General features: G+C 68.8%; 97 protein-coding genes, 2 tRNA genes and 2 pseudogenes (2 of these 101 running past the window's edge). 37 read left to right on the top strand and 64 right to left on the bottom strand.

Going from position 1 to position 114,371, the window contains the following annotated elements; genetic code table 11:
* The 5 genes from rimP to BpN12_RS22835 form a co-directional block, all read right to left on the bottom strand.
* Positions 1-261, bottom strand: the 5' portion of a protein-coding gene (gene rimP / locus BpN12_RS22855) for a ribosome maturation factor RimP (protein ID WP_015875997.1). Its footprint begins 201 nt before the window's first position; the window shows 261 of its 462 coding nt (coding positions 1-261); the start codon lies at positions 259-261; the stop codon falls past the left edge of the window.
* Positions 262-562: 301 nt separating this feature from the next.
* Positions 563-2,311 (bottom strand): 23S rRNA pseudouridine(2605) synthase RluB, encoded by a 1,749-nt coding sequence (rluB, locus tag BpN12_RS22850; protein WP_246797702.1) that lies wholly within the window; start codon positions 2,309-2,311, stop codon positions 563-565.
* 61 nt (positions 2,312-2,372) lie between these two features.
* On the bottom strand, positions 2,373-3,455 hold the full coding sequence (gene scpB / locus BpN12_RS22845; RefSeq protein ID WP_246797701.1) for an SMC-Scp complex subunit ScpB: 1,083 nt from the start codon (positions 3,453-3,455) through the stop codon (positions 2,373-2,375).
* A gap of 286 nt (positions 3,456-3,741) precedes the next feature.
* A complete protein-coding gene (locus tag BpN12_RS22840; RefSeq protein ID WP_246797969.1) occupies positions 3,742-4,920 on the bottom strand; it encodes a pyridoxal phosphate-dependent aminotransferase in 1,179 nt (392 codons plus the stop codon).
* A 129-nt stretch (positions 4,921-5,049) separates the two neighbouring features.
* The gene (locus tag BpN12_RS22835; protein WP_246797700.1) at positions 5,050-5,952 is read right to left on the bottom strand and encodes a LysR family transcriptional regulator; all 903 of its coding nucleotides are present in this window, start codon (positions 5,950-5,952) and stop codon (positions 5,050-5,052) included.
* Between the two features lie 398 nt (positions 5,953-6,350).
* Between BpN12_RS22835 and BpN12_RS22830 the strand changes: the two are divergent.
* Both BpN12_RS22830 and BpN12_RS22825 read left to right on the top strand, forming a co-directional pair.
* Positions 6,351-6,746, top strand: a pseudogene (locus BpN12_RS22830) (transposase); the annotation flags it as partial.
* 220 nt (positions 6,747-6,966) lie between these two features.
* Positions 6,967-7,230: a hypothetical protein gene (locus tag BpN12_RS22825; RefSeq protein ID WP_246797699.1), complete on the top strand. Its 264-nt coding sequence runs from the start codon at positions 6,967-6,969 to the stop codon at positions 7,228-7,230.
* 165 nt (positions 7,231-7,395) lie between these two features.
* Here BpN12_RS22825 and BpN12_RS22820 read toward each other — a convergent pair whose 3' ends face one another.
* Positions 7,396-7,713, bottom strand: coding sequence for a hypothetical protein (locus BpN12_RS22820; RefSeq protein ID WP_246797698.1), 318 nt, complete (start codon positions 7,711-7,713; stop codon positions 7,396-7,398).
* Between the two features lie 203 nt (positions 7,714-7,916).
* Between BpN12_RS22820 and BpN12_RS22815 the strand changes: the two genes are divergently transcribed.
* From BpN12_RS22815 to BpN12_RS22805, 3 genes are all read left to right on the top strand, one after another.
* A complete protein-coding gene (locus BpN12_RS22815; protein WP_246797697.1) occupies positions 7,917-8,633 on the top strand; it encodes a YdcF family protein in 717 nt (238 codons plus the stop codon).
* A 255-nt stretch (positions 8,634-8,888) separates the two neighbouring features.
* Positions 8,889-9,149 carry a hypothetical protein gene (locus BpN12_RS22810; protein WP_198252477.1) on the top strand — a complete coding sequence of 87 codons (261 nt, stop codon included), beginning with the start codon at positions 8,889-8,891 and terminating at the stop codon, positions 9,147-9,149.
* Between the two features lie 157 nt (positions 9,150-9,306).
* Positions 9,307-9,564, top strand: a complete 258-nt coding sequence (locus BpN12_RS22805; protein ID WP_015876007.1) for a hypothetical protein — start codon at positions 9,307-9,309, stop codon at positions 9,562-9,564.
* A 91-nt stretch (positions 9,565-9,655) separates the two neighbouring features.
* Here BpN12_RS22805 and BpN12_RS22800 read toward each other — a convergent pair whose 3' ends face one another.
* Both BpN12_RS22800 and bamC read right to left on the bottom strand, forming a co-directional pair.
* A complete protein-coding gene (locus BpN12_RS22800) occupies positions 9,656-9,949 on the bottom strand; it encodes a putative quinol monooxygenase (RefSeq protein ID WP_246797968.1) in 294 nt (97 codons plus the stop codon).
* A 499-nt stretch (positions 9,950-10,448) separates the two neighbouring features.
* Positions 10,449-11,510 carry an outer membrane protein assembly factor BamC gene (gene bamC / locus BpN12_RS22795; RefSeq protein WP_425306371.1) on the bottom strand — a complete coding sequence of 354 codons (1,062 nt, stop codon included), beginning with the start codon at positions 11,508-11,510 and terminating at the stop codon, positions 10,449-10,451.
* A gap of 759 nt (positions 11,511-12,269) precedes the next feature.
* On the opposite strand from bamC, the gene BpN12_RS22790 reads away from it, so the two are divergent.
* The 4 genes from BpN12_RS22790 (at position 12,270) to BpN12_RS22775 (ending at position 18,462) form a co-directional block, all read left to right on the top strand.
* Complete coding sequence (locus BpN12_RS22790) at positions 12,270-12,599, top strand: hypothetical protein (RefSeq protein ID WP_246797695.1); 330 nt, start codon at positions 12,270-12,272, stop codon at positions 12,597-12,599.
* Positions 12,600-12,684: 85 nt separating this feature from the next.
* Positions 12,685-16,290, top strand: coding sequence for a hypothetical protein (locus BpN12_RS22785; RefSeq protein ID WP_246797694.1), 3,606 nt, complete (start codon positions 12,685-12,687; stop codon positions 16,288-16,290).
* A gap of 7 nt (positions 16,291-16,297) precedes the next feature.
* Positions 16,298-17,632 (top strand): DUF8189 domain-containing protein, encoded by a 1,335-nt coding sequence (locus tag BpN12_RS22780; protein ID WP_246797693.1) that lies wholly within the window; start codon positions 16,298-16,300, stop codon positions 17,630-17,632.
* Positions 17,633-17,718: 86 nt separating this feature from the next.
* Entirely contained in the window at positions 17,719-18,462 is a 744-nt protein-coding gene (locus tag BpN12_RS22775) for a hypothetical protein (protein WP_246797692.1), read from the top strand.
* Positions 18,463-18,529: 67 nt separating this feature from the next.
* Here BpN12_RS22775 and BpN12_RS22770 read toward each other — a convergent pair whose 3' ends face one another.
* Entirely contained in the window at positions 18,530-20,014 is a 1,485-nt protein-coding gene (locus BpN12_RS22770) for a tetratricopeptide repeat protein (RefSeq protein ID WP_246797691.1), read from the bottom strand.
* Between the two features lie 303 nt (positions 20,015-20,317).
* A tRNA-Pro gene (locus BpN12_RS22765) sits at positions 20,318-20,394 on the bottom strand.
* Positions 20,395-20,688: 294 nt separating this feature from the next.
* Here BpN12_RS22765 and BpN12_RS22760 point away from each other — a divergent pair.
* Positions 20,689-21,069, top strand: coding sequence for a hypothetical protein (locus BpN12_RS22760; protein ID WP_246797690.1), 381 nt, complete (start codon positions 20,689-20,691; stop codon positions 21,067-21,069).
* 65 nt (positions 21,070-21,134) lie between these two features.
* On the opposite strand, the gene yfcF is transcribed toward BpN12_RS22760, so the two are convergent.
* The 9 genes from yfcF to BpN12_RS22715 form a co-directional block, all read right to left on the bottom strand.
* Positions 21,135-21,770 (bottom strand): glutathione transferase, encoded by a 636-nt coding sequence (yfcF, locus tag BpN12_RS22755; RefSeq protein WP_246797689.1) that lies wholly within the window; start codon positions 21,768-21,770, stop codon positions 21,135-21,137.
* Between the two features lie 144 nt (positions 21,771-21,914).
* The gene (locus BpN12_RS22750; protein WP_246797688.1) at positions 21,915-23,171 is read right to left on the bottom strand and encodes an MFS transporter; all 1,257 of its coding nucleotides are present in this window, start codon (positions 23,169-23,171) and stop codon (positions 21,915-21,917) included.
* Positions 23,168-23,707 (bottom strand): cupin domain-containing protein, encoded by a 540-nt coding sequence (locus BpN12_RS22745; protein WP_246797687.1) that lies wholly within the window; start codon positions 23,705-23,707, stop codon positions 23,168-23,170. Before BpN12_RS22745 ends, BpN12_RS22750 begins: the two co-directional genes overlap by 4 nt.
* 1 nt (position 23,708) lies before the next feature.
* On the bottom strand, positions 23,709-24,554 hold the full coding sequence (locus tag BpN12_RS22740) for an N-acyl homoserine lactonase family protein (RefSeq protein ID WP_246797686.1): 846 nt from the start codon (positions 24,552-24,554) through the stop codon (positions 23,709-23,711).
* A 56-nt stretch (positions 24,555-24,610) separates the two neighbouring features.
* Positions 24,611-25,546, bottom strand: a complete 936-nt coding sequence (locus BpN12_RS22735) for a diiron oxygenase (protein WP_246797685.1) — start codon at positions 25,544-25,546, stop codon at positions 24,611-24,613.
* Between the two features lie 9 nt (positions 25,547-25,555).
* A complete protein-coding gene (locus BpN12_RS22730) occupies positions 25,556-26,320 on the bottom strand; it encodes a TauD/TfdA family dioxygenase (protein WP_246797684.1) in 765 nt (254 codons plus the stop codon).
* Positions 26,313-27,218 carry a branched-chain amino acid aminotransferase gene (locus BpN12_RS22725; RefSeq protein ID WP_246797683.1) on the bottom strand — a complete coding sequence of 302 codons (906 nt, stop codon included), beginning with the start codon at positions 27,216-27,218 and terminating at the stop codon, positions 26,313-26,315. The genes BpN12_RS22730 and BpN12_RS22725 overlap by 8 nt, the downstream gene beginning before the upstream one ends.
* A complete protein-coding gene (locus BpN12_RS22720; protein ID WP_246797682.1) occupies positions 27,215-28,288 on the bottom strand; it encodes an Ldh family oxidoreductase in 1,074 nt (357 codons plus the stop codon). The genes BpN12_RS22725 and BpN12_RS22720 overlap by 4 nt, the downstream gene beginning before the upstream one ends.
* A gap of 4 nt (positions 28,289-28,292) precedes the next feature.
* Positions 28,293-29,657 carry a KamA family radical SAM protein gene (locus BpN12_RS22715; protein ID WP_246797681.1) on the bottom strand — a complete coding sequence of 455 codons (1,365 nt, stop codon included), beginning with the start codon at positions 29,655-29,657 and terminating at the stop codon, positions 28,293-28,295.
* Positions 29,658-30,101: 444 nt separating this feature from the next.
* Here BpN12_RS22715 and BpN12_RS22710 point away from each other — a divergent pair, with 444 nt between their 5' ends.
* Entirely contained in the window at positions 30,102-31,544 is a 1,443-nt protein-coding gene (locus tag BpN12_RS22710; RefSeq protein ID WP_246797680.1) for an aminotransferase-like domain-containing protein, read from the top strand.
* Positions 31,545-31,665: 121 nt separating this feature from the next.
* On the opposite strand, the gene BpN12_RS22705 is transcribed toward BpN12_RS22710, so the two are convergent.
* Positions 31,666-31,836, bottom strand: a complete 171-nt coding sequence (locus tag BpN12_RS22705; protein WP_246797679.1) for a Flp family type IVb pilin — start codon at positions 31,834-31,836, stop codon at positions 31,666-31,668.
* A gap of 468 nt (positions 31,837-32,304) precedes the next feature.
* On the opposite strand from BpN12_RS22705, the gene BpN12_RS22700 reads away from it, so the two are divergent.
* The gene (locus tag BpN12_RS22700; protein WP_425306360.1) at positions 32,305-34,461 is read left to right on the top strand and encodes a hypothetical protein; all 2,157 of its coding nucleotides are present in this window, start codon (positions 32,305-32,307) and stop codon (positions 34,459-34,461) included.
* Positions 34,462-34,570: 109 nt separating this feature from the next.
* Here BpN12_RS22700 and BpN12_RS22695 read toward each other — a convergent pair whose 3' ends face one another.
* From BpN12_RS22695 to BpN12_RS22630, 14 genes are all read right to left on the bottom strand, one after another.
* A complete protein-coding gene (locus BpN12_RS22695; RefSeq protein WP_246797678.1) occupies positions 34,571-34,993 on the bottom strand; it encodes a MerR family transcriptional regulator in 423 nt (140 codons plus the stop codon).
* A gap of 58 nt (positions 34,994-35,051) precedes the next feature.
* Entirely contained in the window at positions 35,052-35,453 is a 402-nt protein-coding gene (locus tag BpN12_RS22690; protein WP_042624691.1) for an integration host factor subunit alpha, read from the bottom strand.
* Between the two features lie 72 nt (positions 35,454-35,525).
* Positions 35,526-37,955, bottom strand: coding sequence for a phenylalanine--tRNA ligase subunit beta (gene pheT / locus BpN12_RS22685; protein ID WP_246797677.1), 2,430 nt, complete (start codon positions 37,953-37,955; stop codon positions 35,526-35,528).
* Between the two features lie 83 nt (positions 37,956-38,038).
* Positions 38,039-39,052, bottom strand: coding sequence for a phenylalanine--tRNA ligase subunit alpha (gene pheS, locus BpN12_RS22680; protein ID WP_042624689.1), 1,014 nt, complete (start codon positions 39,050-39,052; stop codon positions 38,039-38,041).
* A 148-nt stretch (positions 39,053-39,200) separates the two neighbouring features.
* The gene (gene rplT / locus BpN12_RS22675; protein ID WP_004192938.1) at positions 39,201-39,560 is read right to left on the bottom strand and encodes a 50S ribosomal protein L20; all 360 of its coding nucleotides are present in this window, start codon (positions 39,558-39,560) and stop codon (positions 39,201-39,203) included.
* 28 nt (positions 39,561-39,588) lie between these two features.
* The gene (rpmI, locus tag BpN12_RS22670; protein ID WP_004191477.1) at positions 39,589-39,786 is read right to left on the bottom strand and encodes a 50S ribosomal protein L35; all 198 of its coding nucleotides are present in this window, start codon (positions 39,784-39,786) and stop codon (positions 39,589-39,591) included.
* A 190-nt stretch (positions 39,787-39,976) separates the two neighbouring features.
* Positions 39,977-40,501, bottom strand: a complete 525-nt coding sequence (infC, locus tag BpN12_RS22665; protein WP_080569308.1) for a translation initiation factor IF-3 — start codon at positions 40,499-40,501, stop codon at positions 39,977-39,979.
* 49 nt (positions 40,502-40,550) lie between these two features.
* Complete coding sequence (gene thrS / locus BpN12_RS22660; RefSeq protein WP_246797676.1) at positions 40,551-42,458, bottom strand: threonine--tRNA ligase; 1,908 nt, start codon at positions 42,456-42,458, stop codon at positions 40,551-40,553.
* Positions 42,459-42,704: 246 nt separating this feature from the next.
* Positions 42,705-42,781: transfer RNA gene (locus BpN12_RS22655), tRNA-Val, on the bottom strand.
* Positions 42,782-42,923: 142 nt separating this feature from the next.
* The gene (locus BpN12_RS22650; protein ID WP_246797675.1) at positions 42,924-45,152 is read right to left on the bottom strand and encodes a RelA/SpoT family protein; all 2,229 of its coding nucleotides are present in this window, start codon (positions 45,150-45,152) and stop codon (positions 42,924-42,926) included.
* A gap of 50 nt (positions 45,153-45,202) precedes the next feature.
* Positions 45,203-45,556, bottom strand: coding sequence for a RidA family protein (locus BpN12_RS22645; RefSeq protein WP_246797674.1), 354 nt, complete (start codon positions 45,554-45,556; stop codon positions 45,203-45,205).
* An 84-nt stretch (positions 45,557-45,640) separates the two neighbouring features.
* The gene (locus BpN12_RS22640; protein WP_246797673.1) at positions 45,641-46,543 is read right to left on the bottom strand and encodes an alpha/beta fold hydrolase; all 903 of its coding nucleotides are present in this window, start codon (positions 46,541-46,543) and stop codon (positions 45,641-45,643) included.
* 144 nt (positions 46,544-46,687) lie between these two features.
* Positions 46,688-47,329, bottom strand: a complete 642-nt coding sequence (locus BpN12_RS22635; protein WP_042624684.1) for a 3-oxoacid CoA-transferase subunit B — start codon at positions 47,327-47,329, stop codon at positions 46,688-46,690.
* Position 47,330: 1 nt separating this feature from the next.
* A complete protein-coding gene (locus BpN12_RS22630) occupies positions 47,331-48,035 on the bottom strand; it encodes a CoA transferase subunit A (protein ID WP_246797672.1) in 705 nt (234 codons plus the stop codon).
* 238 nt (positions 48,036-48,273) lie between these two features.
* Between BpN12_RS22630 and BpN12_RS22625 the strand changes: the two genes are divergently transcribed.
* Entirely contained in the window at positions 48,274-48,819 is a 546-nt protein-coding gene (locus tag BpN12_RS22625; protein WP_042624682.1) for a PAS and helix-turn-helix domain-containing protein, read from the top strand.
* Between the two features lie 79 nt (positions 48,820-48,898).
* Here the strand turns inward: BpN12_RS22625 and BpN12_RS22620 are convergent, their stop codons facing one another.
* Complete coding sequence (locus BpN12_RS22620) at positions 48,899-49,330, bottom strand: acyl-CoA thioesterase (RefSeq protein WP_246797671.1); 432 nt, start codon at positions 49,328-49,330, stop codon at positions 48,899-48,901.
* Between the two features lie 40 nt (positions 49,331-49,370).
* Complete coding sequence (locus BpN12_RS22615; protein ID WP_246797670.1) at positions 49,371-50,147, bottom strand: SDR family oxidoreductase; 777 nt, start codon at positions 50,145-50,147, stop codon at positions 49,371-49,373.
* A 170-nt stretch (positions 50,148-50,317) separates the two neighbouring features.
* On the opposite strand from BpN12_RS22615, the gene BpN12_RS22610 reads away from it, so the two are divergent.
* The gene (locus BpN12_RS22610; RefSeq protein ID WP_246797669.1) at positions 50,318-51,991 is read left to right on the top strand and encodes an electron transfer flavoprotein-ubiquinone oxidoreductase; all 1,674 of its coding nucleotides are present in this window, start codon (positions 50,318-50,320) and stop codon (positions 51,989-51,991) included.
* Between the two features lie 118 nt (positions 51,992-52,109).
* On the opposite strand, the gene aroC is transcribed toward BpN12_RS22610, so the two are convergent.
* The 3 genes from aroC to BpN12_RS22595 form a co-directional block, all read right to left on the bottom strand.
* On the bottom strand, positions 52,110-53,210 hold the full coding sequence (gene aroC, locus BpN12_RS22605; protein ID WP_246797668.1) for a chorismate synthase: 1,101 nt from the start codon (positions 53,208-53,210) through the stop codon (positions 52,110-52,112).
* A 122-nt stretch (positions 53,211-53,332) separates the two neighbouring features.
* Complete coding sequence (locus BpN12_RS22600) at positions 53,333-55,267, bottom strand: MFS transporter (protein WP_246797667.1); 1,935 nt, start codon at positions 55,265-55,267, stop codon at positions 53,333-53,335.
* A 149-nt stretch (positions 55,268-55,416) separates the two neighbouring features.
* Positions 55,417-55,887: a CBS domain-containing protein gene (locus tag BpN12_RS22595; RefSeq protein ID WP_246797666.1), complete on the bottom strand. Its 471-nt coding sequence runs from the start codon at positions 55,885-55,887 to the stop codon at positions 55,417-55,419.
* Positions 55,888-56,093: 206 nt separating this feature from the next.
* On the opposite strand from BpN12_RS22595, the gene BpN12_RS22590 reads away from it, so the two are divergent.
* Positions 56,094-56,414: an Mpo1-like protein gene (locus BpN12_RS22590; protein WP_246797665.1), complete on the top strand. Its 321-nt coding sequence runs from the start codon at positions 56,094-56,096 to the stop codon at positions 56,412-56,414.
* 88 nt (positions 56,415-56,502) lie between these two features.
* Here BpN12_RS22590 and BpN12_RS22585 read toward each other — a convergent pair whose 3' ends face one another.
* Entirely contained in the window at positions 56,503-57,810 is a 1,308-nt protein-coding gene (locus tag BpN12_RS22585) for a YihY family inner membrane protein (RefSeq protein WP_246797664.1), read from the bottom strand.
* Positions 57,811-57,894: 84 nt separating this feature from the next.
* Here BpN12_RS22585 and wrbA point away from each other — a divergent pair, with 84 nt between their 5' ends.
* From wrbA to BpN12_RS22565, 4 genes are read left to right on the top strand one after another with little or no spacing between them, the layout of a single operon-like run.
* Entirely contained in the window at positions 57,895-58,506 is a 612-nt protein-coding gene (wrbA, locus tag BpN12_RS22580) for an NAD(P)H:quinone oxidoreductase (protein WP_246797663.1), read from the top strand.
* A complete protein-coding gene (locus BpN12_RS22575; RefSeq protein ID WP_246797662.1) occupies positions 58,503-59,024 on the top strand; it encodes a DUF2069 domain-containing protein in 522 nt (173 codons plus the stop codon). Before wrbA ends, BpN12_RS22575 begins: the two co-directional genes overlap by 4 nt.
* A gap of 20 nt (positions 59,025-59,044) precedes the next feature.
* The gene (locus BpN12_RS22570) at positions 59,045-60,466 is read left to right on the top strand and encodes an FAD-binding oxidoreductase (protein ID WP_246797661.1); all 1,422 of its coding nucleotides are present in this window, start codon (positions 59,045-59,047) and stop codon (positions 60,464-60,466) included.
* Positions 60,467-60,492: 26 nt separating this feature from the next.
* Positions 60,493-61,305, top strand: coding sequence for a metallophosphoesterase (locus tag BpN12_RS22565; RefSeq protein WP_246797966.1), 813 nt, complete (start codon positions 60,493-60,495; stop codon positions 61,303-61,305).
* Between the two features lie 174 nt (positions 61,306-61,479).
* Here BpN12_RS22565 and BpN12_RS22560 read toward each other — a convergent pair whose 3' ends face one another.
* On the bottom strand, positions 61,480-61,629 hold the full coding sequence (locus tag BpN12_RS22560; protein WP_246797660.1) for a hypothetical protein: 150 nt from the start codon (positions 61,627-61,629) through the stop codon (positions 61,480-61,482).
* 178 nt (positions 61,630-61,807) lie between these two features.
* The gene (locus tag BpN12_RS22555; protein ID WP_246797659.1) at positions 61,808-62,749 is read right to left on the bottom strand and encodes a LysR family transcriptional regulator; all 942 of its coding nucleotides are present in this window, start codon (positions 62,747-62,749) and stop codon (positions 61,808-61,810) included.
* Between the two features lie 122 nt (positions 62,750-62,871).
* On the opposite strand from BpN12_RS22555, the gene BpN12_RS22550 reads away from it, so the two are divergent.
* The 4 genes from BpN12_RS22550 to BpN12_RS22535 are packed head-to-tail and all read left to right on the top strand — an operon-like array spanning position 62,872 to position 68,016.
* Positions 62,872-64,614, top strand: a complete 1,743-nt coding sequence (locus tag BpN12_RS22550; RefSeq protein ID WP_246797658.1) for an efflux transporter outer membrane subunit — start codon at positions 62,872-62,874, stop codon at positions 64,612-64,614.
* A 12-nt stretch (positions 64,615-64,626) separates the two neighbouring features.
* Positions 64,627-66,843, top strand: coding sequence for an FUSC family protein (locus tag BpN12_RS22545; RefSeq protein WP_246797657.1), 2,217 nt, complete (start codon positions 64,627-64,629; stop codon positions 66,841-66,843).
* Positions 66,840-67,043: a DUF1656 domain-containing protein gene (locus tag BpN12_RS22540; RefSeq protein ID WP_042624668.1), complete on the top strand. Its 204-nt coding sequence runs from the start codon at positions 66,840-66,842 to the stop codon at positions 67,041-67,043. The genes BpN12_RS22545 and BpN12_RS22540 overlap by 4 nt, the downstream gene beginning before the upstream one ends.
* A 13-nt stretch (positions 67,044-67,056) precedes the next feature.
* Positions 67,057-68,016, top strand: coding sequence for an efflux RND transporter periplasmic adaptor subunit (locus tag BpN12_RS22535; RefSeq protein ID WP_246797656.1), 960 nt, complete (start codon positions 67,057-67,059; stop codon positions 68,014-68,016).
* 234 nt (positions 68,017-68,250) lie between these two features.
* Here the strand turns inward: BpN12_RS22535 and BpN12_RS22530 are convergent, their stop codons facing one another.
* Entirely contained in the window at positions 68,251-69,930 is a 1,680-nt protein-coding gene (locus BpN12_RS22530) for a methyl-accepting chemotaxis protein (RefSeq protein WP_246797655.1), read from the bottom strand.
* Positions 69,931-70,292: 362 nt separating this feature from the next.
* Between BpN12_RS22530 and BpN12_RS22525 the strand changes: the two genes are divergently transcribed.
* Complete coding sequence (locus BpN12_RS22525; protein ID WP_246797654.1) at positions 70,293-71,540, top strand: MFS transporter; 1,248 nt, start codon at positions 70,293-70,295, stop codon at positions 71,538-71,540.
* 158 nt (positions 71,541-71,698) lie between these two features.
* On the opposite strand, the gene BpN12_RS22520 is transcribed toward BpN12_RS22525, so the two are convergent.
* Entirely contained in the window at positions 71,699-72,505 is an 807-nt protein-coding gene (locus tag BpN12_RS22520; RefSeq protein WP_246797965.1) for a 5'-methylthioadenosine/adenosylhomocysteine nucleosidase, read from the bottom strand.
* Between the two features lie 5 nt (positions 72,506-72,510).
* Positions 72,511-74,883 (bottom strand): UvrD-helicase domain-containing protein, encoded by a 2,373-nt coding sequence (locus tag BpN12_RS22515; RefSeq protein WP_246797653.1) that lies wholly within the window; start codon positions 74,881-74,883, stop codon positions 72,511-72,513.
* 328 nt (positions 74,884-75,211) lie between these two features.
* Between BpN12_RS22515 and BpN12_RS22510 the strand changes: the two genes are divergently transcribed.
* Together BpN12_RS22510 and galU are read left to right on the top strand one after the other, a co-directional pair.
* Positions 75,212-78,082 (top strand): valine--tRNA ligase, encoded by a 2,871-nt coding sequence (locus tag BpN12_RS22510; protein ID WP_246797652.1) that lies wholly within the window; start codon positions 75,212-75,214, stop codon positions 78,080-78,082.
* Positions 78,083-78,171: 89 nt separating this feature from the next.
* A complete protein-coding gene (gene galU / locus BpN12_RS22505) occupies positions 78,172-79,053 on the top strand; it encodes a UTP--glucose-1-phosphate uridylyltransferase GalU (protein WP_246797651.1) in 882 nt (293 codons plus the stop codon).
* 132 nt (positions 79,054-79,185) lie between these two features.
* Here galU and BpN12_RS22500 read toward each other — a convergent pair whose 3' ends face one another.
* The 10 genes and pseudogenes from BpN12_RS22500 to BpN12_RS22455 all read right to left on the bottom strand — a co-directional run bounded on the left by BpN12_RS22500 (position 79,186) and on the right by BpN12_RS22455 (position 91,676).
* A complete protein-coding gene (locus BpN12_RS22500; protein WP_246797650.1) occupies positions 79,186-81,054 on the bottom strand; it encodes a hypothetical protein in 1,869 nt (622 codons plus the stop codon).
* A 309-nt stretch (positions 81,055-81,363) separates the two neighbouring features.
* Complete coding sequence (locus tag BpN12_RS22495) at positions 81,364-82,005, bottom strand: DUF4136 domain-containing protein (protein ID WP_246797649.1); 642 nt, start codon at positions 82,003-82,005, stop codon at positions 81,364-81,366.
* Positions 82,006-82,084: 79 nt separating this feature from the next.
* Positions 82,085-84,706 (bottom strand): CHASE2 domain-containing protein, encoded by a 2,622-nt coding sequence (locus BpN12_RS22490; protein ID WP_246797648.1) that lies wholly within the window; start codon positions 84,704-84,706, stop codon positions 82,085-82,087.
* A gap of 8 nt (positions 84,707-84,714) precedes the next feature.
* Entirely contained in the window at positions 84,715-86,019 is a 1,305-nt protein-coding gene (locus BpN12_RS22485; protein WP_246797964.1) for a FecR domain-containing protein, read from the bottom strand.
* A gap of 122 nt (positions 86,020-86,141) precedes the next feature.
* Positions 86,142-86,846, bottom strand: coding sequence for a response regulator transcription factor (locus tag BpN12_RS22480; protein ID WP_246797647.1), 705 nt, complete (start codon positions 86,844-86,846; stop codon positions 86,142-86,144).
* A 496-nt stretch (positions 86,847-87,342) separates the two neighbouring features.
* Positions 87,343-87,675, bottom strand: a pseudogene (locus BpN12_RS22475) (hypothetical protein); the annotation flags it as partial.
* A gap of 653 nt (positions 87,676-88,328) precedes the next feature.
* Positions 88,329-88,556 (bottom strand): sulfurtransferase TusA family protein, encoded by a 228-nt coding sequence (locus BpN12_RS22470; RefSeq protein ID WP_042624656.1) that lies wholly within the window; start codon positions 88,554-88,556, stop codon positions 88,329-88,331.
* A gap of 165 nt (positions 88,557-88,721) precedes the next feature.
* Positions 88,722-89,762, bottom strand: a complete 1,041-nt coding sequence (locus BpN12_RS22465; protein ID WP_246797646.1) for a Gfo/Idh/MocA family oxidoreductase — start codon at positions 89,760-89,762, stop codon at positions 88,722-88,724.
* A gap of 11 nt (positions 89,763-89,773) precedes the next feature.
* Positions 89,774-90,805, bottom strand: a complete 1,032-nt coding sequence (gene iolG / locus BpN12_RS22460; protein WP_246797645.1) for an inositol 2-dehydrogenase — start codon at positions 90,803-90,805, stop codon at positions 89,774-89,776.
* The gene (locus BpN12_RS22455; RefSeq protein ID WP_246797644.1) at positions 90,798-91,676 is read right to left on the bottom strand and encodes a MurR/RpiR family transcriptional regulator; all 879 of its coding nucleotides are present in this window, start codon (positions 91,674-91,676) and stop codon (positions 90,798-90,800) included. Before BpN12_RS22455 ends, iolG begins: the two co-directional genes overlap by 8 nt.
* Positions 91,677-91,891: 215 nt before the next feature.
* On the opposite strand from BpN12_RS22455, the gene BpN12_RS22450 reads away from it, so the two are divergent.
* The 7 genes from BpN12_RS22450 (at position 91,892) to iolB (ending at position 100,940) form a co-directional block, all read left to right on the top strand.
* Complete coding sequence (locus BpN12_RS22450; protein ID WP_246797643.1) at positions 91,892-92,968, top strand: sugar ABC transporter substrate-binding protein; 1,077 nt, start codon at positions 91,892-91,894, stop codon at positions 92,966-92,968.
* A gap of 148 nt (positions 92,969-93,116) precedes the next feature.
* Positions 93,117-94,262 carry an ABC transporter permease gene (locus BpN12_RS22445; protein ID WP_246797642.1) on the top strand — a complete coding sequence of 382 codons (1,146 nt, stop codon included), beginning with the start codon at positions 93,117-93,119 and terminating at the stop codon, positions 94,260-94,262.
* A 12-nt stretch (positions 94,263-94,274) separates the two neighbouring features.
* A complete protein-coding gene (locus tag BpN12_RS22440) occupies positions 94,275-95,129 on the top strand; it encodes an ATP-binding cassette domain-containing protein (protein ID WP_246797641.1) in 855 nt (284 codons plus the stop codon).
* Between the two features lie 18 nt (positions 95,130-95,147).
* Complete coding sequence (locus BpN12_RS22435) at positions 95,148-97,124, top strand: bifunctional 5-dehydro-2-deoxygluconokinase/5-dehydro-2-deoxyphosphogluconate aldolase (RefSeq protein ID WP_246797640.1); 1,977 nt, start codon at positions 95,148-95,150, stop codon at positions 97,122-97,124.
* Between the two features lie 11 nt (positions 97,125-97,135).
* Complete coding sequence (iolD, locus tag BpN12_RS22430; RefSeq protein ID WP_246797639.1) at positions 97,136-99,124, top strand: 3D-(3,5/4)-trihydroxycyclohexane-1,2-dione acylhydrolase (decyclizing); 1,989 nt, start codon at positions 97,136-97,138, stop codon at positions 99,122-99,124.
* Entirely contained in the window at positions 99,121-100,038 is a 918-nt protein-coding gene (gene iolE, locus BpN12_RS22425; RefSeq protein ID WP_246797638.1) for a myo-inosose-2 dehydratase, read from the top strand. The genes iolD and iolE overlap by 4 nt, the downstream gene beginning before the upstream one ends.
* Positions 100,038-100,940, top strand: coding sequence for a 5-deoxy-glucuronate isomerase (gene iolB, locus BpN12_RS22420; RefSeq protein WP_246797637.1), 903 nt, complete (start codon positions 100,038-100,040; stop codon positions 100,938-100,940). The genes iolE and iolB overlap by 1 nt, the downstream gene beginning before the upstream one ends.
* A gap of 75 nt (positions 100,941-101,015) precedes the next feature.
* On the opposite strand, the gene BpN12_RS22415 is transcribed toward iolB, so the two are convergent.
* Positions 101,016-101,468, bottom strand: coding sequence for an acyl-CoA thioesterase (locus BpN12_RS22415; protein WP_246797636.1), 453 nt, complete (start codon positions 101,466-101,468; stop codon positions 101,016-101,018).
* 257 nt (positions 101,469-101,725) lie between these two features.
* Here BpN12_RS22415 and BpN12_RS22410 point away from each other — a divergent pair, with 257 nt between their 5' ends.
* On the top strand, positions 101,726-102,067 hold the full coding sequence (locus tag BpN12_RS22410) for a YbjQ family protein (protein ID WP_246797635.1): 342 nt from the start codon (positions 101,726-101,728) through the stop codon (positions 102,065-102,067).
* A 20-nt stretch (positions 102,068-102,087) separates the two neighbouring features.
* Here the strand turns inward: BpN12_RS22410 and BpN12_RS22405 are convergent, their stop codons facing one another.
* Positions 102,088-102,624, bottom strand: a complete 537-nt coding sequence (locus BpN12_RS22405; protein WP_246797634.1) for an NUDIX domain-containing protein — start codon at positions 102,622-102,624, stop codon at positions 102,088-102,090.
* 196 nt (positions 102,625-102,820) lie between these two features.
* Positions 102,821-104,140 carry a YbfB/YjiJ family MFS transporter gene (locus BpN12_RS22400; RefSeq protein ID WP_246797633.1) on the bottom strand — a complete coding sequence of 440 codons (1,320 nt, stop codon included), beginning with the start codon at positions 104,138-104,140 and terminating at the stop codon, positions 102,821-102,823.
* Positions 104,141-104,261: 121 nt separating this feature from the next.
* Here BpN12_RS22400 and BpN12_RS22395 point away from each other — a divergent pair, with 121 nt between their 5' ends.
* Positions 104,262-105,266 (top strand): LysR substrate-binding domain-containing protein, encoded by a 1,005-nt coding sequence (locus BpN12_RS22395; RefSeq protein WP_246797632.1) that lies wholly within the window; start codon positions 104,262-104,264, stop codon positions 105,264-105,266.
* A gap of 175 nt (positions 105,267-105,441) precedes the next feature.
* Here the strand turns inward: BpN12_RS22395 and BpN12_RS22390 are convergent, their stop codons facing one another.
* The 5 genes from BpN12_RS22390 to xylF all read right to left on the bottom strand — a co-directional run bounded on the left by BpN12_RS22390 (position 105,442) and on the right by xylF (position 111,058).
* The gene (locus tag BpN12_RS22390) at positions 105,442-106,332 is read right to left on the bottom strand and encodes an SMP-30/gluconolactonase/LRE family protein (RefSeq protein WP_246797631.1); all 891 of its coding nucleotides are present in this window, start codon (positions 106,330-106,332) and stop codon (positions 105,442-105,444) included.
* Entirely contained in the window at positions 106,329-107,096 is a 768-nt protein-coding gene (gene xylB, locus BpN12_RS22385; protein WP_246797630.1) for a D-xylose 1-dehydrogenase, read from the bottom strand. Before xylB ends, BpN12_RS22390 begins: the two co-directional genes overlap by 4 nt.
* 92 nt (positions 107,097-107,188) lie before the next feature.
* On the bottom strand, positions 107,189-108,391 hold the full coding sequence (locus BpN12_RS22380; RefSeq protein ID WP_246797629.1) for a sugar ABC transporter permease: 1,203 nt from the start codon (positions 108,389-108,391) through the stop codon (positions 107,189-107,191).
* Entirely contained in the window at positions 108,388-109,947 is a 1,560-nt protein-coding gene (gene xylG, locus BpN12_RS22375) for a D-xylose ABC transporter ATP-binding protein (protein WP_246797628.1), read from the bottom strand. The genes BpN12_RS22380 and xylG overlap by 4 nt, the downstream gene beginning before the upstream one ends.
* Before the next feature lie 82 nt (positions 109,948-110,029).
* Positions 110,030-111,058, bottom strand: coding sequence for a D-xylose ABC transporter substrate-binding protein (gene xylF, locus BpN12_RS22370; RefSeq protein ID WP_246797627.1), 1,029 nt, complete (start codon positions 111,056-111,058; stop codon positions 110,030-110,032).
* A gap of 320 nt (positions 111,059-111,378) precedes the next feature.
* On the opposite strand from xylF, the gene BpN12_RS22365 reads away from it, so the two are divergent.
* Positions 111,379-112,602 carry a XylR family transcriptional regulator gene (locus BpN12_RS22365; protein WP_246797626.1) on the top strand — a complete coding sequence of 408 codons (1,224 nt, stop codon included), beginning with the start codon at positions 111,379-111,381 and terminating at the stop codon, positions 112,600-112,602.
* Positions 112,599-113,669, top strand: coding sequence for an aldose epimerase family protein (locus BpN12_RS22360; RefSeq protein WP_246797625.1), 1,071 nt, complete (start codon positions 112,599-112,601; stop codon positions 113,667-113,669). Before BpN12_RS22365 ends, BpN12_RS22360 begins: the two co-directional genes overlap by 4 nt.
* A 206-nt stretch (positions 113,670-113,875) precedes the next feature.
* Here BpN12_RS22360 and BpN12_RS22355 read toward each other — a convergent pair whose 3' ends face one another.
* A protein-coding gene (locus tag BpN12_RS22355; protein ID WP_246797624.1) for an NAD-dependent epimerase/dehydratase family protein crosses the window boundary here: on the bottom strand, positions 113,876-114,371 show its 3' portion. Its footprint extends 335 nt past the window's final position; only the last 496 of its 831 coding nucleotides appear in the window; the start codon falls outside the window, past its right edge — the gene reads right to left on this strand; its stop codon occupies positions 113,876-113,878.

Genomic DNA, 114,371 nt, shown 5'->3' with positions numbered 1-114,371 from the left:
CCCGGCGAACCGTTCGAAGTCGGCCAGCTTCTTCAGCGGTCGGTCGAGGCCCGGGGACGACACTTCGAGCCGTTCGTAATCGATGTTTTCGACCGTCAATACGTGCTGCAGCTGACGCGTGACTTTTTCGCAGTCGTCGATCGAGATGCCCGCTGGCTGGTCGATGTAGACGCAGAGCATGCCGCGCCCGGTGCGCTCGAGATCGACCAGCTCGTAGCCGAGCCCGGTGACCGTGGTTTCTATCAATTCCGTCAGTTGCACTGTGTCCTCTCGGATGTTCGCGCCCGCCGTTCGCGATTCACCCGCAGACGCGCGCCTTTGCTGGCGCAGGAAGCGCTACCCGAGATGCCCAACCGTTTCAGCAAAAAAAAATGGGCGAAACGCCCATCTTCTTACTCCGGTGGTCGCACCTGAGCCGCACAAAAAACCTGTACGACCAGCGACTCAGCGATTATAGCGTTTTTTAACTCAAACGCAAAGTATCGCCCCCGCGAAATCGGCCGGAACAGCCGATTTCGCCTGATTTTGTCGCGCGTTTGCACGCGCGGCAGGCGCCGGGAGATCAGCGACCGCGCGAGCGATTGTTGCGGGCCTGCTGCGGGCGCGCGCCACCGCGTGCGTTGCCGCCGCCGTCGGCGCGGTTGCCGTTCGGGTTGCCGCCACCGCCACCGCCGCGCGGACCCTTGCCGCCGCTGCCGCGCTTGTTGCCGTTGGCGCCATAGGACAGACGATTGCCGTCGACGTCGCCGCCACCGCCGCGGCGGTTGCCGTTCGCGTTGCCGTTGCCGCCATTGCCACCGTAGCCGCCGCCCGACGCGCCGCCGGCATAACCGCCGCCGAGCCCGGCGCCGAAACCGCCGCCCTGCGCGCCGCGCCGGCCACCGCCGCGACGCGGCTGGTCGAGCTGGCCATGGGTGGTCAGCACCGGCTCGCGATTGAGAAAGCCCATCGAGGTCTGCATCGGGTCCGGCTGCTTGCGCTCCGCCGTGCCGGCCCCGCGCTTGCCGCCCTTCTCGTCGGCCGCGACCTTGAGGCCCACAGTGGCCATCAGCTTGCGCACCTGCACTTCGTCGAGTTCCTCCCAGCGGCCGCGCTTCAGGCCGCTCGGCAGGGCGATCGAGCCGTGGCGCGTGCGGATCAGCCGGCTCACCATCAGGCCGACCGCCTCGAACATGCGGCGCACTTCGCGATTGCGGCCTTCGGCCAGCGCCACGTGATACCAGTGGTTCGTACCTTCGCCGCCACCGTCGCGGATCCGCAGGAAGTTGGCCGGGCCGTCATCGAGTTCCACGCCGTGCAGCAGCTTCTGGCGCGAGGCTTCGTTCAGCTCGCCGACCACGCGCACCGCGTATTCACGCTCGACGCTGTAGCGCGGATGCATGAAGCGGTTCGCGAGATCACCCGAGGTGGTCAGCATCAGCAGACCTTCGGTGTTGAAGTCGAGCCGGCCGACCGCGAGCCATTTCGCCGTCTTCATCGGCGGCAGGCGGTCGAACACCGAGGCGCGACCTTCCGGATCGGCGTGGCTGACGATTTCGCCGGTCGGCTTGTGGTAGAGCAGCACGCGCGGCGGCTTGTTCTGCAGCTTGCGCTTGACCGGCTTGCCGTTGATCCGGACCTGGTCGGTCGGCAGGATCCGCTGGCCGATATGCGCCGGCTCGCCGTTCACCGACACGCGGCCGGCGACGATCAGCTCTTCCATGTCGCGCCGCGATCCCATGCCGGCCTCGGCGAGCACCTTGTGCAGCTTCGGCGCGTCGTCTTCCGGCGCCAGCACGCGCTTTTGCGGCTGGCGGCCACGACGCAGCATCGGTGCGCGCACGCCACCGCCGGCCGACGCGTTGTCCGCGTCGAACGCCGGCGAGGTCACATAGGAGAAGATGTCTTCCTGCCCCGCGCCACCGGCGCCCTCGGCCGACGGTGCGGCGGCAGCTGCGCCCGCGGCCGCGCCGCGCCTGGCCTGCGCGCCACCACGCGTGGCGGCGCCTTCGCGTTTCGCGGCCGGCTTGCGCGGCGCCTTCGGCGCGCCGTCCTTGCTGCGCGTGGCGCGCGGTGCCGGCGCCGCGGCGGGCGCGTCGGCATCGGCCGCGTCGGCGGGCGCGGCTTCCGCGCCTTCCGACGGCTCGGCCGTCTTCGATTTGGCCGCCGCGCGGCGGCGTGCGATCAGGCTGCGCGGACCGCGGCGCAGGCCGCGGCGCGGGCGCTCGTCGCCGCCCGCGTCCTGCGCGGACTGCTCGGGAGCACCGTCGGCGCGCGATGTCTGCACGGCGTGCGCGGATTCGGACGAATCAGTGTCGTGGGTATCTGTCAAAACAACCTCGAAATGTCAGGTCTCGCGCCCGTCGCGGGCGCGGCAATCTCATCTGGCCGCGTCAAGCGCGGCGCTGCGCGGGCGCATCCCGATCCGGCGATTCCTCGCCGGACTTCGTGTCGCCCAGGGATTCGGCGGCTTCGCCATGCACGTCGCCGTGCGCCGGGACCGCCTCGGCCACATCGGCCTCGTGCTGCCCGGTCTGCACCGTCGCGCGGCTCGCTCCCGCCTCGTGATCGCGCGCCGCCTCGTCGGCATCGGGCGCGCGGCCTGGTGCTTCCTTCTCGACCGGATCGGGCGGCGTGGGTTCCGTCGCGTCGCCGATCGGGTCGGCGTTGCCGGGAAACCGGCCGTCGGCCTCTTGAGCCGTATCCGCTTCGCTCACCGGTTGGTCGATTTCCGCCTCGTTCGCCGGGGCCGCGGCATCCGTCGGCGCTGCCGCGACGCTCGCCGCGTCACCGGCAGGCGCCGCGTCCGCATGCTGCATCGGGTCGCCGGCTGACGCGACCGAGGGAGCGCCGTCGCCTCCGTCGTCCGGGAGCTCCCCGGCCAGCACGGCCGGTTCGGCTCCGGACACGCCGTCGGCAAATTCCATCGATGCCTGCGCCAGCAGGCTCGCCTCGAGATGCGCGGCGGGCTCTTCGAGCGCCGGCAGATCGTCGAGCGCCTTCAGCCCGAGATCGTCGAGAAACTGCTTCGTGGTCGCATAGAGCGCCGGGCGCCCCGGCACGTCGCGATGGCCGATCACCTCGATCCAGCTGCGATCCTCGAGTTGCTTGACGACCTGGGTATTCACCGTCACGCCGCGGATTTCCTCGATGTCACCACGCGTGACCGGCTGGCGATACGCGATGATCGCCAGCGTTTCGAGTACCGCGCGCGAATATTTCGGCGGTTTTTCCGGATGCAATCGATCCAGATGAACACGCATCGCCGGCTTGCTCTGAAAGCGCCAGCCCGTGGCCAGCGCGACGAGTTCGACGCCGCGGCCGGACCACGCCTCTTTCAATTCTTCGAGCAACGTTCGGACTGTGTCCGCCGACACGCCGTCGGCAAAGAGCTTGCGCAGGTCGCCCAGCTTGAGCGGCTCCTGCGCACAGATCAAAGCAGTCTCGAGGACGATCTTCGCCTCTTGGGTATTCATGCAGCTAGGCCAGACCCTCTGGTCAAACGAACCGGATCAAAATACGAAACAGACGAAAAGGAACAGAAGACGCGCTCGCCCGATTCTGATCGGTCATATTGATGGGAGCACGAACCGGGGGTGGCGAAACCTGCTCGAAGCCTGACCCTGACCGGACGGAACAGCGCGAAACCTTGATGGAATCGCGTGACTGAGCGCCATATTACGCAAATTCGAACGAGGCGTAAAGCCGCCGGACCGCTTCGATCGAGATCGCACGCGGCCCGGGCTGACGCGGCTGCCAGCTTCAGGCGCCGCTTCGGCGCAGGAATGCCTGCAAACGTTCCACACCGATGTCGAGCCGCGCGGTGTCGCAGGCGTAACACCAGCGGACGAAACCCTCGCCCTCGTCGCCGAACGCGCGCCCCGGCGCGAGGCCGATGCCCGCCTCGCGCACCAGCCGCTTGCAGAACGCGAGGCTGTCGTGCGCGCCCGGCAGCCGCAGGAACAGGTACATCGCCCCGTCCGGCGCCTCGACGGACACGTTCGGCAGCGTGTTGAGCGCCGTCACGAGGTGATCGCGGGCCGTGCGCAGCGCGCCGACGAACTCGGCCACGAACGGCTCGCCGTCGCGCACCGCGGCGATGCCGGCCGCCTGCACGAAGCCCGGCGCGCACGACGTGTTGTATTCGACGAGCTTCGAGAGCCCGTCCATGACCCGCTCCGGGGCAACCAGCCAGCCGAGCCGCCAGCCCGTCATCGCCCAAGCCTTCGAGAACGAGTTGACGACGATCACGCGCTCGTCGCGCGAAGCCAGGTCGAGGAACGACGACGCCCCACCGGCGCCGAACGCGAGCCGTTCATAGACTTCGTCCGCGACGATCCAGATGCCGTGCCGCCGGCAATGCTCGAGCACCGCCGCCTGCTCGGCCCGCGACAGGGTCCAGCCGGTCGGGTTGTTCGGTGAATTGACGAACAGCATCCGCGTGTCGGGCGTGAGCGCCGCCAGCAGACGCTCGAGATCGAGCCGCCAGCCCGCCTCGCCGTAGTCGAGCGCCACGCACTCCACGTGGGCGCCGAGGATTTTCGGGATTTCGACGAGGTTGGGCCAGAGCGGCGTGATCGCGACCACCCGGTCGCCGGCACCGACCAACAGTTGCGCCGCCAGCATCAGCGCGCTGACGCCGGCGCTCGTGACCGCGATCTGGGCGGCGCCGGTCGCGCCGTGGCGCGCCGTGACGTAGGCGGCCAGCGTCTCGCGCAGCGCGGCCGCCCCGAGATTGTGCGTATAGAACGTATTGCCGTCCGCGAGCGCCGTGCCGGCCGCCTCGCGGATGAACGCCGGCGTGACGCGATCCGATTCGCCGAACCAGAACGGCAGCACGCCGTCCACGCCGAAGCCGGCGTTCGCGACCTCGCGGATCAGCGACGGCCGAAGCGATTCGACGCTCGCACGCGGCCCCCACGAACCGGATTCCCGCCCCATCTCGTTGCCGATAAGGTTCACACCCCTCTCCTGGTTGATCGATCCCCGTCAGTGTAGCGGCCCAGGCGGCCACGCGGAGCCGGGAAACAATCCGCGCGCCGCCGGTCCCGCGCGCGCTGTCCGGCGGCGTCAGTCGAGATCCTCGGCGCGCGCCGGCATGCCATGCACGAGCCCCCAGATCGCCTCGGCCGCCGGCGACAGCGAGCGGTCGCGGCGCCGGATCAGCTCGACCGTGCGTTCCGCGCGCGGCGTCAGCGGCCGCGCCACCAGCGACGAGCCGGCCGGCAGCGGCAGCGACAGCCACGGCAGCACGCTGACGCCCACGCCGGCCTCGACCAGCCCGAACACGGTGGCCGAATGGCCGAGTTCCTGCACGACCGCGGCACCGACCCGATGCAGCGCCAGCGCCGCGTCGATCAGCGGCCGGCTGCCTGACGCGTAGTCGAGCAGCACGAGGCGCTCGCCGTCGAGCGCGCTCCACGGCACGCTGTCGAGCGCGGCGAGCGCGTGATCGGCGCGCGCGATCAGGCAGAACGAGTCGGTCATCAGCGGCTCGCAGACCAGGTCGGTGGCCGCGAGCGGCCCGATCACGACGCCGAAATCGACCTCGCCCGACTTCACCTTGCGCAGCACGTCGCTCTGCACGTCGTCGCGCAGCCCGAGCGTGACGAACGGAAACTGCCGCTCGGCCGCCGCGACCACGCGCGGCATCAGCCGGCAGGCGACGGTCGGGCTGGCGGCGACCAGCACGCGTCCGCGCCGTTGCTCGCCGATCTCGCGAATCTCGCGCAGCGCGTCGTCCAGGTCGCCGAGCAGCCGCGAGACGCTCGCGACCAGATTCGACCCCGCATCGGTCAGCTGCACGTCGCGCGTGGTGCGATCGATCAGCTTCAGGCCGATCTCGCCCTCGAGTTCGCGTACGCAGCGGCTGACCGCGGACTGCGTGAGCCCGATCTCGTCGCCGGCCCGGCTGAAGCTGCGCAGGCGCGCGACCTCGATGAACACCCTCAGCTGGCGCAGGGTGATATTCATTGGATGCCCTCATCAATCTCACGCTTCGATGCGCGATTGTAGGGCTTGTGTCCCCATCCCGTTCGCGATGAATCGGTGCGGTGCAGCAAGTGCCCCCACGCACGCCGCACGGGCTCGATTGCACAAGATTGGTGATTGTCCCGATTTGCCGCAGGGGCATTTTGGCGTCTTATACGCCCCTAGCTGACTTGGCCGTCGGCCCGGTGCGAAGCGGCTTTCACGGGGATTGCCGTCAACGTGGCACGCTTCATGCATTAAGTCGCGTACAGGGTCGCGGTAACCTCCGGACAACGGAGCGAACCGGTACCCCCACCCGGCACCCGATGCGGATCGGGTGCTTGAAGAGTGCGCGGCGCGGGGCAGCGCACCGGAGTTAGCTTCGCTGAGGTGAGGACATGATGCTGTTCGACGATTTGAAGGATAACGAATGGGCGCTGGTCGAAGGACTGTTCTGCGCGGAACCGGCTCGCAGTGAGCGCCGTGGTCGTCCCCGCGTGGAAGCACGTTCGGTCGTGAACGCCGTTCTGTGGGTATTGTCGACGGGCGAAGGCTGGTCGAAACTTCCCGGCCGCTATCCGTCGCCGCCGACGTGCCGCCGGCGCTTCGACGAATGGCAGGCCGACGGTACGCTCGCCGAAGTCGTCAAGCGCCTCGGCACGAGCGGCCGCCAGATCTCGCTGCGCGGCCGGATCGGCGCCAGCGCGGTGAAGCCGCCCGCACCGCCGAGCCGCGACCGCCTGCGCGGCGCGTTCTGGACCAATCCGGAATCCTGGCGCGCGCCCGTCAAGATGGCGTGATGTCAGGCCGGTTGCGGGTGGTGCCAGCTGATGCCAGCACCCGCAGCCGCCCCGGGCCGGCGAGGTGCCGCGCGCCGGTGCACGATTCGCGGCTCGCCTCGCTCCGGCCGCGATCGCGAAACATCTCCTAACCATTGCTTACAGCGCGCTCGCGCTCCCGCCCCTATCGTTCGGATAGAGGAACGGGCCGCATCGACGGCCCCAGGGAGCCCGAACCATGCAAAGCAACACGCTGCTCGCGGCGACGAGCCTGATGCTGCTTGCTTTGGCGCTCGCCCAGCCTGCGCAGGCGGATCGGCGCGTCGGGCAGCCACCCGCGCATCGCGGGCAGGCAGGGCGCGCTCATGCACCGCCGGCACCGCCCGCCGCCCCGCCGAACATCGTCCCGCGCGGCGACCTGCGCGGCGACATCGCGAGCAATGCCCGTGGACGCAACACGGCGCCGCCAGCGCGGCCGCCGGGATTTGCGCCGCGCCGCTGAAGCCGCCGCCCATCGCAACCGGCCGCGAAATTCACCGGGGCCGGGAACTGCGCACCGCCTCGGCAGTCACATCAGAGCCATGTGAACCGTCCTGGCAACAGCGAAATGTACCCGGTATCGCCCGTATCTCCCGATACGGGCGTTTTTTTGCCCGTACGCTCCGCGCTAGAGACGGCTCTCAAGGATCGACACGGCGCCGGCTTCGCTGAGCGCGTAGTCGTCGATGCGGCGGTCGATCCAGGTGGACAGGCGTTCGGCGCGTTCGAGCCGCGCGAATTCGGCGCGCCCCGATTCGGTCAGCACCGCGATATCGACCGGGGCATGAAAGCCCGGGGCCGGTGCCACCGTCTTTTGGCGCACCGTGTCCATCAGTCCGAGGTTGCGAAGGTATTCGAAGACGTTCGGGCGCCGCGCCCAAGGGACCTGCCGGTACTGCACCCGCCGGAGGGCATCGAGCACTGCTTCGTTGGAATACGTGGCCATCTGGACTCTTTCTCAAAGTACAGCGATCTGCAGGCGGTCCCGCCAACCGGGTCTCCACCCGCCGGCACCGCCATGCAACGACAGGTGGGCACTGCCTATCCTCCCCCTGCGCCTTTCTCATCCGTCCCCGTTACGCTACATTTCGCAGCGATTCGGTCCGGATCGGACACAACCGAGCAAAAAGTTACCTTACCCCATTCAAATTGATTCTGTTCGATTCATTTGTGCTGCTCTTCGCAGCCGCCGCCATCTGGCGCACCCGCCGCGCCGCCCTCCTCATGCTCGGCTTCGCGCTGCTGGCGGGGCTCGCCACCGGCTGGCTGACCGCCCCGCTCGTCGCGCTCGCCGAATCCGGCGTGACGCCCGCCGAGCCACCGATCTTCGCGGGGCACACCGCGATCGTCGTGCTCGGCGCCGGCATCGAGCGCCGCGACGGCCTGCTCGTGCCGCCCGCCGACGGGCTGGCCCGCATCGCCCGCGCGGCCGAACTCCATTCGGTCTGCGAACGAACCGCGGCACGCTGCACCGTGGTCGTGACGGGCGGCGATCCGCACCGGCACGGTACGACCGAAGCCGATCTGTATGCCCCGCTGCTGCTCGCGCGCGGCGTGCCCGTGCGCGATCTGGTACTCGAACGGCGCAGCCGCACCACCTATGAAAACGCGAAGTACACGGCACCCATCCTACTCGCCGAACATTACGATGAGACGATTCTCGTGACGTCTTCGTATCAGATGCGGCGCGCGCTGCTCGATTTTGCGAGATTCGGCGTGACGCCCCAGCCGGTATTCGCGAACCGGCTTCGGGCGATCCGCGGCTGGTGGCCGCGCTGGACGAACTTCGTCACGGCGTCGCGCGCCCTGCACGAAATCGCCGGAATCGTTCAATTTTACGCATATCGCCGGCTAGGCTGGTTCTGAGACGACGCGGCGCGCCGCCGCGACGCGCCTGCAGGGCGTCCCGCGGGCAATCCGGGACCGTGCCGCGCAGCCGCACGCACACGCGGATGGCGCCGCGATGTCGGCACCGCCGCTGTCGCGCGGGCAAGACGCCGGCGCCGCGCCCCGAGCCGGAAGTGCATCGATCCGTCACTTTTGCTACACTCGGCTCACTCGGTTGCTGTGCCGGACTCTTCGGCAAACTCGGGTCCATCACCACTTAGCGGAGGTAGAGCAATGAAGAAAATGTCCCTGGCTATTCTGGTTTCGATGTCGGCTCTGACCGGCGCGGCCTACGCGCAAGAAAGCACGACGATCACGACGATCACCGATCCGGCCAAGATCGCGGAAATCGAGCAACGGGCTCAAGCTCTGCAGCAGCAGCGGGAGGCCCAGCAGTCCGCCGAAATGCAACAGCCGGCTCATCATCACCATCACATGATGAAGAAGATGCACAAGGCGAAGAAGGCGGCAGCTCCGGAAGCGGCCAGCCAGTAAGCGCCCCATCCGCAGTCAGCGGTCCGCGTGACCGTCGCCAGGCCGAATCCGGCGCCGCCGGGTTCGGCTTTTTTCATGGTTCGGCAGATACCGCGCGCTGTGCTAAAGTCGCGCACCCGACTTTTCCAACCGTGCGCACCGTGGTGCGGAGGACAGAATGAGCAATATCCAGCTGGACATCGAATGGACCGAAGAGGCGACGCGCAAGATCAAGCAATTGATGCCGCGCGGCTCCGACGACGCGTTTCTCGCCCTGCCCCCGATCGAGTGCCTGCCGATGGAAGGCGACGTGCTGTTCCTCGGCCCGCAAGGCAAGCAGCAGCCGTTCATCGTGGTGGAGCGGCAGTATCACCATGACGGCGACGCCGACTGGACCATCATCCTGATCCTCGACGTGCCGAACGCCGCGCACTGACGGCAAAGGCAAGGCGGGCAGCCCGGACGCTGCCCGTCGCGCCGGCGCGGCCACCCGGCCAGCCATCGCGCTCAGGCCATTTCAGGCCATCTCAGGCCACCCGATGCATCACGCGGACTTCCGCGCTTTCGATCCACTCGGCGGCATTCTGCTTGTAGGCGCGCATGTGGGCCGCCTGCCCGTGCGCGACCAGCGCCGCGTCACTCTCCCACCGCTCGAAGAACACGAAGCGCCGCGGATCATCGCGATCGCGGTGCAGATCGTATTGCAGCGCCCCCTGCTCGACCCGGGTCGGCCCGATGATCGTCCCGAGCTGCTCGAACAGCTTGTCCTCCATGCCCGGCTTGGCGATGATCGTGGCGACGACGGCGACTTCTTCTGACATGTTTCGGCTCCAGACCTGATTCGGAAACGGGCAGCGTACACGAATCCGGCCAAGCTGGCCGCGAGCCTGGCGATCCACAAAAAAATTGCCCGCGCTTCCTTCGAAGCGCGGGCAAAACCGTCGCCCTACGAGGATAGGCGACGGGGCCATCGCGGCCCATGCTCGGCATGGGCCATCAGGCGAGTCGGGCGCGGAATCGTCCGCGCCGCGCAAAGCGGTGACCGGTCGCGTCGGCATCGGCGGTGACAGGCCGGTGGCGTCACGCGCGCCGCGTCGGGCAACCTCGTTCGGCATCCCTATGAGCAGCTTCCGTGCCAGCATGAAATTTTTCGATAAACCTTTGATTTATTTGAGTTAACAATCATGCAACCAGCCCCACACGCCCGCGCGGCCCGCGCGTTACCCGGGTAACGTTACGTAACGCGCATTCATTTCGGTGACACAAATGAAAAAGCCCGCCGGACGGCGGGCCTGGTGACTGCGGAGAGCCTGCGAACGATCAGCGCAGCTGGTCGACGAGCAACCCCATGATCTGGCGAGCCGGACCGGACCCGTCGATGTTGCCGCTCGTGTCGACCACGGCGACGCGCGTCTGGTCCTGCGTCAGCGCCTTCACGTTGACGAGATACTGCTTCGCCGTCTTTTCCTTCTTGCCGTGGAACAGCTGGCTCCAGAAACCCTGCTCGGCCGAGCTCAGATCCTTCGGATCGACGTAGCGAACGTAGTAGAGCCCCTTCGAGCGATCGCGATCGTCGACCGTGAAGTTCGCGCGATCGAGCGCGAGCCCCACGCGCAGCCACGAGCGGTCATACGGCTCGCCGAGCGTGACTTCAGGCGGCACGTCGGCCGTTTCGCTGGACCGGCGCGGGCCTTGCGAGCCCGCGTTGGCGGCGTTCTGCGCCGCGATCGCGGCCGCCGCCGCGTTGCCGCCGGCGGCTGGCTTCGCTGCCGGCGCGGCCGGTGCCGACGCCGCGTCGGCCGGCGCGGCGCCGCCGGCGACCTTGCGCGAATCGTTCTGGCCGAGCACGACCATCAGGCGCTTCAGGTATTCGGCTTCGAGCGCCGGATCGTTCGGCCGCGTTTCCCACTTGCTCGAATCGTTGTTCGGCCCGGTCAGCGCCTCGCGCATCCCCTTCTGGCTGATGAACACGTAGGTGCCGCCGTTCGGCGCGGTGTCGAGACGCGTGCGGTACTTGTTGCGCTCGGCCGTCACGTAGGAGTTGCCCATCGCCTTCGAGATCACGCCGCGAATCAGGCCCTGGTTGATCGACGGATGCGTTTCGTTCCAGTCGGTCTCCATCACGCCCTTGTCGCGCTGATCGATGACGAGCAGGAAGCCCTGCTCCTGCCAGAAGCGGCGCACCTGCGGCCAGACTTCGGCCGGCGTCTGGCCGTCGATGACGAGCCAGCTTTCCGTGCCTTCGCGCTGCAGATGCATGCCCTGCGTCGGCGGCACGACCGTATCGGTGGTCGGCGCGACCTGCTGGGTCTGTTGCAGACTCGACAGCGACGTTTCACCGCCCTGCGGCGGCAGCGAACGCTGATCGGCCGTCTCGTCCATCATGTTCGGCGGAACCGCGAGCGATACCTCCTTGGTTTTGGAATCGCTCTTGTAATCGATTTTCGTGGGCGACGGCGAGCTGCACCCTGCCACGAACGTACCGACTGCCAGCACAACCGCGAACCGCTTGGTAAGACGAAGATCAGACATGTTCAGGGAATCCTTCCGCGAGTGGCCACGGGTACTTTTCCGTGGATCAACATTGCATTTTACCGGGCTCGCACCGCCAAGTGCAAAAAGAGCGCATGCAATCGTGCCGACACGCGCTCCGCGGCGGTAAATTCACCCGCTCTCGCCCGACCTCATCCACCCGTCATCCCGCCTTGCACGCCCCGATGGGCCCGCACGCGCCCGTTCATCCGGCACCGCCGTCGCCGTGCCAGGCCACGACCGGACATGCGCGAATCGCCATACTCCCGCCGCCGGGATTTCAATTCCCCTGATCAAGGTTGAAAAATTCAGGATTTTCGTGCTAGCCGGATTTCATTATCCGGATCGATATCCGGAAAACCCCTGATTCGCCTCCTGTTGAAAATCGGGCATTCGTGCACCGCGCCATTCCAGGCCGTGCCGGGGACGCACGCAAATGTTTTTTCCGCTTAATAAATGACAGCCACCTATCGTGAAACGTTTGACTTCGAATCGCGATTGTTTTGTAAAATCTTTAACGCTATAGTTGCGACGCCTTACCTACCCTGTGTCCGGGATTTATCGCGGACATATCCGGAATCGCCAGCCAACGCAGAATGGAGTTGTCATATGGGAATCAGCGCTACCGTCAATGCCGTCTTCAATATCGACAGCAAAATCTACACCGCCTCCCTGAATATCCCGACCAGCACGCCGACCGGTGCCGCGCCGTTCCTGTTCAACGTCACTTCGTCGGCCGCGCCGACGGAAGGCGGGGCGCCCGCCACGCCGACGACGCTGCTGGAAGTGGCGGTGGGCGGCAGCAATCAGGTGTACGTCGCGGTTTCGCCGCCGATGGACGTGATCAAGGACGCCATCAAGAGCGACATCGTGCAGGATCTCAACGTCGTCGTATCGGAAGGGACTTACGACCCGAGCAAGCACGTTTTCAGCGCGTAAGCAGCGGTATTCGAGTCCGGGGGCGAAGTGACGTTTGTCACCTCGCCGCATGGCAGCATATCTAGTGCGAGAAAACGTTTCGCCCATGGACATCCGCATCTCGGCCCGGTTTGCCTGGTCGGAAATTTTCGGCGGCAAATTCAATAGCCAGAGCCAGTGCCAACTGGATTTGTCGCGTCAATACAGCCTGATTTATGTCGATCTGGCGTCACCCGATGCCGGCGGGCTCGATGTTTTACAACTCCTGAACGACGCTTTCAACACGCAACTGCCTCCGGGGAAAATCCTGGTGCAGGACGCGGGCTTTTTCACCTTCAGCTATTTCGGCAAGGACGCGCCCTCAGGCAAGACCACGCTGTTCAGCCTGTTTCCCCAGGCACCCGTGCCGAAAACCGTGGCCGACACCGCTACGGTCATGAAGGACACCTGCGGCTTCTGGCTCACGGTACGGCTCAGCAACATCAATCTGTTCGGCAGCCTGCTGCAGATCGGCTATCAAACGCCGGCCGGTTCCGGGGACATGCTGTCGCTGTCGGCGGTACTGGCAAGCGGCACCGCGGCCGGCACCGCCGTCAAGCAGGCCACCTACAGCGCCAGCCTGCCGAACTTCAAGCTGTTCGACCTGTTCGGTTTCGAGCAGATCCAGGTCGGCTACCGGTTCACCACGGCCACGCACCTGAGCGTGAGCGGGAACATCACGGTCGACCTGTTCGATCGCAACTACGCGTTCTCGGGCGCCCTGATCGTCGACGGCGAGCAGAAAACCGTGACGGCCTGCCTGCTGGCGGCGCAGGTCGACCTCAGGGTGCCCTCGCTGTTCGACGGCGCGATGCGCGGCATCGCGTTCTCGAACCTGGTATTCGGCGTCTACGCCAGGTATGGCGACAACGACAAGCAGAAGAACTTCCAGGTGCAGGGCACGGTGACGGTCGGTTCGGCCCAGTTGACCGGCTATCTCTACCTGCAGAACGGCATCCCCCGCGTGGCCAGCGTCAAGGTCGACAAGAGCCTGTCGATCGGCGACGTGTTCAATCAGTGCCTGGGCGGCCAGCTGTGGCCGACGTCGCTGATCGACATCACGTTCAAGGCGGGCAGCCAGCTCTATTACTACAAGCCGGCGCAAGGCCAGAACGGGTCCGGATCCGGCGGCAGCGCGCCGCTGAGTCTGGAGGGCTTCGCCTGCCCCGTCTCGGGCGGCGCCGGACAGCTGCCGACCGCGCCACCGACGAGCAGCATCGCGTATCAGCCCGGCTTCAACATCGAGGCCATTTTCGACATCACCGTGGTCGGCACGATCACGGTGGTCGGCACGATCCAGATCGCCGATGACGGCATCACCGGCGCCATCGCGCTGGCCGATCCCGTCGACATCTACATCCTGACGATCGCCGCGCCTGACGCCAGCAGCGCCAAGGGCGGGCCGAAGCTGATGATCTCGACGGTCGGCGGCCGCAAATCGATGGGCTTCGCCGGCAGCCTGTGGTTCATGCAGGCCTCGTTCGGCGTCGGGGTCGGCGTCGCGGTCCAGAAGAACGCGCGCGGCAACCTGCAGGTCGATGCCTCACTGACCTCCCTGACCGATTACTCGCCGTTCCTGCCGAAGAACACCACGCTCGGCGTGCGCTACAGCAAGGACGGCGGCTTCCAGGTCACCAACTGGCCGCAGTTCGACTACCTGACGCAGGCGATCGACTTCATCAAGACGCTGCAGAAGCTGTCGAGCCAGGGCAGTTCGGGCTGCGGCCAGCTGGCCGATTTCACCTTCAACCAGTTGCTCAAGTCGAGCTTCAAGATCGACGTGTCGTTCGGCACGGGGGACGCCGGCCTGCTCCTGAAGCTCGGCGGCACCTACAGGTTGACGATCGCCGGCACCTCGCTCACGGCGGCGGCGATCAAGTTCCCCGACGTGGTCGAGATCCCGCTGCCCAATTCCGCCAGGCTGTCGGAGCTGGGCTCCTATATCGAAACGGCGCTGGCCGGCGCCGCCGAGTCGTTCGTCCAGGGCCTGCTGAAGAACAGCGAAGCGATCGCCACGCTGATCGCGCTGACGGCGGGCAAGGCGGCGGCGGCCTATGCCGCGACGCTCGCCTGCCAAAGCCTGATCGAAGCCGCCGCCGCCGACGCCGTGGCCGCCACCGCGGGCACGGCGGCGGCCGCCGCGGCGGAGGCTGCCGCCGGCGCGGCCGGTGCTGCCGCCGCCGTCGCCGGGGCCGTTGGGGCCATCGCCACGATCCTCGGCGGCACGGGAACCGGGACCGGCACAGGCACCGGCACAGGCACCGGGACGGGTACCGGCACGGGGACAGGAACGGGGACCGGTACCGGTACCGGTACCGGCACGGGCACGGGGACGCAAAGCGCGCCCACCAATCCGGCCGTGCGCATCGACAATCGGATCGTGACGTTCACCTGGGGCGGAGGCCAGGGTAACAGCGGCTACCACGCCCAATTGCTCGACAGCGCCGCCAAGGTGTTGCTCGACCAGCCGGGGCTTGCCATCGAAACCCGCCAGACCACGTTCGATTTCGAATCCGCTTGGCCCTCGGGCGGCTACAAGGCACAGGTGCAAGGCACCAAGGGCGCATCCGCCACCGCCTGGGTCGACGTGCCGTTCCAGCGCCTGCCGGCCCCGGCCAGTCTCACCGCCGTGCCGCTGGTCGACGCCAACGCCACGCCGCCGGCAATCGGCATGACCCTGAGCTGGCCGGTGGTCGACAAAGCCGAATCCTACGTGCTCGGCAGCACGCATGCGGGCGACAGCTGGGAGCCCGACCGCATTGTCACCGCGCCCACCAACCCGCCCCAGCCGCCCGTCGTGCATTGCGACGTAACGTTCGACGCCGCGACCCCGAGCGGCGACTTCGGCTTCACCGTCGTTGCCCGGGGCGGCGCCACTACGGTACCGAGTCCGGCCAGCACCGCCCTCGTGCTGACCCGGCTCGACGCCCCGCAAGACCTTCGCGCCACCAGCGCGAGCCGCATCGCGACGCTGAGCTGGCGCCCCGTGCCGCGCGCGTTCCGCTATCAGGTGTGCATCACGCCGGCGCGGCAGCAGCCGGAGACCCGGCTGCTGGCCTGGAGCACGCGAGGCGATGTGCTGGTGGCGTCGCTGACGCTCGACGGCCCAGTTGGCACGCCGTTTGTCTACGAACTGGCGCTGCAGGCGCTGCCTGCCGAGGACCAGCCGAACGTGGTGCCCGGACCGCTATCGGCATCGGTGAGCCTCACGATCACGGTCTATGCGAACGCCGTCGCGATGGCCGAGGCGCTCCACGCGCAGGGCATCGACGGCGCGAGCTGTGGGCCGCAACTGCTGCAGGCGTTCCCGTCGATCGTGCTCGACGGCATGGCGAGGGTCATGGCCCATGTGGGCTACGAGGCCGCCGAGACCAGCCGGGCCCTGCTCGCCGCTTGGCCCGACACCCCGCCATCGGCGCTGGCCGCGGCGCTGGCCCGGGCCTATCCGAGCCCGCTGCAGGCCGCGCGTGACCTGCGCGCCCGCGGCACCTCGGGCGCCGGTTGCGGCCCGGCCCTGCTCAAGATGTTCCCGGCCCTGACCGCCAGGGACATGGCCGGTGTCATGGCGCAGGCCGGCTACGTCGCCAACGACACGGCGGCCGGGCTGAAAGCCGCCTTTCCTTCGCTGTCCCCGCTCGACATGTCCATCGCGCTCGCGAGCGCTTATCACTGAGGTCACCGTGAACGACAACCCGACCCACACGCCCGACGCCCACTCACTCGCCAGCCTCCTGCTGCCGCTGCGCGAGCGCGGCATGACTCCGCAGGAGGCCGTCCGGTCGATCCTCGCCACGACGGCGACGGGCGCCGCGAACAGCATTCACGACACCAGCCTGCGAGGCGTCGCGTCGATGGCGCAGGCGCTGGTGCGGATCTTCGTTGCGCTGACGCCGGCCGAACTCGCGATCATCCTGCACCACAGCTATCCCGATCTTTCCGCGCTCGACATCGGCCGCCTGCTGCTCGCGCCGGAGGTCTTTCCCCACACGTCGCGCGACGAGATGCAAAGCGCGTTGCTCGCGGCCGGCTTCGACACGAACAGCGTCACCGAAGCGATCAACGTGCTCTACCCCGTGCCGCCCGTCAAAACGCGCTTCGACGCGATCGCCACCTCGATGCAGGGCGGCAATCGCGGCATCGAGGTATGGTCATCCGGCACCACGGGGCAGGTATGGACGCTGTACCAGCGCGTCCCCGGCGCCGACTGGAGCAGCTGGGAAGGCCCCGGCTTCAAGGGGCAGCCGAAGCCGCTGCGCCAGCTGGCCGCCGCCCTGCAGAACAACGGCGACGTGATGTTCGCCGGGCTAGACGACGCCGGCAGCGTCTGGGCGTGTCCGCAGGGCAGCCCCGGCGGCGACTGGGGCGCATGGAGCGGCCCGAACCTCGGCGGCCAGCCGCACGCGTTCAAGCAGTTGGCCGCCTCGCAGCAGGGCGGCAGCCGCGGCGTCGAACTGTGGGCCGCCGGGGACGACGGCCAGGTCTGGACGCTATACCAGCTCACGGCGGGCGGCCCGTGGAGCCGATGGGAAGGCCCGGGCTTCAAGGGACAGCCGGTGCCAATGTTCAAGATGGCCGCCGCCCAGCAGAACAACGGCAACGTGATGTTCTTCGGCCTCGATCGCAACGGCCGGCTGTGGAGCATCGGTCAGGATCGGCCCGGCGGCGACTGGGGCGGCTGGCAAGGCCCGGGCGTGGCCGGTCAGCCGGAGCCCTTCGTCGAGATCGCCGCCTCGGAGCAGCACGGCACGCGCGGCGTGGAAGTGTGGGGGCTCGGCGCCAGCGGGCAGATCTGGACGCTCTACCAGCTGACCGCGGGGGGACCGTGGAGCCACTGGGAAGGCCCGGGTTTCAAGGGCCAGCCGGTGCCGATGAAGACAATCGCGGCGGCCTTGCAGAACACCGGCTGCGTGCTGCTGTGGGCCGTCGACGGCGACGACCGGCTGTGGCGGATCGCGCAAGGCTCGCCGGGCGGCGACTGGGCGGGATGGGAGCAATCCAGCTTGCCGCCGGTTTGAACGCGGAGCCTGCCTTCAGCGCCGCCGCCGCGTCGACGGCTCGCCTTGAGCCGTCATCCCGATAGTCAAAACGAAGGAGCTTCACCATGAACAACGATGTACGCGAACTGATCGACCAGCTGGAGCCGTTGAAACGGGAAGGCCTGAGCGCGCTGCAGGCGGCACGGACGGTGCAGTCGCGGCTCGCGCGCTCCCCTGACATGCCCCACGAAACCATCGTCCGTAACGGTGCCGCCATGGGCCAGGCCGTGGCGGTGGTCTTCGAACCACTGACGCCGGCCCAGCTGGCCGTCATCCTTCACGACCTCTATCCGGACCTGTCGGCCGTGGAGGTCGGACGCACCATCCTCGCCATCGAGACGTTCCGGGACACGCCGCCGGCGACCCTGCTCGCCGCACTGATCGGCGCGGGCTTCGACGAGAACACCGCCACCGACGCCGTCAACATCCTCTATCCGATCGCCGTCACGATCCATGCCGATCAGTACTGGCAGAACACCGGCCTGATCGTGACCGGCCGCCAGCTCACGCAAATCACGGCACAGGGCTCGTGGACCGCCAATCCCGCCACCGGCATGGTCGGGCCGGACGGCAATAGCAGCCTGCCCGCGAAGTCCGGCTATGTCATGCCTCACGAGCCCGAGGGCGCGCTGGTCGGCCGGATCGGCGACCACGCGCCGTTCCTGGTGGGCGAGCGCACGCAGGTGTCGCCGGGCCAGGCTGGCCCGCTGCAGCTGTGCATCAACGACGATTGGGACGGACGCTACGGCGCGGGGCTGAAGGACAACATCGGGACGCTGCACGTCGAAGTCGTCACGCTGGCCGGCTGAGGCGCGCGCCGGAGCCTTCCGCCAGGCTCGCCATCGTGCGCGCCGGGACCCGCTCCGGCGGGCGCGCTCAGGCCGCTCGCGGGCGGTTCCGCTCACCGTACAGCATCGTGACGTTGATGCGCCTGTCGGCGTAACCGGCCCGGAATTGCAGCGGCGCCGTGGCGTGAAACAGATCCGAGTTGAAGATGATCGCGCGGTTGCAGCGATACGGGATGACGATCTGCTGCGCGCCGGCTTCCTGCAGGAAGGCCGAAATCCGGTCGCCCTGCCGGTTATAGGCGTCGAAATCCCAGTCCATCGGCGCCTCGACGTTGTAGATCACGAGGCCGCCGGACTGTTCGTCCTGATTCGCCTCGTCCGGCGTGATCCAGAAGTTCACGTTCACGGCGGCGAAATCCGCGTGCGGATGCGTGGCGGGCTGATCGTGCCGGTACTTGAATCCCCATAGCTGCAGCAAGGGATGATGCTCGCCGATGACGTTCGGAAACGCCTGCCGGATCTCCTCCGCGATCTGCAGCAGCAGCGGGCAGTTGAAGCCGTCGCGGAAGAAAGCGCCCAGGCGGTCGTAAGCGTAGCGGTTGGTGTGCCAGACCGTCGACTCCAGGCAGAACCTGCGCAGTTCCGATAGCGCCTGCGGCGACAGGAAATCGTCGATCACCACGATGCCCAGCTCGCTTGCCAGATAGGCCTGCTCCGCCTGCGAATGCATCACCGTCTCTGACAACGCGCCGCCGGGAACGCGCGCCGCCGGATGGCAATGAACGATGCGGCCGTAGGTGCCTTTCATTTCGGGCGCGTCGTATAGCGTTTGTCTCAACGCCGCGTCGCCTTCGTTGAAGCGCTCGAGCGTCTGCGCATAGCAGGCGATGATGCTGTCGAAGGACTCGTCGAGTTGCCCTTCGTCGCGTAGGTAGCGGAGTTGCTCCAGATCGTGACGCAGCTTGCCTCGCGACAGCCGCGGCTCCGGTATCGGCACGTCGGGCGCGGCGGCGGGCATCGGATGATACGTGCTGGCCCGAGTAACCGCGGCGTGGTGGGTCGCCCAGTGGCCGGCATCGGCGAGATCGTTGACCCTCAGGGCGGTGCTGATCAGGTTGTCCAGCACTTCGGGATCGCATGGATAGAGCGCGGCCAGCACTCGCCACATCGCCCTCGCCTGCTCGAACCGGCCGACGTGCCAGTACAGATTGGCGAGCAGGTAGGCGAGATTCGCGCGCGCCAGCACGAACGTCGGGGCCAGTTGCACGGCGGTTTGGTAGCTGACCAGCGCGTCTTCGTTGCTGCCTTGCGCCTGCAACGACCAGCCGAGGTTGTTGTGTGCCATCGGCCAGTCGGGCTCGCTTTCGACGGCTACGCGGAAGCATGCTTCGGCGTCCGCGTAGCGACCTTCGAGGCACAGGCGATGGCCGGTTGCGATCTGTTCGAGCGTGGCGGCTGATGCGTAGTCCGGAGCCGGTTCGCGGCCGCTGCCCGTGGCGGTGCCGTAGCGGGCCGATCCGGCGCGGCGTTCGGCTTCGGGTGGCGTGGCCTGCGATCCGGATTGGAGGTCCATGGTGTTGGCGCGCGGTTGTTGTATCGGACGTTTGAGGTGGAGGCTGGAGGTCGCGGAGGCTTGCCGTGCATCGCCTCCGCATTGCCGCGCCGACAGTGATTCTCTCAAGAACCGAGCGAATCGAAAACGATGGGATGGATGCGTGAATCGCCCTCGGGAAGCGATACAGCCGCTCATGCCGAAGCTTGCGGCAAGATTCCACGCGCTTTGGCGTGTCGAGGAACCGCGCCGAAGTCAGACACCCCAGCCGGACGACAAAAAGCGAAAAGCCCGCATAACCAATTGATTATGCGGGCTTGATTCTGGTCGGGGCGAGAGGATTTGAACCTCCGACCACCTGCACCCCATGCAGGTACGCTACCAGGCTGCGCTACGCCCCGAGAAAGATCGAGAGTATATCAGACAGTTTGTTCGGGTAGAACCGTCTCGGCGCAATTTTTTGCACGGCTTCGGCGCAAGCGCTGCCGTCGATGCGAATTCCGGCCCAAGCCGTGATGCGTCGTGCCGGCGCGCCGCGCGAAAACACCCACCGCCGGCCCCCGCCTGTCGCCCTGTCTGCATCGCCCCGCTGCTCTGTATCGGAAAAAATCGACGCTTTGTGCTGCTGTTTTCACCGGGAGGCAAACGATAACCTGCGTCGCACGGGTCATCGAGCCCGTCACCCAGGAGTCAACATGAAAACGCATGCACCCGGCACACGACAGGAGTCGGCCATCTCGGAAGTCCGGCTCCACCATCGCCAGTCGATGATCGTGGCGCTGCCTCGCGGCACGCGGCTGATGGTTGCCGAAGGCGCCGTGCAGCTGGCGTTCCCCGATCCGACGCTCGACTGGCTCGGCACTGCGGCGCCCACGATCCGGCTCATGCTGCGCGAAGGCGACACGCATCAGATCGAGCGGCCCTGCCATGTCGCGCTGTCCGGCATCCGCTCCGGCACGACCATGCTGCGTCTCGAAGCACCGATCAAGCCGGGCCTGATGGCGCGACTGCGCGCCTGGTTCGCGGGCAACCCGAACCCGGCGCGCACCGGCGCGGTGTCCCCCAAGGGGCACTGAATCAAGGGGCACTGAATCAAGGGGCGCTGAATCACAGAATCACCGAACCGCGCCGCCCTGCTTCATCAATCGCGCTTCTGGTTGACCCACTGCTGCACGCTTGGCCGTGCCCACTGCCGCTCGACGTAGCGCAGCACCTTCGGCGGCACCGGGTCGCCGCACGCCACCAGCCGGTTCAGCATCAGCGCGAAGTCGGTGTCGGCGATACACCACTCGCCGAACACGCCATAGCGCTCGTCACTGATCAGTTGATCGGCCGCCGACAGCAGCTTCTCGCACGCGAGCTGCGCCGCCTCACCCAACGGCTTCACCGGCTCGGGGAAGTAGATCCGGTCGGCCTGCCGTTCGCTCTTGAGCGGCATGAAATCGCTGCGAATCCAGGCCTGCAGCTGCCGCGCGCGCGCCCGCGTCTCGCGGTCCGCCGGCAGCACGGTCGTGTATTGCGGCGCCGGATAGACCTCGTCGAGATACTCGGCGATCGCCGACGATTCCGACAGCGTGAAGCTGTCGTGCTGCAGGGTCGGCACGCGGCGCGTCAGCGACACCTCGCGATAGGCCGAGCCATGTTGCTGCTTGTTCTTCAGATCGACGGTGCGAATCTCGAAGTCGAGACCCTTCTCCTTCAGCACGACGAAGGCGGACATCGCGAAGGCGCTGACGTAGTCGGCGCCGACATACAGCGTGATCGGTTTCTGGCTCATGATGTTTCCTGATCTGTATTGGCCGGCACGGGCCGGCCCGAAGTCTTGAATGAATGGATGTTTTAAAGCGTATCGATGCATGTTCAGGCAGCACCCGGCCGTGCGCAGGCCCGAGGCGATGCGCACCGGCCATGCCGCATGAGTTCAACCGTTCGCGCGCGCCAGCTCGGCCTTCGAAGCACCACGCCACAGCACGACGATCCCGGCCGCCAGCAGCAGCGACAGCGCGCTCCAAGCCACGCCGTAACTCGAGTGATCGACGACCACGCCGAACAGCGGCGGCACCACGCTGATCGCGACCATGTTCAGCGTCATCGAGAAGCTGATCGTGGAGGCGACCACGGTCTTCGGCGCCATCTCGGCGATCTGCAGCAGATAGAGCGGATACCAGCCCACGCCGAACAGCCCGAGCACGCAGAAGATCGCGGTCAGCACGGCGTTCGAGGTACCCACCGGCAACAGCAGCAGCGCGATCGTCGCGGCAATGCAGATCGCCATGCTGGCGCCGAGCGAGCGCACCCGGCGGTTCGGCCAGAAGCGGTCGCTGATCCAGGCGAGGCCGACGCGCCCCGCGATGCCGAGCCACTGCGAGATCGAGAACAGCAGCGCGGCGGCCACCACCGAGTAATGGAAACGCGCGGCGATGAACGGGATCGCATGGGTGGCGAACGTGTACTGGAACGTCACCATCGCGGCCCCGGCCAGCATCACGGGCCACAGCGCGGAGTAGCCGGCCACCAGCTTCACGGCCTTGAGCAGGTTCGGCGGCGCGGCGGACGGCGCGCCGGGGATGTTGCGCTCGTCACGATGCAGCAGTCCGAACAAAATGCCGCCCGCGATGCCGACCGCCCCCTGCAGCATCAGCGCGGCGCGCCAGCTGTAGGTGGCGGCCAGCAGCGGCAGCACCATCGCGGCGAGCGCGGTGCCGAGCGGCAGCCCCGCCTGCCGCACGCCGGTGGCCATGCCGCGCTCGTCGGGCGGGAACCAGCGCACGATGGCGCGCGTGCCGCCCGGCTGCACCGAGGCATACGAGGTGCCCACCAGCACGAAGAACAGCAGCAGCACGAGATAGCTCGGCGACACCACCGCCCCGACCAGCGCCGAGAGCCCCATCGTCACCATCGTGAACGCGACCACGTAGCGTTCGCCGAAGCGATCGATCAGCCAGCCCAGCATCAGCATCGTCACGACCTGCCCACCGTTGAGCGCGGACACCGACAGCGCCCCGGCGCCCTCGGACAGATGAAACGCCGTCTGTAGCGACGGGATCAAGGTGTAGATGCCCTGCGCGGTGATCGAGGCCGTGGTCTGGGCCAGGGCCGCGACGCCCAGCACGATCCATCGGTATCGGTCGCCGCGGCTTTGCGCCAGGTTGCCGGAGGGAAGATTCGTTGCGCTCATGGATGAGATCCTGTCGAGGTCACTGCTCCGGCGGGCGAGACCGCCGGCACGTCGTCGGAATCGGTCGGTTCCTGGGCCATCAGGTTGCCGAGCCGCGTCTGTTGCGGCAGGTTGCTCATGCTGAACAAAATGAGCGCCGCCGCTTTATCACACTGGAATGCATGCTCGCACCAAGCAGGCACCAGCAGCAAGTCGCGCGTGGCAAGTTTCACCGCTTCGCCGGTGGCGCCGAGATAGGCGGTGCCGCTGCCGGACTGCACGACGAACAGGTGCCACCAGGCATGCGCATGCGGCCGCGTGGACGCGCCGGCCTGCACCACCTGCACGTTGACGGCCATGCCGGGCAGGATCTCGCAGCCGGGGGCCGCGCCGTCCGCGCTCAGCGTGAAGGTGCCCCGCTCGCCATGCGTCGAATCGACGAGCCGCGCCACGATCGCGGCCCACGACCACGCCACCGCGCTCGGCTCGGCCTCGGCGAAATGCGCGCGATACCGCTGATAGTCGAACAGCTCTCCTCGCGTCACGATCCCGGTCATCTCAGGACTCCTTGCGTGCTGCCCGCACGGCCTTGCCCGGCAGCGGGTCCTCGTGCAGGCAGAAGGTGTGCGGATCGTCGCGAAAGCGCGGGAACACGCTCGCGACGAGCGGATCGTGGCCCGGAATCACGTGGTCGGGACCATCGGCGAGCGCGTCGATGGTCTCGAACGCGTCGAGCACCTTGGCGAGATCGTGCAGGATCGGAAACGCGAGCCGGCCGCGCACGTTGGCCCACAGATGCGCGGCGTCGGCGGCCAGCACGACGTGGCCGCGCTTCGTCGCGACGCGCACCACCTGGCTGCCGGGCGTGTGGCCGCCCACCAGGCACATCTCGATGCCGGGCGCGAACTCGGTGGTGCCCTCATGCACGACGAGCCGGCCGTCGTAGAGGATGCCGACGGCCTGCAGCACGTCCTCGCGATCGTAGATCTTGCGCAGCGCCGGGTGGCGCATCTCGGTGCCGGTGCAGAAACGCAGCTCGGCGCCCTGCACGTGGACGCGCGCGTTGGGGAACAGGTCGAGATTGCCGGCGTGATCCCAGTGCAGGTGCGTGATGATCACGTCGGTCACGCTGGCCGGATCGATGTCGAGGCCGGCCAGCGCGTCGCCGACCGAGCGCATCATCTGCCGCTCGCGGCGCACGCCGGTCGAGATCGGAAACGCCGTGTCGACGATCACGGTCCGGCTGGCGTCGCGCACCACCCAGAAGAAATAGTCGAGCGGCATCGAGGCGTCGGGCGGTCCGCAGCAGGCGTCGAAGAAGAAGTTTTCGCGCGCGGTGCGTTGCGCGTTACTGCCGATGCGAAGCGCGTAGACCTCGTAGAGCGGCGGTGTCGGGGCGGTCATGGGGAGCATTCCTGAAGCGGGTTGCATGATGGACGTCGGGGGCCGGCGGGCCGCGCTCAATGCGCGATCCGCGTGGTGCCGGCGAACTCGAAATCGAGCTGCCCGAGGATGCCGAGCTCGTCGGCGAGCCGGTGCAGGCCGCTGTAGTCGCGCGTCAGCGTGTTGCCGGTGCCGGGCTGGCGGCACTCGCGCACGATCCCGGCGCCGTTGGGCACGCCGAGCTGGCGCAGGATCGCCTCCCACATCGAGAAGTCCTGCGCCACGAACGCGCGCAGCGCGACCGGCAGCGTCTCGATGAAGAACACCTTCTGCTTCGCGTTCAGGCGGTGGAACACCACCTTGCTGATCTCGCCGAGCGTCTTGCTGTGTGCATACTCGTCGCGGTTGTGAAGCTGCGCGACGCTGCGGTTCTGCGGCTGGATCGTCTCGTCGTCGGCGAGGATGTCGAGGAACGCGTTGACGCTGATCTCGGCCACGGTCGCGAACACCACGGCGGCCAGCTGGCGCTGCCACGGCTCGGCCAGCGTCGCCTTCAGCGCCTCGAGTTCGCGGTAGGTCACCGACATCGGCAGTTCCATGTCGGTCGTGATCCCACGCTGCCTGCGGGTACGCTGGATCGCGTTCAGGTGCATCAGCGTGTGGTAGTGCTCGTCGATCAGCGTCTGCCGCACCGACTCGGTGAACACCCAGTCGTCGCCGGCCAGGATCTCGCTGGCCAGATAGTTCAGCGCGGGATTGACGACCAGGTCCTCGGCGGCCACCGTGCGACGGTTGTAGCCGATCCAGCCCCAGGTCAGGATCGCCTGCCGCAGCGGGTCGTCGAGCCGCTGGATCGCGTCGTGCGTGAAGAACGGCACCAGCGCCGCCGGATAGTCGGCGCGCGTCGGGTCGAACTCGCCCTCGACGCGGAATTTCGCCATGTCGCAGACGGTGGCGCGGCGCGGCCAGGCGTTGTTCAGTTGCGTGAGCAACGTCGTGTTGGTGATGGTCATCGTGATTCCTCAGTGTGCGGTTTGCAGCCAGTAGCGCGTCAGGTGGCGTTCGGGATCGGTGAACGTGCTGCGCGCGTGGATCAGCCGATGGTTGTCCCAGATCAGCAGGTGGCCGTCCGGGATCAGCACCGGCACGGCGTCCGCTTCGAAATACGCCTGTGCCAGCTTCGCGAGACGCGCGAGCGGCGTGTCGGCGCCCTCGCCGGCCGATGCGCGTTCGAGCGCGTCCTCCGACGGATTGACGTCGCCGTACAGGAACTGGTTGTAGCTGAAGCGAAACACCGGCCGCTCGCCGTCGCGGCTCATGATCGGCACCGTCAGCGTCTGGCGCGTGTGGGTGCCGGGCACCAGCGTGGCCGCGAACGTGACGGGCGTCTCGCTCACGAAGCGCTGCAGCTCCGGGGCGAGCGAGCGGCAGAACGCAAGGCCGTCGGCGAGCCGCGTATGGCCCTGCCCGCAGCGCGCCTGGCGGTGGCAGTGCAGCGCCAGATAGCGCGGCGGCGGCGCACCGACCGGCACCTCGGTATGCGGGCCGATGCCGTTGCGGCTCTGCGAATACGGCACCTTCTCGAAGCCGGGCTTGACCTTCACCTCCCAGGTGTCCTGGCCGTTGTATTGCGGCACGATGGTGCCGAAGCGCGCGAGCGTCTCGCGCACGCCGGCGCCGAGCGCCTGCGGCGGCAGCACGGTCCAGCCCTGGCGGTCCAGTTCCTCGCGCGCGGTGTCGAGCAGCGCGGCGCTGTCGTGGATCTCGATGTCGAGCGTGTCAGGCATGGATCTCAACTCCTTCGGGTTGACGGACCAGCGCCGAATAGGCGGCCATCAGGTCGAACGTGATGGCCGACGGCGTGAATTCGTGCGCGTCGATGCGGCCGACCGGGCAGACCTCGGCCGCCGTGCCGGTCACGAAGCACTCGCTGAAGCTGCCGAGCTCCTCCGGCAGGATGGTCCGCTCGATCACCGTCAGGCCGCGCTCGCGCGCGAGCCCGATCACGGTCTGCCGCGTGATGCCGTCGAGGAAGCAGTCGGGCACCGGCGTATGCAGCACGCCGTCGCGCACGAAGAACACGTTCGCGCTGGTCGCCTCGGCGACGTGGCCGCGCCAGTCGAGCATCAGCGCGTCCTGGAAGCCGTGGTCCTCCGCGTGGTGCTTGCAGAGCGTGGCGATCATGTAGTGGCTCGACGCCTTCGCCGCGAACGGGCTCGCCGAAGGCGGCGGGCGGCGCCAGGCGGCGGTCTCGAGCGTAATGCCGCGCTTCTTGGCCTCCGGATCGAAGTAGCTCGGCCAGCTCCAGCAGGCGATCGCGACGTGGATGCGGCTCGCGCGCGCCGAGGTCGAGATCTGCTCCGAGCCGCGCCACGCCACCGGGCGCACGTAGCCCTCGACGATGCCGTTGCGCTCGATCAGCTCGGCGGTGGCCGCCTCGATCTGCTCGGGCGTGTACGGCAGCGCGAAGTCGAGCGTGTGCGCGGAGCGGTAGAGCCGCTCGGTGTGCTCGCGCAGCCGGAACACCTGCCCCGCGTAGACGCGCTCGCCTTCATAGACGCAGCTCGCGTAATGCAGGCCATGCGTGAGCACGTGGATCTTCGCGCTCTTCCACTCGACGAATTCGCCGTCGAACCAGATCTGGCCGTCGCGCTGGTCGAACGGCAGGTTGTTGGGGGTCGTCATGCGGTCTCCTTGTGCTGCATGTGATCGGTCGAAAAGAGATGGCCGAGGCCGAGACGTCCGGCTTCGGCCTGCAGGCCGCGCCACTCGTCGTCGTTCAGCGGGATGCCGTGCTCGGTGCGACGCGCGATCGAGGCCTTCTGCGGGTCGCCCGCGACCCGCACGCGCTCGCCGTCCACGGCGGGCGTCTCGCGGATCGCCTGCATCAGCGCGGACACGCCGGCGGTGAAGTTGTCGAGCGGGCCGAAGCGCGCCGGATCGATCGCGATCAGGCAGTGGCCGATCTCGCGGCCGCGGTCGTAGGGCTCGGCGTCGAGATGCGTCAGCGCGTGATCGAGCGGCATCGCGGTGAGCAGGCAGCTGAGGATCTGCACCATCATCGCGAGCCCCTGCCCCTTGTAGCCGCCCAGCGTCGCGAGCGAGACCACCTGCGCCGGGTCGGTCACCGGCTGGCCGTCGGCGTCGAGCGCCCAGCCCGGCGGCAGCGCCATGCCGTTGCGGCGGAAGTGCTTGACCTGCGAGTACGAGATCTGGCTGGTGGCCATGTCGAGCAGGTACAGGTCGCCGTCGCGGGCCGGCGCGGCGAAGCAGATCGGATTGGTGCCGAACATCGCGCGCGTCGCGTTGAACGGCGCCATGCGTGCCGCGGCGCTGGTGGTCACGATGCCGACCAGCCCTTGCGAGGCGATCCATTCGCCGTACACCGAGGCGGCGCCGAAGTGATTCGAGTTCGCCACCGCCACCACGCCCACCCCGCACTCGCGCGCCAGCTCGCTGGCGAGGCGCGCCGCGTGGCTGCCGGCCACCACGCCCGGCGCGGCGTCGGCGTCGAGGAGCGCCGTGCCGTGAAAGCGCCGCACGGTGCGCAGCGCCGGCTCGGGATTGCTGCGCCCTTCGTCGAGTTCGCGAAGGTAGAGCGGCAGCAGCCGCACGCCGTGCGTGTCGATGCCCATCAGCGAGGTGCGGATCAGGCCGTCCGCGAACCACGCTCCGTGGGTCGCGCTCAGGCCGCGCCGCAGCGCGGCCGTCTCGCAGAGTTGGCGGAGTCGTTCCGCCTGGACCAGGTTGTTCATGTCGTCAGCTCGCAAGCGTGAGGGAGGATTCGGCCGCGTCGGCCTGCGTCAGGTAGATCGGCTCGCGCACGCGCGGCGCGGCGGCGCCCGTCTGGAAGAAGAACGCGGGCTCGCCGAACGCCGGCTGCAATTCATCGAACCAGACGGCCTGCGGATCGAACTTCGCGAAGAATGGCCGGCGCACCCAGTCGGGATCGCGCGCCTGCAGGAACTGCAGCGCGAACACCTTCTCGCCGCCGAGCGTGACGACGCCGTCCACCAGCACCTTGCCGTACAGCGTGCTCATCGACGGGCCGCGCACGGTGCGCGACAGTCCCGACACGCGCTGATATGCAGTCCTGAAGATGTCATACGCGTCGACGAGCGGCAGCTCGAAATAGCGCTGCGGCCCGGTATCGCGTTCGACGAACATGTAGTACGGAATCGCGCCGAGCCGCACGCCGGTGGTCCACAGCTCCTGCCAGGTCTCGGCCGAATCGTTGATGTGGCGCACGATCGGCGACTGCATCCGCACCGTCGCGCCGGTCCCGACGATCCGCTTCACGGCGCGCCGGGCGATCTCCGGGCGCAGCTCGGCCGGGTGGTTGTAGTGCGCCATGACCGACAGGTTCTTGCCGTGCGCGACCACACGCTCGAACAGCCGCAGCACGGCGTCGGCGTCCTTGTCGGTCACGAAGCGCTGCGGCCAGTAGGCGACCGACTTGGTGCCGATGCGGATGTTCTGCAGATGCGGGATGGCCAGTAGCGGCTCGATGTAGCCTGCCAGCGATTCGGCGTTCATCACCATCGGATCGCCGCCCGTGATCAGCACGTCGGTGACTTCCGGATGCAGCCGCAGATAGCGGCTCAGCTCGTCCGATTCGCGCGCGTTGAACTTCATGTCCTCGGCGCCGATGAACTGCGGCCAGCGAAAGCAGAACGAGCAGTACGCGTGGCAGGTCTGCCCCGCGGCCGGGAAGAACAGCACGGTTTCGGCGTACTTGTGCTGCAGGCCGGGCAGCGGCCGGCCGTCGAGCATCGGCACGTTGTGCGTCATCTGCCCGGCCGGATGCGGATTCATGCGATGCCGCAGCATGTCGATATAACGCGCGCCGGCAGCCGGGTCCGCACCGTCCGCGAGCAATTCGCGCAAGCGTCGATAATCGTCCGCCGGCAACATCTCGGGGTGCGGAAACGTCAGTCGGAACACCGGATCGTCGGGCACCCGATCCCAGTCGATCAGCTCGCGCAATACATATTCGTTGATCCGGAATGGCAGCACCCGGGAAATCGATCCGAGCGCGCCTTTAATCTCGTCGGGAATTCGCGACCAGTATGGCGAATTCGCAATCGATTTGGCGTTATAGGCTTTGAATTTTTCAGCGTCCACAGTCTCTCCTGGTGAAGATCGCTTAATTTGCTGATGTTCTGAAACGCCAAGTTTCTCAACACATCAAATCGCCAATCCGCCGATAACGGGCGGGCGATGTCCGCCGGATGGCCAATCCGGAGAACGCTTGATACGTATCAAATATGCGCGCGGCAACCGACCGCGCCTCACGGCGCCGGCATCACGGCCTTGCCGGCCAATCCCGGCTTACCGCAATGAAAGGTTAAAGAAATGCCCTCGGTAAATTGCCGCTCGCATCCGAAATCGATTCGCATCGAAAAATCGGATTTATTTCTTTTGGTTTCGAACGATCGACATCTTCGTGTATTTGCTCATCACTGAACACGCACAAAAATATGAAAAATTCACCGGCTTAGTTGCCGATTCTGCATCCCTGTACTGGTATAATTTTCCGGATCTATACCGGTCTTTAGTACAAGAAAAATGCACACGAAATATCGTTTGCTCGCGGAGCACTACGCGAAGGCCATCGAAAACGGGTTTCTCGCGGAAGGTGAGCGACTGCCGTCCTTGCGGGAATTGATGGCGCTGCATCACGTGTCGATTTCCACGGCGGTGGAAGCGTGCCGAGTGCTCGAGATGCAGGGTTATGTGGAAGCGAAACCGAGAACCGGCTACTTCGTCCGTTCGCGCAAACCGATCAAGGCCCCGGTTCCGGTTCAGCAGGAAAGCCGCATGGAAGTGCCCGCCGAGCGGATCGATCCGGCCGATTACGTGGGCGTTCACGAACGCATTTCGGTCACGCTCGCGCGCGGCCAGCAGCGCCAGCCGAAGATCGACCTGGCCGGGGCCGTGTGCGCTCCGTCCCTCTATCCGGGCGCGGCGCTGCGCGACACCATGCTGCGCATCCTGCGCGCGCGGCCGAGCCTTTACGATGCGGGCCCGGAGACCGACGGCGTGCGCAAGCTGCGCGAGGCGATCGCCCGCACCTCGCTCACGCGCGGCCTGCATGTCGATGCGGACACCGTGCTCGTCACGCACGGCTGCAGCGAGGCGCTGTCGCTCGCGCTGCGCGCCGTCACCGGGCCGGGCGACATCGTCGCGATCGAGTCGCCGTGTTATTTCGGTATCTTGCAGATCATCGAGTCACTGGGGCTGCGGGCCATCGAGATCCCCACCGATCCGCAGACCGGCATCTCGGTCAGCGCGCTCGAGTTCGCGATCAACCACATGGGCAGCATCCATGCCGTGGTCTGCATGCCGTCGGTGCAGAACCCGCTCGGCAGCGTGATGTCGGACGCGGCCAAGCAACGGATGGTGGCGCTGTGCGAGAAGCACCACGTGGCGATCATCGAGGACGACACCTACGGCGCGTTCCTGCCGAGCCCGGCCAGCACCAAGCCGATCAAGGCATGGGACCAGAGCGGCAACGTCATCTACTGCAATTCGTTCAACAAGTCGCTGTCGCCCGGCTCGCGGGTGGGCTGGCTGATCGGCGGGAAGTGGCAGAACCGGATCAAGATGCTGATGTACGCGGTATCGCGCCATCGCGAAGAGATGTCCCAGCTGGTGGTGGCCGACTTCACGTCGGGCGGCACCTTCAACCGGCACATGCGGCGCATGAACCGGCTGCTCAAGGATCAGCGCGCGCAGGTGATCGACGCGGTGCTGCGCTATTTCCCGGCCGGCACCACCGTGACGCAGCCGGGCGCCGGCCTGCTGCTCTGGGTCACGCTGCCCGACGAATTGAACACCGACCGGCTGTTCGACAAGGCGCTCGACAAGGGCATCCGCATCTGCCCGGGCTCGATCTTCTCGAACACGAACAAGTTCAGCAACTGCCTGCGGCTCAGCGCGGGCATGCCGTTCGACGCGAAGATCGACGCGGCCTTGAAGACGCTCGCGCAACTGAGCACCGAGATCTGAGACCCCGGCGCGGCTCGCATGCGTGCCCGGCGGCGTACCGGCTGTCGGCACACTCGCCGCCCGCGGCGCGATTCGCGCGTGCCGCATGGATCAGGGCACGGCGCAAGCCGTGCCCGATCCTTTAAAACTGATGAAAGAAACTGGCGGCGAAACTGAACGCCTGGCTGACGTTGTTACTGAGATTCGTGGCCACATACCCCGCCACACCTGCGATCGCACCCACGATCAACCCGTATTCGATCGCGGTCGTCCCTGCTTCTTCGGCAAGGAAACGCCCCAACAAACCCTTCATTGTTCCAACCCCGTGGTCTGTAATCTACTTAATTTATGTGGCCATCATACCTCGCATCAATGTCGGGAAAATTCTCGCGCGCCGATATTTTGCTCGCTTGGTACCGATACAACGGAATCCTGAGCATCCCATCCGGCATTTATCCGATGAAAGCCGGACAAAGCGTGAAATCGGCGCAATTTAAACGCAAAAGAGACGGACTGGTCCCGCCACTACACGATGCGGCCGCGCGGTTTCGCTCATACGTCCGTTTGAATCGGCGCGTTTGAATCGGCGTGCGGCGGCGCCCGCGTTTCGCTTGGCCATCGCGTTCCGCCGCGCCGCAGCAGAGCGCCCCGCTGTTTGGTGCCGCTTCTCTACGCGGCCTATGCCAGACTTCAAAATGACAGTCGGACAAGTCGAACGACATGACACCTCGGGCCGGCGAGCCTGCCGCGCCATGGCCCGAACGACAGGGAGACGACCAACATGCGGAAAATCGCGTCGCGTGCCGCCGGCGCGCGCCTCGCACGCGTGCGCCCATGGCACGGGCTGTCGCGGATGCCGGCCCTGCTGGTGCTGGCCGCGTCGCTGTGCGGCACCGGCTGCGCGGACCCGGCGGCCCATGCCGGCACCGATGCCGGCGGCACGGCCCCGCAGCTCGAACGCGACAAGGCCGTGCAATTGCAGCGCGAGCAGCAGGCCGCGCGCACGGTCCCGTCGCTCGCGGCGATCCGGCTCGCGCAGCCGCGCCCCGTCACGCTGCGCGACTCCGGCCAGAACGGCTCGATCACGCTGCTGCGCGACGTCGACTTCCGCGTGGTCGGCGATCTCGGCTTCTACGTCCACCAGCTGTCCGCCACGCTCGTGCCGGCCCATGCAGGGGCGCCGGTCGTGTTCGACGATCCGTCGAGCTTCGGCATCGACGTGCATCGCGGCATCGTCACGCTCGACGACGCCAAGCTCACCGCCGTGTTCGACCGCTACCTGTTCGGCTATCGCAACGCACCGCTGCGCAGGCTGCAGGTGTCGGCCGGCGACGGCGAGATCCACCTGAGGGGCGAGATGCAGCGCGGCGGCTGGGTGCCGTTCGCGCTGACCGGCAAGCTGTCGGTGCGCGGCGGCAGCGAGCTGGTGTTCCATCCGACCGCGATCCGGGTCCAGGGCCTCGACGCGAATCCCGTGATGCGCGCGGCGAACGTCAGGATGTCGGATCTGCTGAAGATCGACACGCCGGTCGCGAAACTGGTCGGCGACGACCTCGTGATGCAGGTCGACGAACTGATGCCGCCGCCGCGCCTGAAGCTGACCGTGGTCGCGCTGCGGATCACGCCGGCCGGCCTCGATCTCGCGTTCGACGACGGCACGCAGGCCGGTTTCGCGATGCCCGACGGCGCGCCGCGTCAGGCGATGCTGATTCGCGGCGGGGACGTGAAGTTCATGCGCTCGATGCCGATGAACGCCGACATCCTGATCGGCCCCGCGCGCGCCGCGCCCGACGGCGCCCCGTTCGTGTTCGATCTCTATCACTACCGCGAGCAGGTCTCGGCCGGCTATTTCAACTTCGCGCCGAGTGGTGCGATGACGATTCGGATTCCTTCCTATTCGGGAGCCACGCCGCCCGCCGATGCGATCGGCGCGGCCGGCGCGCGCCTTAACGACAGCTTCGCCGATGCGCAGCAGGCGGCGCTGCGCGAGGCACGCCGTCGCTGGTTCACGGACGCGCTCGCCAGCAGCGCCGCGGCCCCCGCCTCCGCTCCCGCCGACGAACGCCACGTCTCCGGCCGCGCGACCACGATCCAGCTGCGCAACGTCGATTTCTACCTCACCGGCAACATCGGCTTCCACGTCGACCAGCTCGACGCCACGATGGTGCCGCGCCACCCCGGCGAGCCGGTCGATCTCGACGATCCGAACCAGTACGACATCCGCATCCTCGGCGGCTCGGTGCTCGAACCGTGGCCGGCCATGAACGCGCTGTTCAACGACTATCTGCTCGATTACACGCCGCGCGCGCTCAACGACCTGAAGCTCGCGCCCGACGGCACGCAGCTGCGCGTGACGGGCGGCATCCGGCTCTGGAATCACGTGCCGCCGGGCGTCTGGCTGCCGACCTCGATGACGGGCAGTATCCGCGTGCTCGACGGCCGCCACATCGCCTATACGCCGTCGCAGGTGTCGGTGCTCGGCGTGCCGCAGGCGAAGCTGCTGCATGCGCTCGGCATCGAGCTCGCGTCGCTGACGCCGCTGCGCCGGCGCGGCGCCGAGTTGAAGGGCGACTCGCTGGTGCTCGATCAATACACGGTGTTCCCGCCGCCCGTGCTGAACGGTCAGCTCGCCGAGACGCACGTCGAGCCGGGCGGGCTGCGGCTCACGTTCCACCGCGCGAGCGACGCGCCGCCGCTGCCGAAGCCGGCCGCCGGCAGCGCGACGAGCTACATCTGGATGGAAGGCGGCGACATGAAGATGTTCAACGTGCTCGAAACCAACCTGCGCGCGCTGATCGAGAACACCGCGCAGGCGGGGCCGATGCGCTTCGACCTGTATGGCTATCGCGAGCAGGTCTCGAAGGGCTCGGTGCGGATGGCGGCCGACGGCACGCTGCTCGTCGATCTCGGCAAGGCCGATCCGCTCGCCGCCCCGTGAACGAATCCGCATGGATAAAAGCGATCGGCCCGCGAGGCGTCATGCGCCTGGCGGGCCGATCGGGTCATGCGCGCGCGGCATCGGGCGCCGCGCGTGGATGATCATCGCTTCATGGCTTGCGGCCGAGGCCGTCGATCACGTCGAGCAACGCGCGCCGCAGCTGATCGACGTCGACGCCGGCGACCGGCTCCTCGCCCGCAGCAGCAGCCGCGGCGGCCGGAAACAGTTCTTCCTGTGCCTCACCCGGCGCAGCCCGATCCGCGCCAGGCGAATCGAGCCGGTTGCGCGCGCCGTTGATCGTGAAGCCCTGCTCGTAGAGCAGCTCGCGAATCCGCCGGATCAACAGCACTTCGTGGTGCTGGTAATAGCGCCGGTTGCCACGGCGCTTCACCGGACGCAGCTGCGTAAACTCCTGCTCCCAATAGCGCAGCACGTGCGGCTTCACACCGCACAACTCGCTGACTTCACCGATCGTGAAGTAGCGCTTCGCGGGAATCGGGGGCAACACGACTTTCTCAACCGTCGATGTCATCGTCAGTCAACCGTCGTTAAGGGGCGCGGCGGCCGCGCGGCGGAAAACGGCGTATCCGTCAGCGGGGGATCGGCGTGTCCGAGCCGTTCTCGACGAGCGCCTTGAGCTTCTGGCTCGCATGGAACGTGACGACGCGGCGCGCGGCAATCGGAATCGCCTCGCCCGTCTTCGGATTGCGCCCCGGACGCTGCGGCTTGTCGCGCAACTGGAAGTTGCCGAAACCCGACAGCTTCACGCTCTCGCCGTTTTCGAGCGCGTCGCGGATCACCTCGAAGAACGCCTCGACCATGTCCTTCGCTTCGCGCTTGTTGAGCCCGACGCTGTCGAACAACAGCTCGGCCAGCTCCGCCTTCGTCAGCGTCGGCGTCTCGCCGGACGGTGCCGGCGCGACGTCGCGGTTCAGGGCGCTGCGCTGCGCCGTCAGGAGGGCTTCGAATTCACTCGAGTTCATGTCGTTCATATCTGCAAAACTTGCGCATTATCCCTGGACAAAACTGGCCGGAACCCGATGCGTTCCGGCCGGCTTCGCGTGTCAGCCGCGCAATCGCGCGCCATGGCCACGCAGGCTGTCGACGAGGGCCTGGATCGCGAGATCGACCACTTCGTCCTGCAGCGTCCCGGCGGGATCCTGCAAGGTGACGCGGAACGCCAGGCTTTTCTCATGCGCCGCGAGACCACCGGAAGTATTTGATTTTGCACGAAATTCGTCAAAGAGTACAACCTTCTGGACGAACTTGCATGCGTCACCGGCGAGTGCGCTCCGCATCGCGTCGAACAGCGCCTGCGCCTCGACGCCCTGATCGACCACCACGGCGATATCACGGCGCACCGGCGGGAATTTCGACACATCGGTCGGCACCGGCAGCGCGCGCGCGATCAGCGCGTCGGTATCGATCTCGAACATCACGGGCGCGTGCGGCAGCTCGTATTGCTGCATCAGGCGCGGGTGCAGCTCGCCGATCCAGCCGACCGCGCGGCCGTCGAGCTCGATGCGCGCGCTGCGGCCCGGATGCAGCGCCGGGTGCTCGGCCTTCACGAAACGCGCCACCGCCGGCGCGAGCAGCGCCTCGATGTCGCCCTTCACGTCGAAGAAATCGACCTGGCGCGTGGGCGCGCCCCACTGCTCGTCGAGCAGCGGGCCGTAGGCCAGCGCGCCGACGCGCTTCGGCTGCGCGTAGCCCTCGACCGTCAGCTCGCCGGCCGCGATCGCGGGATCGGCGAGGAACACGCGGCCGGCCTCGAACACGCGCACGCGGTCCGCGCGGCGGTTCAGGTTGTGGCGCAGCACGTTGACGAGGCTGCCGAACAGCGTGGTGCGCATCACCGACAGCTGGCTCGCGATCGGGTTGAGCAGGCGCACCGGGTTCGTGTTGCCGGCGAAGTCACGCTCCCAGTCGGCGTCGACGAAGCTGAAGTTGACCGTCTCGGCGTAATCGCGCGCGGCGAGCGCATGGCGGACCGTGTGGATCGAGCGCTGCGTCTCGTTGGTGGCGCGCATCTCGCTCGTCGCCACCGGCGGACGCGCCGGGATCTTCTCGAAGCCGTAGATGCGCGCGACTTCCTCGATCAGGTCTTCCTCGATCTCGATGTCGAAGCGATGCGGCGGCGGCGTGACCAGGAAGGTGTCGCCGTCGCGCTCGAAGCGCAGGCCGAGGCGCGTGAAGATCTCGGCGATCTCGTCGGCGCCGATCGCCACGCCGATGATGCGGTTCGCGCGCGCCACGCGCATCGCGACCGGCGTGCGCGACGGCAGGTTCACCGCCTGGTCGTCGACCGGGCCGGCCTGGCCGCCGCAGATCTCGAGGATCAGCTGCGTGATGCGTTCGAGATGCTCGACGGTGGTCGAATAGTCGACGCCGCGCTCGAAGCGGTGGCCCGCGTCGGTCGCGAAGTTGTACCTGCGCGAGCGGCCGCGGATGCTGTCCGGCCACCAGAACGCCGCTTCGAGATAGATGTTGGTGGTGTCGAGCGTGACGGCCGTGCTGTCGCCGCCCATGATGCCGGCCAGGCTCTCGACCTGCCCTTCGTCGGCGATCACGCCGACCGTCTCGTCGAGCTCGACCGTGTTGCCGTTCAGCAGCTTCAGCGTCTCGCCGCGCTTGCCCCAGCGCACGTCGATCGCGCCGTGGATCTTGTCGAGATCGAACACGTGCGACGGGCGGCCGAGTTCGAACATCACGTAGTTCGAGATGTCGACCAGCGCCGACACGCTGCGCTGCCCCGAGCGCGCGAGGCGCTCGACCATCCATTGCGGCGTCTTCGCGCGCGCATTCACGCCGCGAATCACGCGGCCCGAGAAACGGCCGCACAGATCCGGCGCGGAGATCCGCACCGGCAGCGTTTCGCTCAGCCCGGTCGCGACCGGCGCGAACGCGACGGCCTTCAGCGGCGCGCCCGTGATCGCGGCGGTCTCGCGCGCGATGCCGTACACCGACAGGCAGTCGGCCTTGTTCGGCGTCAGCTTGATTTCGAAGATCGTATCGTCGAGGTTCAGCACCTCGCGGATGTCGCGGCCGATCGGCGTGTCCTCGGGCAGGATCATCAGGCCGCTGTGATCGTCGGACAGCTTCAGCTCGCGCGCCGAGCAGAGCATGCCCTGGCTCTCGACGCCGCGCAGCTTCGACAGCCGGATCAGGAACGGCTCGCCGCCTTCCTCGGCCGGCGGCAGTTCCGCGCCGACCAGCGCGACCGGCACCTTGATGCCGGGCGCGACGTTCGGCGCGCCGCAGACGATGTTCAGCGTCGTGCCCGTGCCGGCATCGACCTGGCAGACGTTCAGCTTGTCCGCGTCCGGATGCTTGACCACTTCGAGGACGCGGCCGGCGACGATGCGCGAGGTCGGCGGCGCGGCCGGGCGCAGCGACTCGACTTCGAGCCCGGCCATCGTCAGCGCGTGCGACAGCTCGTCAGTCGTCAGTTGCGGATCGACAAAGGTTCTCAACCAGGATTCAGGGAATTGCATGAGTGTCTACGTTCGAAACAGGTTAGATCGATACCCGGGGGTGCGCGGCGAGGCGCCCGCTCGGGGGCGCGCCGCGCGGCGGGTCACGCGAACTGGCGCAGGAAGCGCAGATCGTTCTCGAAGAACAGACGCAGGTCCTGCACGCCGTAGCGCAGCATCGTGAGCCGTTCGAGGCCGCTGCCGAACGCGAAACCAATATAGCGCTCCGGGTCGAGACCCATGTTGCGGATCACCGTCGGGTGGACCTGGCCGGAGCCCGAGATCTCGAGCCACCTGCCGGCGTTCCTGCCGTGCTCGAACATCATGTCGATCTCGGCCGACGGCTCGGTGAACGGAAAATACGAGGGGCGGAAGCGCACGAGGATGTCGTCGCGCTCGAAGAATTTCTTCAGGAAGTCGGTGTAGACGCCCTTCAGGTCCGCGAAGCTGACGTTCTCGTCGATCCACAGGCCCTCGACCTGGTTGAACATCGGCGAATGCGTCGCGTCGCTGTCGACGCGATAGGTGCGGCCCGGCGCGATCACCTTGATCGGCGGCCGGTTCATGCGCGCGTAACGCACCTGCATCGGGCTCGTGTGCGTGCGCAGCAGCAGTTGGCGGCCGTCGGCATCCTTGCCGTCGACGTAGAAGGTATCCTGCATCGAACGCGCCGGATGGTTCTCCGGGCTGTTCAGTGCGGTGAAGTTGTACCAGTCGGTTTCGATCTCGGGACCATCGGCGACATCGAAGCCGATCGAGCGGAAGATCTGCTCGACACGCTCCCAGGTGCGCATCACCGGGTGCAGGCTGCCCGCGCCGGCGCCGCGGCCCGGCAGCGTCACGTCGATCGCCTCGGAGGCGAGACGCTGGTTCAGCAGCGCGTCGGCGAGTGCCTGGCGGCGCGCCGTCAGGGCGCCTTCCACCTGCTGCTTCGCGACATTGATGCGCGCGCCTTCGGTCTTGCGCGTGTCGGGATCGAGTTTGCCGAGCCCTTTCAACAGCTCGGTCAGCGCGCCCGACTTGCCGAGAAAGCGCGCCTTCTCGTTTTCGAGCGTGGTGATATCGGCAGCCTGTTCGAAGGCCTGCTTCGCGTCAGCGACAATCTGGTCCAGATCCATTGATCCCATCATTTCCAACGTCAATCGTTCTCGGGGAGCGAATCGCTCGATCCAACAAAAACGGGGCTCGGATGAGCCCCGTTTTCGCTGCAGCGGCCGAAACTACCGGAGCTTCGCTGCAACTGACCACGCAGTGCTAATTTCGCAATTAGGCTGCAACGGCGGCTTTCACCTGCTTGACGATCGCGGCAAAAGCAGCCTTGTCGAACACCGCCATGTCGGCCAGCACCTTGCGGTCGAGTTCGATCGACGCCTTCTTCAGGCCGTTGATGAACACGCTGTACGTCATGTCGTGCTGACGAACCGCGGCGTTGATACGCGTGATCCACAGTGCGCGGAACACACGCTTCTTGTTGCGGCGGTCGCGATAGGCGTACTGGCCGGCGCGCATCACCGCCTGCTTGGCGATGCGGTAGACGTTATTGCGGCGACCGCGATAACCCTTGGCCAGGTTGATGATCTTCTTGTGGCGGGCCCGTGCGGTTACCCCACGTTTGACTCGAGGCATGTTTCTCTCCTTGGAGTATCGGTTAGGGTTACGCGAACGGCAGCATTGCGCGGACGGAGTTCAGATCGGAATCATGAACTGCCGTGGCGCCGCGCAGGTGGCGCTTGTTCTTCGTGGTTTTCTTGGTCAGGATGTGACGCTTGAAGGCTTGACCGCGCTTGACGGTACCGCCCGGACGCACCACGAAGCGCTTTGCGGCGCTCTTCTTGGTCTTCATCTTAGGCATGACGAACAACTCCAGTTTATTAGATGGAGATGGGTGTGCGGCTGGCTTGCGCCCTGGCTCCGCCCTTTGAAACCCAGTCCACTTGTGTACGGCGCCGCTTGCGCGGACGCCGTCGGTTGGCGCGCCGCCCTCGAGGGGCGTGGCGCCGAACTGCGTGGATGCCGCCGCGCATCACGCGGCGGCATCGCGATTACTTCTTCTTCTTCGGCGCGAGCACCATGATCATCTGGCGCCCTTCCATCTTCGGCATCTGTTCGACCTGACCGACTTCGTCGAGATCGGTGCGCAGACGTTCGAGCATGCGCATGCCGATTTCCTGGTGAGCCATTTCGCGGCCGCGGAAACGCAACGTGATCTTCGTCTTGTCGCCTTCCTCGAGGAAGCGCACCAGATTGCGAAGCTTGACGTTGTAATCGCCATCGTCGGTACCCGGGCGGAACTTCACTTCCTTGACCTGGATGACCTTCTGCTTCAGCTTCGCTTCGTGCTGCTTCTTGGATTCCTGGTACTTGAACTTGCCGTAGTCCATCAGACGGCAAACGGGGGGAACGGCCTGTGGCGCAATTTCCACCAGATCAACATCCAGTTCTTCCGATTTACGGAAGGCATCGGCGAGTTTCACGATGCCGATGGGCTCCCCATCGACTCCGACCAGACGCACTTCCGGCGCGTTGATTTCACCGTTGATGCGATGCGACGACTTATCAGTAGCGATGTTACGTTTCCTCTAAAAATTAAAAAAACGAGCCGCGCTGCCAGGGCGGTTACTTGAACGCCCGCAGATCCTGCTGCAGGCGCTCAACGAAGGCTTCGACCGGCATCACGCCAAGGTCGACGCCGCCACGGGCACGCACGGCTACCGTCTGTGCTTCACGCTCTTTGTCACCGACAACCAGCAGGTACGGGACTTTCTCGAGCGTATGCTCGCGTATTTTATAGCTAATCTTCTCGTTGCGCAAATCAGCCTCCACCCTAAGCCCTTGTTTTTGCAACGATTGGGCCAAAGACCTCGCATAATCGGTCTGGCTTTCCGCAATATTCATCACGACAACCTGCACCGGAGCGAGCCAGGCGGGCATCGCGCCGGCATGGTGCTCGATCAGAATTCCGAGGAAACGCTCCATCGAACCGACGATCGCGCGGTGCAGCATGACCGGCCGGCGGCGGCCGTTGTCCTCGGCCACGTACTCGGCGCCGAGGCGCTCCGGCAGCACCATGTCGAGCTGCAGCGTGCCACATTGCCACGAACGGCCGAGCGCGTCCTTGATGTGGTACTCGATCTTCGGGCCGTAGAACGCACCTTCACCCGGCAGCTCTTCCCACTCGAGCCCGCAGGCGGTCAGCGCGTCGCGCAACCCCTGCTCGGCGCGGTCCCAGGTTTCGTCGGTGCCGGCGCGCTGCTCCGGACGCAGCGACAGCTTGATGGCGATCTGATCGAACCCGAAATCCTTGTAGACGCTCATCGCGAGTTCGTTGAACGCGATCGACTCGGCGATGAACTGGTCCTCGGTGCAGAAGATGTGCGCATCGTCCTGCACGAAGCCACGCACGCGCATCAGGCCGTGCAGCGCGCCCGATGCCTCGTTGCGGTGGCACGAGCCGAATTCGGCGTAGCGCAGCGGCAGGTCGCGATACGAGCGCAGACCGTAATTGAACACCTGCACGTGACCGGGGCAGTTCATCGGCTTGATCGCGTAGTCGCGCTTCTCCGACTCGGTCGTGAACATGTTCTCGCGGTAGTTCTGCCAGTGGCCCGACGCTTCCCAGAGCGAGCGGTCCATGATCATCGGCGTCTTGATCTCGAGATAGCCGGCGTCGTTCACGCGGCGGCGCATGTACTGCTCGACCTGCTGCCAGAGCGTCCACCCCTTCGGGTGCCAGAACACCATGCCCGGCGACTCTTCCTGCATGTGGAACAGGTCGAGCTGCTTGGCGAGCTTGCGGTGGTCGCGCTTCTCCGCCTCTTCGAGCATGTGCAGGTAGGCGTCCTGGTCTTCCTTCTTCGTCCAGGCGGTGCCGTAGATGCGCTGCAGCTGCTCGTTCTTCGAGTCGCCGCGCCAGTAGGCGCCGGCCACCTTCATCAACTTGAACACCTTCAGCTTGCCGGTGGACGGCACGTGCGGGCCGCGGCACAGGTCGGTGAAGCCGCCGTGCGAGTAGAGCTTGATCTCGTCGCTCGACGGAATCGATTCGATGATCTCGGCCTTGTACTTCTCGCCGATGCTGCGGAAGTAGTCCACCGCCTCGGCGCGCGAGACGACGCGCCGCGACACCGGCTCGTCCTTCTTCGCGAGTTCCTGCATGCGCTTCTCGATCTTCTCGAGGTCTTCCGGCGTAAACGGCCGGCTGTACGAGAAGTCGTAGTAGAAACCGTTGTCGATCACCGGCCCGATCGTCACCTGCGCCTCGGGATACAGCTCCTTGACCGCGTAGGCGAGCAAGTGCGCCGCGGAGTGGCGGATGATGTCGAGGCCGTCGGCATCCTTGTCGGTCACGATCGCGAGCGACGCGTCGTGATCGATCAGCGCGGACGTGTCGACGAGCTCGCCGTCGAGCTTGCCGCCGAGCGCGGCCTTGGCGAGACCGGGGCCGATCGAGGCGGCCACTTCGGCAACGGTCACCGGATGCTCGTACTGTCGAACTGAGCCGTCGGGCAGGCGTATCGAAACCATAAGGGCACTCTCCGTGATGCCGACTGGAAGCGGCAGGCAATGCGTTGAAAAACGAGCCAAAAAAAATGCGGCCCCGCTTTCGAGGGGCCGCATTCTGATGCATCCGAACTACTGGCGAACAGGTTCCTCGACTAGCGTCGTTCCGAAGTGGTTTCGGTCAACGTTCGCGGTGTCATAACCGTATTCGCCCTTTTGAGTAGAAGTGCCTACTGCCGCTCCAGCGCGCCGCGCCGAAGCCGATGTCGTTGGTAGGCTCGATTGGATTCGAACCAACGACCCCCACCATGTCAAGGTGGTGCTCTAACCAACTGAGCTACGAGCCTGAAGAAACACGATTATATGGACCTTTTTCAGATGTGACAAGCGCTTTGTGCAGCGCGGGGAAACGGTCCGGGGCTGACGCACCCTGCGTGCCGGGCGGCGGCGCGCCCTTCCCGCGCCTCGCGGGGCCGGATCGCGACGCGCTCAGGTCTTGCGCGTCGCGCGCACCACGCCGGCCACCTCGCCGAGCAGCGTGCAGGCGCGCTGCACCTGCGCCGAATTCGACACCTCGACCGTGAACTGCATGACGGCCGCGTTGCGCCGGCTCTGCGTCTTCACGCCGATCACATTCATCTTCTCGCGCGCGAACACTTCGGAGATGTCGCGCAGCAGCCCTTGCCGGTCGCTCGCGTCGATCATCAGGTCGACCGGATAGACCGACGCGCCGCGTCCGCCCAGCACGTCGGCCGACCAGGTGGTCTGCAACACGCGCTCGGGGGCGCGCTCGGCCATGCGCTGGAACATCGCGCAGTCGCTGCGATGGATCGACATGCCCTTGCCGCGCGTGACGAAGCCGCTGATCGGATCGGGCGGCGCCGGCCGGCAGCAGCGCGCGAGCTGCGTGAGCAACGCGTCGACGCCAACCACCAGCACGCCCGTCGAGGCGCCGTGCGCGACGCTCGCGCCGCTGCTGCGCTTCTCGAACTGCTCCGGCACCTCCGCCTCGGGCTCGGGCGGCGGCGCGTCGGACAGCGCGTGTTCGATGTGGCGCAGGCTGAACTCTTCCTTGCCGACCGCGGCGAACAGTTCCTCCGGCGCCCTGAAGCCGAGCTTCGCGGCGAGGCTTTCGAGGTTCACCGAGGTCTTGCCCTCGCGCTGCAGCGTCTTTTCGACGAGCGCGCGCCCGCGCGTGATGATTTCCTGCTGGTCGACGAGGTTGAACCAGGCGCGCACCTTCTGGCGCGCGCGGCCGCTCTGCAGGTAGCCGAGCTGCGGGTTGAGCCAGTCGCGCGACGGGCCGCCCTCCTTCACGGCGACGATCTCGACCGTCTGGCCGTTCGCGAGCGTCGTGTTGAGCGGCACCATCGCACCGTCCACGCGCGCGCCGCGGCAGCGGTGGCCCAGTTCGCTGTGCAGGTGGTAGGCGAAATCGACGGGCGTCGCGCCGTGCGGCAGCGCGATCACGCGCGCCTGCGGAGTCAGCACGTAGATGTGGTCGTCGTCGAGCGAGGTCTCGCGCAGCTGCGCCCAGGCTTCGTTGCCGGCTTCGGCGGCCGCGCCGTCGGACACCTCGTCCTTCCAGGCCAGCAACTGCCGCAGCCAGGCGATCTTCTCGTCGTACTTGTCGCCGGCCGAGAACTGGCCGCCGTAACCGCGCGCGCCGGCCTCCTTGTAGCGCCAGTGCGCGGCCACGCCGTATTCGGCGAAGCGGTGCATCTCCTGGGTACGGATCTGCACCTCGAACGCGCGACCGTCGTCGCCGATCACGACAGTATGCAGCGACTTGTAGCCGTTCGGCTTGGGCCGCGAGATGTAGTCGTCGAACTCGCGCGGCACCGGCTGCCACAGGTGATGCACGATGCCGAGTACCGCGTAGCAATCCTTGATGTCGGGCACGATCACGCGGAAGGCCCGCACGTCGTAGAGCTCGGAAAAGTCGAGCTCCTTGCCGCGCATCTTGCGCCAGATGCTGTAGATGTGTTTCGGTCGGCCGCTGACCTCGGCCTGGATCTGCGCCGCGGCAAGCTCCTGCTCGAGCCGCGCGATCGCATGCGTGACGTAGGCCTCGCGCTCGACGCGCTTCTCGTCGAGCAGCTTCGCGATGCGCTTGTAGGTGACGGGGTCCTCGAAGCGGAACGCGAGATCCTCGAGCTCCCACTTCAGTTGCCAGATGCCGAGCCGGTTCGCGAGCGGCGCGTAGATGTCGAGCGTCTCGCGCGCCACGTCGGGCGGCGGCTGCAGCCTGGCGGCCGCGTAGTAGCGCAGCGACTGCAGCCGCGAGGCGAGCCGGATCACCACCACGCGGATGTCCTGCGCGAACGCGAGCAGCATCTTGCGCAGCGCCTCGATCTGCGCGCGCCGCTCGGCCTGCGCGTCGCGGCTGCCGTCGCTCGCCTGGCGCGCCGCGATCAGGCTGACGGTGCCGAGCTTCAGCAGCTTGCGCGTGTCGGCCACCAGCTTCGCGACTTCCTCGCCGAAGCGCTGCGTGATCTCGGCGTCGGGATCATGCAGATGCGGCGTCAGTGCGAACAGCGCGGCGGCCTGCACCGCGTGCGGATCGACGTTGAGCGTGCGCATGATCGCGACGATGCCGGCCGCGTGATCGACGAGCCGCTCGCCCGACGGCTGCAGCGCGTCGCCGGCGTGCTCGCGGACGAACGCGAGCACGTCGTCGAACGCAGGCGACACGGGGGCGGCGGAATCGACGTTCATGGGCGGCAGGGGATCGGGATCAGCGCAGCATCAGTTTGGAATCGGCGCGCTCAGGCCTTCTGCGCGGCGACCACCACCACTTCCACGAGACAGGCCGGGTTCGCGAGCTTGGCCTCGACGGTCGCGCGCGGCGGCGTGGCGCCCTGCACGACCCAGCCTTCCCACACTTCGTTCATGCCGGCGAAGTTCGCCATGTCGGTGATGTAGATCTGCACCGACAGCAGGTTCGCCTTGTCGCTGTTGACTTCGGCGAGCAGGCGGTCGATGTGGCCCAGCACTTCCTGCGTCTGGCCCTTGATGTCCTGGGCGGTGTCCTCGGCGATCTGGCCGGCCAGGTAGACCGTGCCGTTGTAGACCGCGGTTTCGGAAAGACGGGGACCGACGTGATGACGAATGACTGCCATGGAAATTCCCGGAAAGAAAGGTTGGAAAACGGCGGGTTGAAAAAATGGCGCGCGGCAGGCTTCGCGGCGCGGCCGAACTGCATATTATGACGCGTCTTCGGCGAAAAATTGGCGGGCAATCGTAATCTGTGCCGGATCGAGGAAGGCCGGCGCATGCCCGACGCCGGGAATCTCGACGCCCGACACGGCCTGGCCGCGCGCCTTCATCTCGGCGAAGGTGGCCGCCGAGAGCAGGTCCGATTCGGCCCCGCGCACCACCAGCAGCGGCCCCGCGAACGCCTCGAGCGAGTGCCACAGGATCGCCTCGCCGGCCGCGATCTGCTCGGGCGTGGTGGCCGTGAACGGTTCGGCGATGCGCGGGTCGTAGCGCACGCGCCAGCCGCCCGCCGGGTCCTCGCGCAGCAGCGGACGGTTGATCTCGCGCCAGTCGTCGGCCGTCAGCGGCCCGAACGTGGCGGCCAGCGCCGCGAGATGATCGACGCCCGCCTGCTCCGAGGCGTAATGGGTGTCGCGGCCGAGGTAGTCGCCGATCCGCGCGAGCGAGCCGGGCTCGATGCGCGGCCCGACGTCGTTGATCAGCATCTTCGCGATCGGCGTATCGGGCAGGCCGCCCAGCACCATGCCGATCAGCCCGCCCATCGAGGTGCCGAACCAGTCGACGCGCTCGACGTCGAGCCGCGCGATCAGCGTGACCAGATCGGATACATATTGCGGCAGGCCGTACAGGCGCGGATCGGCGAGCCAGCCGGAACGGCCGCGCCCGGCCACGTCGGGGCAGATCACGCGGTAGCGGTCGGTGAGCGCCGCCGCGAGCCGGTCGAAATCGCGGCCCGAGCGCGTCAGGCCATGGACGCAGACCAGCACGCGCGGATTGGCGGGGTCGCCCCACTCGGTGTAGGCGATCCGGTGGAGGCCCGCCGGGCTCGCGCATTGCACCTGACGTTCGCGCGGTGCGACGGAAGGGGAAGACTGGAGGGAATCGGGCATCGACGCGTCCTCGCGTTGAGCCGGCCCGGAGCCGGCGGACCGGCGGGCCAGGACAGCCCGCGCACGGACGCGATCGATTGTAATCCGCTTCGCCGGGCGGCGGCGCCGGCGCGACCGTGCGCGCCGGGCGCCGCCCCGGCTACATCAGGAGACGGCGCTGACGTCGAGCGGCACGCCCGTCTTCGCCGTGATTTCCTCGACGCTCACGCCGTCGGCCAGCTCGACGAGCTTGAGGCCGGCGTCGGTGACCTCGATCACGCCGAGATCGGTGACGATGATGTCGACCACGCCCACGCCGGTGAGCGGCAGCGTGCATTGGTCGAGGATCTTGTGCTGGTCGCCCTTCGCGACGTGCTCCATCAGCACCACCACACGCTTGACGCCGGCGACCAGGTCCATCGCGCCGCCCATGCCCTTGATCATCTTGCCCGGGATCATCCAGTTCGCGAGGTCGCCGCTCTTGCTGACCTGCATCGCGCCGAGGATCGCGAGGTTGATGTGACCGCCGCGGATCATCGCGAACGAATCGGCCGACGAGAAGAACGACGAGCCCGGCAGCGTCGTCACGGTCTGCTTGCCGGCATTGATCAGGTCGGCGTCGATCTCGTCCTCGGTCGGCGACGGCCCGATGCCGAGCAGCCCGTTCTCCGACTGCAGCCAGACTTCCATGCCGGCCGGCACGTGGTTCGCGACGAGCGTCGGCAGCCCGATGCCGAGGTTCACGTAGAAGCCGTCCTGCAGTTCCCGCGCCGCGCGCGCGGCCATCTGGTCACGATTCCAGGCCATCTCAGTCTCCTTTCGCGCGCACGACGCGTTGTTCGATGCGTTTTTCCGGGTTGGCGTTCAGCACCAGGCGCTGCACGAAGATGCCCGGCGTGTGAATGTGGTCCGGATCGAGCTCGCCGTTCTCGACGATCTCCTCGACCTCGGCCACCGTGACGCGGCCCGACATCGCGCACATCGGGTTGAAGTTGCGCGCAGTGCGGCGGTAGATCAGGTTGCCCGACTTGTCGGCCTTCCAGGCCTTGACGAGCGCGACGTCGGCCACCAGCGACTGCTCCAGCACGTAGTGCTTGTCGCCGAACTGGCGGGTTTCCTTGCCTTCGGCGATCACGGTGCCGTAGCCGGTGTTGGTGAAGAACGCCGGGATGCCGGCGCCGCCGGCGCGCAGCTTCTCGGCCAGCGTGCCCTGCGGCGTGAATTCGAGCTCGAGTTCGCCGGCCAGGTACTGGCGCTCGAACTCCTTGTTCTCACCGACGTAGGACGAGATCATCTTCCTGATCTGCCGCGTTTCCAGCAGCACGCCGAGGCCGAAGCCGTCCACGCCCGCGTTGTTGCTGATGCAGGTGATGCCCTTGACGCCCGAATCGCGCAGGGCCGCGATCAGCGCCTCCGGGATCCCGCACAGGCCGAAGCCGCCGACCGCGAACATCTGGCCGTCCGCGACGACGCCCTCGAGCGCGGCGGCCGCGCTTGGGTAGATCTTGTTCATGTTTCTGTCCCTTCCTCTATGGAAACCAGTCGAACCGGTTCGCGACGCGCGGCGAACCCGTCCGCGCCATTCTAGTCACGCATGGATGACCGCGCGCTGACGCGGCGCCTCACCCGGCGGCGTGATTTTGATTTGCTGGAAAGGGTACGATGCCGGGCCGATGCGGCACAATACGCAAAAATACATAAGCATTGACCGCCATCCGCAACGATGCGCGCCCGGAGCCCGACACCGCCTCATGCCCGAACTCGATTACCAGACCGCCTTCCACCTCGCGCCGATCGGCCTCGTGCTGTCGCGCGACCGCGTGATCGAGGATTGCAACGACGCGCTCGCGGCGATGTTCCGCTGCCGCCGCGAGGACCTGACCGGCCAGTCGTACCGCGTGCTGTACCCGTCGCCGGACGAATTCCAGCGCATCGGCGAGCGGATCACGAAGGTGATGGGGATGACGGGCAGCTACGCGGACGACCGCATCATGAAACGCGCCGACGGCGAGCTGTTCTGGTGTCACGTGACGGGGCGCGCGCTCGACCGCGCCGCGCCGCTCGCCGCCGGCATCTGGACTTTCGAGGATTTGAGCGCGACGCGCCGCGTGGCCGTGGAGCTGACGCCGCGCGAACGCGAGATCGCCGCGCAGCTCGCCACCGGCAAGACCAGCAAGCAGATCGGCCGCGTGCTCGAGATCAGCTCGCGCACCGTCGACATCTATCGCGCGCGGCTGATGCGCAAGTACGGCACCGGCAACACGGCCGAACTGATGCAGCGGCTGCTCGGCCAGTAAGTTCGCGGACGCGACGCGCCAGCCGGGACCGGACCGGCGGCGCGGGATGCGGGACGAGCGAGGTATCGCCCCGCCCCGCTTACTCGACGCGCTGGCGCAGCGCCGTCTCGATCGTCTCGCGCAGCAGCTCGGGCAGCGGCACCGACTTGCCGAGCGCATAGTCGACCCAGACGCAGCGCGCGGCGCCGCGCGCGTAGAGCTGGCTCGGATCGTCGGCGCGGCTCAGCTCGAAGCCGGTGTCGAAGCTGCTGCGGCCCGGCCTGGCCGCCGTCATGCGCGCGATCACGTCGCCCGGGTAATGCAGCTGCTTGAGGAACTCCATCGACGCGGTGACGATCACCGGCCCCTGGCCCTCGCCGTTGCCGCCAGCGATGCCCAGCTGCTCGAACCAGGAGATCCGCACCTGCTCCATGTAGCGGAAATAGACCGTGTTGTTGACATGGCCGAACGCGTCCATGTCGCCCCAGCGGATCGGCATCGACATTTCGAAAACGGGAACGTACTCGCTCATCGCACTCTTCTTCCAACGGACAACCCGACAGACAACCGCTTCATGCGAGCCCGAATCCGTCGTCGGCGGAAATGATCGAGCCGTTGACGAACTGCGACTCGTCGGCCGCCAGCAGCAGGAGCAGGCCGTCGAGGTCCTGCGGTTTGCCGACCCGGCGCCGCGGCAGCATCGACTGCAGCTTCTGGCCCTGCTCGGTTTCCCACAGGTAATGATTGATCTCGGTGTCGATGTAGCCGGGGCAGATCGCGTTCACGTTGATGCCGTGGCGCCCCCATTCGTTGGCCATCGCGCGCGTCATATGCACCACGGCGGCCTTGCTCATCGAATACAGGCCGATCTGCGGCAGCACCCGCAGCCCCGCCACCGAGGCGATGTTGATGATGCGGTACGGCGGCTTGCCGTGCCCGTTGCCGCGCATCATCATCCGCTTCGCCACCTCCTGCGCGACGAAAAACGCGCCGCGCGTGTTGGTGTCGAACACATAGGAGAAATCCTCGGGCGTCACGTCGACGAGCTTCTGCATCGTCGAGACGCCTGAATTGTTGACGAGGATGTCGATCGTGCCGGCCTCCGTCTCCGCGTGCGCGACCGCCGCGCGGATGCTCTGCGGATCCGTCACGTCGAGCGCCACCACGTGCGCGGCACCGCCCGCAGCCTCGATCTGCGCGCGCAACTCCTTCAGGCGCTCGACGCGGCGGCTCGCCAGCACGATCTTCGCGCCCGCCTCCGACAGGACCTGCGCGAAGCGCTGGCCGAGCCCGCTCGAGGCGCCCGTCACCATCGCCACCTTGCCTTCCAGATTGATCGAACGACCCATCACCACTCCTTCACCGGTTGGCCCGGCACGCCGTTTGCTGCCGGACAGGAACCCTATCACATAAATAGAACGATCGTGCTAATGTTGGCGCATTCGGTTGCGGCAACCGTTTTGTTTGGCCGACAATACGCTCCCAATTAAAAAGCATTCTAACGGTTAGAGGAACGCCAATGACCCCCGCAAGCCTCATCGAGCAATACGGCCCCCGAGAATCGATGGAATATGACGTCGTGATCGTCGGCGGCGGCCCGGCCGGGCTGTCGGCGGCGATCCGCCTGAAGCAGCTGGCCGCCGGCAAGGGCGGCGAGATCAACGTCTGCGTGCTCGAGAAAGGCTCCGAGATCGGCGCGCACATCCTGTCGGGCGCCGTGATGGACCCGCGCGCGATCAACGAACTGTTCCCCGACTGGAAAGAAAAAGGCGCGCCGCTCGAGGTGGAGGTCAGCGAGGACCGGTTCCTGTTCCTGAGCGAGACCGGCGCGCGGGCGGTGCCGAACTGGGCGCTGCCCGACAACTTCAAGAACCACGGCAACTACGTGGTGAGCCTCGGCAACGTCACGCGCTGGCTGGGCCAGCAGGCCGAGGCGCTCGGCGTCGAGATCTTCCCCGGCTTTCCGGCCGCCGAGATCCTCTATCACGAGGACGGCTCGGTGAAGGGCGTGGCCACCGGCAATCTCGGGATCGGCAAGAACGGCGAGCCGACCGAGAATTTCCAGCTCGGCATGGAGCTGCACGCGAAATACACGCTGTTCGCCGAAGGCTGCCGCGGCCATCTCGGCCGGCAGCTGATGGACCGCTTCCAGCTGAACGCGAACTGCGATCCGCAGGCCTACGGGATCGGCATCAAGGAACTGTGGGAAATCGATCCGGCGAAGCACAAGCCGGGCCTGGTGATCCACACCGCCGGCTGGCCGCTCGCCTCGGACACCTACGGCGGTTCGTTCCTCTATCACCTCGACAACAACCAGGTGGTGGTCGGCTTCGTGCTCGGGCTCGGCTACACGAACCCGTACCTGTCGCCGTTCGAGGAATTCCAGCGCTACAAGACGCATCCGGAAATCCGCCGCTTCCTCGAAGGCGGCAAGCGCGTGTCCTACGGCGCGCGCGCGATCACGGCCGGCGGCCTGATGTCCCTGCCGAAGACGGTGTTCCCGGGCGGCGCGCTGGTGGGCGACGACGCCGGCTTCCTGAACGCCTCGCGCATCAAGGGCAGCCACGCCGCGATCAAGACCGGCATGCTGGCCGCCGAGGCCGCGTTCGAGGCGGTGCAGGCCGGCCGCGAGCGCGACGAACTCAGCGCCTATCCGGAGGCGTTCAAGCAGTCGTGGCTGCACACCGAACTCTACAAGGCACGCAACTTCAAGCAGTGGATGGCCAAGGGGCTCTATCTCGGCACGCTGATGGTCGGCGTCGAGCAGAAGCTGTTCGGCGGCAACGTGCCGTGGACGCTGCACCACCAGCACGCCGATCACGAGATGCTGAAGCCGGCCTCGCAATGCACGCCGATCGTCTATCCTAAGCCGGACGGCAAGCTGACCTTCGACCGGCTCTCGTCGGTGTTCATCTCGAACACCAACCACGAGGAGAACCAGCCGGCCCACCTGACGCTGAAGGACCCGAGCGTGCCGGTCAACGTGAACCTGCACACCTACGCGGGGCCGGAGGCGCGCTTCTGCCCCGCCGCCGTCTACGAATTCGCGAAGAACGAGGACGGCACCGACCGCCTCGTGATCAACGCGCAGAACTGCGTCCACTGCAAGACCTGCGATATCAAGGACCCGACCCAGAACATCGTCTGGGTCACGCCGGAAGGCGGCGGCGGTCCGAACTATCCGAACATGTGAGGCCGGGCCGCCGCGCATCGGCGGCCGCCGCATGAAAAAACGGGCATCGCGCCGGCGCGATGCCCGTTTTCTTTTGTGATGCCCGCGCCGCCGCCAGCCTGGCGGCGAACGCTTTACGTTACGGCGCGCTCGCGGCGATCCGCGGCGTGGTGGTCTCGACGTCGCCGCATTGCGCGCGGTGGCGCAGCGCGTGATCGATCAGCACCAGCGCCAGCATCGATTCGGCGATCGGCGTGGCGCGGATGCCGACGCACGGATCGTGGCGCCCGAACGTCTCGACGATGGCGGCCTCGCCGGTCTTCGTGATCGAGCGGCGCGGCGTGCGGATGCTCGAGGTCGGCTTGATCGCGATCGACACGGTCAGGTCCTGGCCCGTCGAGATGCCGCCGAGGATGCCGCCCGCGTGATTGCCGACGAAGCCCTGCGGGGTCAGCTCGTCGCCGTGCTCGGAACCGCGCTGCGCGATGCTCGCGAAACCGGCGCCGATCTCGACGCCCTTCACGGCGTTGATCGCCATCATGGCGTGTGCGATGTCGGCGTCGAGCCGGTCGTAGAGCGGCTCGCCCCAGCCCACCGGCACGCCCGAGGCCACCACGTCGATGCGCGCGCCGATCGAGTCGCCGTCCTTGCGCAGCGCGTCCATGTATTCCTCGAGCTGCGGCACGATCCCGGCGTTCGGCGCGAAGAACGGGTTCTCGCGCACGTGCGCCCAGTCGACGAACGGCACCTCGATCTCGCCGAGCGCGCTCATGTAGCCGCGCACCTCGATGCCGAAGCGCTCGCGCAGCCACTTCTTCGCGACCGCGCCCGCGCCGACGATCGGCGCCGTCAGCCGCGCCGACGAACGGCCCCCGCCGCGGTAGTCGCGGATGCCGTACTTCTGCCAGTAGGTGTAGTCGGCGTGGCCGGGGCGGAAGGTCTCGACGATGTTGCCGTAGTCCTTGCTGCGTTGGTCGGTGTTGCGGATCAGCAGCGCGATCGGCGTGCCGGTGGTGCGCCCCTCGAACACGCCGGACAGGATCTCGACCGCGTCGGGCTCCTGGCGCTGCGTGACGTGGCGCGACGTGCCCGGCTTGCGGCGGTCGAGTTCGAGCTGGATGTCGGCTTCCGTCAGCTCCATTCCCGGCGGGCAGCCGTCGATCACGCAGCCGATCCCGGGGCCGTGCGATTCGCCGAAAGTCATGACAGTGAAAAGCTTTCCGAGGGTATTGCCGGACATGGGGAGCCGTTCCAGAGAGAAAGTCAGGGAAAACGCCATTATGCCAGCGGCCCCGCCGGTCGCGGATAACGCTATGCACCCGCTATCAACATTGCCAGCGCGGGCCGCGCCGCCTGGCCCGCTTACTTGCGCAGGCCGCGCAGCTCGGCCACCACCTGCTGCAGCAACTCCGGCGTGGCCGCCGAGGCCGCCACCGGCTCGCCGACCGCGAGCGTGAGCCGGCTCATCGCGCCCCGGCGCAGCGGCCGCGGCCAGCGCGCGTCGTCGTGGCGCGAGAGCCAGCTGCCCCACAGCCCGCGCAGCGCCAGCGGCACGACCGGCACCTGGACGCGGCGCAGGATCTCGCTCATGCCGTGGTGGAACGTACTCACCTCGCCCGTCCTCGTCAGCTTGCCTTCCGGGAAGATACAGACCAGGTCGCCCGCCTTCAGCGCGGCCTCGCAGGCGTCGTAGGCGCGCGCGAGCATCCGCGGATCCTCGTGGCGCGGCGCGATCGGGATCGCCTTCGCATGGCGGAACGCCCAGCGCGCGAACGGCGTCGCGAAAATACGGTGATCCATCACGAAGCGGATCGGCCGCGGGCTCGCCGCCGCGATCACCAGCGCGTCGACGTAGCTGACGTGGTTGCAGACCAGCAGCGCCGCCGTGCCTTCGGGAATCCGCTCGGCATGCACCAGGCGGATCCGGTAGAACGTATGGACCAGCGCCCAGGCGATGAAGCGCAGCAGGAACTCCGGCACCAGCGAATAGATGTAGGTGGCCACCACCACGTTCAGCAGCGCCGTGGCGAGGAACAGCCCGGGGATGCCGACGCCGAGCTTCGTCAGCACCATCGCCATCACGGCCGAGACCACCATGAACAGCGCGTTGAGGATGTTGTTGGCGGCGATGATGCGCGCGCGGTGGGTGGGCGCGCTGCGGCTCTGGATCAGCGCGTAGAGCGGCACGCTGTAGAGGCCGCCGAACATCGAGAGCAGGAACAGGTCGGCCAGCACGCGCCAGTGCGCGGCGCGCGCGAGAAACTCGCCCACCGAGAGCAGATGCGTCTGCGCGGGCAGCGCATGGCTCGCGAAGTAGAGATCGATCGCGAATACGCTGATGCCGATCGAGCCGAGCGGCACCAGGCCGATCTCGACGCGCCGCCGCGACAGCCGCTCGCAGAACATCGAACCGAGCCCGATGCCGATCGAGAACGTCGCGAGCAGCACCGTGACCACGTCGGGGTTGGCCGACAGCACGTCCTTCGCGAACGAAAAGAACGAAGTGAGGAAGGTCGCGCCGACGAACCACAGCCACGAGATGCCGAGCAGGCTCAGGAACACGGTGCGGTCCTGCCCGGCCAGCTTCAGGTTGCGCCAGGTTTCCGACACCGGGTTCCAGTTGATCACGAGCCCGGGCTGCGGGGCCGGCGTCGCGGGCACGGCCGACGAGACCAGCCGGCCGAGCAGCGCGATCGCCACGCACGCCCCCGCGAGCAGCAGTTCGCCGCGCCCGTCGATGCCGGCTGCCGCGCCACCGATGAGGGTGCCGATCAGGATCGCCACGAACGTGCCCATCTCGACGAGCCCGTTGCCGCCCACCAGCTCGTGGTCGTTCAGGTGCTGCGGCAGGTACGAATACTTGACGGGGCCGAACAGCGTCGAGTGCATCCCCATCATGAACGTGCAGAGATAGAGCAGCGACGCGGCGTGCGTGACGAAGCCGGCCGCGCCCACCAGCATCAGCGCGATCTCGAAGCTCTTCACGAAGCGCGTGAGCCGCGCCTTGTCGTACTTGTCGGCGATCTGGCCGGAGGTGGCCGAGAACAGCATGAACGGCAGAATGAACACGGCCGAGATCAGGAACGCGGCCGTCTTCGCGTCGACGCCGCTGAACTTCGCGGTCTGGAACGTGATCAGCGAGGTGAAGCCGATTTTGAACACGTTGTCGTTGAGCGCGCCGAGGAACTGCGTGGCGAAGAACGGCGCGAAGCGGCGCTGACCGAGCAGGTCGAACTGCGAGGCATGCGCGCGGCGCGCGGCACGGCGGGAAGTCGGAGTGGTCGTGGAATCGCTCATGCGCTCGGCGCGCGCGGCAGCGGCGCCGCCCGCGCGATCAGTGTCGGATCGAAAACGGCCGGCGCGCGTTCGCGGTCCGGCCGTGGCAAGGTGGGCGGCCCGTGACGCGCCCCCGGAAAGCAAACCGCCCGTGGAACCGGGCGGTGGCGTCAGTTGGCGACGGGCTGGTGGTGGACTTCGCCGTCCGGCTCGGGCGGCCAGTCGCGGATGTAGGCCTTCAGCATGCGGTTCTCGAAGCTCTGCGCCTCGACCACCGTCTTCGCGACGTCGTAGAACGAAATCACGCCCATCAGCACGCGCTTCTCCAGCACCGGCATGTAGCGCGCGTGACGCTCGAGCATCATGCGGCGCACTTCGTTCACGTCGGTTTCCGGCGTGCAGGTGAGTGGATCGTCCATCACCTTGCGCACCTGCACGTCGCCGATCGCGCCGCCGTTCGCCTTCAGGCGCATGATGATCTCGCGGAAGGTCAGGATCCCGACCAGGTCGCCGTACTCCATCACGACGAGCGAGCCGATGTCGTGCTCGGCCATCGCGTCGACTGCCTCGCGCAGCGGCGTATCGGGCGTCACCGTGAACAGCGTGTTGCCCTTGACTTTCAGAATATCGCTGACGCGCATTCTTGCCCCCAAAACTGGATGGTACTCAACTGGCTTCCGATCCTATCGGAAACCCCATCAAAAGGAAAGCGCGCGGCACCGTCGGGCAAGCCCCGCGGGGCCGCTGCGGCCGCCTCGCGCGGGGCATCCGCGGCTTGCGGCGCGGCGCGGGCCGCCGCACAATGAACGCTGATCAGGGCGGCCATCCGGCCCCGGGGGAGACGGCGATGACAGACTCCACGCACACCGAGCAGTTTTCGAGCTTCTCGCAGTTCTATCCGTTCTACCTGAGCGAGCACCGTCATCCGGTGTCGCGGCGCCTGCATTTCGTCGGCTCGCTCGGCGTGATCGGCTGCCTCGCGATGGCGATCGCCACCGGCCGCTGGGGCTGGCTGCCGGCCGCCGTCGTGTGCGGCTACGCGTTCGCCTGGGTCGGCCATTTCGGCTTCGAGAAGAACCGCCCCGCCACGTTCCGCCATCCGGTCTACAGCCTGATGGGCGACTGGATGATGTTCAAGGACATCTGCCTGGGGAAGATCCGGCTGTAGGGCGCGGCCGCTCGCGCCGGGCTTGCCGGCGTCGGCGTCCATGGCGTGACGGAACCGCCGGCATGACGCTCGGCCCTCGCCGCGCCGCTCAGGCCGTCCGCGGCGGCAGCGCGGCCGCCGATGCCTCCTCGTCGTCCTCGATCACCAGCCCCGCGCGGTTCACGAGCAGTTCGGCGAGCGTCACGCCGAGCCCCTCGCCCGTCAGCGCGGCCACCAGCCGCTCGCCGTCGAGCACGGTACGCCCGCGCTGGATCTGGTACATCAGCTCGTCGCGATCGACCACGAACGCGTCGAACAGCTGCCCGAGCGTCACGCGCTCCGGGCTCGCCAGCAGGATATAGCGCTGCGGGCCGCTACCGCCGCTCTCGAGCCGCGCGATCCATTCGCGGTCCTCCATCGCCGACAGCAGCCGCTGCGCGGTTTCCATGCCGCAGCGCACCATCACCGCGAGCCGCGCCGCCGAATGGCCCGGGCGCCCGACGTCGCGCGCCTCGGCGAGCCGCGCGAGCAGCGCCAGCGCGTCGAGCAGGTCGCTGCCGGGATAGCCCACCCGGTGGAACTGGCCGATCCGGATCGCCGGCAGCGCCGAGGCGACCATCGCGCCCGCCAGCGCGATCAGCCAGCTCAGGTAGACCCACACCAGGAACAGCGGCACCGCCGCGAACGCGCCGTACACGGCCGTGTAGGTCGGAATGCGCCGCACGTAGTAGCCGAAGCCGCGCTTGGCCAGCTCGAACGCGAGCGCCGCGCACACGCCGCCCACCACCGCGTCGCGCCAGGCCACCGTGCAGTTCGGCAGGTAGACGTAGAGCAGCGTGAAGGCGACCACCGTCAACGGCAGCGAGGCGGCCGTGAGCAGCCACTCGAACGACGACGGCGTGGCCGGCGCGCCGGCGAACGCGAGCGACTTGGTGAACAGGTACGACGAGATCGACAGGCTCACGCCGAACAGCAGCGGCCCGAGCGTGATGATCGCCCAGTAGGCCAGCACGCGCTGCGCGAACGGCCGCGGCTTGCGCACGCGCCAGATCACGTTGAACGCCGACTCGACCGTCATCATCGTCATCACCGCGGTCACGACGAGCACGATCAGGCCGGCCGTGGTCAGCCCCTTGGCCTTCGACGAGAACTGGTTCAGGTACTTGAAAATCTGGTTGTTGATCTGCGCCGGCATCAGGTGGTCGGCGAGGAAACTCTGCAGCGACGCCTGGAACGAAGAGAAGATCGGGAACGCGGTGAACAGCGCGAACGCGACGGTGACGAGCGGCACCAGCGCGAGGATCGTCGTGAAGGTCAGGCTGCCCGCCACCTGCGGGATGCGATCCTCCGCGCCGCGCCGGGCGGCGAAACGGGCAAGGCGTTTGATGGTGTCGAGGTCGACGCTCAGCTTCGGCAACGGCTTTCTCCTTCAGGCAACACGCGCGCCGCCGCGTGTCGCGACGGTCGCACCCCCTATAATAGCCGCTCACTCTAGAAGCCTATGAAAGACATCCTGGTGCTCTATTACAGCCGCCACGGCGCGACGCGCGAACTCGCGCTCGCGATCGCGGCCGGCATCGACGCCGTGCCCGGCGCGCAGGCGCGCATCCGCACGGTGCCGCCCGTCTCCACCGTCTGCGAGGCCAGCGCGCCCGAGATTCCGTCCGACGGCCCGCCCTACGCCGAGCCGCGCGATCTCGAGGAATGCGCGGGCCTCGCGCTCGGCTCGCCGACGCGCTTCGGCAACATGGCCGCGCCGCTCAAGTATTTCCTCGACGGCACCACCGCGCAGTGGCTCGCCGGCGCGCTCGGCGGCAAGCCCGGCGCCGTGTTCACGTCCACCGGCAGCCTGCACGGCGGGCAGGAATCGACGCTGCTGTCGATGATGCTGCCGCTCATGCATCACGGCATGCTGATCGTCGGGATCCCGTACACCGAAAGCGCGCTGACCACCACCGACGGCGGCGGCACGCCCTACGGCGCCTCGCATCATGCGCGCAGCGGCCACGGCGCCGCGCGCGCGGGCCTGCTGTCCGCCGACGAGCGCACGCTCGCCAGCGCGCTCGGCACCCGGCTCGCGCAGGCCGCGCTGCGGCTGGCCGCTCCGCTATGAACGCGCCGGCCGCCGCCCGCGCCAGTTATGCACGGCTCGCGCTCGGCTGCCTGGTCGCGCTGATCGCGCTGTCGCTCGCCTGGGAGCTGTGGCTCGCGCCGCTGCGCCCGGGCGGCTCGGCGCTGATGCTGAAGGCGGTGCCGCTCGCGCTGATGGTGCCGGGCGTCTGGCGGCGCAGCGTCTACACGCTGCAATGGGCGTCGATGCTGATCCTGCTCTACTTCGCCGAGGGTGTCGTGCGCGGCATGACCGACGGCGGGCTGTCGGCCCGGCTCGGCTGGCTCGAATGCCTGCTCGCGCTCGGCTTCTTCGCCGCCGCGCTCGCCGGCGTCGCGCCGTTCAAGCGCGCGGCGCGGCAGGCGAAGGCCGCCGGCCGGATGGCCGAGGCCGAGGCCGCGCCCGCCCCCTCTCCCCGCGCCGCGCGCGCCGGCCGCTCCGTCACGGAGCCGGCGGCGCCGCGGCACGGCAAACCGGCCGAGGCGCGGCGTGGCAAGCGCGCGCCGCGCCGCCCTTCCTGACTGACTTCGAGACCTTCGCGATGAGCCCTTCTTCCGCTTTCCTCGATGCCTGCCGCGCCGCGATCGGCGCCGAGCACGTCCTGACCGACCCGCACGACACGGCGCCGTTCGTCACCGACTGGCGCAAGCGCTACCACGGCGCGACCGGCGCGGTGCTGCGCCCCGGCTCGACGGACGAGGTCGCGGCGCTGGTCAGGCTGGCGGTCGAGCATCGCGTCGCGCTGGTGCCGCAGGGCGGCAACACCGGCCTGGCCGGCGGCGCGACGCCCGACGCGAGCGGCACGCAGGCCGTGCTGAGCCTCGGGCGCCTGAACCGCGTGCGCGAGCTGGACGCGCACAACAACACGATCACCGTCGAGGCCGGCGTGATCCTGGCCGAGATCCAGGCGCGCGCGCAGGACGCCGGCCGGCTGTTCGCGCTGAGCCTCGCGGCCGAGGGCAGCTGCACGATCGGCGGCAACCTCTCGACCAACGCGGGCGGCACCGCGGTGCTGCGCTACGGCAACACGCGCGAGCTCTGCCTCGGCCTGGAAGTGGTAACGCCGCAGGGCGAGATCTGGAACGGCCTGCGTGGGCTGCGCAAGGACAACACCGGCTACGACCTGCGCGATCTCTACATCGGCGCCGAGGGCACGCTCGGCATCATCACGGCGGCCGTGATGAAGCTGCATCCACGCCCGGCCGCGCAGGTGACCGCGCTGGCCGCGCTCGAATCGGCGCATGCCGCGCTCGATTTCCTGGCGCTCGCGCAACGCGCGGCCGGCCCGCTGCTGACCGGCTTCGAGCTGATGTCGGACTTCTGCATGCGGCTCGTCGGCAAGCACTATCCGCAGCTGCGCTACCCGTTCACGGGCACCCACGCGCAGACGGTGCTGCTCGAACTGTCCGACAACGAAAGCGAGGAACATGCGCGCACGCTGTTCGAGGCGATGATGGCCGAGGCGTTCGACGCCGGGCTCGTGACCGACGCCGTGGTGGCCGGGAATCTCGCGCAGTCGCGCGCGTTCTGGGACCTGCGCGAGCACATCCCGCTCGCGCAGGCCGACGAGGGGCTCAACATCAAGCACGACATCGCGGTGCCGATCTCGTCGATCGCGCGCTTCATCGACGAAACCGACACGGCGATCCAGCAGGTCGCCCCCGGCGCGCGGATGGTCACGTTCGGCCACCTCGGCGACGGCAACCTGCACTACAACGTGCAGACGCCCGAGGGCGGCGACCCGAAGGCGTTCCTCGCCGAATTCCAGGCACCAATCAACCGCGTGGTGTACGACAACGTGCAGCGCCACCACGGCACGATCAGCGCCGAGCACGGCATCGGCCAGCTCAAGATCGACGACGCGCAGCGCTACAAGTCGCCGGTCGAGGTCGGGCTGATGAAGACGCTCAAGCAGGCGTTCGATCCGCTCGGCCTGATGAATCCCGGCAAGGTGCTGCGCTGAGCCGCGCGCGAGACACCGCCATGCCGATCCGCGTGCGCGTACTGTCCGACCTGCACCTCGAAGGCAACCGGCCCGAGGCGATTCCCGGCGCGCCGGCCGACCTGGTGGTGCTGGCCGGCGACATCCACAACCACGCCGAGGGCCTGCGCTGGGCCGCCGAGAGCTTCGATGCCGAGGTGCCGGTGGTCTACGTGCCGGGCAATCACGAGTATTACGACGGCGCGTTCGGCGCGCTCGAGGCGGGGATGCGCGACGCCGCCCGCGCGCTCGACGGCGTCCATTACCTGAACCGCGACGTCTATGAAGACCCGGCCGGGCGCTTTCGCGTGCTCGGCACCACGCTCTGGACCGATTTCGCGCTGTTCGGCGCGGACCCGGCCGCGCGCGACCAGGCCATGACGGCCTGCGCGCGGGCGATGTTCGATTTCAACGGGGCGATCCAGGTGGACTGGGCCGCCGCCGGCGCGCCCGGCGCCTCGCGCGCGCTGACGCCGGCCGACACGCTCGCGCTGCACCGCACCGCCTGCGCCTGGCTCGAGACCGAGCTGGCGAAGCCGTGGGCCGGCGCGACGATCGTCGTCACGCACCATGCGCCGCACCGCGCGAGCCTCGCGCCGCGCTATGCCGACGAAATCGTCTCGGCCGGCTTCGTCAGCGAGCTGGATGCGCTGGTGGCGCCGCCCGTCGCGTTGTGGGTCCACGGCCACACCCACACCTCGTTCGACTACGTGGCGGCGAGCGGCACGCGCATGGTCTGCAACCCGCGCGGCTACCTGCGCCGCCGCACCGGTGAGTGGGAAAACCCCGAGTTCGCCTGGGACAAGGTCGTCACGCTCTGAATCCGCCTGCCGTTGCACAGCGGCACCAACCGGCAGGCGGCCATCCTGAAACCGCGGCGGTAAACGGCAACGGGCGTGCTTCAAGCACGCCCGTCGAAAGGCTCGCGATGCGGCGGCACCGGCCGAAGCCGGCCAACCCGCCGCGTGGTGGCGACCCGGATCGCCCGCCGCGCCTCAGTCGCGCGGCGAACGCCGCACCGGCTGGCGGACCCGCACCGGCACCGGCCGCTGCTGCAGGCCGCCGCGCAGCAGATCGCGCGCACCCATCACACCCATCAGGCCGACCACGGCCGCAAGACCCAGCATCACCCAGTGCGCGCTCATCGTTTTTCTCCGTCAGTCCGTCAGTGCAATGACTCAACAGTAGCAAACCATGCGTGTTTCGAGCGTAAAAAAGTGTTGCCGAACTGAAAAGAAACGTCAGACGCGCGGCCCCGCCGTCTGCCCCACCGTCTGCCCCGCAGCCGGTCGCCCGCCGCCGGTCGCCCGCCGCCGCTCCCGTTCAGGTCACGCGCGTGTAGCGCTGCAGCGTCTCGATGTCGGCCTCGATGGTGGCCGGCAGCGACTCGCGCATGAAGTCGACCCAGGTGCGGATCTTCGCGTCGAGATATTGACGCGACGGATACAGCGCGTAGATGTTCATGACGTGCGAGCGATATTCGGGCATCACGCGCACGAAGTCGCCGGCGCGCAGGCCGGCGATCGCCGTGTAGAGCGGCAGCACGCCCACCCCCATGCCCTCGCGGATCGCCGCCGACAGCGCCTCGGCCACGTTGACGCGAAACGACGGCTGGGTGACGGGAAAGTGCTCCTCGCCGGCCGGCCCGACGAGCGTCCACTCGTCCCAGACGAAGCCCGGCGCCACCATGCCGAGGCAGGCGTGTGAATCGAGGTCCTGGGGCCGCTGCGGCACGCCGTGGCGCTCGAGATAGTCGGCCGACGCGCAGGCGACGCTGAAGGTTTCGCCGAGGCGCTGCGAGACCAGCCCGGAATCGGGCAGGTGGCGATCGACCACCACCGACACGTCGAAGCCCTCGTCGAGCAGGTCGGGCAGCCGCTGCGCGAGCGTCAGGTCCACCTGCACCTCGGGATAACGCTGCCTGTAGCGCGCAATCATTGGTACTGCATAATGTTGGCCAAGGCTCGTCATGCTGTGGACCCGCAGCTTGCCCGACGGACGCGCGTGCGCATCGCCCGCCTCCGCTTCGGCCTGATCGACGTAGGCGAGGATCTGCTCGCAGCGCTGCAGGTAGCGCTCGCCGGCCTCGGTCAGCGCGATCCGGCGCGTGGTGCGATTCAGCAGACGAGTGCGCAGGTGCGCCTCCAGATCCGACACCGCGCGCGAGGCGTAGGCGGTGGTCGAATTCAGCTGTTGAGCGGCCGCGGTGAAGCTGCCCGCATCGACCACGCGCACGAACACACGCATGTTCTGAAGCGTATCCATACCGATTCCCCCTTTAATGCGAGCAGATTGTTGCACAGAGCAGCAGCAATATTGTCTCAGAAAACGTAAAAATGCCTTGCACCCTTACGGGCTTATTCGGGAATAAACGGAAAAATATAATCATGTCCGGGTCATCTTTATCCGAATGGGAGAAAATCGTGCAGTCTCGGGCGACAAAAGGGACACTCGCACTGACGGTTCTTGCAATGTTATTAACAATGGCTGGATGCGCGAGCATGGGTCATGTTGAGCCGCAGGCGTCGAAAGTCGAGGCGTCCGCACTCGATGCGGGAGCCGCCATCCGCGCTGCGAACCACGACGCGGGCTGGCCGGACGCCGACTGGTGGCGCGCCTACGGCGACCCGCAACTTGACGCATGGATTGCGAGCGCACAAGCGGGCAATCCGTCGCTGGCTGCCGCGCAGGCGCGCGTGCGCCAGGCGCAGGCGGTGGCGAACATCGCGCACGCCGACGAGCTGCCGCAGCTCGACGGCGAGCTCTCGCTGCAGCGCAAGCACTGGCCCGACGACTATTTCTACGGGCCGGGCACGCTCGCCAACAGCAACACCTGGAACAACAGCGGCACGCTGAACCTGTCCTATCACCTCGACCTGTGGGGCAAGGACAAGCACAACGCCGAACGCGCGCTCGACGCGGCGCGGGCCCAGGCCGCCGACGCGCGCGCCGCGCGGCTCGAACTCGAGGTCAACGTCACGCGCGCCTACATCGAGCTGGCGAAGAACTTCGCGCTGCTCGACATCGCCCACCAGGCCTACGACCGCCAGAACGAGTTGCTCGAACTCGCCCGCAAGCGCCTGCGCGCCGGCATCGGCACCCAGCTCGAGGTCAGCCAGGCCGAGGCGCCGCTGCCCGACTACTCGCGGCAGATCGACAGCATCGAGGAGGCCGTGCAGCTGGGCCGCCACCAGTTGGCCGCGCTGGCCGGCAAGGGCCCCGGCGCGGGCGATGCGCTGACGCGCCCGACGCTGTCGCTGACGGCGCCGGCGGGCCTGCCCTCGGCGCTGCCGGCCGAGCTGATCGGCCGGCGCCCCGACGTGGTGGCCGCGCGCTGGCTGGTCGACGCGCAGGCGCGCGGGATCGACGTGGCGAAGGCGCAGTTCTATCCGAACGTCGACCTGCTCGCCTCGCTGGGCGGCTTCGGCGTCGGCTCCGCGTTCGCCGGCTTCCTGCGCTCGATGAACGGCGGCTGGTCGGCCGGCCCCGCGCTGACGCTGCCGATCTTCGAGGGCGGGCGGCTGCGCGCGCAACTGGGCGCCGCCTCGGCCGGCTACGACGAAGCCGTCGACCACTACAACCAGACGCTGGTCTCGGCGCTGAAGGACATCGCCGACGACGTCGTGCGGATCCGCTCGCTCGATACGCAGCGCGAGGACGCGGCCCGCTCGGTGTCGCTCACGCACCGTACCTTCGATCTCTCGCACCAGGGCTTCAAGCGCGGGCTGACCGACTACGTGAACGTGCTGGTCGCGCAATCGCAGCTGCTGCGCGCGCAGGAGAACCGCACGCGCATCGAGGCCGAACGGCTCGCCGCGCATGCGTCGCTGATGGCCGCGCTCGGCGGCGGGCTCGAAACGCCCGACGACGCGCCGGCGCAGGCCGTGGCGCCGGCGGCCGCTTCGTCCGCTGCCGCCGCTGCGGCGCCGACCACCGCCGCGGCTTCGGCGGCCCCCGTCGCGGCGAGCGCCCCCGCGGCATCGCGGCCGGCCGCGCCGAAAGCGGCCGGCCGACACGCACGCCCCGCCACCAGCGAAGCGGGCCGCGCCGCCTCGTCAGCGGTTCCGGCGGTTTCGGCCGCCCCGGCAACCGCCGCCCCCGCCCGCGCCACCGTGCCGGCCACCCACTGACGGAGACCCGCGATGTCCGCTCCCTCGTCATCCCGCCACGCCGCGCCGCCGCCCGACCGCTCGCGCCTCGCGGTGCTGGGCTCGGCCGTCGCCGACTGGGCGCGCACCGACGGCAACGCGTGGCTCTACGTCGCCAAGGCGCTCACGGCGGCCTTCATCGCGCTCGGCGTGTCGATGGTGCTCGACCTGCCGGCACCGAAGACGGCCATGACCACCGTCTTCATCGTGATGCAGCCGCAAAGCGGCGCGGTGCTCGCCAAGAGTTTCTACCGGCTGCTGGGCACGCTGGTCGGCCTCACGGCGACGCTGACGCTGGTCGGCCTGTTCCCGCAGCAGCCGGTGCTGTTCCTGGTCGCGCTGGCGCTGTGGATCGCGGTCTGCAACGCCGGCGCCACGCGCAACCGCAACTTCCGCAGCTACGGCTTCCTGCTGGCCGGCTACACCGCCGCGCTGATCGGCCTGCCCGCCTCGCAGCAGCCCGACACGGCGTTCATGAGCGCGCTCACGCGGGTGGCCGAGATCGTGGTGGGGATCCTGTCGGCCGGCCTCGTCAGCGCGCTGGTGTTCCCGCGCTACACGGGCAAGCAGATGCGCACCACGCTGCGCCGGCGCTTCGCCTCGTTCGTCGATTACGTCGCCGCCGTGCTGTCGGGCAAGATCGAGCGCTCGCACATCGAGAGCGTGCATACCGGCTTCGTGGCCGACGTGATCGGCTTCGAGGCGGCGCGCAGCATGGCCGTGTTCGAGAACCACGAGTTGCGCCAGCGCAACGGCCGGCTCTCGCGCCTGAACAGCGAGTTCATGATGGCGTCGAGCCGCTTCCACGCGCTGCACCAGCTGATGAACCGCCTGCGCGCCTCGCACGACGCGGCCGCCGTGATCGCGCTGGAGCCGTACTACCACGAGATCGCGCCGCTGCTCGAACCGGCCGGCGAACCGGTGCGCACCGCCGCCGAGGCCGCGCGCGTGGCCGGCCCGCTGCTCGCCTATCGCGACGCGCTGCCGGCGCGGATCCGCGCGACGCGCGCGCAGCTGGAAACGCAGCCCGATTTCCCGCTGCTCGATTTCGACACGGCCGCCGAGCTGCTCTACCGCTTCGTCTCGGACCTGCACGACTACGCCGCCACCTACGGCTCGCTCGCGAGCGAAACGCACGAGCGCGAGCGCTGGATCGAGCACTTCGAGCCGAAGACCAACCTGACCGCCTCGCTGATCGCCGGCATCCGCACCGCGACCGTGATCCTGATCCTCGGCTGGTTCTGGATCGCCAGCGCCTGGCCGAGCGGCGTGATGCTGGTGCTGAACGCGGCGGCCACCTGCGCGCTGGTGTCGACCTCGCCGCGGCCGAGCGCGATGTCGATCCAGATGGGCCTGGGCGCGACGCTCGGCGTGCTGATGGGCATGCTGCTGATGTTCGGCATCTATCCGCGCATCGACGGCTTCCCGATGCTGTGCGTGGCGCTCACGCCGCTGCTGTCGATCGGCCTCTGGCTGACCACGCGGCCGAAGACGGGCGCGCACGGGATGGGCTACCTGATCTTCTTCAGCTTCCTGGCCGGTCCCGACAACATCACGCAGTACGCGCCCACCGAGTTCCTCAACAACGGCCTGGCGATCCTGCTGTCGATGCTGGTGTCGGCGGTGGCGTTCGCGGTGCTGATCCCGCCCACGGCGCCGTGGCTCAAGCGCCGGCTGTTCGCCGACCTGCGCCGCCAGGTGGTGCTGGCCTGCCGCGGGCGGCTGGGCGGCAGCCTGCGCGCGCGCTTCGAAAGCGGCACGCGCGACCTGATGTATCAGGCCCACACGCTGTCGGCCGACCAGCCGGGCGTGCAGCGCGAGGCGCTGCGCTGGATGTTCGCGGTGCTCGAAGTCGGCAACGCGATCATCGACCTGCGCCACGAGCTCGCCGGGCTGCCGCGCGACCCGCGCTACGCGGCCAGCATGCCGTGGCGCGTCGCCGTCCACCGCACCCGCAAGACGATTACCGCGCTGTTCGCGAAGCCCACGCCGACGCGCTTCGACGCCGCGCTGGCCGCCAACGTCGACGCGATCGCCGCGACCCGCCAGGCCATCGACGCGTTCGCGCCGCCCGCCGAGGACCGCCACCGCCTGGAGCGCGTCCTCCGTCACCTGCATTTCGTGCGCACCGCGCTGCTCGACCGCGAATCGCCGCTGGCGGCGCTCGACGGCCACGCGGGCGCGCCGCTCAACCCGGGAGTCCAATCATGATGCCGCGTGAAATCGCCGTCCTCGACGCGTACATGCCGACCATCGTGCTGATGTTCATCGTCGGCGCGATCCTCACCTGGATCGTCGACCGGCTGCTGTCGTTCACCGGCCTGTATCGCGTGGTCTGGCATCCGTCGCTGTTCCGTGCCAGCCTGCTCGTCTGTATCTGCGGCGGCCTGAGCCTCGCCGTCTATCGTTGAAAAGAACCGAACCATGCTACTGAGAAAACTCATCGGCTTCGTCGCGACAGCCGTCATCCTCGTGATCGCGATCCTGATCGGCCAGCGACTGTGGGTCCATTACATGGACGAGCCATGGACCCGCGACGGCCGCGTGCGCGCCGACATCGTCAACGTCGCGCCCGACGTGTCGGGCGCCGTGGTCGAGCTGCCGGTGCGCGACAACCAGTTCGTCCGCAAGGGCGACCTGGTCATGCAGATCGACCCGTCGCACTATGCGATCGCCGTCGAGCAGGCCAGGGCCGCCGTCGCCGCGCGCGCCGCCGAGCTGCAGATGCGCCGCGCCGACGCCGCGCGCCGCGCCGATCTCGACGCCGCCGTGGTGTCGAAGGAAAACCGCGAGAACGCGGCGCAGTCGGCCTCGGGCGCCGCCGCGCAGTACCAGCAGGCGCTCGCCGCGCTCGACGCCGCGCAGCTGAACCTCGCCCGCACCCGCGTGGTGGCGCCGGTGGACGGCTACATCACGAACCTGAACGTGTTCCGCGGCGACTACGCGACGGCCGGCAACGCCAAGCTCGCGATCATCGACAGCCACTCGTTCTGGGTCTACGGCTACTTCGAGGAAACCAAGCTGCCGCGCGTGCGGATCGGCGCGCAGGCCGAGATGCGGCTGATGAGCGGCGGCGTGCTGAAGGGCCATGTCGACAGCATCTCGCGCGGCATCTACGACCGCGACAACCCGCAGAGCCGCGACCTGGTGGCCGACGTGAACCCGACCTTCAACTGGGTGCGGCTCGCGCAGCGCGTGCCGGTGCGCATCCATATCGACCAGGTGCCCGACGGCGTGGTGTTGTCGGCCGGCACGACCTGCACGGTGATCGTCGACGAGCACAAGCCGGTGGTGCCGGTCACGGCGGATGCTTCGGCTGCATCCGCCGCGCCGACGGCTTCGGCCACCGCCGCAACCTCGTCCACCGCGCCGGCCAAGCGCTGAAACGGCGGCCGGCCCCGCCGGCGCCGACGATCATGCGGCCCGCGATGCGTTGCGCATCGCGGGCCGTTTCACATCCGTGCGGCGGCGGGCAGCCGGACCGCGCGCGATTTCATCCGAGGGAAAGCACAATGAAAAACCGGACGGACCGGCGCCGCGTCACGGCGCCCGGCATCCGTCCGGTCGGTCGCCGCCGGAGCGGCGACGCAAGGTGGCGCGCGGCGGCGCGCCGATGGCTCAGGCGGCGAGCCGGAAGTGCCCGACCAGCGCCTTCAGCGCCTGCGCCTGCTCGTCGAGCGAGCGCGCCGCGGCGGCGGCCTGTTCGACCAGCGCCGCGTTCTGCTGGGTACCCGCGTCCATCTGCTCGACCGCGCGGCCGATCTCGTCGATCCCGGCGCTCTGCTCGGTCGAGGCCGCCGAGATCTCGCCGATGATGTCGGTCACGCGCCGTACCGCGCGCACCACTTCCTCCATCGTGTGACCGGCGTCGGTCGCGAGCTGCGCGCCGTTGGCGACGCGCTCGACCGAGGCGCCGATCAGCTGGCGGATCTCCTTGGCGGCCGTCGCCGAGCGCTGCGCGAGCGAACGCACCTCGCTCGCCACCACCGAGAAGCCGCGGCCGTTCTCGCCGGCCCGCGCCGCTTCCACCGCCGCGTTCAGCGCGAGGATGTTGGTCTGGAACGCGATGCCCTCGATCGTGCCGATGATGTCGCGGATGCTCTTCGCGCTCGCGTCGATCTCGTTCATGGTCGCCACCACGCGGCTGACCACCGAGCCGCCCTGCTCGGCCACGTCCGACGCGTTCTGCGCGAGCGCGCTGGCCTGCCGCGCGTTCTCAGCGTTCTGGTGGACCGTGGAGGTCAGCTGCGACATGCTCGACGAGGTCCGTTCGAGCGCGACCGCCTGCTGCTCGGTGCGCTGCGACAGGTCGAGGTTGCCGGTCGAGATTTCGCCCGAGGCCGAGGCGATCGCCTCGGCGCTGGCCGCGATCTCGCGCACCGTGCCGGCCAGCTGGCGCTGCATCTCGTCGAGCGCATGCAGCACGCTGCCGCGATCGTGCTTCGACAGCTTGACGTGGCGCGACAGGTCGCCGTGCGCGATGCCGGCCGCGATGGTCTTGGCCATGGCGGGCTCGCCGCCGAGCTGCACGCCGAGCCGGCGCACCACCCAGGTGGCGATCACGATCGCCACCACGATCAGCGCGGCCGTCATCGCCGCGATCATCAGGAACGAGGCATGGAAGCGCGCGGTGGACGCGTCGCGGGTGGCCTTGGCGGCCTCGCCGCGCGAGGCGACCAGCGCGTCCACCTGCTTCTCGAGCTTGCCAGTCTCGACCAGCAGCGAGACGTCCTGGGTGCCGACCTGCCAGTTCATCTGCGACAGGTCGAGCGGCTGCTGCTTGATGAGCGTCACGAAATCGCGCAGGTGCCCGCTCCAGCCCGCCACCGCCTTGGTGAACGGATCGAGCGCGGCGTGCCCGCTCGACGCCGTGTAGCGCTGCAGCACCGTGACCTCGGTCGTGATGCCGGTGAGCGCCTGCTCGATGTCGTTGCCGAGATCGTCACGCTCCTTCGCGGTGGTCGCGGTCAGCAGCATCTTCTGCGCGCGGCTCGCGCGCAGCACGTGCGCCCGCACCGCCTCGGCCGCCTGGCTCGCCACGTGGCCCTGCTCGTAGACCGAGCCGATCGAATCGTCGAGCTTGCTGATCTGCCAGAGCGAGAACAGCCCGATCGCGAGCGTGCCGATCAGCACCACCGCGAACGCGGCGTACAGCGTCGCCCGCACCGACCACGCGCGCGCGGGCTCTCCGCCGGCGCGCCGCGGCGCGCGTTTTCCGTGGGTCCGCGCGGCAGGCGCAGCCGCGCCCGCCGTGTCGCGGTCCGTTCCCGGTCGAGCGCGCAGCGAAATTCCCATCATTGATTCCCCCGTCCTGTTCCTGCCACCGGATCGATCGGCTCCGGCGTCACCGTTCGGCCGACCGCCGCGGATCCGCGGCACGGCCCTTTCCGTGCGTGTCGTCACGAATAAGCGGCTTGTCGGCACGCACCATTTTTTTCTTGAGTCCGGATCAACACCGGTTGTCAGAAATTCAATGATCTCACCCGATTTTTTTGACCGCCACTCTCGCGACGGCCCGGGCAGGCGTGTCGGACACCGCGCTGACCGATTCGAGATAAAACTTGGCCTGACAATTCGAGCGAGCCAACTTACACTGCCGTCACAGTCTCGAAAATCGACGAACCCGCCCGGCCCCGCCGCGCCCCAAGTCCGCCCAACTCATGCAAACCAGCCTCGACAACCGCCAGTCCCTGACCGGCACCGCGCCCGCCGCCACGGCGCCGGCCCCCGCGCGCACCGATTATCCGGTGCTCGGCGCGATCAGCTTCTCGCATCTGCTCAACGACATGATCCAGTCGTTGATCCTCGCGATCTATCCGATGCTGAAGGCCGACTTCACGCTGTCGTTCGCGCAGATCGGCCTGATCACGCTGACTTACCAGATCACCGCCTCGCTGCTGCAACCGCTCGTCGGGCTCTATACCGACAAGCGGCCGATGCCGTTCTCGCTGCCGGTGGGGATGGGCTTCACGCTCTCGGGGCTGCTGCTGATGTCGGTCGCGCCGAGCTTCGGCCTGCTGCTGGTGGCCGCGGCGCTGGTCGGCTGCGGCTCCTCGGTGTTCCATCCGGAATCGTCGCGGGTCGCGCGGATGGCCTCGGGCGGCCGCCACGGTCTCGCCCAGTCGCTGTTCCAGGTCGGCGGCAACGCCGGCTCCTCGCTCGGGCCGCTGCTCGCCGCGCTGGTGATCATTCCGCACGGACGGCACAGCATCGCCTGGGTGTCGGTGGCCGCGCTGGTGGCGATCGTCGTGCTGACCCAGATCGGCCGCTGGTACCAGCGCCAGCCGGCGCGCCAGAAGAAGGCGGTGAGCATGCGCCACGCGTCGCTGTCGTCGCGGCAGGTCGCGTTCGCGCTCGCCGTGCTGATGATGCTGGTGTTCTCGAAGTACTTTTACCTGGCCAGCATCAACAGCTACTTCACCTTCTACCTGATCGACAAGTTCCACCTGAGCGTGCAGACCGCCCAGCTGCACCTGTTCATCTTCCTCGCGGCGGTGGCGGCCGGCACCGTGATCGGCGGCCCGATCGGCGACCGCATCGGCCGCAAGTACGTGATCTGGACCTCGATCCTCGGCGTCGCGCCGTTCACGCTCGCGCTGCCGCACGCGAACCTGTTCTGGACCAGCGTGCTGACCGTGATCATCGGGCTGGTGCTGGCCTCGGCGTTCTCGGCGATCCTCGTCTACGCGCAGGAACTGATTCCCGGCAAGGTCGGGACCGTGGCGGGCCTGTTCTTCGGGCTCTCGTTCGGGATGGGCGGGATCGGCGCGGCCGTGCTCGGCGACATCGCCGACGTGAAGGGCGTGAGCTACGTCTACCAGCTCTGCGCGTACCTGCCGCTGCTCGGCGTGCTGACGGTGCTGCTGCCCGACGTGGAAGGGAAAAAGGCGGCGAAGCACGCCGCCTGACCGGTTATCGCTGGATGTCGTGAAAACGGCGCGGCGTGGGAACGATCCCGCGACGCGCCGTTTTTTCATCAATCGGCGGGTGCCGGCCGGATGGTGCATGGGATTGCCCGAAGGCTGGCTGGAACCGGCCACGAGCGCGGCCGGCTACAGAGGCGCCCTCAGGCCGGCTGCGCGCCCGCCGCAGCGTGTGGCGCGGCCAGCGCCATCAGAAAGCGCTGCAGGATGCCCGACGAATAGCTCGCGGCGATCTCGGTCAGGAAGTTCGTGAACGAGGCGGTGGCGTGGTCGTCGGCGGTGTCGGAGATGGTGCGCACCACCGCGCACGGCACGCCGTACTCGTAGCAGACCTGGGCCAGCGCCGCGCCTTCCATCTCCACGGCCAGCGCGTCCGGCACGCCGTCGCGCAGCGCCGCCACCTCGTGCTCGCTCGACACGAAGCGGTCGCCGCTGACGATGAGCCCGCCATGCACGCGTGCGCCGCGCAGCCGGAACCGCTCGTTCAGTTCGGCACCGCGCTCGGCCACGAAGCCGTCGCAGGCGGCGCGCAGCGCGGCCGACAGCGCCGCGTCGGCGGCGAAGCGCGTCACGCCGAGCAGCGGCACTTCGTGGCGCGGGAAGATCGGCGAGGCATCGAGATCGTGCTGCAGCAACTGGCTCGCCACCACCACGTCGCCCACCGCGATCTCGCGCGCCACGCCGCCGGCCACGCCCGCGAACACCACCGCGCGCACGTTGAAGCGATGGATCAGCGCGGTCGTGGTGGTGGCCGCGGCCACCTTGCCGACGCGCGCCAGCGTCACCACGCACGGCACGCCCCAGGCGGTGCCGAGGTGGTATTCGCGCTGGCCGAGCGTGGTGGTCTCGACCGTGCCTTCGGCCTGCATCCGGGCCACCAGGTCGCCGAGTTCCTGCGGCAGCGCGGCGAGAATGCCGAGCGGCCGTTTCCTGTCGTAGTGCATCTGCATCGTCGTCATTCCACTGCCTGGAGTTTCGCCACCGCGAGCGCGAGCCATTTCTCGCCGTGGCGCTTGAAGCGGACCTGCGCCTTCGCGTCCGCGCCTTCACCTTCGAGGGCCGTCACCGTGCCCTCGCCGAACTTCGTATGGAACACCGGCTGGCCGACCTTGAAGCCGTTGCCGGCCGCGCGCTGCGCGTTCGCGAACGCGGGCAGCGGCGCCGTCACGGCGGCATCCACCACCGCGTCGCGCGAGCCACCACCACCGTTGCCGCCGCCCGGCCGCGAGAACCAGTTGCGGCCCCAGCCGGCGTTGTCGGCACGGCCGCCCCAGCGGCTGCCGGCCTCGACCTGCGGCGTCAGCCATTTCAGCACCTGCTGCGGCAGTTCGTCGAAGAAGCGCGAGCGGATGTTGTAGCGGGTCTGGCCGTGCAGCAGCCGGCTCTGCGCGAACGACAGGTAGAGCCGCTCCTTGGCGCGCGTGATCGCCACGTACATCAGCCGGCGCTCTTCCTCGAGCCCGTCGGTTTCGAGCGCGCTGTTCTCGTGCGGGAACAGGCCTTCCTCGAGCCCGGTGATGAATACCGCCGAGAATTCGAGCCCCTTGGCCGCATGCACCGTCATCAGCTGCACGGCGTCCTGGCCGGCCTGGGCCTGGTTGTCGCCGGCCTCCAGCGAGGCGTGCGAGAGGAAGCCCGCGAGCGGCGTCATGGTGTCGGGGTTCTGGGCCGGATCGTCGAAGCCGGCCGGCGCGAGCACGGCATCGGCCTCGTCGCCCGCCGCCAGTTCGGGCGCGGCGCTCGCGCCCGGGCGCAGCGGAATCGAGCGCGCCGGCGTGTCGAGCCCGTAGCCTTCCTCGCTGACGAACGCGGTGGCCGCGTTGACGAGTTCCTGCAGGTTCTCGAGGCGGTCCTGCCCTTCGCGCTCACCCTGGTAGAAATCGGCCAGGCCGCTCGCGCGCACCACGTACTCGACGGTCTCGGGCAGGCTCATCTGCATGGTTTCGGCGCGCAGCTTCGCGATCAGATTCGCGAACGCGCCGAGGCTCGTGCCGGCCTTGCCGGTCACGTACGGAATCGCGGCCGCCATCGCGCAGTCGTGCAGGCGCGCGGCGTCGGCCAGCTGCTCGATCGAGCGCGCGCCGATCCCGCGCGTCGGGAAGTTCACCACGCGCGCGAACGCCGTGTCGTCGCTCGGGTTGTCGATCAGGCGCAGGTAGGCCAGCGCGTGCTTGATTTCCTGGCGCTCGAAGAAGCGCAGGCCGCCGTAGACGCGGTAGGCGATGCCGGCCGTCATCAGCGTGTGCTCGATCGCGCGCGACTGCGCGTTGCTGCGATAGAGCACCGCCACTTCGCTGCGCGCCATGCCGCCGCTGATCAGCGAGCGGATCTCCTCGATGATCCAGCCGGCCTCCTGCGAATCGGTGGCCGCCTCGTAGACGCGCACCGGCTCGCCGTGGCCCGCGTCGGTGCGCAGGTTCTTGCCGAGCCGGCGCGAGTTGTGGGCGATCAGGTGGTTCGCCGCGTCGAGGATGTTGCCGTGCGAGCGGTAGTTCTGCTCGAGCTTGATCAGGTTGCGGACCCGGAACTCGTCCTCGAAGTCGCGCATGTTGCCGACGTTCGCGCCGCGGAACGCGTAGATCGACTGGTCGTCGTCGCCGACCGCGAAGATCGCGTTCTGCTCGCCGGCCAGCAGCTTCAGCCACGCGTACTGCAGCTTGTTGGTGTCCTGAAACTCGTCGACCAGGATGTGCCGGAAGCGCGCCTGATAGTGCGCGCGCAGCGCCGGATTGAAGCTCAGCAACTCGAAGCAGCGCAGCAGCAGCTCGGGGAAATCGACCACGCCCTCGCGCTGGCACTGCTGGTCGTAGGCCTGGTAGAGCTCGACGAACATCCGGTTGAAGCTGTCGTTGGCCTCGACCTTGTCCGGGCGCAGCCCTTGCTCCTTGGCGTTGTTGATGAAGTACTGGACGTTCTTCGGCGGGTATTTCTCGTCGTCGACGTTCGAGGCCTTCATCAGCCGCTTGATGGCGGAGAACTGGTCGGCCGTGTCGAGGATCTGGAACGTCTGCGGCAGCCCGGCGTCGCGATGGTGCGCGCGCAGCATGCGGTTGCAGAGGCCGTGGAAGGTGCCGATCCACATGCCGCGCGTGTCGATCGGCATCATCGCCGACAGGCGCGAGAGCATCTCGCGCGCGGCCTTGTTGGTGAAGGTGACGGCCAGCACGGTGGGCGGCGACGCGTAGCCGTGCTGGATCAGCCACGCGATCCGCGTGATCAGCACGCGCGTCTTGCCGCTGCCCGCACCGGCGAGAATCAGCGCCGGCTCGTTCGGCAGCGTGACGGCGGCGTATTGTTCGGGGTTCAGGTTCGCTAACAGATCGGGCATAAAGCGCAAGACGGACGAAGAGGCGTGAGGCACGCGGGACCGGGCACGGCCGCGCGGCGCGATGGGCCCGCCATTATAGAACGGCGGCGCGCCGATGCCGGGCCGCGTGCGGCTGCAAGCGGCTGCAAGCGGCCGCGAGCGATCGCACGAGGCCGGCGGCGGCCCCCCCGCCGCGCCCGGCACCGGATGCCGGCCGGATGCGTGGCGAACCCGCCGGCCGGCGTCGACGCCGCATGCCACTGAGGCACCGCACGCCCGGTGCGATGCGCATCCATTTATAATTGACGGTTTCCGCATCAATTCTGCATTTTCAGAGCCAATTCCGACCATGAGCGACAGCACGCTTGAAAAGAGTTTCGAGCCCCAGACCATCGAATCCCACTGGGGGCCGGAGTGGGAAAAGCGCGGCTATGCCGCGCCGACGTTCGACCCCGACCGTCCCGACTTCGCGATCCAGCTGCCGCCGCCGAACGTCACGGGCACGCTGCACATGGGCCACGCGTTCAACCAGACGATCATGGACGGCCTCGCCCGCTACCACCGCATGCGCGGCGACAACACGCTGTGGGTGCCGGGCACCGACCACGCCGGGATCGCCACGCAGATCGTGGTCGAGCGCCAGCTCGACGCGCAGAAGGTTTCGCGCCACGACCTCGGCCGCGAGAAGTTCGTCGAGCGCGTCTGGGAATGGAAGGAGAAATCGGGCTCCACGATCACGAACCAGGTGCGCCGCATTGGTGCATCCACCGACTGGAGCCGTGAATACTTCACGATGGACGACAAGCTGTCGTCGGTGGTGCGCGAAGTGTTCGTGCAGCTCTACGAGCAGGGCCTCATCTATCGCGGCAAGCGCCTCGTCAACTGGGACCCGGTGCTGCTGACCGCGGTGTCGGACCTGGAAGTGGTGAGCGAGGAAGAGGACGGCAGCCTCTGGCACATCAGCTACCCGCTCGCCTCCGGCGCCGGCTACCTGACGGTCGCCACCACGCGCCCCGAGACGATGCTCGGCGACGTGGCCGTGATGGTCCATCCCGAGGACGACCGCTACCGCCACCTGATCGGCCAGTCGGTGCGGCTGCCGCTCACCGGCCGCGAGATCCCGATCATCGCCGACGACTACGTCGATCGCGAGTTCGGCACCGGCGTGGTGAAGGTCACGCCCGCGCACGACTTCAACGACTACCAGGTGGGCCTGCGCCACGGCCTGCCGCAGATCGAGATCCTCACGCTCGACGCGAAGATCAACGACAACGCGCCCGAGGCCTATCGCGGCCTCGACCGCTTCGAGGCGCGCAAGCGCGTGGTGGCCGATCTGGAAGCGGCCGGCGCGCTCGATTCCGTCAAGCCGCACAAGCTGATGGTGCCGCGCGGCGACCGCACCGGCGTGGTGATCGAGCCGATGCTGACCGACCAGTGGTTCGTCGCGATGACGAAGCCGGCGCCGGAAGGCTCGTTCCACCCGGGCAAGTCGATCACCGAGGTCTCGCTCGACGTGGTGCGCGACGGCAGCATCCGCTTCGTGCCCGAGAACTGGACCACCACCTACTACCAATGGCTCGAGAACATCCAGGACTGGTGCATCTCGCGCCAGCTCTGGTGGGGCCACCAGATCCCGGCCTGGTACGGCGAGAACGGCGAGGTGTTCGTCGCGCGCGGCGAGGAAGACGCGCGCGCGCAAGCCGAGGCCAAGGGCTACGCCGGCGCGCTGCGGCGCGACGAGGACGTGCTCGACACCTGGTTCTCGTCGGCGCTCGTGCCGTTCTCGTCGCTCGGCTGGCCGAACGAGACGCCCGAGCTGCAGCACTTCCTGCCCTCCTCGGTGCTCGTGACCGGCTTCGACATCATTTTCTTCTGGGTTGCCCGGATGGTCATGATGACGACTCACTTCACGGGCAAGGTGCCGTTCCACACCGTTTACGTGCATGGGCTGGTGCGTGACGCGGAAGGCCAGAAGATGTCGAAGAGCAAGGGCAACACGCTCGACCCGATCGACATCGTCGACGGCATCGCGCTCGAGGAACTGGTCGCCAAGCGCACCACCGGCCTGATGAATCCGAAGCAGGCCGCGAGTATCGAAAAGAAGACGCGCAAGGAATTCCCGGACGGCATCGCCGCGTTCGGCACCGACGCGCTGCGCTTCACGATGGCCTCGATGGCCACGCTCGGACGCAACGTGAACTTCGATCTCGCGCGCTGCGAGGGCTATCGCAACTTCTGCAACAAGCTCTGGAACGCCACGCGCTTCGTGCTGATGAACTGCGAAGGCCACGACTGCGGGCGCGACAAGCCGGAGCCGTGCGTGGACGGCGGCTGCGGCCCCGGCGGCTACCTCGATTTCTCGGCGGCCGACCGCTGGATCGTGTCGCTGCTGCAGCGCGTGGAAGCCGAGATCACGAAGGGCTTCGACGACTATCGCTTCGACAACATCGCCAACGCGATCTACAAGTTCGTGTGGGACGAGTATTGCGACTGGTACGTCGAACTCGCGAAGGTGCAGATCCAGAACGGCACGCCCGAGCAGCAGCGCGCCACGCGCCGCACGCTGCTGCGCGTGCTCGAAACGGTGCTGCGGCTCGCGCATCCGGTGATCCCGTTCATCACCGAGGCGCTGTGGCAGAAGGTGGCGCCGCTCGCGGGCCGCTACCCGGCAGGCAAGGCCGAGGGCGAGGCCTCGCTGATGGTGCAGACGTACCCCGCCGCCGATCTCGCCAAGCTCGACGACGCGGCCGAGCAGTGGGCGGCCGAGCTGAAGGCCGTGGTGGACGCGTGCCGCAACCTGCGCGGCGAGATGAACCTCTCGCCCGCCACGCGCGTGCCGCTCTTCGCCACCGGCAACCTCGAGCGGCTGACCGCGTTCGCGCCGTACCTGAAGGCGCTCGCGCGGCTCTCGGAAGTGACGATCGTGGCCGACGAGGCGACGCTCGACGCGCAGGCGCAGGGCGCGCCGATCGCGATCGTGGGCGCGAACAAGCTCGCGCTGAAGGTCGAGATCGACGTGGCGGCCGAACGCGAGCGGCTGTCGAAGGAAATCACGCGGCTCGAGAACGAGATCCGCAAGTGCGAGGCCAAGCTCGGCAACGAGGCATTCGTCGCGAAGGCCCCGCCGGCGGTGGTCGAACAGGAACAAAAGCGGGTGGCGGAATTCCGCGATACGCTCGACAAGCTGGCCGCCCAGCGGGCACGCTTGCCGGCGTCGTAACAATCGGTAAGCCCTCTTGCACAGACCGTGCCAGCCCAATCACCATGGGCAGGCAAGGAAGAATCAACCCCCAGGATAAAAGGTCGATCATGCTGAAAGTCACTAAGGCGGTATTCCCGGTTGCCGGTCTCGGCACCCGCTTTCTGCCGGCGACGAAGGCGAGCCCGAAAGAGATGCTGCCCGTCGTCGACAAGCCGTTGATCCAGTACGCCGTCGAGGAAGCCATCGCGGCCGGCATCACGGAAATGATTTTCGTCACCGGTCGCAGCAAGCGCGCGATCGAGGATCACTTCGACAAGTCCTACGAGATCGAAGCCGAACTCGAAGCGCGCGGCAAGGAAAAGCTGCTCGATCTGGTGCGCAGCATCAAGCCCGCCAACGTCGATTTCTTCTACGTGCGCCAGCCCGAGGCGCTCGGCCTCGGCCACGCCGTGCTCTGCGCCGAGAAGCTGGTGGGCGACAACCCGTTCGCCGTGATCCTGGCCGACGACCTGCTCGACGGCCAGCCGCCCGTGATGAAGCAGATGGTGGACGTGTTCGACCACTATCACAGCTCGATCATCGGCGTGGAGGAAATCCCGCCGGCCGACACGAAGTCCTACGGGATCGTCGACGGCAAGGAATGGGAAGACTCGATCATCAAGCTGTCGGCGATCGTCGAGAAGCCGGCGCCCGAAGTCGCGCCGTCGAACCTCGGCGTGGTGGGCCGCTACATCCTGAAGCCGCGCATCTTCCATCACCTGCGCAATATTCAGCCCGGCGCGGGCGGCGAGATCCAGCTGACCGACGGCATCCAGGCGCTGCTGGCCGACGAGCAGGTGCTCGCGTACAAGTACGAAGGCACGCGCTTCGACTGCGGCAGCAAGCTCGGCTACCTGAAGGCCACCATCGAATTCGCGCTGCGCCATCCGGAAGTACGCGACGAGTTCGAGCAGTACCTGCGCGAGCGCGGCACCGGTTCGCCGGTCTGAGCGTAAGCGCGGCGGCAGTCTCGCCGCCGACATGATCGAGGCGCCCGCGACGCGGGCCGCCTTTCCAGCGCCGCGACATGCGGCGCTTTTTGTTGGCGTCTTGCTCCGGCATCCGCCCTGCCCCGACGCCCCTTACAGCTGCGGCCGCCAGATGCTCGGGAACAGCCATTCGAGCATTTTCAGCTGCTTCGCCAGCGCGTCGCGGATGCGGAAATCCTTGATGACGGCGGCCGACACCTTGCGCTGCTCCGCCTGATCCACGACCGACACGAGCAGGACCTCGGGCAGCAGCGGATCGGGCAGGAACGGCGCCTCGCCCGGCGTCGCCACCGTCAGCGTGATGACGCTGACCGCGCGGTCGTCGGCGAACACCACCAGCGTCGCCTCGCGACTCATGCCGGCCGAGCGCAGCGTCGTGTGATAGCGCAGCTCGACGCGCAGCGCCTTGCCGAAGAACGTCTGCGTGATCCATGTCTCGGTCGGATTCGCCGGCACGTTGGCGGCCTGCGCGGCGAAGTCGCCCAGCCAGCGCGGCAGGCTGCTGCGCAGTTGCTGCGCCGTATCCTCGAGCTGCGCCGGGTTCTGCACGCGCAGCCACGCCGACATGTCGATCCCGGAAGCCGGGAAGCGCCCGCTGTCGAGATAGCCGTTTCGCACCACCGTCGAGTACAGCGCGAGATCGTCGCTCGCGGCGGCCTCGGCGATCGCCGTCGACGGCAGCATGCCGATGATCTGGTTCAGCAGCTGGCGGCCCGCCAGGCAGGCTTCGCCCTGATACTGGATCTGACGGGCCGCGATCACGTACATCATGCTCAGCGCCAGGTATTGCGGCGTGCCGGGCGCCGCGGCCAGCACCGCGCCCGCGCCGTTTGCGCCCAGTATGCCGGTCACCGCAGCCACCGGCGCCGGCAGCACGCCGAGCTGCGCCACCGTCACGCCCGCCATCGCCGCCATCACGCCCTGGTAATCGAGCTGCTTGGGCGGGGCCGCGCCGTTGTAGATCTGCGCCAGACGGTTGAACCGCGACATCACCTTGTCCACGCTCCGCGACACGCCCGCGGCCACCTCGCTCAGCATCAGCGCCTGCTCGCCGAAGTGATAGTCGAGCGACGGCAGCGGCAGCAGCACCGTGTGGATCGTGCCCAGGTATTGCAGCGAAACGGGCGTGGGGTCGATCTGCACATGTCCCGACTCCAGGTCCTCCCAGACCTCGACGGCCTCGACGGTATTGCGGCGCGGCAGCGTCACGTCGATCAGTTCCATCAGCATCGGGCGCTCGATCGTCGGCCCGAGCGCCGCGCCCGGGAAGGCCGGCGCGGGCCAGTCGAGCGGCCGCGCATGCCAGGTGTAGCCGAGCCGGAACAGCAGGAACGGCTCGATGCCTTCGTTGAAGATCAGGCCGGGCAGCGCGGCGCCCGGCATCGCGCGATCGCTGAGCTTGCGCGAGGTGTTGAGCCACAGGCCGATGCGCTTCGGATCGAAGACCTGGCGGATCGTCTGCGGATCGTCGAGCTCGACCATGTAGCGGTACACCGGCGCGGCCGCGCTCTCCTGGTACAACAGCTCCTCGGGCGAGACGATTTCCGGATTCCATCTCGCGATCTCGCTCGCGCAGTTGCGCAACGCGTCGAGGATCAGGTCCTCCACCAGCCCATAGAGATAGTTCTGCAGCGGCAGCGGCGCCCACGGGTCCACCACGATCTGCGTGTCCCAGTCGGAGCTGCCACCGCCGTTCTGCGTGGCGGCCGGCCCCATCGGATTGATGACGCACTCGAACGCATTGCCGCCCTTCATGTAGAAATGCAGCAGCGGCTGAGCCGGATCGAGCCGCAGGTCCTCGCGCACCATGTCGACGAGCGACAGGAGCCGCCCCCACAGCTCCGACAGCGTGTTCAGGACGGCGACCCGCACCGCGGGATAGGTCGGCGCGTCGTTGATGGTCGCGGTGAGCGTGCGGCTGAATTTGCGGCGAACGGATCGGACCAGCGGATCTTCCTGCATCAAGCACCTCGGGACGGGGACGACGACGATGGATATCGGCGCTCGCGAGGCGAGCGTGGTGGGGTGCGCGTCGGATCCGGGCATGAGCCGGTGCAGTGGGGCCCGTGGGAGTCGGGCTGGTGGGTCGTGCCGGTACATGCCGGACCCGTCGCGCAACAGGCCCAGTATGCGCAGCGAGGGGCGCGAGGCGATTGAACGAAACGATGGTCGATACGGCGGAAATGCCGATTCCGCGGGCGGCTTGCGCGTGGTTTGCGGGCGGCCCGCGAAGCGCAGCGAAGCAGGGTCTGGCGGCCTGGCGGCGTGTACTCAGCGCGAGCGGGCCGGCTCGATCGACTCCACCGTGGGCACGGCGCCTGCCGCGCCGCGCTTCACGGTCACCGCCCAGCCGCCGCTGCCGTCGAACGGCAGCTTCGCGAGCGCGCCGCGCACCAGCGCCGGCAGCGCGGCGAGCGGATCGGCGTCGCGGTCGCGCGCGGCCGAGGTGACCTGATATGCGGTCTCGCCGCTTTGCCGGTCGACGAACTGCAGCGTCAGCAGATGCCGATACACGGGGCCGGCGAACGGCAGCGGAAACGGCGCCGAGCCGTCCGCGCGCAGGCCGGTGCCTGCCGCGCACGCCGTGCCGCCCACGCTACCCGCGTCACAATCCGGCGCCGTCACCGCCAGTTCGGCCGGCTGCGTCGCATAGGCGATCGCGAGCCGGTAGCGCGCGCCCTCGGGCCGCTCGTGATAGCCGTGTCGCGCCAGCTCGTCGCGCACCAGCGTCTCGACGCGCGCGTAGCCCGCCTGGCCGTCCTGCGCCTCGGTGCGCGCGAAGCCGTAGGTCCGCTCGCCCGCGAGGCCGCCCTGCCCGGCCTGCACGCTGACGCCGGTGGTCGGCGCCGCGCAGGCGCCCAGCAGGCCCAGCATCACCAGCCCGCCCGCGGCGCATGTCCATCTCGTCTTCATTGCTGCTCTCCTGGCTGGCCGCCGGGCGGCCGGTTGATTGTCTGCGCGCGCGTCTCGCGGCGCCGCCGTTCTTGATTGCTTATGCCGCCTCGTCGGCGAGCCGCGGCAGCGTGATCGAGATCGCGGTGCCGACGCCGGGCGCGCTGTCCACCGCGATACTGCCGCCGTGCCGTGTCACCACCGTTTTCACGAACACCATCCCGAGGCCAGCGCCGGCGATCTCGGGCCGCTCGCCCGCATGAAAGCGGCGGAACCGCTCGAACAGGTGCCGCTGGTGCTCGGGCGCGATCCCGTAGCCCTGGTCGCGGATCGTGCAGGTCACGCGCGGCGGCGCCTCCGCGATCGCGAGCGTGCAGCGGATCAGCGTATCGGCCGGACTGTACTTGATCGCGTTGTTGAGCAGGTTCACGAGCGCGCGCGTCAGCAGCGAGCGGTCCGCGCCGATCCAGCACGGTGCCTCGCCGGCCGCCGTGTCGATGCGGATCCGCTTGGCCTGCGCCTGCGGCCAGACCTCGTCGCTCGCGTCGATCAGCAGGTCAGAGAAATTCACGGTGTCGATCCGGTAGGTCTGCGACTCGGCGCGCGCGAGCTGCACGAACTCGTCGGCGAGCGTCAGCGCGCGCTGCGCGTGGCGCTCGATGCGCGCCAGCAGCTCGCGCTGCGCCGGCGCCGCGTCGTGGCGCTGCCGCTCGGTGCGCACCAGCGCGAGGATCGAGGCCTGTGGCGAGCGCATGTCGTGCGACAGCAGGTGCAGCGCCTCCTCGCGCTGGCGCTCGGCCGCGTGCAGCGCGGTCACGTCCACCAGCCCGGCGATCCAGCCGATCGCGTGGCCCTCGGCGTTGGTACACGGCGCGTAGCGAAGCAGGTGGTCAAGGCCGTCGGCATCGCGCACTTCCAGCCCGCTCGCGAGCAGCGCCGGCGACTCGCCGCGCGTGGGGTCGAGCGCGGCCGGCCACGCGGCGCGCAGATCCGGCTCGCGCTCGGGATAGGCCACCGTCTTCACGAACGCGAGCTCGCCGAGCGCGGCCTGCAGCGGCCGGCCTTCGGGCGAGGCCACCCGCAGGCGCGCGCAGTAGTGCCGGGCCGCATGGTTGACGATCAGCACGATGCCGGCCACGTCGGTCACGAAGATCGGCTCGGGCATGCTGTCGAGGCTGTCCCAGACGAAGCGCTTCATGTCCTGCACGCGCTGCGCGGCCTGCGCCATCAGGTTCATCTGCCGTTCGAGCACGTCGCCGCCGAACTCGGCGCGCGCACCCGCCGCGCGCGACGCCTCGGGCAGCAGGTGCGGCTCGGCGGCGAGCCGCTCGAGTTCGTCGCGCAGGTAGGCCAGGGTCATCTCGAGGCGCCGCCAGTTCCAGGTCGGATAGGCGACGATCAGGCCGAGGATCGCCGGCGCCGGCGTGAGCCACAGCCGCCCGCCGAACAGCAGCGCGGCGCTGCCCGCCACCGACAGCACCGCGACCGACAGCGCCAGCAGCAGCGCGCGCCGCGGCGACAGCAGCAGGATCCCGGCCAGCAGCGCCGCGAGCGGCGGCAGCGAGGCGAGGAACAGCCAGCCGCGCGAGACGGGAGAGATCGCGCGGCCCGTCAGCAGCATGTCGAGCACGGTCGCATGCAGGTAGACGCCGGGCAGCGGGCCGAACTCGCCCGAGATCGGCGTGGCGAAGCGGTCGTAGAGCCCGGCGGCCGTCACGCCGACCACGATCACCTTGCCGCGCAGCGCCGCGTCCGGCACCTTGCCGGCCAGCACGTCGGCGAGCGAATACGACGAATAGGCGGACGTGCCGCGACTGAACGGGATCAGGTAGCGACCGCCCGGCAACGAGGCGGCGAATCGCGACGCAAGGGCGGGCAGCGCGGACGACAAGCCCGATGACGGCGCCGGAAGTGCGGAGCGCGCCGGAGTCGAGACACCGGACGCCGGCGCGGACGACGCGCCCGATGACGGCGCCGGGCCCGACGCGACCGATGCCGACGCGAGCGGCACGGCGCCCGCCGGCACCGCGGCCGGCCGGCTCGACGACGCTTCGATCGCGGCCGAAGTCGAAGCCGCGCTTGCCGCCGATGCGCGCCCCACCGAAGCCAACGCCCCCGCCGCCCCATCACGCGCGATGCCGCGCGCCGCCGCCAGCATCAACTGCGGCCAGTCGCGCCGCCCGTCGCTTTCCGTCAGCGCGACGCTGCGCACGATGCCGTCCGGGTCGACCTCGAAATTGATGTGCCCCATGCCGGCCGCGTGTGCCGCGAGCGCCGGCACCGGCAGCGTCAGTTCGCGCGCGCCGGTCTCGCCCTCGGGGCTCAGCAGCACCGGCAGCCAGGTCGGTACGCGCGCGAGCGCGGCGCCCAGTTGCGCGTCGTCGGGCGAGGCTTCGATGAACAGCACGTCATAGACGACGGCGGCCGGCCGCGCATGCGCGAGCCGCCCGAGCAGCTGCGCATGCACGCTGCGCGGCCAGGGCCAGCGGCCGAGCCGTTCGAGGCTGGCGTTGTCGATCTCGACCACCACGATGCCGGGGTCGGGCGCGAGGCGGCGCGCGCCGAGCAGATGGTCGTAGATCAGCCGGTCGATGCTCGCGGTGGCCTGCCACGCCACGCCGGCCAGCACGGCCGCCACGCCGAGCACGCCGATCGCGAGCCATTCGACGAGGAAGCGCCGGCCGGGAGGACGCCGCCGCCGGGAGCCGGGTTCGGGCTTCATCGGCCGGCTCAGCGCGCGAGCGTGAAGCTGTTGACGGCGCCTGCCTTGTCGTAGAAGCGGCCGTCGACGAACTGCTCGGCGATCACGGCCCAGTAGTAGTCGCCGGGCGGCAGATGCGCGACCACGATGCGCGCGTCGGTGAGCCCCGGCTGGTCGATGACCGGATTGGCCAGTTCGCGCGAGGCGGACAGGATGAAGCGGTAGTGCGTGACGGCGGCCGTCGCGCCGGCCGGCTGCCAGCGGAACGCGTAGCCGTCGCCGGCCGGGCCGGCCTCGGTGCTGAGCCCGAAGCGGCGCCGCTCGAAGCCGTACACGCGCCCCTGCCCTTCGAGCCCGTTCGCGTCGAGCGCGGCGATCCGCACGAAGTAGCTGCCGTCGGGCAGATCGGCGAAATGCACGCTCGGCGCATCGGACTGCACCTCGCGCAACAGGTCGAGAAAGCCGGCGTCGCTCGCCAGCTCGACGCGATACGCGCGCGCGCCGTCGAGCGGCACGATCTCGAACGCGACCTGCGCGTCGTCCTGCACGTTGCCCGGCTTCGCGAGCCGCGGCGCGTCGAGCAGCGGCACGGGCGCGCCGACCTGCCCGTCGGCACCCGTCACGCTGCCGAAATTCGCGTGGACCAGCGTGGCGTCGGGCTTCGCGGCGCGCCGCCGGCCCGCGCGCGGCGCGTCGGGCGCGACGCCGACCGTGCCGTCGAGCACCTCGACGCGCGTGAGCGCCTGGCCGTCGGCGTCGTAATCGACGCGGAAGTGCGTGCCGCGCACGCCGGCCACCACCGACGGCGAGCGGATCTGGAAGCGGTCGTCGGGCTTCTTCAGGTGCGTGACCTCGCTGTCCACCGAGCCGCGCCGCAGTTCGAGCTCGCGCTCGAGTACGTCGGTCAGCACGGTGCGGCGCAGCATCGCCACGTCGATCTGGCTGTCGGGCGGCAGGCTCAGGTGGGTGCCGTCGGCCAGCTCCAGCGTGACGAAGCCGTCGCGGCCGGTGCGCAGGCGGTCGCCCTCGCTCAGCGTGGCCTCGGCCCCGAGCGCCGCGAACGCGCCGTCGCGGCCGGCGCGCTCGACCGCGCCGTGCAGCGCGATGACGCGCGCGGTCAGCCGCTCGCGGCGCAGCCGCGCGGCGGGCAGGCGGATCACCACGCCGCGCCGCAGCCGCTTCGGCGCCGGCACGCCGTTCAGGCGCGCCACCAGGCGCCAGTCGTCGGGGCCTTGCAGATAACGCGTCGAGATCTCGTAGAGCGTGTCGCCCTCGTTCGTCACGTAGGGCACCGTCGCGATCGTGCGGGCCGTGCCGCCGGTCGCGCGGCTCATCGGCGGGCCGCCGGCACCCGGCAAGCGCGTGGCGGCGCGAACGGTATGCGTGGCGATGCCGACGGCGGCCAGCGCCAGCCACGCCGCCGCGATCGCGCGGCGGGTCGCGAGCCGGGCCGCGCTCACTCGGCGGCTCCCTGCTGCAGCCGTTCGAGCCGGTAGCCGTAGCCGTAGATCGGCGCGAGGCGATAACCGTTCTCGGGCCGCAGCGCGAGCTTGGTGCGCAGCATCGAGATGTGCGTGTCCATGGTGCGCGACGGCACGTCGGTGGCCTGCTTCCAGACCAGATCGAGGATGTGTGCGCGCGAGAGCGGCTGGTCGACGTGCTGGAACAGCAGCAGCGCGAGGTCGAATTCCTTCTGCGTGAGGTTGACCGGCTGCTCGGCCACGAAGGCCTGCTTCAGGGTGGTGTCGAAGCGGTAGCCGTCGAACTCGCGGATCGCCGCCTCGTTGTGGGCCGGATAGGCGCGGCGCAGCAGCGAGTGGATGCGCGCGCGCAGGATCGGCGCGGACACCGGCTTGACGACGTAGTCGTCGGCGCCGGCCTTGAGGATTTCCGTGATGCCAGCCTCGTCGTCGCGGCTCGTCATGAAGATGATCGGCAGGCGATGTTCGACCTGGTTCTCGCGCACCCACTTCAACAGTTCTTCGCCGGACAGGTCGGGCACGTTCCAGTCGAGCACCAGCAGGTCGAAGGTCTCGCGCTGCAATCGTTTCTTCAGCGCCTTGCCCTCGCTGAACGCATAACAGGTATGGCCGACCGCCGTCAGCGTCTGGCTGACGAAGTCCGTCTGCGACTCGTCGTCGTCCAATACAGCAATTCTCATAACACCCCGCAATGCGGACTCGGCGGGAAACCGTTCCGCGTTCCGCGCCTGATCGCGCGAATCGCCTGCCAGCCGTGGCCTCGAACCGGCAGGACCACCGCAAAGCGGCGTCCGTTCGCTATTGTGTCCGGATCGCCGCTTTTCTCAAAATCTGGTCGTACGTCATCAAGCCGTCTCGCAAGCGCCGCTGCGCCGCGCATCGCGCGGGCGTCACGGCGACTGCCCGGCCCTCGTGAGCCGTCATGGCCCGGCGGTCTCGCCGGTCGCCGGAGTCATCGTCGAAGCCACTCGAAGCCACCATGAAGCCGCCTGTCCGTCGCTGCCCCGCGACGCGAACTCAGCGGCGGCCGATGGCTGGCGCAAGCACCGTGGTGCCGGCATCGATATCGTTCTCGCGCTCGCCGGATCCATCGCCGTCCGGCGCCGGTCGTGGCGAGCCGTGCCCGGGCCACTGCGCGGGCGGGCCGTCGTCGGCCGGCGCGTCGCGCGTCCCGGCCAGCGCGGCCAGCAGCTGACCGCGCACATGCTCCCAGGCACCGCGCGCGTAGTCGGGCTGATCGGCCGCCCATGCCTGCGCGAGATCGAACACGCGCAGCACGGTCGGTGCGCAGCGCGTCAGCGCCGGCGCCGGCGTGCCCAGCACCTCGCGCAGCCATTCGGCAAGCCACGGCATCTCGGCCGCGCAGGCATCGGCATACGCTTCGAGCGCGGCCCGCGCGTGCCGGTCGCGCGCCGGATCGAGCCCGACACGCTGCATCACGCGCAATCGCTCGCGCGCCCTGCCGCGGAACGCGAACGGTATCCGGACCGTGCCGGGCCTGAAAAACATGGTTTCTCCCAGATGCGGCGCCACTGTGCGTGGCGCGTCGCGATATGAAGCTGGCGTCGGCCGAATATGCCTGCCATTGCAACGCAGTATAAACAGTGGCCTATCGAATGTCGTTTAAGAATTGTCAGATCGTTAATAATCGTCGACAAAACCACGACAATTCAATTCAACTCATATCGGATAACACATCGGCGATTTTCCTGCATCGCCTGCCATGCGATTTTCATGTCCGACTTATTTCAAAAAATGACAATTATCGGGGTGCTACCACTCGCGCCGATCCCGCGCCCGGCAACGTCGTCCGCCGCACGGAAACGGCCCGCGAAAATCACGCGTCAATCGATCCAGTCAAACCGGGATCAATTCTGCACTTATTTAAAAACCTCCGCACGCATTGCTGGCGGAATTGTCATTTTGGTGGAATGACGAACGACGACCGACCAGTGGCGGCGAATCGCGTTACGCCGTCGCGCCAATTCCGCGGCGCGCGCAATTGCCCGGCAATTGCCGGAGTTTCGGCGAATCGGAGCGGACCGCGCATGGCGGCATGGCGCACGACGCCTGCTCCACCACGACATGCATGGCGGCGCCGTAAAAGAAAACCGCCGCCGGGGCGCAAGGCCCGGGCGGCGGCATCGCGGCCGGCGGCGGCGTCAGCGGCGGCGCATCAGGAACACGAACGTCTTGTCCTGCGTCGAGGATTCGACGATCTCGTTGCCGGTCTGCTTCGCGAACGCGGCGAAGTCGCGCTGCGAGCCGGGATCGGTGGCGAGCACCTTGAGAATCTGGCCGCTCTCCATGTCGGCGAGCGCCTTCTTCGCGCGCAGGATCGGCAGCGGGCAGTTGAGCCCGCGCGCATCCACTTCCTTGTGAACTTCCATCGGCTATCGACCTTCGTATGACGCGCCCGCGCCCGACGAGGCGCGGAAACAAGCGGCGATTTTACCGCAGCGCGCCGCCGCGTGCCGGCCGCCCGAGGTTTGCGGCGCCACGATGTGACCGCGTCATGAAGGCGAGCACCGCCCTCGCCTTCATGCGCCGCGCGCCTACAGCTCGACCGCGCGCCCGGTGGCCAGTGCCTCGCGCATCGCGTGGCCGATGCGCGTCGCCTCGCGCGCGTCGGCCAGCGTCGCGCCGCCCGAGTCGGTGCCGTCGCGCACGGCCGCCACGAACGCCTGCGCCTCGATCAGGAACGCCTCCTCGAAGCGGTCGAAGAAGGTCGGCGTGCAGGTGTTGCGGATGCCGCTGGCGTCGTGGATCTCGACGCGGTTCGCGCGCGGGTTGCGGCCGATGGTCAGCGCGCCCGCCGTGCCGATCACCTCCGAGTGCGAGTCGTTGCCGTGCGCCATGGTGCGCGAAGCGTAGAACATCGCGAGCGCGCCGCCCTCGAATTCGCAGATCGCCACGCCGTTGTCGACGTCGCCGCAGGCGCGCAGCCCGTCGTGCAGCGCGATGGTGCCGGCCGCGAACACGCGCGTCGCGCGCGGCCGGCCGAGCAGCCAGCGCGCCACGTCGATGTCGTGGACCGAGCAGTCGAGGAAGATCCCGCCCGAACTCGGCGCGAAGCGCACGAAGAAGCCGTCCGGATCGTTCTGGTCGGTGGTCTGCGAGCGCACCAGGAACGGCCGGCCGATGGTGCCGGCGGCCACGCGCCCGAACGCGTCGCGGTAGCTCGGATCGAAGCGCCGCATGAAGCCGATGGTGGCCTGCAGATGCGGGCGCGCCTCGGCCTCGGCGATCACGCGCTCGCACTCGGCCAGGTCGAGCGAGAGCGGCTTCTCGCAGAACACGTGCTTGCCGGCGCGCAGCGCCATGACGATCTGCTCGGCATGCAGCGAGGACGGCGTGACGAGCCAGAGCGCGTCGAGCTCGGGATCGGCCGCGAGCGCGGCGAAATCCGCGTGGATGCGCGGCACCTCCAGCACCTCGCGCGCCCACGCGCATTCCTCGGCCACCGGGCTGCAGGCGGCCGCGAGCACGGCGCCCGGCACGCGCCGCGCGAGGTTCTCGGCATGACGGCGGCCGAGCCGGCCGAGCCCCGCGATGCCGATCCGCACCGGCCCGGCCGGCGAAGGGGAAGCGTTCATCGTGGCCTCCGTCAGGCGGACGCGGCGGCGGCGGTGTCGGCGAGCCGCACGATGCGCTGCTCGCGCCACGATTGCGTGGCCGCCTCGGCCAGCTCCAGCGCCTTGACGCCGTCGGCGATGGTGGTGCGTACCGGCTCGCCGCGCGTGAGCGCCGCGAAGAAATGCGCGATCTCGCGCGCGTAGGCGGCGCGGTAGCGTTCGAGGAAGAACGCCTCGGGCAGGTCGTTCGACACGGCGCGCGCCGTGTAGGCGGTCACCTCGGTGGGCCGCAGGTTGCCGGCCTGCAGCATGCCGCCGCTGCCGAGCAGCTCGAAGCGCTGGTCGTAGCCGTAGGCCGCGCGCCGCGAGGTGTTGATCTGGCAGAGCCGCCCGGCGCGGGTGCGGATCGTCACCGCGGTGGCGTCGATGTCGCCGGCCTCGGCCACCGCGGCATCGGTCAGGCAGCTGCCGGTGGCGTGCAGCGTCTCGGCCTCGTCGTCGAGGATCCAGCGGAAGATGTCGAAGTCGTGGATCAGCATGTCCTTGAAGATCCCGCCCGAGCGCTTGAGGTAAGCCACCGGCGGCGCGCCCGGATCGCGGCTGGTCACCACCAGCATCTCCGGCGCGCCCACCTCGCCCGCGTCGATGCGCGCCTTCACGGCCTCGAAGGTCGGATCGAAGCGGCGCTGGAAGCCGATCATGCAGACCACGCCGGCGCGCGCCACCGCCGCCTCGCAGGCCCGCGCGCGTTCCAGCGCGAGATCGACCGGCTTCTCGCAGAACACGTGCTTGCCGGCCGCGGCCGACCGCTCGATCAGGTCCGCGTGCGTGTCGGTGCTCGAACAGATCACGCTCGCGCCCACCGCGGCGTCGCCGAGCGCGCCGTCGGCGTCGGCCGCCTGCGCGCCGTGCTCGGCCGCGAGCGCGGCGGCCGCGGCCGGGTCCACGTCGATCACGTACTTGAGCCGCACGCCCGGCTGGCGCGCGAGATTCGCCGCATGGATGCGGCCGATGCGCCCGGCGCCGAACACGGCGACGTCGATCGTCGGCACTGCTTCAGTCATCGTATCCTCCAGTGTCCTTCACTTCTTCCACGTTCAGTTCGAGCCGGTACGCGAGCGCGATGAACAGCGCCTGGCACAGGCAGATGGTGCTCGTGAGCGAGCGGAACGCGAACGCGCTGCCCTCCTTCACGAGCAGATGCGCGCTCGCCTCGCGGACCAGCGGCGAGAGCCGGCTGTCCGTGATCACGAGCGTGTTCGCATGGTTGTGGCGCGCGGCGCGCAGGCAGTACTGGGTCTCCTTGCCGTAGGGCGCGAAACTGATCGCGACCACCACGTCGCCGCGCCCGACGCTGCGGATCTGCTCGCGGTACATGCCGCCGAGCCCCGACACCAGGTGCACGCGCCGCGCCGTGTGCTGCAGCGCATAGACGATGTAGCTCGCCACCGGGAACGAGCGGCGCACGCCGATCACGTAGATGTTGTCGGCCTTCTCGAGCATCGACACGGCCGCGTCGAACTGCGCGTCGTCGAGCCCCGCCGCGAGTTCGTCGAGCCCGGCGCGCGAGGCGTCGATGAACTGGTGCGCGACGGCCGGCACCGACAGCGCGCCGCGCCGGTCGTCGATCAGCGAACGGATCCGCTGGCGGTAGCTCTGCCCGGCCGGATTCTGGCCCGTGTAGGCATCGCGAAACACCGCCTGCAGATCGGAAAACCCCGAGAAACCAAAACGCTGCGCGAAGCGCACCACCGCCGACGGATGCACGCCGCAGCGCTCGGCGATGTCGCTGGTGCGATCCATCATCACCTTCGCGCGATGCTCGTCGATGTACGAGGCGATGCGCTTCAGCTGCCGCGGCAGCGTGTCGTAGGCCTCGGTGATGCGCTGCAGCAGCGCGTCGACGGGCGTCTCGGATTGCGGTGTCTCGTCCATGGGGTGCGGCGCCCTGGCCGCGCCGCGCGGGGCTCGCGCGGCACCGGGCCGATGCCGATGTGGTGAGCCGAGTATAGGGAGTTCGCCATCGAAATGGAATAAATTTTCCATTTCTATCTGAAATAAAATTTTCTTTGCAATCACAAACGAGTTGACCTAATCTTGCTCGTGAACGGCAACGTTCGACCCATAACAGAACCGACACAGGTGGAGACATGAGACTTTGCAATGGCAAGGCCGGCTTTCGCGCGAACGGAATCAACGCGGGTCTGAGAACGCTCGTCGCGGCGCTGGCCTTCGCGGCCGGCCTGGCCGCCACGGCGGGCAGCGCGCAGGCCGCCGACGCCCGATTCGTGCTGGTCAGCCACGCGCCCGATTCCGACTCGTGGTGGAACACCATCAAGAACGCGATCAAGCAGGCCGACGAGGATTTCAACGTCACGACCGACTATCGCAACCCGCCCAACGGCGACATCGCCGACATGTCGCGCCTGATCGAGCAGGCCGCCGCGCGCGACTACGACGGCGTGATCACCACCATCGCCGACTTCGACGTGCTGAAGAGTTCGCTCGGCAAGGTCACCGCGAAGAAGATCCCGCTCGTCACGATCAACTCGGGCACCGAGGAACAGAGCGCGCAGCTCGGCGCGATCATGCACGTGGGCCAGCCCGAATACGTGGCGGGCCAGGCGGCCGGCGAGAAGGCCAAGGCCGCGGGCGTGAAGTCGTTCCTCTGCGTCAACCACCTGGCCACCAATCCGGTCTCGTTCGAGCGCTGCCGCGGCTTCGCCGACGCGATCGGCGCCGACATGAAAAGCTCCACGATCGACGCCGGCACCGACCCGACCGAGATCCAGTCGAAGGTCAGCGCCTACCTTCGCAACCATCCGAACACCCAGGCCGTGCTGACGCTCGGCCCGGTGCCGGCCGCCGCCACGCTCAAGGCGCTGCAGCAGATGGGCCTGACCGGCAAGCTCTACTTCGCCACCTTCGACTTCTCCGACGACATCGCCAAGGCGATCCGCAGCGGTGCGATCCGGTTCGCGATCGACCAGCAGCCGTACCTGCAGGGCTACATCCCGGTGGCCGTGCTCGCGATCGTGAAGCAGGACAAGACCACCGACCCGGTGAAGATCCGCCAGATCCTCGAGGCGAATCCGAAGTTCCAGGCACGCCTCGCCACCTACGGGCTGCAGCCGTCCTACGGGCCGAAGAACATCCGCTCGGGCCCGGGCTTCATCACCAGGGACAACCTCGACAAGGTCGTGAAATACGCGGGGCAATACCGCTGACGCGGCGCATGGCGCGGGCGCGGCCGGGCAGCACGCCGGCCGGCCCGCCGCCACGGTCATCGTTCATCGCGCGGCGGCCTCGCCGCGCCTCTGTACCGGCGCCGCGGCGTAGCCCCGCTCCGCGCGCGCCGGGCATCAAGGAGACATCATGGGTGTAGCCGGCAAACCTCTGACAGCGCAGACACCGGACACGCCGCCCGCGGGCGGCCGGACCGACGAACGGCTGCGCGGCGAGGCGTGGTACTCGCGCTTCCTCAACCGCCCCGAATTCGCCGCGATTTCCGGCGCCGTGCTGGTGTTCGCGGTGTTCGCGATCGGCGCGGGCGGCTCTGGCATGTTCAACCTCGACGGCATCATGAACTGGTCGCAGGTGGCCGCCTATCTCGGCATCCTCGCCGTGGGCGCGTGCCTGCTGATGGTGGCGGGCGAGTTCGACCTGTCGATCGGCTCGATGATCGGCTTCTCGGGGATGATGGTGGCGATCCCCACCGCCTATTTCCACTGGCCGATCTGGGCCGCCGTGATCTTCGCGTTCGCCGGCTCGATGGCGCTCGGCGCGCTGAACGGCTACCTCGTGATGCGCACCCGGCTGCCGTCGTTCATCGTCACGCTGGCGTTCCTGTTCATCCTGCGCGGCCTCACGCTCGCGCTGTCGATCATGTTCGCCGACCGCACCATCATCTCGGGGATGGGCGACTACGCGCACGCCGATCCGCTCACGCACCTGCTGTTCCAGGGCGTGGCGTTTCACGGCCTGTTCCGCTGGCTCGCGCAGATCGGCATCGGCGGCGTGCTCGACAACGGCGAGCCGCTCGTGCCGGGCGTGCCGAAGGTGATCCTCTGGTGGTTCGCGGCCACCGCGATCGGCGCGTTCGTGCTGGCCAGGACGCGCTGGGGCAACTGGATCCTCGCCGTGGGCGGCGACGCCAACGCCGCCAAGAACGTCGGCGTGCCGGTGCGCCGCGTGAAGATCCTGCTGTTCGTGCTGACCGCGTTCTGCGCCTGCCTGTTCGCCGTGCTGCAGGTGGCCGACATCGGCTCGGCCGCGGCCGACCGCGGGCTGCAGAAGGAGTTCGAGGCGATCATCGCCGCGGTGATCGGCGGCACGCTGCTCACGGGCGGCTACGGCTCGGTGGTCGGCGCCGCGTTCGGCGCGCTGATCTTCGGCGTGGTGCAGATCGGCATCACCTACACCAACATCAGCTCGGACTGGTTCCGCGTGTTCCTCGGCGTGATGCTGCTGCTCGCCGTGCTGTTCAACCACTATGTGCGCCGCCGCGTCGCGCAATCGTAAGGAACCCGAACCATGCCTACGCCTTCCCATTCCGCTTCCGCCTCTGCTTCCGCCTCTGCTTCCGCTGCTGCGTCCGACGCCGGGTCCGATGCGATCCTCGAGCTCGACGGCGTCAGCAAGTTCTTCGGCAAGGTCATCGCGCTGTCGGGCATCAACCTGCGGCTGCGCCGCGCCGAGGTGCATTGCCTGCTCGGCGACAACGGCGCCGGCAAGTCCACGCTGATCAAGACGCTGGCCGGCGTGCATCAGCCCTCCGAGGGCCGCTACCTGGTGGACGGCCGGCCGGTGGCGTTCGCCTCGCCGAAGGACGCGCTCGACCTCGGCATCGCCACCGTCTACCAGGATCTCGCGCTGGTGCCGCTGCTGTCGGTGGCGCGCAATTTCTTCATGGGCCGCGAGCCGAAGAAGAAGCTGTTCGGCCTGCTCAACGTGATGGACCTCGACACCAGCGCCGAGATCGCGCGCGCCAAGCTCGCCGAGATGGGCATCCACGTGCGCGATCCGCACCAGCCGATCGGCACCATGTCGGGCGGCGAGCGGCAGTGTCTCGCGATCGCGCGCGCGATCCACTTCGGCGCGCGCGTGCTGATCCTCGACGAGCCCACCGCCGCGCTCGGCGTCAAGCAGAGCTTCAACGTGCTGAAGCTGATCCACGCCGCGCGCGCCAAGGGCATCTCGGTGATCTTCATCACCCACAACGTCCACCACGCCTACCCGATCGGCGACTCGTTCACGCTGCTCAATCGCGGCCGCTCGCTCGGCACCTTCACGAAGGACGCGATCTCGAAGGACGAGGTGCTCGACATGATGGCGGGCGGCGCGGAAATGCAGAAGATGGTCGCCGAGCTCGACGGCGCGGTGATCTAACTCCCGACAGGAACCGACATGTCCCACTCCCCCCTCACGTTCGCGCCGGACCGCCCGCTTGACCTGATCTGCATCGGCCGCGTGGCGGTCGACCTGTACGCCGAGCAGATCGGCGCGCGCCTGGAAGACGCGACCCGCTTTGCGAAGTACCTGGGCGGCTCGTCCGGCAACATCGCGTTCGGCGCGGCGCGGCTCGGGCTCAAGTCCGCGATGCTCGCGCGCGTCGGCAACGACCACATGGGCCGCTTCGTGCGCGAGACGCTCGCGCGCGAAGGCTGCGACACGCGCCACCTCGGCACCGACCCCGAACGGCTGACCGCGCTGGTGCTGCTCGGCCTCAAGGACCGCGACACATTTCCGCTGGTGTTCTACCGCGAGAACTGCGCCGACATGGCACTCGACGAGACCGACATCGACGAGGCGTTCGTCGCCTCGGCGAAGGCGCTGCTGATCACCGGCACGCACTTCTCGACCGAACGCGTCAACCGCGCGAGCCGCCGCGCGCTCGATATCGCGCGCCGCCACCAGGTGCGCACCGTGCTCGACATCGATTACCGGCCGGTGCTCTGGGGGCTGACCGGCAAGGCCGACGGCGAGACCCGCTTCATCGCCGACGAAGGCGTGACGGCGCACCTGCAGCGCATCCTGCCGCTGTTCGATCTCGTGATCGGCACCGAGGAGGAATTCCGCATCGCCGGCGGCAAGGACGCGCTGCTCGATGCGCTGGAGATGGTGCGCCGCGTGACGAGCGCGACGCTGGTGGTCAAGCGCGGCCCGCTCGGCTGCTCGATCGTCGAGGGCGCGGTGCCGCAGACGCTCGACGCGCTCGCGCTGGTGGGCGGCGTGGAGGTGGAAGTGCTCAACGTGCTCGGCGCCGGCGACGCGTTCGCCTCGGGCCTGCTCTCGCAGTGGCTGCGCGGCGCCCCGCTGGAGGCCGCCGCGCGCGTGGCGAACGCCTGCGGCGCGCTGGTGGTGTCGCGCCACGGCTGCTCGCCCGCGATGCCGACGCCGGCCGAACTCGAGCACTTCCTGCGCGAGGCCGCGCGCGATCCGGCGCGCATGCGCCGCCCCGACCGCGACGCGACGCTGGCGCGGCTGCACCGCGTGAGCCCGCCGCGGCGCGCGTGGGAGCAGGTGCTCGGCTTCGCGTTCGACCACCGCAACCAGTTCTTCGAACTCGCGCAGCAGACCGGCGCGCCGATCGAGCGGATCGACCGCCTCAAGCGCCTGTTCGTCGAGGCCGTCGCGCAGACCGAGGCGCAACTCGGGCTGCAAGGCCAGATCGGCGTGCTGATCGACGACCGCTACGGCCAGGACGCGCTCAACGACGCGACCGGCCGCGGCTGGTGGCTCGGCCGGCCGGTCGAGCTGCCCGGCTCGCTGCCGCTCGAATTCGACCACGGCCGCTCGCTCGGCACCACGCTCGCGACCTGGCCGGCCGAGCACGTCGCCAAGTGCCTGGTGCGCTACCACCCCGACGAGGCCTTCGAGACGCGGCTCGAACAGGAAACGCAGCTGCGCACGCTCTACGACGCGGTGCAGGCGAGCGGCCACGAGCTGCTGCTCGAAGTGATCCCGCCGCATCGCCCGGACCTGCCGGAAGGCCCCGACATCGTCTATCGCGCGCTCAAGCGGCTCTACAACCTCGGCATCCAGCCGGAATGGTGGAAGCTCGAACCGCTCGACGCGAGCCAGTGGCGCATGGTGGACGAGCTGATCGCCGAGCGCGATCCGTATTGCCGCGGCGTGGTGCTGCTGGGCCTGTCGGCGCCGGCCGAGCAGCTGATCGACGGCTTCAGCGCGGCGGCGGCCTCGCTCAGCTGCCGCGGCTTCACGGTCGGCCGCACCATCTTCCACGAACCGAGCCGTGCCTGGCTGGCCGGCGAGATCGACGACGCCGGCGTGATCGCGCGCGTGCGCGCCACCTTCGAGACGCTGATCGACGCGTGGCGCACGGCGCGCGCCGGCCGCACCGCCGCGCGCCGGGTCGCATGAGGAGCGCCGCGATGAACCATCGACAGATCGATGCCGGCGGCGCGCCGGCCGAAGCCGCCACCGCCGACGCCGCGGTTGCCGCGACCGGCGGCACCGTGCGCCTGACCACCGCGCAGGCGCTGGTCCGCTATCTGGCCGCGCAGCGCGTGGCCGCGGAGAACGGCAGCGGCGGCGCCGACCGAACCGAGCCGCTGTTCGGCGGCGTGTTCGCGATCTTCGGCCACGGCAACGTGGCCGGGCTCGGCGAGGCGCTCTACCACGCGCGCGACGTGCTGCCGACCTACCGCGCCCACAACGAGCAGGCCATGGCGCACAGCGCGATCGCCTACGCGAAGGCGCATTTCCGGCGCCGCATGATGGCCGTGACGACCTCGATCGGCCCCGGCGCGACCAACCTCGTCACGGCTGCCGCGCTCGCTCACGTGAACCGCCTGCCGGTGCTGCTGCTGCCCGGCGACGGGTTCGTCTCGCGCGCGCCCGACCCGGTGCTGCAGCAGCTGGAGGATGCGCACGACGGCGGCGTGTCCGTCAACGACGCGCTGAAGGCCGTGTCGCGCTACTTCGACCGGATCATCCACCCGGCGCAGCTGCTCACCGCGCTGCCGCGCGCGCTGCGCGTGCTGACCGACGCCGCGCAATGCGGGCCGGTCACGCTCGCGCTGCCGCAGGACGTGCAGGCGATGGCGCACGACTATCCGGTCGCGTTCTTCGCGCCGCGCGTGGTCGGCTTCCATGCGCCCGCGCCCGTCGAGGCCGAACTCGCGGCCGCGGCCGACGCGCTGCGCGCCGCGCGCCGGCCGCTGCTGATCGCGGGCGGCGGCGCACTTTACAGCGCGGGCGGCGCGGCGGCGCTGCGCGCGTTCGCCGAGCGCCACGGCATCCCCGTCGGCGAGACCCAGGCCGGCAAGAGCACGCTGGCGTGGGACCATCCGCTCAACGCCGGCGCGCTCGGCGTGACCGGCTCGCCCGCCGCGAACGCGCTGGCCGCCGAGGCCGATTGCGTGATCGCGGTCGGCACGCGGCTGCAGGACTTCACCACCGGCTCGAACACGTTGTTCGCGCAGGCCCGCGTGGTCGGCATCAACGCGAACGCGTTCGACGCGCTCAAGCACCAGGCCACGATCGTCGAGGCCGATGCGCGGCTCGCGCTCGATGCGCTCGGCGCGCGGCTCGACGGCTGGCAGGCCGAGCCGGGCTGGACCGAACGCGCGCAAGCGCTCTCGGCAGGCTGGCGCGACACCGTGCAGACGCTCACGAACACGCCGCCGCAAGCGGGCGCGCTGCCCTACGACGCCGACGTGATCGGCGCCGTGCAGCGCACCGTGACCGCGTCGGCGGCCGGCGACATCGCCGTGTGCGCGGCCGGCACGCTGCCCGCCGAGCTGCACAAGCTGTGGCGCGCGGCGGTGCCGGGCGGCTATCACGTCGAATACGGCTACTCGTGCATGGGCTACGAGATCGCGGGCGGCCTCGGCGTGAAGCTCGCGCGGCCCGGACGCGAGGTGATCGTGTTCGTCGGCGACGGCAGCTACCTGATGATGAACAGCGAGATCGCCACCTCGGTGATGCTCGGCGCGAAGCTGATCGTGGTGGTGCTCGACAATCGCGGCTACGGCTGCATCAATCGGCTCCAGCAGGCCTGCGGCGGCGCGCCGTTCAACAACCTGCTCGACGACTGCCTGCAAGGCCCGGCGGGCGCGCCCGCGATCGACTTCGCCGCGCATGCGCGCGCGCTCGGCGCGCACGGCGAGCACGTGGCCGACCTGGCCGCGCTCGACGCCGCGCTGGCCCGCGCGCGCGCGGCCGACCGCACCAGCGTGATCTGCATCGACACCGATCCCGCGCGCACCACCGACGACGGCGGCTGGTGGTGGGAGGTGGCCGTGCCCGAGGTCTCGCCGCGCGCCGCCGTGCGCGACGCACGCGCGAACTACGAGGCACGGCTGGCCGCCCGCGCCGGTACCCCCGCAGAACCCCACTCTCCGGAATCATCGACATGAGTTACGACATCCGAATCGGCATCAACCCGCTGTCGTGGATGAACGACGACCTGCCGTCGCTGGGCGGCGAAACCCCGCTCGCGGTGGCGCTGACCGAAGGCCGGCAGATCGGCTACGCGGGCTTCGAACTCGGCAACAAGTTCCCGCGCGAGCCGCAGGCGCTGAAGGCACTGCTGGCCGAATACGATCTCGCGCTCGTCTCGGGCTGGTATTCGGGGCGGCTCGCCGAGCGCAGCGCGCAGGAAGAGATCGACGCGGTCGGCCCGCACCTCGAACTGCTCGCGAAGAACGGCGCGACGGTGATGGTGTACGGCGAGGTGGCCGCCTCGATCCAGGGCGCGGCCGAGGTGCCGCTCTACCAGCGTCCGCGCTTCGTCGGCGAGGCGCAGTGGGAACAGTACGCGCGCCGGCTCGACGCGTTCGCGCGCTTCACGCTGAGCCAGGGCGTGCGCACCGCCTATCACCATCACATGGGCGCCTACGTCGAATCGCCGGCCGACATCGACCGCCTGATGGCGCTGACCGACGACGCGCTCGGGCTGCTGTTCGACACCGGCCACGTCACGTTCGGCGGCGGCGATCCGCTGGCCGTGCTGGAGCGGCACATCGGCCGCGTCTGCCACGTCCACTGCAAGGACGTGCGCACCGCAGTGATCCGGCTCGCGCGCAACCGCAACTGGAGCTTCCTGCAATCGGTGATCAACGGCGCGTTCACGGTGCCCGGCGACGGCGACGTCGATTTCCCGGCCATCGTCGAGCGCCTGAAACGCCACGGCTACCGCGGCTGGTTCGTGGTCGAGGCCGAACAGGATCCCGTGATCGCGCCGAGCTACGCGTTCGCCGACCAGGGCTACCGCACGCTGCGCGCGCTCGTCGACGCGCCGCTCGCATCCGCCGGCAAGGAGGCCGCGTAATGAGTCCCCATCCGAATCCGAACCCGAATCCGAATCCGAGCCCGGCCGCGAGCCTGCTCGTCAAGGCCGCCGCCAGCGGCCAGTCGATCGCCCGCGTCACGCCCGAATCGGCGCACTGGAACCATGTGGGCTTCGCCGCGTACCGTCTCGCGGCCGGCGAAAGCGTGACGGTTCACGAGCCCGCGCGCGAGACCTGCCTCGTGGTGATGGCCGGCCAGGTGGACGTGGTGGACGACGACGGCACACACTGGGAGGCGCTCGGCTCGCGCGCGAGCGTGTTCGACGACGCGCCGCCGGCCGCGCTCTACCTGCCGCCCGGCCGGCGCGTGACCGTCACGGCGCGGCGCGCCACCGAACTCGGCGTGGCCAGCGCGCCCGGCACCGGCCGCTATCCGCCGCGGCGCATCGAGCCCGGCGAGATGAAGCGCTCGGTGCGCGGCACCGGCGCGAACACGCGCTACGTCTGCGACATCCTCCCGCAAACCGAGCCGGCCGAGGCGCTGCTGGTGGTGGAAGTGCGCACGCCGTCGGGGCATTCGTCGAGCTACCCGCCGCACAAGCACGACACCGACAACGTGCCGGCCGAGAGCTTCCTCGAGGAGACCTACTACCACCGCGTGAACCCGCCGCAAGGCTTCGTGTTCCAGCGCGTCTACACCGACGAGCGCGACCTCGACGAATCGATGGCCGTGTCCGATCACGACGTGGTGATGGTGCCGCGCGGCTATCACCCGGTGGTGGTGCCGTATGGCTATGACTCGTACTACCTGAACGTGATGGCCGGGCCGACGCGCGTCTGGCACTTCAGGAACGATCCGGAGCACGACTGGATCGCGAAGCGCGACGCGGCGCAGGCGCAGGCTGCTCAGGCCGAAAAGGCGGGACGGGAATCGGGAAGCTGAGGGTTCGTCATCGGCGGGCCGGCACGCCGCGATTTCGACGCGATGCCGGCCGGTAATCGCTTTGCCGCCAATCGTCTACGCGCCGTTCACCGGCGGCGCCAGCGGCGCGAGCGCGGCGCGCAGCGCCGCCGGCAGCGGCACCGGGCGGCGGCTCGCGCGCCCCACGTAGACGTGAACGAAATGGCCCTGCGCGGCCGGCGCCGCCTCGCCCTCGGCGAACAGGCCGATCTCGTAGCGCACGCTCGACGCGCCGAGCTTCGCCACGCGCAGCCCCGCCTCCACCTTCTGCGGAAATGCCAGCGGCGCGAAGTAGTTGCACTGCGTCTCGACCACCAGGCCGATGGTCTCGCCATGCTCGACGTCGAGCACGCCCGCGCGGATCAGGTACTCGTTGACGACGGTGTCGAAGTAGCTGTAGTAGACGACGTTGTTGACGTGGCCGTAGACGTCGTTGTCCATCCAGCGTGTCGGGATCGACAGGAAGTGGCGGTAGGCGCTGCGCGGCGAGGGTTCGGGTCGGGTCGACATGGGCGGCGGCGGGATCGGGAACGTCGGAGCGTAAAAGCGTCGAAAACGGTGGCTAGCCGCGCGGGCAGCACGCGGCACGGATTCGCTTGGCATCGCGAGGCGTTTCGCGCGACCATGCGGTTCGAGGCCTGCGACACGCATCGCGCACGCCGCCTAGCAGACCACAGCACGCGGGAAATGCCAAGAGGCGCCGGCCCCGGCCCCGTGCCGCCGCGCCTCCCGTCCCGCGCCGTTCCGCGTTCGCCCAGAGGATCGCCATGCCCGCCCATCACCTGATCACCACCGCCTTCGAGCTGCCCGGCCACCGCATCGAGCAGTCGCTCGGCATCGCGCGCGGCATCGTGGTGCGCTCGCGCTCGATCGTCGGCGCGTTCGGCGCCGCGCTGCAGACCCTGTTCGGCGGCAACATCTCGCTTTACACGTCGCTCTGCGAGCGCGCGCGGCAGGACGCCTACGACAGGATGCTCGCGCAGGCGGCGGGGCTCGGCGCCAACGCGATCATCGGCATGCGCTACGACGCCACCGAAGTCGGCGCGGGCATCACCGAGGTGCTCTGCTACGGCACGGCGGTGCGCGTCGTGCCGGCGGCGGCCGGCTGATCCGGCGCGCCAGCCGCTGCCTACTGTCCCGGGCGGTCGACGTACTCGAATTCGAGGCCGCGCGCGCGCATCCAGTCGGCCACCGCGTGGCCGGTGCCGGCGCGCCACGGCCGCAGCTTCGGCGGATCGACGAGCCGGTATTCGAGCAGTTCCGGCGACAGCGCGATCTCGCCATAGGCCCGCACGTGATAGGCGATGATCAGCTCGTTCTTGCGGATGAATTCGTAGACGCCGACCAGTTCGACCGTCTCGGCCTGCAGCGAGGTTTCCTCGCGCACCTCGCGCGCGATGCCTTCCTCGGGCGTCTCGCCGTTCTCGAGGAAGCCCGTGATCAGCGCGAACATGCCCTCGGGCCAGGCCGCGTTGCGCGCGAGCAGGATCTTGCCGTCGTATTCGACGATCGCGGCCACCACCGGCAGCGGATTGTTCCAGTGGACGTAGCCGCAGGCCTCGTCGGGGCACACCTGGCGCACGCGCCCGCCCTCGTGCAGCGCATCGGCGCGCGTGGTGAGCGGGGTCGCGCAGCGCGGACAGAAACGGTACTCGGCAGTCGTCATGGGGGATGAGCGCGCGGCGCTGAGGGCGCCGTCGTTTCGCGGGAATCGGCGGAGCGCTCATTCTAGCGAGTTTGGGGGCGAGGCATCGGGCGGGGCGATGCTGCCGTGCAGCGCGCGCCGCGTCCGGCCCTGCCTCGTGCCCCTCCCGTTGGCGGCGGCCACGCACGTCACGCCGCGCGCCGCCCCCGCATCCGGTTCACCGCCTCTCGCGCCAGGCCAGCCCGCACGCCAGGAACCCCACCGCCCCCGCCAGCAGCGCGCCGATCGCGACCCACAGCGCCGGCGTGAACGAGCCCGCGTGCGCGGCCACCGGCGCGGCCACGAGCGGCCCGGCGATCTGCCCGAGCCCGTAGGACGCGGTGGCGTAACCCATCAGCCCGGCCGCCTGCTCGCCGCGCAGCCGGCGTGCCTCGCGCATCGCGAACAGCGTGATGGCCGTGAACGGCAGGCCGAGCAGCAGGCTGCCGAGCGCGAAGCCGGCCGCGCTCGGCCAGACGATGCCGATCGCGATCGCCGCGGCCTGCACGGCGCATGCGAGGCCGAGCAGCAACCGGTTGTCCCAGTGCGCCGGCAGCCGCGAACCCAGCAGCGCGCCGACGATCAGCGCCGCGCCGAACATCGGCCAGAACAGGTCGGGCCACGGCGAGCCCGGCGGTAGCGCGGCGCGCGCGATCACGGGCAGGAACGTGGCCGTGATGATGTAGCCGAAGCCCGGCGCGCCGTACAGCACGACGAGCCAGCGCGCGTCGCGGCGCCCGGCCGCCGGCTCTGCGCGCGTGGCCGGCAGCTGCGTCGGTGCCCCTGCCGACACTGGCCGCGCGGCCGGCGCATCCTCCACCGGCCCCCCCGCGGCCGGCGCGATCACGCGCCAGACCAGCGCCGCGAGCAGCACCGACAGCAGCGCGAAGCCGAGCCAGCCCACCTCGGCCCGATGCCCCGCCAGCGCGCCGCCGATCAGCCCCGTCACCACGATGCCCCAGCCCGGCCCGGTGAAGATCGCCCCGCTCCATCGCGACGCGCCGAGTTCGGCCAGCCGCCGCATGCCCCACTGCGACGCGAACACGAAGGTCCACGCGCTGACCGCACCGGCCACGAAGCGCACCGCGAGCCAGAACGCGAAGCCGTGCATCGCGCCCATCGCGGCCGTCAGCACGACCGTCGCGACGAGGCCGCCGCGCACCATGCGGGCCGGGTCGAGGCGGATCGCGGCGCAACTGACGGCACCGACGAAATAGCCGGCGTAGTTGGCCGAGGCGAGCCAGCCGCCATGGCCGATGTCAAGCGCGCCGCCGGCCAGCATCAGCGGCAGCAGCGGCGTGAACGCGAAGCGGCCGACGCCGAGCGCGACGGCCAGCGCCGCCGCGCAGGCGAACGCGACGAGGCGCGGATCGGCATGGCGGCCGGTTCCGGTCGATGCGCTCGCGGCGGCGGCCGGGCGCGGCGCCGACGATGCCGACGATGCGGCAGATGCGGGCGAAGAAGTCGAAGACGACGAACAGGCAGCGGAGCGATTCATTCGGGTCGGAAGCGATGAGACGGCCACGCGGACGGCGCGACACGGACCCACCCATCCTAGCTTGACCATTCGATCTCGAAAAATGAATAATCGAGAACCTTTCGTTCTCGTGGAGAGAATCATGGATCTGGCGGCGCTGGCGATCTTCCGCGCGGTGGTGCGCGAAAACGGCGTTACGCGCGCGGCGGCGAAGCTGAACCGCGTGCAGTCGAACGTGACCACGCGGATCCGGCAGCTGGAGGAACAGCTCGGCGCGGCGCTGTTCGTGCGCGACGGCCGGCGGCTGGTGCTGACGCCGGCAGGCCAGACACTGCTGCCCTACGCCGAGCGCCTGCTTGCGCTGGCCGACGAGGCGCGCCACGCGGTGCGCGAGGATCGCCCGCACGGGCGGCTGCGGCTCGGCACGATGGAGAGCACGGCTGCAAGCCGGCTGCCCGACGTGCTCGCGCGCTATCACCAGCGCTGGCCCGAGGTCGGGCTCGAACTCGTGACGGGCGTCACGAACTGGCTGATCGAGCGGGTCCGCGATTTCGAACTCGACGCGGTGCTGGTCGCCACGCCGCCGCAGCCGGACCTGCTCGACGCCGCGCTGTTCGAAGCGGTGCCGGTCTATCGCGAGTCGCTGGTGCTGATCGCGCCGCGCCACCATCCGCCCGTGACGACGGCTCAGGACCTGCGCGTGCTGACGCTGGTCTCGTTCGAGCGCGGCTGCGCCTATCGCGGCTATATCGAGCGCTGGTACGCCGCGCATGCGCGCCGGCCCGCGCGCGTGCTCGAACTGGGCTCGTACCACGCGATCCTCGCCTGCGTCGCGGCCGGCGCCGGCGTCGCGCTGGCACCGCGCAACGTGCTGGACATGTCGCCCGTCACCGGTACGCTGTCGGTGCATCCGGTGCCCGATCTGCAACCGGTCGATACGCTGCTGGTCTGGCGGCGCGGACACGCCTCGGCGGCGCTGGCCGCGCTGCGCGAGGCGCTCGTCGCGCATGGCGCGGAAGTCGCGCCGACGCGGGCCGTCGATCCGGAATCCATGGTGGCGCGCAGCGAGGCCCCCGCTACACGCGCACCGGACACGGCGGGCACCGTCGCGCCGCGTCGGGCGAAAGTCAAAGCCCGGGCCGCCTGAACGGCGCTTGCAAGGCCGCCTCGATCGATGGACTCAAGCGGTGACGCGGACAGGCTTCAGCCGGCCCGGCAAGCCACGAGCGCATTCCACGGCGCGGCGGCACACGCGCCGAGCGCGCGGCGCGTTCGTTTCATTGATGCCGCTCCCGAAACACGCCGCGTTCCAGCCTCGCCTCTCACGCGTCCCCAAAACGCACCGTGCATACCGCCGGCGCCAGCCCCGCCACCGGCGAACGAAACGTGAACAACCCACCGGCCAGCGGCTGCGCCTGCCGCTGGGCCTCGCTCAGGCCCTTGCTTGCCGTGGTCGCATAAACGGTACGCAAATCATCGCCACCGAACGCGAGCTTGGTGACGTTCGCGCACGGAAACGCGACCTGCCCGAGCAGCCGGCCGTCGGGCGCATAACGCTCGATCCGCGCGCCGCCGAACAGCGCGATCCACACGGCGCCCTCGGCATCGACGGCCATCCCGTCCGGATACCCTCGCTCACGAATCGCAACGAACACACGACGCTGCCGCGGCACCCCATCGTCGCCGAGATCGAACGCATACACCACGCGCCGCAGCGTGTCGGTGTGATAGAGCGTGCGCCCGTCCGGGCTCGCCGCGGGGCCGTTGGTGATCACGTAGCCGGCATCATGCGCGGCCACGCGGCCGTCCTGCCCGACGCGATAGAGCTGCCCGGTCGGCGCGGCCTCGGCGTTGTCCATCGAGCCGAACCAGAGCTGGCCGCCCGCATCGACAAAACCGTCGTTGAGCCGGTTGCCGGGCAGGTCCGTCTCCAGCGGCAGCACGCACGTGAACCGCCCGCCGCCCGGCTCGAAACGAAACAGTCCGCCCTGCACGCCGCAGATCAGCGTGCCGTCCGCGCACGGCAGCGCGAAGCCGATCTGCCCCGGCGCCTCCCAGCTCTCGCGCCCGCCGCTCGACGGATCGTAGCGATAGAGCCGCCGCCCCTTGATGTCGACGAACAGCACGCGGCGCGCAGCGGCGTCCCAGCAGGCCCCCTCGCCGAGCGTGGCCGCCACCGGCCACACGCAGTCGGGCACGATGGCCGGCGTCATCCGCCGAACCAGCCGGCATCGACGAAGTACTCGCGCGCGGTGCAGCGTGCGGCGTCGTCGGAGGCGAGGAACAACGCCATGCGCGCGACGTGCTCGGGCTCGACACGCTCGTGCAGGCACTGCGCGGCCACCAGCTTCGCCTCGCTCTCGGGCGACTGCCACAGCTTCATCTGGCGCGGCGTGCGCACGGCGCCCGGCACGATGCAGTTCACGCGGATGCCGAACTCGCCGAGATCGCGCGCGAGCCCGCGCGTCAGCCCCTCGATGCCGGCCTTCGCGGTCATGTAGATGCTCAGCCCGGTCTCGGCGATGTGCCACGAGATCGAGCCGAGGTTCAGGATCACGCCGCGCCCGAGCGAGCGCATGCCGGGCAGCACCGCCTGCGCGCAGAAGAACTGGTGGCGCAGGTTCACCTCGATGCGGCTGTCCCAGTAGGCCGCGCTCAGCTCGCCGGGCTGATGGCGGTCGTCGTTGGCCGCGTTGTTGACGAGCACCTCCACCGGCCCCGCCTCGGCCGTGATCGCGGCGAACGTCGCGTTCAGCGCGTCGATGTCGCGCAGATCGCAGTAGTGGAACGCCGGCGGCACGGGGACATCGCCGAGCGAGGCGGCCAGCGCCGCCGATTCGTCGCGCGCGATGTCGATGAAGCTCACGCGCGCGCCCTGCGCGGCAAACGCCGCGACGATCGCCGCGCCGATCCCGGTGCCGCCGCCCGTTACCACGACGTGACGGCCGGCCAGGCTCGGATAGATGGCATAAGTCATGAAAGATCCCGAAAAACCGGTCAGCAGACCATTGAAGAAAGCATCCTCGTCCGGCCGCGCGGCGCGGCGGCCGGCACTGCCCGCGGCGGCGCCTAGCGGCGCCCGGCGCGCGACATCACGTCGATCCAGACGGCCAGCACCAGGATCCCGCCCTTGACGATCATCTGCCAGTAGGCGTCCACGTCGAGCATCGACATGCCGTTGTCGAGGCTGGCCATCACCAGCGCACCGATCAGCGCGCCGTGGACGGTGCCCGCGCCGCCGCGCATCGAGGTGCCGCCGATGAAGCAGGCCGCGATCGCGTCGAGCTCGCCCATGTTGCCCGCCGACGGCGAGCCGGCCGCGAGCCGCGCGGTGTTGACGATGCCGCCGAACGCGCACATCAGCCCCATCAGCCCGAAGATCGCGAGCTTCACGCGGTCGGTGTTGATGCCCGACAGGCGCGTGGCCTCCAGGTTCGAGCCGACCGAATAGATGCGCCGGCCGAACACGGTCTGGGTGGCCACCCACGAGAAGATCCCGAGCAGCGCCAGCACCAGCAGCACCGGCACCGGAATCCCGCCGTAGCTGTCGAGCGTGGCCACGAACGCGGCCACGATCAGCCCGGCCGCGACCAGCTTGGCGACGTCCTGCCAGAGCGGCGCGACCTCGAGTTCGTAGCGGCGCCGCGCGCGCCGCTGGCGCACCGTCACCACCACCAGCAGCACCATGATCAGCAGCGCGATGGCGTCGCCGATGCGCGGCGGCACGTAGCCCTGGCCGATCAGCACGAAGCCGTCCGAGACCGGCGCGATGGTCGCGCCGTGCGTGATGCCGAGCAGGATGCCGCGATAGGCGAGCATGCCGCCCAGGCCGACGATGAACGACGGCACGCCGCGATAGGTGGACCACCAGCCGTTGAACAGGCCCACCGCCACGCCGAGCACCATCACCACCGGCACGGTGGCCACGATCGGCCAGCCGAGCACCTGGTCGAGAATCGCCGCCACGCCGCCGAGCAGCCCGAGCAGCGAGCCCACCGACAGGTCGATCTCGCCGGCGATGATCACGAACACCATCCCGCAGGCCAGCATGCCGGTGATCGACATCTGCCGCAGAAGGTTGGACAGGTTGCGCGGCGTGATGAACGCGCCGTCGGTCAGCACCGAGAACAGCAGCCAGATCGCGGCCACCGCGATCAGCAGCGCGAGGATCTTGTAGCGCGCGAACAGCCGGCGCAGCTGCTGCGCGGTGCCGGTGGCGCCCGCCGGGCGGGCCGCGCGGTCGGCGGCCTGGGTGGTCGTCTCGGGTGTCATGCGATGCCTGCCTCGGTTTGAGTCGTGTCGCGCCGCGCGGGGCGGATCGCCGCGCTCAGCACCTGTTCCTGGGTGAGTCCGTCGTTGGGGAAATCGCCGCGCAGCTCGCCGTCGCCGATCACGATCACGCGATCGGCGATGCCGAGCACCTCGGGCAACTCCGAGGACACCATGATGATCGCCATCCCGCGCTTCGCGAGATCGCCGATCAGCTTGTAGATTTCATACTTCGCGCCCACGTCCACGCCGCGCGTGGGCTCGTCGAGGATCAGCACGCGCGGCTCGGTCAGCAGCATGCGCGTGAGTACCGCCTTCTGCTGGTTGCCGCCCGACAGACTCGCGATCGACAGCATCGGGTGCGCGGCGCGCACCGACAGCCGGCGCATCTCGACGCGGATCGTGTCGTGCTCGGCGGCCGCGTCGATCCGGCCGAAGCGCGCGAAGCGCTGCAGCACGGCGAGCGTGATGTTGTGGCCGACGCTGAGCTGCGGGACGATGCCGTGGCGCTTGCGGTCCTCCGGCACCATCGCGATGCCGGCGCGGATCGCGTCGAGCGGCGCGCGGATCCTGAGCGGCGTGCCGTCGAGCAGCACCTGCGCCTCGCTCGCGCCCGGGTAGGAGCCGAAGATCGCCTGCATCAGCTCGGTGCGCCCCGCCCCCACCAGCCCCGCCACGCCGAGGATCTCGCCGCGCCGTACCGCGAACGAGACGTCGTCCACGCGCTTGCGGCGCGGGTTGTTGACGTCGAGGCAGGTCACGTTGCGCGCCTCGAGCACGATCTCGCCGACCGCATGCGGCTCGCGCGGAAACAGGTTGGTGATCTCGCGTCCCACCATCTGCGCGATGATGCGCTCGGTCGACATGCCCTGCATCGGCTGCGTCGAGACGTGCTTGCCGTCGCGGATCACGGTGACCGTGTCGCAGACGGCCGCGACCTCGTCGAGCTTGTGCGAGATGTAGACGCAGGCGATGCCGCGCGCCTTCAGGTCGCGAATGATGTCGAGCAGGATGCGCGTCTCGGCGGCCGTCAGCGACGACGACGGCTCGTCGAGGATCAACAGCTTCGCCTGCTTGTTGAGCGCCTTGGCGATCTCGATCAGCTGCTGGTGGCCGCCGCCGTAATGCATCACCGGCAGCGCCACGTTGATGCCGGTGATGCCGAGCCCGGTCAGCAGCTCGTCGGCGCGGCGCACCATCGCCGCGTAATGCATGCGCCCGCCCGGCAGCGTCAGTTCGTTGCCGAGGAACAGGTTCTCGGCCACCGACAGCTCCGGCACCAGCATCAGTTCCTGGTGGATGATGACGATGCCGGCGCGTTCGCTGTCGCGAATCCCGGCGGCCTGCAGCGGGCGGCCTTCCCAGCGGATCTCGCCGTCCCAGGTGCCGCTCGGGTAGACGCCCGAGAGCACCTTCATCAGCGTGGACTTGCCGGCGCCGTTCTCGCCGCACAGGCCCACGCACTCGCCGGGACGCACCACGAGATCGATGCCGTCGAGCGCCTTCACACCGCCGAAGGTCTTCACGATGCCGCGCATCTCCAGCAGGGGTTCCGACATGCGGGTGTCCGACATGCGCCGTCCTTGTTCGTATCCGGGGGTTCGGGTGGCCCGGCCTCACGCTGCCGGCCGGGCCGTTGCCTCAATGCGCGCCGATCTGCGCCTGCGTGTAGAAGCCGTCCTTCACCACCAGGTCGACGTTGTCCCTGGTCAGCAGCGTCGGTTGCAGCAGTTGCGTGTCGACCTTCTTCTTGCCGTTGTCGTACTGCGCGTTGTAGGCCGGCTTGCCGCCCTTGGCGAGCGTCACGGCGAGCTTGGCCGCCTCGCCGGCGATCAGCTTGAGCGGCTTGTAGACGGTCATCGTCTGGGTGCCGGCCACCAGCCGCTTGACGGCGGCGAGATCGGCGTCCTGCCCCGACACCGGCACCTTGCCGGCCAGATGCTGCGCGGCGAGCGCCTGGATCGCGCCGCCCGCGGTGCCGTCGTTCGAGGCCACCACGGCGTCGATCTGGTTGCCGTTCGCGGTCAGCGCGTTCTCCATGATGCCGAGCGCGGTGGACGCGCTCCATTCCGGCACCCACTGCGAGCCGACCACCTTGATGTCGCCGCGGTCGATGGCGGGCTGCAACACCTTCATCTGGCCTTCGCGCAGGATCTTCGCGTTGTTGTCGGTGGGCGCGCCGCCGAGCAGGAAGTAGCGGCCCTTCGGACGCGCGTTGAGCACGCCCTGCGCCTGCAGCTCGCCGACCTTCTCGTTGTCGAACGAGATGTAGGCGTCGACGTCGGCGTCGAGGATCAGCCGGTCATACGAGACCACCTTGATGCCGGCCTTCTTGGCCTCGGCCACCACGTTGGTGAGCGCCTTCGAATTGAACGGCACGATCACGATCACGTCCACGCCGCGCGAGATCAGGTTCTCGATCTGCGAGATCTGGCGCTCCTCGCTGGCGTCGGCCGACTGCACCGACACCTTCGCGCCGAGCTTCTCGGCGGCGGCCACGAAATAGTCGCGATCGCGCGACCAGCGCTCGACGCGCAGGTCGTCGATGCAGAAGCCGATCTCGGGGCGATCCTTGCTGGCATGGGCGAGCGGTGCCGCGAGCGACAGGCCCGCGAGCGCCGCGGTGACGACGAACGATTTCAGGACGGAACGACGGCGATTCGATGGCATGTCTCTGTCTCCATTTCGTACTGGTTCTTGTGTGTGGGTCGCCGGTGTCCGGTGCCCGGCGCGCCGGCCGGCGGCACGCGATCCGGGCGGCGGCCGGGTGCGGCCGGCCCGACGACAAGCGGCATGGTGCATGCGCCGGCCGCCGGGCGGCAATTACGAAATTGCCCAACCGCCTTAACATTTCTTGCCGACCCGATGTGATCGCAGCACCGGCGCGGCCGTCAGCTACTAGAATGGTCGGACCGCGACACCCGGGCCGCCCTGGCGCCCGTGATTTCGATATGCGAGCCGCCGCCGTTGCCTCGCGAGGAGACCGATCCATGCAACGTCCGTCCGCCGATCCGCCGCCGCCCGCGCGCGCGCACCGGATCGCGCTGCTGTTCAATGCGAACAAGGTGTACGACCGCGAGGTGATCGTCGGCATCGGCGACTACATGCGCTCGACGCGCGTGACCTGGGACCTGTTCCTCGAGGATGACTTCCGCTGCCGGCTGGCCGGCATCGAGCGCTTCGACGGCGACGGCATCATCGCCGACTTCGACGATCCGGCCGTGGACACGGCGCTGCGCGGCTGCCCGCTGCCGGTGGTGGCGGTCGGCTCGTCCTACGAGGACGCGGCGCACTACCCGGCCGGCCTGCCCTACGTGGCGACCGACAACGGCAAGCTGATCACGCTCGCCTACACGCACCTGATCGAGGCCGGGCTCGAACACTTCGCGTTCTACAGCCTGCCGCCCGCCGACGAGAACCGTTGGGCACAGCAGCGCGAGCTCGTCTACACGCGCCTGCGCCGCCACGATGCGCCGGCGCTGCCGATCGAGCAGGAGATCTACCGCGGCCTGTCCACCAGCGCGCCCACCTGGCATCAGTCCACGGAGCAGCTGATCGACTGGCTGCGCGCGCTGCCCAAGCCGGTCGGCGTGATCGCCGTGACCGACGCGCGCGCGCGGCACCTGCTGCAGGCCTGCGTGTCGGCCGGGCTCGCGGTGCCCGAGGAGATCGCCATCATCGGCATCGACAACGATCCGCTCACGCGCACGCTCTCGCGCATCCCGCTCTCGTCGGTGATCCAGGGCACCGAGGAAATGGGCCGCACCGCCGCCCACCTGCTGCACCAGATGCTCGGCGGCGCGCGCTTCGCGGGGCGCCAGATCCTGGTGCCGCCAGTGGGCATCAACGTGCTGGCCTCCACGCGCCACCAGCCGCTCGCGAGCCCCTACGTGATGCGCGCGCGGCACTTCATCCGCCAGTACGCGTGCCAGGGCATCCGCACCGAGCAGGTGGCCGACTACGTGGGCGTGTCGCGCTCGTCGCTCGAGGAACATTTCCGCCGCGAGCTGCGCTGCACCGTGCACCAGGAAATCCTGCGCCACAAGCTCGACGCGGCCAAGCAGCTGCTCACGCGGCGCGAGCTGGCCACCGCCGAGGTGGCGGTGCGCTGCGGCTTCACCTCGACCCAATACATGTACGCGGTGTTCCGGCGCGAGCTCGACTGCACGCCGCGCGAATACCAGGAACGCACGCTGTCCGGAGACCCCGCTTGAGCGCAATCCAATCGACGCCGGCCTTCGGGCCGGCCGGCCACAGCGTCTCGTCGCGGCCGTGGGGCCGCCTGCCCGGCGGCGACCTGGTGCGCCTCTTCACGCTGCGCAACGCGCACGGCATGCGCGTGGCGATCAGCGACCTCGGCGCGACGCTGGTGTCATGGCAGACGCCCGATCGCGGCGGCCGGCTCGGCGAGATCCTGCTCGGCTTCGACGCGCCGGCCGCCTACCTCGATTCGCAGGCCTATCTGGGTGCGCTGGTCGGGCGCTGCTCGAACCGCATCGCCGGCGCGCGCTTCACGCTCGACGGCATCGACTACCCGCTCGATCGCAACGACGGCGAGCAGTGCCTGCACGGCGGCCTGAGCGGCTTTCACCGCGCGCTGTGGGACACCGACATGCTCGACGACGCGCTGGTGATGCGGCTCGTCTCGCCCGAGGGCGACGGCGGCTTCCCCGGCAACGTCGAAGTGCAGGTGCGCTACGCGCTCGACGACGACGGCACGCTGTCGATCGGCTACGAGGCGCGCGCCGACGCGCCCACGCCGCTGCAGCTGACGAGCCATCCGTATTTCAACCTGAGCGGGCGCCCGCGCGCCGACATCGACGGCCACATCCTGACGATCGACGCGGACCGCTATCTGGAAGTGGACGCGCGGATGATCCCGACGCGGCTCGCGAGCGTGGCCGGCACCGCGTTCGATTTCCGCCAGAGCGCGCCGCTCGGCGCGCGGCTCGGCTGGCCGCATGCGCAGCTCGCGCTGGCGGGCGGCTTCGATCACTGTTACGTGCTGCGCGAGGACGAAGGCGACGGCGGCGTGCGCGCCGTGGCGCGCGTCTACGATCCGGGCAGCGGCCGCGAGCTGACGGTGCTGACCGACCAGGCCGGGTTACAGCTGTACACCGGCAACGCGCTGGCGGGCGTGCATGCGCCGCGCAGCGCGCTGTGTCTGGAAGCGGGCGCGTTTCCGGACCAGATCAATTCGGAGCGGGCCGAGGCGGTGGTGCTGCGTCCGGGCCAGGTGTATCGGCAGGACACGCGGTATCGGGTGGCGGTGGCGGATTGACGGACGGCGGCGGCCAGCCGCCGCGCGGGAAAACGGCGCGTGGCGTGCCGGGACGGCTCGCGGCGGGACGACGAACGGCCGAGCCGCCTCGTTCCGCGCTGCCTCGCAGGGCGGCCGGCGCTGCGCGGATCGTTCATCGCGGCGCGGGCGCGATCACGAGCTCGTGAGCTCGCGCAGCGCTCGTTCAGCCGGTATCGCCGATGGTGCTACAGCGCAAGGGCGGCGACGGCATCCGCGAGGCGTGGAAACGCGGGCGTGAAGCCGAGATCGCCACGGATGCGCCGGCCATCGAGCGGCGTGTCGAACGCGGCTCCGCGCGCCGCCTCCGAGCCGTCCGGCGGCGGCGCGCCGACCGCTGCAAAGAGGTCCGCGATCCGGGGCGCCTCGTCGTCGACCACGTTGTAGACGCGGTACGTCGGGGCGGCGGCATCGAGCAGCCTCGCCACGGCCTGGGCCACGTCCGCATGATGCGCAATCGACATGCGCTGGTCCGGGGAAAATCCGCGCATCAGCGCAACCGCTTCCTCGATGTGCGGATCGCCGTCGCCATAGACAAAAGGCAGACGCAGCACCCGCACGTCGAGATCCGCCTGGCCGAGCAGAAACCGTTCGGCGGCAAGCTTGCTTGCCGGATAGGCGGCAACCGGAGCGCAATGATCGTCCTCGTTCGCCGGACCCGGGTGGGCCGGCCCGTAGACGAGG

Source organism: Burkholderia perseverans (assembly GCF_022870505.1).
GTDB lineage: Bacteria > Pseudomonadota > Gammaproteobacteria > Burkholderiales > Burkholderiaceae > Burkholderia > Burkholderia plantarii.
Note: the sequence above shows the minus strand (reverse complement) of the source record. Positions and strands in the feature narration are given on the sequence as shown.

Excerpts from the sequence above, each read along its gene's own strand:
- scpB (WP_246797701.1), bottom strand. The coding sequence starts at position 3,455 with ATGAATACCCAAGAGGCGAAGATCGTCCTCGAGACTGCTTTGATCTGT.
- BpN12_RS22840 (WP_246797969.1), bottom strand. The coding sequence starts at position 4,920 with ATGGGGCGGGAATCCGGTTCGTGGGGGCCGCGTGCGAGCGTCGAATCG.
- BpN12_RS22835 (WP_246797700.1), bottom strand. The coding sequence starts at position 5,952 with ATGAATATCACCCTGCGCCAGCTGAGGGTGTTCATCGAGGTCGCGCGC.
- BpN12_RS22825 (WP_246797699.1), top strand. The coding sequence starts at position 6,967 with ATGCAAAGCAACACGCTGCTCGCGGCGACGAGCCTGATGCTGCTTGCT.
- BpN12_RS22820 (WP_246797698.1), bottom strand. The coding sequence starts at position 7,713 with ATGGCCACGTATTCCAACGAAGCAGTGCTCGATGCCCTCCGGCGGGTG.
- BpN12_RS22810 (WP_198252477.1), top strand. The coding sequence starts at position 8,889 with ATGAAGAAAATGTCCCTGGCTATTCTGGTTTCGATGTCGGCTCTGACC.
- BpN12_RS22805 (WP_015876007.1), top strand. The coding sequence starts at position 9,307 with ATGAGCAATATCCAGCTGGACATCGAATGGACCGAAGAGGCGACGCGC.
- BpN12_RS22800 (WP_246797968.1), bottom strand. The coding sequence starts at position 9,949 with ATGTCAGAAGAAGTCGCCGTCGTCGCCACGATCATCGCCAAGCCGGGC.
- bamC (WP_425306371.1), bottom strand. The coding sequence starts at position 11,510 with ATGGACGAGACGGCCGATCAGCGTTCGCTGCCGCCGCAGGGCGGTGAA.
- BpN12_RS22790 (WP_246797695.1), top strand. The coding sequence starts at position 12,270 with ATGGGAATCAGCGCTACCGTCAATGCCGTCTTCAATATCGACAGCAAA.
- BpN12_RS22785 (WP_246797694.1), top strand. The coding sequence starts at position 12,685 with ATGGACATCCGCATCTCGGCCCGGTTTGCCTGGTCGGAAATTTTCGGC.
- BpN12_RS22775 (WP_246797692.1), top strand. The coding sequence starts at position 17,719 with ATGAACAACGATGTACGCGAACTGATCGACCAGCTGGAGCCGTTGAAA.
- BpN12_RS22770 (WP_246797691.1), bottom strand. The coding sequence starts at position 20,014 with ATGGACCTCCAATCCGGATCGCAGGCCACGCCACCCGAAGCCGAACGC.
- BpN12_RS22760 (WP_246797690.1), top strand. The coding sequence starts at position 20,689 with ATGAAAACGCATGCACCCGGCACACGACAGGAGTCGGCCATCTCGGAA.
- yfcF (WP_246797689.1), bottom strand. The coding sequence starts at position 21,770 with ATGAGCCAGAAACCGATCACGCTGTATGTCGGCGCCGACTACGTCAGC.
- BpN12_RS22750 (WP_246797688.1), bottom strand. The coding sequence starts at position 23,171 with ATGAGCGCAACGAATCTTCCCTCCGGCAACCTGGCGCAAAGCCGCGGC.
- BpN12_RS22745 (WP_246797687.1), bottom strand. The coding sequence starts at position 23,707 with ATGACCGGGATCGTGACGCGAGGAGAGCTGTTCGACTATCAGCGGTAT.
- BpN12_RS22740 (WP_246797686.1), bottom strand. The coding sequence starts at position 24,554 with ATGACCGCCCCGACACCGCCGCTCTACGAGGTCTACGCGCTTCGCATC.
- BpN12_RS22735 (WP_246797685.1), bottom strand. The coding sequence starts at position 25,546 with ATGACCATCACCAACACGACGTTGCTCACGCAACTGAACAACGCCTGG.
- BpN12_RS22730 (WP_246797684.1), bottom strand. The coding sequence starts at position 26,320 with ATGCCTGACACGCTCGACATCGAGATCCACGACAGCGCCGCGCTGCTC.
- BpN12_RS22725 (WP_246797683.1), bottom strand. The coding sequence starts at position 27,218 with ATGACGACCCCCAACAACCTGCCGTTCGACCAGCGCGACGGCCAGATC.
- BpN12_RS22720 (WP_246797682.1), bottom strand. The coding sequence starts at position 28,288 with ATGAACAACCTGGTCCAGGCGGAACGACTCCGCCAACTCTGCGAGACG.
- BpN12_RS22710 (WP_246797680.1), top strand. The coding sequence starts at position 30,102 with ATGCACACGAAATATCGTTTGCTCGCGGAGCACTACGCGAAGGCCATC.
- BpN12_RS22705 (WP_246797679.1), bottom strand. The coding sequence starts at position 31,836 with ATGAAGGGTTTGTTGGGGCGTTTCCTTGCCGAAGAAGCAGGGACGACC.
- BpN12_RS22700 (WP_425306360.1), top strand. The coding sequence starts at position 32,305 with ATGCGGAAAATCGCGTCGCGTGCCGCCGGCGCGCGCCTCGCACGCGTG.
- BpN12_RS22695 (WP_246797678.1), bottom strand. The coding sequence starts at position 34,993 with ATGACATCGACGGTTGAGAAAGTCGTGTTGCCCCCGATTCCCGCGAAG.
- BpN12_RS22690 (WP_042624691.1), bottom strand. The coding sequence starts at position 35,453 with ATGAACGACATGAACTCGAGTGAATTCGAAGCCCTCCTGACGGCGCAG.
- pheT (WP_246797677.1), bottom strand. The coding sequence starts at position 37,955 with ATGCAATTCCCTGAATCCTGGTTGAGAACCTTTGTCGATCCGCAACTG.
- pheS (WP_042624689.1), bottom strand. The coding sequence starts at position 39,052 with ATGGATCTGGACCAGATTGTCGCTGACGCGAAGCAGGCCTTCGAACAG.
- rplT (WP_004192938.1), bottom strand. The coding sequence starts at position 39,560 with ATGCCTCGAGTCAAACGTGGGGTAACCGCACGGGCCCGCCACAAGAAG.
- rpmI (WP_004191477.1), bottom strand. The coding sequence starts at position 39,786 with ATGCCTAAGATGAAGACCAAGAAGAGCGCCGCAAAGCGCTTCGTGGTG.
- thrS (WP_246797676.1), bottom strand. The coding sequence starts at position 42,458 with ATGGTTTCGATACGCCTGCCCGACGGCTCAGTTCGACAGTACGAGCAT.
- BpN12_RS22650 (WP_246797675.1), bottom strand. The coding sequence starts at position 45,152 with ATGAACGTCGATTCCGCCGCCCCCGTGTCGCCTGCGTTCGACGACGTG.
- BpN12_RS22645 (WP_246797674.1), bottom strand. The coding sequence starts at position 45,556 with ATGGCAGTCATTCGTCATCACGTCGGTCCCCGTCTTTCCGAAACCGCG.
- BpN12_RS22640 (WP_246797673.1), bottom strand. The coding sequence starts at position 46,543 with ATGCCCGATTCCCTCCAGTCTTCCCCTTCCGTCGCACCGCGCGAACGT.
- BpN12_RS22635 (WP_042624684.1), bottom strand. The coding sequence starts at position 47,329 with ATGGCCTGGAATCGTGACCAGATGGCCGCGCGCGCGGCGCGGGAACTG.
- BpN12_RS22630 (WP_246797672.1), bottom strand. The coding sequence starts at position 48,035 with ATGAACAAGATCTACCCAAGCGCGGCCGCCGCGCTCGAGGGCGTCGTC.
- BpN12_RS22625 (WP_042624682.1), top strand. The coding sequence starts at position 48,274 with ATGCCCGAACTCGATTACCAGACCGCCTTCCACCTCGCGCCGATCGGC.
- BpN12_RS22620 (WP_246797671.1), bottom strand. The coding sequence starts at position 49,330 with ATGAGCGAGTACGTTCCCGTTTTCGAAATGTCGATGCCGATCCGCTGG.
- BpN12_RS22615 (WP_246797670.1), bottom strand. The coding sequence starts at position 50,147 with ATGGGTCGTTCGATCAATCTGGAAGGCAAGGTGGCGATGGTGACGGGC.
- BpN12_RS22610 (WP_246797669.1), top strand. The coding sequence starts at position 50,318 with ATGACCCCCGCAAGCCTCATCGAGCAATACGGCCCCCGAGAATCGATG.
- aroC (WP_246797668.1), bottom strand. The coding sequence starts at position 53,210 with ATGTCCGGCAATACCCTCGGAAAGCTTTTCACTGTCATGACTTTCGGC.
- BpN12_RS22600 (WP_246797667.1), bottom strand. The coding sequence starts at position 55,267 with ATGAGCGATTCCACGACCACTCCGACTTCCCGCCGTGCCGCGCGCCGC.
- BpN12_RS22595 (WP_246797666.1), bottom strand. The coding sequence starts at position 55,887 with ATGCGCGTCAGCGATATTCTGAAAGTCAAGGGCAACACGCTGTTCACG.
- BpN12_RS22590 (WP_246797665.1), top strand. The coding sequence starts at position 56,094 with ATGACAGACTCCACGCACACCGAGCAGTTTTCGAGCTTCTCGCAGTTC.
- wrbA (WP_246797663.1), top strand. The coding sequence starts at position 57,895 with ATGAAAGACATCCTGGTGCTCTATTACAGCCGCCACGGCGCGACGCGC.
- BpN12_RS22575 (WP_246797662.1), top strand. The coding sequence starts at position 58,503 with ATGAACGCGCCGGCCGCCGCCCGCGCCAGTTATGCACGGCTCGCGCTC.
- BpN12_RS22570 (WP_246797661.1), top strand. The coding sequence starts at position 59,045 with ATGAGCCCTTCTTCCGCTTTCCTCGATGCCTGCCGCGCCGCGATCGGC.
- BpN12_RS22560 (WP_246797660.1), bottom strand. The coding sequence starts at position 61,629 with ATGAGCGCGCACTGGGTGATGCTGGGTCTTGCGGCCGTGGTCGGCCTG.
- BpN12_RS22555 (WP_246797659.1), bottom strand. The coding sequence starts at position 62,749 with ATGGATACGCTTCAGAACATGCGTGTGTTCGTGCGCGTGGTCGATGCG.
- BpN12_RS22550 (WP_246797658.1), top strand. The coding sequence starts at position 62,872 with ATGTCCGGGTCATCTTTATCCGAATGGGAGAAAATCGTGCAGTCTCGG.
- BpN12_RS22545 (WP_246797657.1), top strand. The coding sequence starts at position 64,627 with ATGTCCGCTCCCTCGTCATCCCGCCACGCCGCGCCGCCGCCCGACCGC.
- BpN12_RS22540 (WP_042624668.1), top strand. The coding sequence starts at position 66,840 with ATGATGCCGCGTGAAATCGCCGTCCTCGACGCGTACATGCCGACCATC.
- BpN12_RS22535 (WP_246797656.1), top strand. The coding sequence starts at position 67,057 with ATGCTACTGAGAAAACTCATCGGCTTCGTCGCGACAGCCGTCATCCTC.
- BpN12_RS22530 (WP_246797655.1), bottom strand. The coding sequence starts at position 69,930 with ATGATGGGAATTTCGCTGCGCGCTCGACCGGGAACGGACCGCGACACG.
- BpN12_RS22525 (WP_246797654.1), top strand. The coding sequence starts at position 70,293 with ATGCAAACCAGCCTCGACAACCGCCAGTCCCTGACCGGCACCGCGCCC.
- BpN12_RS22520 (WP_246797965.1), bottom strand. The coding sequence starts at position 72,505 with ATGCAGATGCACTACGACAGGAAACGGCCGCTCGGCATTCTCGCCGCG.
- BpN12_RS22515 (WP_246797653.1), bottom strand. The coding sequence starts at position 74,883 with ATGCCCGATCTGTTAGCGAACCTGAACCCCGAACAATACGCCGCCGTC.
- BpN12_RS22510 (WP_246797652.1), top strand. The coding sequence starts at position 75,212 with ATGAGCGACAGCACGCTTGAAAAGAGTTTCGAGCCCCAGACCATCGAA.
- galU (WP_246797651.1), top strand. The coding sequence starts at position 78,172 with ATGCTGAAAGTCACTAAGGCGGTATTCCCGGTTGCCGGTCTCGGCACC.
- BpN12_RS22500 (WP_246797650.1), bottom strand. The coding sequence starts at position 81,054 with ATGCAGGAAGATCCGCTGGTCCGATCCGTTCGCCGCAAATTCAGCCGC.
- BpN12_RS22495 (WP_246797649.1), bottom strand. The coding sequence starts at position 82,005 with ATGAAGACGAGATGGACATGCGCCGCGGGCGGGCTGGTGATGCTGGGC.
- BpN12_RS22490 (WP_246797648.1), bottom strand. The coding sequence starts at position 84,706 with ATGAAGCCCGAACCCGGCTCCCGGCGGCGGCGTCCTCCCGGCCGGCGC.
- BpN12_RS22485 (WP_246797964.1), bottom strand. The coding sequence starts at position 86,019 with ATGAGCCGCGCGACCGGCGGCACGGCCCGCACGATCGCGACGGTGCCC.
- BpN12_RS22480 (WP_246797647.1), bottom strand. The coding sequence starts at position 86,846 with ATGAGAATTGCTGTATTGGACGACGACGAGTCGCAGACGGACTTCGTC.
- BpN12_RS22470 (WP_042624656.1), bottom strand. The coding sequence starts at position 88,556 with ATGGAAGTTCACAAGGAAGTGGATGCGCGCGGGCTCAACTGCCCGCTG.
- BpN12_RS22465 (WP_246797646.1), bottom strand. The coding sequence starts at position 89,762 with ATGAACGCTTCCCCTTCGCCGGCCGGGCCGGTGCGGATCGGCATCGCG.
- iolG (WP_246797645.1), bottom strand. The coding sequence starts at position 90,805 with ATGACTGAAGCAGTGCCGACGATCGACGTCGCCGTGTTCGGCGCCGGG.
- BpN12_RS22455 (WP_246797644.1), bottom strand. The coding sequence starts at position 91,676 with ATGGACGAGACACCGCAATCCGAGACGCCCGTCGACGCGCTGCTGCAG.
- BpN12_RS22450 (WP_246797643.1), top strand. The coding sequence starts at position 91,892 with ATGAGACTTTGCAATGGCAAGGCCGGCTTTCGCGCGAACGGAATCAAC.
- BpN12_RS22445 (WP_246797642.1), top strand. The coding sequence starts at position 93,117 with ATGGGTGTAGCCGGCAAACCTCTGACAGCGCAGACACCGGACACGCCG.
- BpN12_RS22440 (WP_246797641.1), top strand. The coding sequence starts at position 94,275 with ATGCCTACGCCTTCCCATTCCGCTTCCGCCTCTGCTTCCGCCTCTGCT.
- BpN12_RS22435 (WP_246797640.1), top strand. The coding sequence starts at position 95,148 with ATGTCCCACTCCCCCCTCACGTTCGCGCCGGACCGCCCGCTTGACCTG.
- iolD (WP_246797639.1), top strand. The coding sequence starts at position 97,136 with ATGAACCATCGACAGATCGATGCCGGCGGCGCGCCGGCCGAAGCCGCC.
- iolE (WP_246797638.1), top strand. The coding sequence starts at position 99,121 with ATGAGTTACGACATCCGAATCGGCATCAACCCGCTGTCGTGGATGAAC.
- iolB (WP_246797637.1), top strand. The coding sequence starts at position 100,038 with ATGAGTCCCCATCCGAATCCGAACCCGAATCCGAATCCGAGCCCGGCC.
- BpN12_RS22415 (WP_246797636.1), bottom strand. The coding sequence starts at position 101,468 with ATGTCGACCCGACCCGAACCCTCGCCGCGCAGCGCCTACCGCCACTTC.
- BpN12_RS22410 (WP_246797635.1), top strand. The coding sequence starts at position 101,726 with ATGCCCGCCCATCACCTGATCACCACCGCCTTCGAGCTGCCCGGCCAC.
- BpN12_RS22405 (WP_246797634.1), bottom strand. The coding sequence starts at position 102,624 with ATGACGACTGCCGAGTACCGTTTCTGTCCGCGCTGCGCGACCCCGCTC.
- BpN12_RS22400 (WP_246797633.1), bottom strand. The coding sequence starts at position 104,140 with ATGAATCGCTCCGCTGCCTGTTCGTCGTCTTCGACTTCTTCGCCCGCA.
- BpN12_RS22395 (WP_246797632.1), top strand. The coding sequence starts at position 104,262 with ATGGATCTGGCGGCGCTGGCGATCTTCCGCGCGGTGGTGCGCGAAAAC.
- BpN12_RS22390 (WP_246797631.1), bottom strand. The coding sequence starts at position 106,332 with ATGACGCCGGCCATCGTGCCCGACTGCGTGTGGCCGGTGGCGGCCACG.
- xylB (WP_246797630.1), bottom strand. The coding sequence starts at position 107,096 with ATGACTTATGCCATCTATCCGAGCCTGGCCGGCCGTCACGTCGTGGTA.
- BpN12_RS22380 (WP_246797629.1), bottom strand. The coding sequence starts at position 108,391 with ATGACACCCGAGACGACCACCCAGGCCGCCGACCGCGCGGCCCGCCCG.
- xylG (WP_246797628.1), bottom strand. The coding sequence starts at position 109,947 with ATGTCGGAACCCCTGCTGGAGATGCGCGGCATCGTGAAGACCTTCGGC.
- xylF (WP_246797627.1), bottom strand. The coding sequence starts at position 111,058 with ATGCCATCGAATCGCCGTCGTTCCGTCCTGAAATCGTTCGTCGTCACC.
- BpN12_RS22365 (WP_246797626.1), top strand. The coding sequence starts at position 111,379 with ATGCAACGTCCGTCCGCCGATCCGCCGCCGCCCGCGCGCGCGCACCGG.